Raw genomic sequence first — 111,331 nt, forward strand, 5'->3', positions numbered from 1 at the left:
GCGAGTCAGGCAACCCCGGCTCCGGCTGAGGGCGCCGAGGCGGCTCCGGCTGCTCCGCGGCGGACGCGGTCGGCGGGGGAAGGATCGGCGAGTCAGGCAACCCCGGCTCCGGCTGAGGGCGCCGAGGCGGCTCCGGCTGCTCCGCGGCGGACGCGGTCGGCGGGGGAAGGATCGGCGAGTCAGGCGGCTCCGACCCCGGCTGAGGGTGCCTCGGCTGACCGGAAGGAGTCGACTCCGGCGGCGGGCGCCTCGGCCGATCAGGAGCCGGGTGCCTCCGGTGTGGCAACGCCGCGGCGCACACGGAGCGCGAGCGAAGGCTCCGCCTCGCAGACCCCTCGGACCCAGTCGCCGGAGGCCCCGACCACCCGACCCGCACCCGCCCCCCGCAGTTCGGACGCCCCGTGGCACCACGCCCGCCCGGCTTTCGACGAGCCGGAGACCGGACCGAGCCCGGAGACCGAACTGGGCTCGGGGACCGAGCCGAAGCCGGAGACCGAGCCCGCCCCAGAGACCGAGCCGGACGCGGAGACCGAGCCGGACGCGGAGACAGAGCCGAGGCCCGGGACGAAATCGAACCCCGGCGCCACCTCCGAAGACCCGTCCACCCAAGACCCGTCAGCGAATCCCGAAGACCCCGCAGGAGGCCCGCAGTGACCGACGCTCTGGACGTCACCCTGCGACTCCTCATCGTGTTCGTCGTCTTCCTCACCTTCCCCCTGATCGTCGGCCAGACCGAGCACAAGGTCATGGCCCACATGCAGGGCCGCCTCGGCCCGATGTACGCCGGCGGCTTCCACGGCTGGGCCCAACTCGTCGCAGACGGCGTGAAGTTCGCGCAGAAGGAAGACGTCGTCCCGGCGGGCGCGGACCGCCGCATCTTCCAGCTCGCCCCCGCCGTGGCGCTCCTCCCGTACCTCCTGGTTCTCCTCGCCATCCCCATCGGCCCCGGCGAGGGCGCCGTCGGTCAGGTCCTGGACGCGGGGATCTTCTTCGTCCTGGCGGTGATGGGCGTAGGCGTCCTGGGCTCCCTCATGGCCGGCTGGGCCTCCGCCAACAAGTTCTCCCTCCTCGGCGGCCTCCGCACCGCCGCGCAGCTTCTCGCCTACGAACTCCCGATGCTCCTCGCCGCCGCCTCCGTCGCGATGGCGGCCGGCACGGTCTCCCTCCCCGGCATCCTGGACGCCTTCCACTGGTGGTGGCTGCCCTGGCAGATCGTCGGCGCGATCGTCTTCTTCGTCGCCGGTCTCGCCGAACTCCAGCGCCCGCCCTTCGACATGCCCGTCGCCGACTCGGAGATCATCTTCGGCGCGTACACCGAGTACACCGGTCTGCGATTCGCCCTGTTCCTCCTCGCCGAGTACGCCGGAATCATCGTCCTGTGCGGCCTGACCACCGTCCTCTTCCTGGGCGGCTGGCACGGCCCCTGGGGCGCCGACGGCCTCGGCTGGGTCTGGACCCTGCTGAAGACGGCCGTCCTCGCCTTCCTCGTGATCTGGCTCCGCGTCACCTACCCCCGGCTACGCGAGGACCAGCTCCAGAAACTCTCCTGGACCCTCCTCGTTCCCCTCTCCCTCGCTCAGATCGCCCTCACCGGCATCGTCAAGGTGGTGATCTCCTGATGGCTGAGCCACTCCCGCCCACCCGCTCCCGCATCCCCGGCTCCGGCCTGGCCAAGGGCCTGGCGGTCACCCTCCGCACGATGACGCGGAAGACCGTCACCGAGCAGTACCCGGACGTCCAGCCCGACCTGCCACCCCGCACCCGCGGCGTCATCGGCCTGTTCGAGGAGAACTGCACCGTCTGCATGCTCTGCGCCCGGGAGTGCCCGGACTGGTGCATCTACATCGACTCCCACAAGGAGACGGTGCCGGCAGCCACCCCAGGCGGCCGCGAACGCAGCCGCAACGTCCTCGATCGCTTCGCCATCGACTTCTCCCTGTGCATGTACTGCGGTATCTGCATCGAGGTCTGTCCTTTCGACGCCCTGTTCTGGTCCCCGGAGTTCGAATACGCCGAGACCGACATCCACGAACTCACCCACGAACGCGACAAGCTCCGTGAGTGGATGTGGACGGTCCCGGCCCCGCCCGCCCTCGACCCCGGAGCGGAGGAGCCGAAGGAGATCGCCGCCGCCCGCAAGACCGCGGAGAAGCTCGCGGCCGCGCAGGCCGAGCCCTCGCAAACTGCCGACCCTGCCCCGCCGACCGAACCCGAGGGAGGCGCGTCGTGACCTTCATCGCAGCCACCGCAACGGTGGCGCAGGCCACGGCAACCCACGCGAGGGCAGCTCACGCCCACGCCACCACGGCCGCCGGCACCCACGGCTTCCTCTCGCCGACCGGTGTCGAGATCGCCTTCCTCCTCGTCGGCCTGGCCACCTTCGGGGCGGCCCTGGTCACCGTCACGACCCGGCAGCTGGTGCACGCCGCCCTGTGGCTGGTGGTCACCCTTGGGGGCCTTGCTGTCGAATACCTCCTGCTCACCGCCGAGTTCATCGCCTGGGTGCAGGTCCTCATCTACGTGGGTTCCGTCGTCGTCCTCCTTCTGTTCGGTCTGATGCTCACCAAGGCCCCGATCGGCCGCTCGCCGGACGCCGACTCCGGCAACCGGTGGGCCGCGCTCACCGTGGCCGTCGCCGCGGCCGCCGCCCTGGTGTGGGTCGTCGTCGACGCCTTCCGCACGACCTGGATCGACCTGGGCGGCCCGGCGGCCGGCTCCACCGCCGTCACCGGAGCGAGCCTCTTCCAGAACTGGGTCCTCCCCTTCGAGGCACTCTCCGTCCTCCTCCTCGCCGCCCTGGTCGGCGCGATCGTCCTGTCCCGCAAGGCGAAGGCGGAGATGAGCTCTCCTCCTGTGAACTCCCGGGCAGCAACCGGTAGTTCCCCATCCGTCCCGGATTCCCGTAATCACCCGATCGAGCGGAAGGGCCGGGTCGAGGGAACCAGCCCGGCCGAGCAGGAAGGCGCCCGCTGATGCACCTCGCCTATCCCGCCGTACTGTCCGCCCTCCTCTTCTGCACCGGCCTGTACGGCGTCCTCGCCCGCCGCAACGCGATCCTCGTCCTGATGTCCGTCGAGCTGATGCTCAACGCCGTCAATCTCAACCTCGTCGCCTTCGACGTCTGGCTCAGCAAGGCCGCCCAGGACAAGCTGCACTCCGGCCAGGCACTGACCCTGTTCACCATCGCCATCGCCGCCGCCGAGATCGGCATCGGCCTGGCGATCGTCCTCGCCGTCTACCGCAACCGCGGCACCTCCGACATCGACAAGCTCCGCGACAGCGCCGAGGGCCACGAGAGCGACGGCCCCGACGGGGGCGCCCTCACGGCGGAAGAGACCGGGAAGGCTGAGGCCGCCGCGTGACCACGACCACCCTCGCCGTCCTCGTCCCGCTGCTGCCGTTCCTGGGCGCCGCCTGCGGACTGCTCCTGGGCCGCACGGCACCCGGCTTCGTCCGCCCGCTCGCCGTCCTGCCGACCCTCGCCTCCCTCGTGCTTGCCGTGCTGGTCGCCGTGCGCCAGGGCGGCGGCCAGGCGATCGACTCCGCCACCGAGCTGACGCCCACCGGCTCGGTCCCCATCGAACTCGCGCTGCACATCGACGGCTTCGCCGCCCTCGTCGCCATCCTGGTCGGCGTCGTAGCAACCTGCGTGCAGATCTACTCGACGGGCTACCTGCGCGAGGACCCCCGCTACCCCTCGTACGCCGCCCTGGTCTCCCTCTTCACCTCCGCGATGCTGCTCGTCGTCTACTCCGGCGACCTGATCGTGCTGCTGGTCGGCTGGGAGATCATGGGCATCTGCTCGTACTTCCTGGTCGGCCACTACTGGGAGACCCCGGAGGCCCGCGCCGCCTCCATCAAGGCCTTCCTGGTGACCAAGCTCGGCGACGTCCCCTTCCTCATCGGTCTGTTCGCCCTCGCCACCGATGCCGGCTCCTTCCGCATCACCAAGGTCCTCGGCACCGTCACGAGCGGCGGACTGCACCACCCGACACTGATCGCCCTGCTGCTCCTTGCGGGTGTGGCGGGCAAGTCGGCGCAGTTCCCGCTGCACACCTGGCTCCCCGACGCGATGGCGGGCCCGACGCCCGTCTCCGCACTGATCCACGCCGCGACGATGGTGGCCGCCGGCGTCTACTTCATCGCCCGCCTCCTCCCGGTCTTCGAGGCCTCACGGGTCGCGATGGTCGTCCTCGCCGTCATGGCGGCCGTCACGATGGTCGGCTCGGGCCTCGCCGCACTCGCCCAGGACGACATCAAGCGCGTCCTCGCCTACTCGACGATCGGGCAGCTGGGCTATATGACCGGTGCCCTCGCCGTCGGCGACCGCGGAGCGGCCGTCTTCCACCTCCTGTCCCACGGCGCCTTCAAGGCGCTGCTGTTCCTCGCGGCCGGCGTGATCATCCACGCCGCCGGCACCAACTCGCTGGCCACCATGTCCCGCATGCAGAACCTGCGCGAACGCATCCCGGACGCCTACTGGACGATGACCGTGGCGCTTCTCGCGCTCGCCGCGATCCCGCCCTTCAGCGGCTTCTTCTCCAAGGAGTCCGTCCTCGGTGCCGCCGAACACGTGGCCACCGGCCACACAGGGCACGCCCCCGTCGCCGCAGGCTGGATCACCCTCGTCGCCGGCCTGCTCACCGCCGTACTCACCGCGGCGTACGCGACGCGCCTGTGGCTGCTGGCCTTCCACGGCCGGGGTGCCGAGGCCCCCGACCACGGCCGCCAGCCACTGACCATGACCGTGGTGCTGTGGGTGCTCGCCGTACCCTCCCTGGCGCTCGGCGGACTCGCCTACCGCACGCTGCCCGACTGGTTCGACGGCCGTGACCTCACCCCGACACTCACCACCTCCGTGCTCGGCACGGGCGTGGCCCTGGTCGGCGGCATCGTCACCTATGCGGCCTGGCGGCACACCACGGCCCTCGTGTCCCGGGTTCCGCTCGGCGCGGTCGCGGCCCACCCCGAGGGCGACGCCGGACTCGTCGAGGCCGAGGCCATCGCCAGCCACGCGCCCGCATACGGGGGAGTGGCCTACGCGCCCGACCCGGCGGACCCGGGACGGCTGCTGCTCGGCCCGCTCCACCGGCATGCAGCCGTCGGCTTCCACCTCGACGCCGTGTACGCAGCCCTCTTCGTCCGCCCCGTCCAGGCCGGAGCGAGTCTCGTCCGCTTCCTGGACCGCGAGGTCGTCGAGACCTACGTACGCGGCGCGGGCGCCCTGCCGCGTGTGCTCGGTGCCGCCGTACGGCGCGCCCAGACCGGCAATGTGCAGACCTATGTGAGCGCGCTGCTCGCCGGCACCGTCGTCCTGGCGGTCGCCGTCCTCCTCGTCGCCACGGGAGCGTGAGCAGGCGTGATCGATATCAACGAGTCCGTGATGCAGTTCCTTCTGGCGTTCGTCGTCGTCGGCCCGCTCCTCGGGGCCGTCGCCGCTCTCCTGCCCGCGCCGCCCGGACTGAAGGGGAAGTCTCCCGAGCAGGCCGTGCTCCGCCACGGCGTGACCGTGACCGGCGTGGTGCTCATCGCCGCGATCGTCCTCGCGCTCGGCTTCGACCACGACCACCCGTCGAAGATGCAGGCCACGACGGACATCAGCTGGATCCCCGCGCTCGATGTGCGGATCCACCTCGGCATCGACGGCATTTCCCTCCCCCTTCTGGTCCTGACCGCGCTGCTGACCTTCCTGTGCGCGCTGTACACCTACTTCAAGATGCCTGCGGGCCCGACCCCGAAGGCCTTCGTCGCACTGTTGCTCGTCCTCGAGTCCGGCACCCTTGCCAGCTTCGCCGTCCTCGATCTGCTGCTGTTCTTCCTCGCCTTCGAGATGGTCCTCATCCCGATGTACTTCCTCATCGCCCGCTGGGGCGGCGAGGGCAGGACCCAGGCCGCCTGGCGGTTCATCCTCTACACACTGCTCGGTTCGGTCGTCATGCTGCTCGGCCTGCTCCTGATCGGGATCAAGGCCGGCACATTCGACATGGTGGCACTCGCCACTGACAACGGCCGGTCGCTGACCACATCCGTGCAGGTCATCGCCGTTCTGGCGATCGGGATCGGGCTCGCGGTCAAGACGCCGATGTGGCCGCTGCACAGCTGGCTGCCCGACGCCCACACCGCCGCCCCGACCGTCGGCTCGGTCCTGCTGGCCGGTGTCCTGCTGAAGATGGGTACATACGGTTTCGTCCGGATCCTCCTGCCGATCGCGCCGGACGGTTTCCACACCTTCGCGCCCTATCTCGCCGCCTTCGCCGTCGTCGGGATCATCTACGGTTCGCTGGCCTGCCTGGCGCTCGCCAAGCAGGGCGCGAAGGGCGATCTCAAGCGCCTGATCGCCTACTCCTCCGTCGGGCACATGGGCTTCGTCCTGCTCGGCATCTCGACGATGACCCCGACCGGTGTGAACGGCGCCCTGTTCGCCAACATCGCCCACGGCCTCATCACCGGCCTGCTGTTCTTCCTGGTCGGCGCGCTCAAGGACCGCACGGGCACCACCGACCTCGACACCCTCGCCGAGGAGACCGGTGCCGCGCTCTACGGCAAGGCCCCCCGGCTCGGCGGCCTGCTCGCCTTCGGCGCTGTCGCCTCGCTCGGACTGCCGGGCCTGGCCGGATTCTGGGGCGAGATGCTGGCCCTGTTCGGCGCGTTCAAGCCCGCCCACGACCTCAGCCGGCCGGCCTTCCTCACCTTCATGGCGATCGCGGCCTTCGGAACCCTCCTCACGGCCGCGTACATGCTGGTCGTGGTCCGCCGCGTCTGCATGGGGGCCGTACCGCAGGAAGCGCCGCAGCTCGCCGACGTCCACACGTACGAGTTCGCGGCCTGGACCCCGCTCGTCGTCCTCACCGTCGCCGCCGGCCTGTGGCCCAAGGCCCTTCTCGGCCTGACCGACCCGGCCGTGCAGCAGCTCCTCTCAGGAGGCACCCGATGAGCTCCCTGGCCCAGCCGCTGGCCGCGAGCCTGGTCCAGTCCGTCGACTGGCTCGCCATCGCGCCACCCACCCTCACGGCGGTCGTCGGACTCGTCGTCCTTGTCGCCGACCTGTTCGTCGCCGACGCCAGGAAGGCACTCCTCGGCTGGGTGTCGGTCGCCGGCCTCGCCGCCTCCGCGCTCCTGTTGCTTCCCCTCCTGGACGGCGACCGCAGCACCTTCTGCGTGAACGGCACGCACGCGTGCAGTTACACCGCGGACCGCTTCACGCTCGTCATCCAGTTCCTGGTCCTCGGTGGCGCCCTCCTCGCCGCCCTCCTGTCGGTCACAGCCCTGAAGGACGCCGACAGGCAACTCCCCGAGGGGGAGTACTGGTTCTTGCTGCTCTCCTCCGCGGCCGGCGCCGCCCTCCTGCCCGCCTCCCGCGACCTCGCCACCCTGATCGTCGCCCTGGAGGTAGCCTCCCTGCCCGCCTTCGCCCTCGTCGGCATCCGGCACGGCGACAAGAAGTCCTCCGAAGCTGCCCTGAAGTTCTTCCTGTCGTCGGTCACCGCGACCGCCGTCAGCCTCATGGGCATCAGCTTCGTGTACGCCACCACCGGCACCCTCTACCTCACCCAGGTCGCCGACCGGATCCAGCACGTCGACGGACAGCTCCACACGCTCGCCCAGACCGGAGTCGTCCTCACCCTCGTAGGCTTCGCCTTCAAGACGGCCGCCGTGCCCTTCCACTTCTGGGTCCCCGACACCTACGTGGGCGCGCCTCTGCCCATCGCCGCCTATTTGTCGGTCGTCGGCAAGGCGGTCGGCTTCTCCGGCCTGATCCTCGTCACCGTCGTCGCGTTCCCCTCGTACGCCGACGTCTGGGGTCCCGCGCTCGCGGCGCTGGCCGCGCTCACCATGACGGTCGGCAACGTCGGCGCCCTGCGCCAGCAAGCCACGCGCGCGTACAGCGCGGTACGGCTGCTCGCCTGGTCGTCCGTCGGCCAGGCCGGCTACCTCCTCGTACCGATCGCCGCGGCCGCCTACTCCGACAACGCCGAACACTCGATCGGCTCCACGGTTGCCTACGCCCTCATGTACGCCGCCGTGAACCTCGGGGCCTTCGCGATGGCCGCACTGGTGGGCCGTACCAGGTCCGCGAACCGCATCACGGACTACCGCGGCCTCTATGCGAGCAATCCGATCGCGGCCCTGCTGCTGGCCTTCTTCCTGCTCTGCCTGGCCGGACTGCCCCCGGGCATCATCGGCCTGTTCGCCAAGGTGACCGTGTTCTCGGCGGCGGTCGAGGCCGGACTCGGCTGGCTGGCCGTGGTCATGGCCATCAACGTCGTCATCGCCCTGTTCTACTACCTCCAGTGGACGGCACTGCTGTTCCGCGCCCCCGAGGGCGAGCCCGTCAAACACCGCCTCCCCGCGCCCCTCACCGCGGCGATCGCCCTCACCGGCGTCCTCGGCATCGCCCTCTCCGGAGCACCCCAGCTGGTCCTGCGCTTCGCCGGCACAGCCCTCTTCTGAGGCGACGTCGGCCACCCAGGGGCGCCATCACCCGGACGGCCCACGCAGGCCGCCGTACGCACAAGGGAACTAGTGGCCCTCGCCTGGCGTTGACCAGTACGGGAGGGTCCACTGGACGTGACACCACGGCACCAGTGGCACCGAGATCAGCAAGCAAAGGGTTCCCCTGCTGCACGACTTGGAGGGCGTACCGTGCACCGCCGGCACAACGGGCTAAGGACCGCAGTTCTCCTCGGAGGACTGTCCGCCCTCATCATCGTCATCGGCAGCTTCTTCGGCCGTACGGGGCTCGTCGTCGCGGTTGTGATCGCACTGGGCACGAACGCGTACGCGTACTGGAACAGCGACAAGCTGGCGCTACGCGCGATGCGCGCGCGTCCCGTCAGCGAGTTCGAGGCTCCCGCCCTGTACCGCATGGTCCGCGACCTCTCCACCCAGGCCCGCCAGCCCATGCCGCGCCTGTACATCTCCCCGACGGAGGCGCCGAACGCCTTCGCGACGGGCCGCAACCCGCGCAACGCCGCCGTGTGCTGCACGGAAGGCATCCTGCGCATCCTGGACGAGCGCGAACTGCGCGGCGTCATCGGCCACGAGCTCAGTCACGTCTACAACCGCGACATCCTCATCTCGTCGGTCGCAGGCGCCCTGGCCTCCGTGATCATGTTCCTGGTCAATTTCGCCTGGCTGATCCCGGTCGGCAGGTCCGACGACGACGACGGCCCGGGCATCCTCGGCGTGCTGATGATCATGATTTTGGGCCCGCTCGCGGCCACCCTCATCCAGCTGGCCATCAGCCGCTCCAGGGAATACGAAGCCGACGCCTCCGGTGCCCAGTTGACCGGCGATCCCCTCGCGCTCGCCGGCGCGCTGCGCAAGCTGGAAGCAGGTACCCAGCAGCTGCCGTTGCCGCCCGAGCCGCGCATCGAGACCGCGAGCCATATGATGATCGCGAACCCCTTCCGCCCGGGCCAGGGACTCTCCAAGATGTTCTCGACACACCCGCCGATGGCGGAGCGCATCGCCCGGCTCGAGAAGATGGCAGGTCGCCCCCAGTGAAAACCATCCTGAACGTCATCTGGCTCGTCCTGAGCGGTTTCTGGCTGTTCCTCGGCTACCTGGCCGCGGGCATTCTCCTCTGCATCACGATCATCGGCATTCCGTTCGGCATCGCGGCGTTCCGCATCGGTGTCTACGCCCTGTGGCCCTTCGGGTACACGACGGTCGAGCGCCGTGACGCAGGTGCGCCCTCCTGCGTCGGCAACGTCCTGTGGCTGGTCCTCGCCGGCTGGTGGCTCGCGCTCACGCACATCGTCACAGGCATCGCCCTGTGCATCACGATCATCGGCATCCCGTTCGGCATCGCCAACTTCAAGCTGATCCCGGTCTCGCTCCTGCCGCTCGGCCGCGAAATCGTGCCGACGGACCAGCCGTTCGCACCTCGCTGACCGACTGGGACCCAGGGCGGGTACGGGCCGCTCGCCCCCGTCCGAGTGACCGGGTTTTCCACAGTCCGAGGGTTGTCCACAGCCCGGCCCGATTGTCAGTGGTGCCTTGCATCATGAACCCATGACCGAGAACGAGCAGTTGCTGGCACGGGTGTCAGCCAAGGCACACAACACCCGCCCATGGGGCTGGCCTTCACTCCCGGATACCGCCGACACGGCCACGCTGGCCCGCGCGGAAACCGCCCTGGGCTTCCCCCTGCCTCCTCTGCTCGCCGACCTCTACCTGCGCATAGCAGACGGCGGATTCGGCCCGGAGTACGGCCTGTTGCCCCTCCTCGACAGCCCGCCCGCCGGCGAGCCCGCCGCCGTGGTCCAGTACCTGGCCAACCGCGAGAGCGCCCGCAGAGACCCCGACTGGCCCTGGCCCGAAGGCGTCCTGCCGATATCCCACTGGGGCTGCGCGATGTACGCGTGCGTGGACTGCCGCACCCCGGAAGCACCAGTCCTCCTCTTCGAGCCGAACGCCGACCGCGCCGACCACGCCTGGTACGTCGACGCCACCAGCCTCACGGCCTGGCTGAGGTCCTGGGTGGACGGCAGGGGCTGGTACGAGGAGACGAACGAGGAGCTCGAGATGGCCCCTTGGACCGACTTCCGCATACGCACTACGGCGGCACGAGCGTCCTAGCAGCCGCGACACCATGCGGACGACATCGCAGCGAACCTTCTAGCGCGGCGCCTGCGCAGATCCCGCGAGCCGGCAGCCGGAAGAACGTGCTCTGCCCCGGCCCTGACGGCGGAGCATGCCCATCCTGGGTTGGAAGCCTTGATCAGGTGCCGCCCCGAACGGTGTTCGGCCCACGCCGCTACCGCGCAGCCACCCATCGCCGTACGCCATACGCGCCCACACCCACCGCCAACACTCCCGCGCCCACGATCACCGAAACCGCCGGCAGCGAGAACGCCAGCACCACGCACCCGAGAAGACCCACCGCAGGCAACAGCCGAGCCGTCAGGGCCGAACTCAGCGTCCAGGCAGAGGCGTTGGCCACGGCGTAGTACGCCAGCACACCGAAGGAGGAGAAGCCGATCGCACCCCGTACGTCCACCGTGGCGGCCAGGGCGGCGACCACGGCACCCACGGCCAGTTCGGCCCGGTGCGGCACCTGGTAGCGCTGATGTACGGCCGACAGCACGCCGGGAAGGTACCGGTCGCGGGCCATGGCCAGGGTCGTCCGCGAGACGCCCAGGATCAGGGCGAGCAGCGAACCAAGCGCCGCCACGGCGGCCCCCACCCGCACCACCGGAACCAGCCCGGGCACGCCGGCCGCCCGTACCGCGTCGGCCAGCGGAGCACCCGCACGCCCGAGGCCCCCGGCCCCCAGCACGGAAAGGACAGCCACCGCCACACACACGTACACCGCCAGCGCGATGCCCAGTGCCAAGGGGATCGCGCGCGGGATGGTGCGCGCCGGATCCCGTACCTCCTCGCCCAGGGTCGCAATGCGTGCGTACCCGGCGAACGCGAAGAACAGCAGCCCCGCCGCCTGCAGTACCCCGCCCACCCCGCCCGAGGTGCCCACGCCCAGGCGCCCCGCGTCGGACGTCCCGGACCCCAGGCACACCACCACGACAGAAGCGAGGACAGCCAGCACCACCGCCACGATCACCCGGGTGACCCATGCGGACTTCTGGACACCGCCGTAGTTCACCGCGGTCAACGCCACCACGGCCGCGACCGCCACGGCGTGCGCCTGCCCCGGCCAGACGTACGCCCCCACGGTGAGCGCCATCGCCGCGCAGGAGGCGGTCTTCCCGACCACGAACGACCAGCCCGCGAGATAACCCCAGAACGGGCCGAGCCGCTCACGCCCGTACACATACGTGCCGCCTGAGGCCGGATACAGGGCGGCCAGCCGCGCCGACGCCATGGCATTGCAGTAGGCGACGACGGCGGCGACGGCGAGGCCGAGCAGCAGCCCTGACCCTGCCGCACGTGCCGCGGGCCCCAGGGCGGCGAAGATCCCGGCACCCACCATCGAGCCCAGCCCGATGACGACGGCGTCGCCCACGCCCAGCGTGCGCCGCAGTTCGGAAGCAGAACCGGTCGATGCCATGCCTGGCACCCTACTGATCACTGCAACCGATGAGTGCCGCCGGGACGTCCTGCTCATCAACAGAGCAGGAACAGGCAAGGCAACAGAGCAAGACAACAGAGCAAGGCAAAGCAAGAGCAGCAACAAGCAAGAGCAGCAACAAGCACGTGGCGCACAGCGGATCTTGACCGAAATCTCACTGTCCGGAAAGTGCAGGCACAGTGCGGAAGGGCAGGTTCACGGCATGACCATCATCAGCTGGATCATCCTGGGGTTGTTGGCCGGAGCCATCGCCAAGTTCCTGTTGCCGGGCCGCGACCCGGGCGGCTTCATCGGCACGACGCTCATCGGCATCGCGGGTGCGTTCATCGGCGGCTGGGTCTCGGCCCGCTGGCTGGACCATCCGATCACCAAGAACTTCTACGACGGCGCGACATGGGCCGCGGCGATAGGCGGCTCACTCGTGCTCCTGATCGTCTACCGCATCCTGTTCGGCAACTCGCGCAACTGAGCACGACGAGCACGCCCCGGACCGCAGCCAGCAGGCGAGAAGGGTGGGCACCGGCCAGGTGCCCACCCTTCCTCGTGGACCGGCGGCCGAGGCCGGCCGGCCGGTGGCTGTCAGACGGTGCCGGTGAAGCAGTGGTTCACCGGTAGTTCACGAACTGCAGCGCGAAGTCGAAGTCCTTGCCCTTCAGGAGCGCGATCACGGCCTGCAGGTCGTCGCGGCTCTTCGAGCTGACGCGCAGTTCGTCGCCCTGCACCTGCGCCTTGATTCCCTTGGGGCCCTCGTCGCGAATGATCTTCGCCACCTTCTTCGCGTTCTCCTGGGAGATGCCCTCCTCGATCGACGCGAAGATCTTGTACTCCTTGCCCGAGAGCTGGGGCTCGCCCGCGTCCAGCGCCTTCAGTGAGATCCCGCGCTTGATCAGCTTGGACTGGAAGACGTCGAGGACGGCCTTGACCCGGTCCTCGGAGTTCGCCTCCATGAGGATCTTGTCACCGGACCACGAGATCGAGGCGCCCACGCCCTTGAAGTCGTAGCGCTGCGAGATCTCCTTGGCGGCCTGGTTGAGGGCGTTGTCGACCTCCTGCCGCTCGACCTTCGAGACGATGTCGAAACTGGAGTCGGCCATGTCCTGTGGCTCCTTGTATCGGTGCGTGATGGGGGTGCGTACGGAGGCGTATCGGCGTACGTGGGGGCGGGCGCCGAGCCCGGCGTGGTCCCGGGCCGCATCCGGACAAGCCTAGCCACCCGTCGTCCTCCGGGCGCAGATCAATCGGGTGGCGAAGCACCCCTCGGCATCGGGTATTGTTTACGTCGTTGCCAGAGAGCACCGCCGAAAAGCGGTTCGAACGGCAGCAAACCCGGCGGTGTGCCCGAGCGGCCAAAGGGAGCAGACTGTAAATCTGCCGGCTCAGCCTTCCCAGGTTCGAATCCTGGCGCCGCCACGCTGAAAGAGACCCCCTCTGACCTGTGTAAGAGCAGGATGGAGGGGGTCCTTTCGTGTTCGTACAATCTCATCCGAACGCGAACCGAAAAGCGAAAAGGGCGACTTGTCCTACCTGATCTCAGGTGGGTCCCACCCCTGATCAGGGCGTGCCCCCAGGGCGCCCCCCAGGCGCCCCCAGGGGACGGACCGGTCTCAGCCCATTCCCGCAGGCCAGCCTGAATCTGGCGGTTCGCCCGCTCCTGGGCATGTGCCAGAACCTTCGCGTAGACACGCAGCAGCACGGCAACGGAGTGGTCCGGCCCGACGGGCGACTTCGATCGGGTCGACTCCGTCATGGCCCGCCGTACGCTGACGGCGGTTCCTCGTCGGACACCGGGCAGGGAGAAGCGATGGGTACTGCGCCGAAGCGGCCGGGCCTACGGATCGTCAACGAACAGGACGTTCTCGCGCGGATGCGTGGGACCCAGGACAAGATCGCGGACGGGATCACCGCCTTCTCCGGGACCATGACGTTCGTGTATCTGCATGCCGCGTGGTTCACGGTGTGGATCGTGTGCAACGAGGGGGTCTTCGGGGACGGAGTGATCTGGGACCCGTTTCCCTTCGGACTGCTCACCATGATCGTCAGCCTGGAGGCGATCTTCCTGTCCACCTTCGTCATGGTGAGCCAGAACCGCCAGGCCGCCCGCGAGAACGTCCGCGCCGACCTGGACTTCGAGACCAACGTGCGCTCGGAGGTGTGGTCCATCCACATGGGCCGCGCCCTCGGCGTCGACCCCGTGGAGGTCGAGCGCCGCGTCCAGGAGATGCTCGCCGAGAACCGCGCCCGCCTGGAAGGCACCGGCCGGTCTTCCACGGGAAGCTGAAGGCCCGCCCTGGATCCGACGACATCGTCCTCCTACGTCGTCCCCCTACATCGTCCCCGTACACGGACCACGGCCGCGTGGAAGCATGGGAGGCATGTCCGGCCGAGCTGGACCTGTGCCCGAGGGAGTGAGCGCATGCGTCGTTCTCGCACCTCAGCCGGCGGCCGGCCATGACCGACCACCACGGCCCGGTGCTCTCCTCCGACCTCGTGGGCACGTCGGAGGGCGGGGCCGAGCCCGACATCGACGTCGCCGCGCCGCACGATACGCGCCGGGCGGCCGACCTGCTGCGCCTGCTGGTGTCCCTCGCCGCGCTCGGAGTGACGGTGCTGCTGGCGGTCGCCACCCGCGACTTCGCCCGCAAGGCCCAGCAGGGCCTGCTCTCCGCGGCCACCGCGCTGTCACCGGGGTTGCGCGACGGCCTCGTCGGCACGGTCCAGGTGATCGCCATTCTGGCGCCGGTCGCCGCCCTGGTCGTTCTCGTCGTACAGCGCCGCGTGGACGCGGTGTTGCGCGTGCTGCCCGCCGCAGCCCTGGGCGCGGCGATCGCCTGGACGCTCACCCGGCTCGCGCTGTCCGACAGCCGTCCCGAGCTGTGGCCGGATGTCCTGGTGGGCCGCGGCGGGCTGGTGCACGCGGGCTGGCCGTCGGCGGTGTACCTGGCGGCCTGCGCCTCGGCGGTCGTCGCCGCAGGACCGTGGCTACCACGGCCGTGGCGGCGGGCCCTGTGGGCCCTGGCCGTCGGCTGCGCCGCACTCGGCGTGCTGGCCGCCTCGCTCGTCCCGCTGGACGCGGTGGGTGCCCTCGCCGTGGGCGGCACCGCGGGTTCGGCGGTCCTGCTCATGGCGGGCGGTCCGGCCGACCGCCCGCCGCCCCGGGCCGTCGCGGATGCGCTCGTCGCCTGCGGAATTCCGCTCGCCGCCCTGCGCCAGGCGCCCGACCACCGGCAGCTCAGGGGCGAGGGGATGCTCTACGGCGCCGAGACCACCGAGGGTGCGCGGCTGACCGTCCGCGTCCTGGCCGCCGAGGACCGCAACCGCGACCTGTTCTTCCGGCTGGCCCGGCGCCTGCTGCTGCGCCATCCCGCCGACCCCGGCGAGCAGACGGCGCTCGGCGCGGCCGAGCACGAACTGCTCATGCTGGTCTTCGCCGGCCGCACCGGCGCCCGGGTCGCCGAGCCCGTCATCGCCTACCCCGTGACCGGATCGAGTGCGCTGCTGGTGACCGTCGGGCAGGATGCCCCCCTGCCGGACGAGGAATGGACCGATGCGCTGCTCGGCGCGGTGTGGACGTCGGTGGCCCGCCTGCAGGAACACCGGCTGGCGCACCGGGCGTTGCGCCCCGAGCACATCGTGCTCGCCCCGGACGGCAGGCCGCGGCTGACCGCCTTCGCACGGGCGCAGCTCAACGCCCTGCCCGAGGTCCTCGGCGCCGACCTGGCCGAACTCCTTGCCACGACCGCGGTACGGGTCGGCCCGCGCCGGGCCACGGCCTGCGCGCTGGCCGGGCTCGGCCCTACAACGTTGGCGACCGCCCTGCCGTATCTGCAGCCGCTGGCCCTGGTCGGCCCCGCGCGACGCGAGGTGGCCCGCTACGACCAGGCCCGCGCCCGCGAGGCCGCGCAGGGGGCCCGGCGGCGCACCCTGCGCCCGGGCGGCCGGCCGAACCTGATGCACGACCTCGCCGAGGAGGTGCGCACGGCGTGCGGTGCCCCGGCGGCCAAACCGGCCCAGCTCGCGCGGTTCACCTGGAAGAGCGTCCTGGGCCTGCTCGGCGCGTTTCTCGTGCTGCACCTGGTGTTGCCGCAGCTGGCCAACGCCCCGGCCGCGCTTGACGCACTGCGTGAGGCCGACTGGTGGTGGCTGCTCGCGGTCGTGCCCGTCACGTTCGTCTCGCAGGCGTTCTCGACCTGTCTCCAACTGGGCAGCGTCCCCGGGCGATTGCCGTTCTGGCCCACGTACCAGGTGCAGTTCGGGAGTTCGTTCCTGAACCGGATCACCCCGGGCAACGTCGGCGGCATGGCGCTGAACCTGCGCTATCTGCAGAAGACGGGCATCGAGACGGGGGCGGCCACGGCCTCCATCGGGGTGCAGAGCCTGGCCGGGGCGGTCTCCAACGCGGTCGTCGCCGCAGTGTTCTTCGCCGCGGCCGGACAGCACCACGGCGGGGTGCACCTGGACCTGCCCGCAGGCAAGTACGCCCTGCCCGTGATCGCGCTCGTGCTGGCCGCCGGAGGGCTGCTCGGCCTCACCCCACCGGGCCGCCGCTTCCTGCGCGAGAAGGTCTGGCCGTTCCTGCGCGCGGCCGGGACAACGCTGACCGGCATCGCCTCCGACCCCGCCAAGATCGCGATCGGTGTCGTGGGTGCGCTCGGCCTGCCGCTCGTCCAGGTCGTCGGCCTCGCGCTGAGCCTGCACGCGCTCGACGGCGACCTGCCCTTCGTGCAGGTGGGAGCCGCCTACATGGCGGCCCGCCTGCTGGCCAACGCGGCCCCCGTGCCCGGCGGCCTGGGCGCCCTCGAAGCCGGCTTGATCGCCGCCCTCACCGCCTTCGGCGTCCCCGCCGGCCCGGCGACCTCCGCGGTCCTGGTCTACCGGCTGCTCACCTTCTGGCTGAACGTCCCGCTGGGCGGGCTCGCCCTGGGCTTCGTACGGCGGCGCGGCTACGTGTGAGACGTACGGGCGCCACTCCTCGCCTCCCCAAGTGCGGTCCCGCAGCAGGCTGTTGTCAGGGGCGGCGATACCGAAACTCCGCCACGGCTTTTCCGAGGTCGTGTTCGAGCTCGCCAGGCTTTTGGAGGCCGCGGTCGGCCAGGTAGTCCAGGCGCTCGCGCGTTTCGGACAGCGCGATCAGGCCTTGGAACGCGGCGGCGTCGGAGCGCACGTGTGCGGGGTCCGTCAGCGTCAGCTCGTTGATGGCGCGCTTGGCTGCCCTGACGCCCGCGGGCGGGAAGTCGGCGATGCGCTTGGCCAAGCGGTCCACGAAGTCGTCCAGTTCGGTGTCGGGCAGGGCGCGGTTGATCCAGCCCTAGCGTTCGGCGAGGTCGGCGTCGAAATCGTCGGCTCCGGCGATGGCTTCGACGGCGCGGGCCCGGCCGAGTCGCCGCGTGAGGTGCTGGATCCCGCCGGCGCCGGGCATGGCGCCGGTACCGGACTCGAACTGACCGAAGACCGCGTTCTCGCGCGAAGCGAAGATCATGTCGCAGGCCAGGGCGAGTTCGTTGCCGCCGCCGCGAGCGCGACCGCGCACCTTGGCGATCGTGATCACAGGGACGTCCGCCAACCTGTGCAAGAGCATCCCGGGTGAGGCGTCACCGGGGCCTCCGGCCTTCGCTGCCTCCGCGGTGTACAGCGAAACGGCCGAGAGATCCACATGCGCTGAGAAGTAGTCCGGCGCAGCGCTGTCGATGACGACGACGCGCACCTCGCCGGGGTCGGTGTGCAGCGTGTCCACGAGGGAGACCAAGTCACGGACCAGATCGACACCGAGGAGGTTGAGGGGGCCGGCGTCGAGGGTGGCGAACAGAACGCCGCCTTCGAGACGAGTCCGAAGGGACGGGAAGGCCAAGCTCATGACGACTCCGGTGAAGTGAGGCGACGCGCGGAGCCCAGACCGTGCGGTTGTGCACCGGCGTCGGTGCTCAACCGCGGGGTGCAACAACCCCATCATCCTCGGCAAGCAGCTCGCAGGGCTCTCGGCGCCGGACCACGCGCCCGGTGCCCGGGCCCACGTGGGCGGCGACTGCGTGTCTGCGGACGTCGACAAGCTGCGGATGTGGCCCGCAGGGACAGGGCGTAATGTGGGCCGTACATCCGGACCGCGCCCGCTGGGCGTGAAGTCCCGCGTACCCCCCACCCATTGCTCCGTGGCTGGGGTGCGCCTGGACAAGCGGAGGATCTGCGATGGGTACAGTCACGACCGACGACGGCACCACGATCTTCTACAAGGACTGGGGTCCCCGGGACGGGGAGCCGATCGTCTTCCACCACGGGTGGCCGCTGAGCGCCGACGACTGGGACAACCAGATGTTGTTCTTCCTGGCGCAGGGTTACCGAGTCATCGCCCACGACCGCCGTGGCCACGGACGCTCCACCCAGACCGCGACCGGCCACGACATGGACACCTACGCCGCGGACGTGACCGCCCTGACCGACGCACTCGACCTGCGGGGCGCCGTGCACATCGGCCACTCCACCGGCGGTGGCGAAGTCACCCGCTACGTCGCCCGCGCCAAGCCCGGCCGTGTCTCGAAGGCGGTCCTGGTGGGCGCGGTGCCACCGCTGATGCTGAAGACGGAGGCCAACCCGGGCGGCTTGCCGATGGAAGTCTTCGACGGCTTCCGTGAGGGCGTCGCCGGCAACCGGGCTCAGTTCTTCATCGACATTCCGTCGGGGCCGTTCTACGGCTTCAACCGTCCCGGAGCGCAAGTGTCGCAGGGTTTGATCGACAACTGGTGGCGCCAGGGCATGATGGGCGCGGCGAACGCGCACTACGAGTGCGTCGCGGCGTTCTCCGAGACCGACTTCACCGAGGACTTGCAGCAGATCGAGGTGCCCGTCCTCGTCGCGCACGGAACCGACGACCAGGTCGTCCCGTACGACGACTCGGCACCCCTGACGGTCAAGCTTCTGAAGAACGGGACCCTCAAGTCCTACGAGGGCTATCCGCACGGGATGCTGTCGACGCACCCGGAGGTCCTCAACCCGGACATCCTCGCGTTCATCCGTTCCTGACCCCGGCGGGCCGGCCTCGGCGTCCGGCCCCATCCCCGGCGTACCCGTAGTGCGCGCGGGCGGACGGCACTACTCCGCATCGCAGGGGCAACTACTCTCCGCTGTACGCAAGTTCGATGTCGTGGTCGTCCGTGCCGCCGCCCGATACCGTCACGGTCGCCGCCTGCGGCGGATAGCCCGTCGCGATGACCGTGTACGCGCCGCTGTCCAGGTCGGAGAAGGCGTACGCGCCGTCGTGCCCGGTCCGGGTGGTGGCGACCACGTTGCCCGCGGCGTCCACCAGGGTCACCCGGGCGTCGCTCAGTGGCGCGCCCGCTCCGCGTACCGTGCCCCGGACGTGGGCGCCGGGCCGGAGCTCGACCTCGATGCGTGTGGTGCCCGCGCCGCCGATCTCGACGGGCAGGGCCAGCGGGCGGTGCTTGGCGGAGTCGACGGCGAGCGTCACCGTCCCCGGCACCAGGTCGGTGACCGTGAACTCGCCCAGCACGTCGGTCCGTCCGGTGGCCAGTACCTCCCCGCGCACATCGGTCACGATCACCACGGCGTCGGCGACCGGTGCCCCGCTGTCGGCGGACCGCACCAGCCCGGACAGGCCACTCGTGCCGCTCAGCAGGACGTCGTACGAGAGCGGCCCGTCGGCGACGACGAGCGTCGAGGCCTGCGGCTGGAGGCCGTCGGCGGAGGCGATCAGGACGTACGAACCGGCGGCGGGCGCGTCGACACCGTACGAGCCGTCGGCCCCCGAGACCGACCGGCTCAGTTGCTTTCCGCCGAGCGAGATCAGCGTGACCGCGGCCCCCGCCACGGGGATGTGTTCCGCTCCCAGGACATGACCGCTCACCGGGATCCCGCCGCCGCCGGAGGCGCTCGCCGCGTCGGGCCCGGCGGTCGCGACGGCAGCCGAGGAGGGCGCACGCCCCGGCGACGACCCGTCGGAAGGCGCAGCCGACAGCCCTGGCGCACCCTCCCCGATCCCGGACGTGGCGGCCCGGCCCGGCGCTCCCTCCTCAGCCGACCCGGGGGCACCAGTCCCGCTCTCCGCCGCGGAGGAGGCCGTAGCTGATGTTGCTCCGGCGGCAGCCCCCTCCTCGGACGCTTGGCTGCTCCCGGCCGCAGCCGCCCGGTGACGCGGAATGAAGGACGCGACGGCGAAGGCGAGCAGCGCGGCGCCGCCGCCGATGGCCAGAACGGTCTTGAAGCCGTTCTCCGAGGGGAGGAGGGTCCCACCGAGGCCGATGGTCATCTGCGACAGGACGACGCCGGCGACGGCGCTGGCGGTCGACGTACCGATGGACCGCATCAGGGTGTTGAGACTGTTGGCGGCGCCCGACTGCGACGGGGGCACGGCGCCCATGATGAGGGCCGGCAGGGCGCCGTATGTGAAGCCGATACCGGAACCGATGACGCAGGACACCAGGACGAACTGCCAGACCTCCGACATCAGGAGGATCTGCAGGCCGTAGCCGGCCGCCACGATCAGCGAGCCCAGCATCAGGCTGGCCTTCGGGCCCTTGGCCTGGGAGAGGGCGGCCGAGACGGGGGCGGTCGCCATCATCACCAGACCGGAGGGGGCCATGACCAGACCGGCGGTCAGCAGCGACTTGCCGAGACCGTAGCCGGTCGCCTCAGGCAACTGCAGGAGCTGCGGAAGCACCAGGGACATCGCGAACATGCCGAAGCCGAGCGCGACCGAGGCGAGGTTGGTGACCAGCACCTGCCGACGGGCGGTGGTGCGCAGGTCGACCAGTGGCTGCTCGGTGCGCAGCTCGTACCAGCCCCACAGCAGCAGGACCGCCACGGCCGCCCCGAACAGGCCGAGCGTCGTGCCGCTGTCCCAGCCCCAGTCGCCGCCCTTGGAGATGCCGAGCAGCAGGCAGACCAGGCCGACCGCCATGCCGAGGCCGCCGACGACATCGAAGCGGCCGCCCGTGCGGACCTTTGACTCGGGGACGACGAACAGCACCAGCAGGAGTGCTACGACGCCCATCGCGGCCGAGCTCCAGAACAGCACATGCCAGTCGAAGTTGTCGGCGATCAACGCGGCCGCCGGCAGGCCCAGTGCGCCACCCACGCCGAGCGAGGCGCTCATCAGCGCGGTGGCCGAACCGAGCCGTTCGGTGGGCAGCTCGTCCCGCATGATGCTGATGCCGAGCGGGATCACGCCACCCGCCATGCCCTGCAGCACCCGCCCGACGATCATCGGCGCCAGCGAGTCGCTGAGCGCGGCCGTGACCGATCCGGCGACCAGCAGGACCAGGCTGACCAGGAGCATGCGGCGCTTGCCGTACATGTCTCCCAGCCGCCCCATCATCGGGACGGCCACGGCGGCGGCGAGCAGTGTGGCGGTGACGGCCCAGGCGGTGTCGGACGCGGGGGCGTTCAGCAGCTTCGGCAGCTCCGGGACGATCGGGATCACCAGGGTCTGCATCAGCGAGACCACGATCCCGCCGAAGGCCAGGGCCGCCACGACGGCATTGGCCCGCGGCGCTGCGGACACCACCCCGTCGTCGGCGGGTCGGGGAAGAGCGTGGGACATGGGTCGGGCCTCCCTGGGCAAGGGTCGTCTGGTGTGCGCGACACCCTCAAATTAAGTCAATTGATTGACTTAAGCAAGTGTAGTCGGATGTTGCAGGTCCCCGGTGAAGGCTTGGTGACGGGGACGCGTGAGGGCTCCCTCGGTGACACAACAGCGTGCGAGGTCCATGCGGAGGCCGGAGCGTGCGCCCCGCGCACAACGCAACCCGCCCGAGGCACACTTGCCCCATGTCCACTCGCCGCAGACGCTGCCCCGAATGCCGTCGCGAGATCGCCGTCGTCGCCGGACGGTTCGCTCGTCACGACCCGCCCGGCGCGCGCGAGAACGGCGTACTCGTCTCCTGCCCCGGCTCACGCCACCAGGCGCAACTCGACGCGGCCCAGCCGTCACTGGACGGATACGTCGTCCCGGAGATGCCCGGCCAGCTTCCGCTGTTCTAAGGGGAGTTGAGGGAGCGCACCAGAGGGCGTACGGACTACGGACTTACGAGGGGATGCCCGGCCGTGAACTGCCGTGCCCAGTAGGCCCGTTCCTCCTCGCGGCCGGAACTCCCTCGCCGGACGCCCTCAGTTCCCGGCCACCGACTTCACCGCGACCGACACCGGCGCCGATCCGCTGACGAGTTCCAGGGTCAGTCCGGCCGTCGCCGGGGTCTCCACCAACTCCGCCAGTACGGCGGCCACGTCGTCGCGGGGGACCGAGCCACGGCCCGTGTGCGCCTCCAGCCGTACGAGGCCGGTGCCGGGGTCGTTCGTCAGCGTCCCGGGGCGCAGAATCGTCGCGTCCAGCGCGTCCTGTCGCAGTACGTAGGCGTCGGCCTCGCCCTTCGCGCGCAGATACACGTCGAAGATGTCGTCCCCCTGGTGCGCGGGATCGGCTCCCATCGACGAGACGACCACGTGCCGTCGTACGCCCGCCCGGACCGCCGCGTCCGCAAACAGGACCGCCGCTCCCTTGTCCACCGTCTCCTTGCGGGCCGCCCCGCTGCCGGGACCCGCGCCCGCCGCGAACACCGCCGCGTCGGCGCCCTGCAAATGTGCCGCGACCTCCTCGACCGAGGCCGACTCCAGATCGAGCAGAACCGGTTCGGCACCGGCCTCCCTCAGGTCGTCGCCCTGCTCGGCGCGACGGATGATCCCCGCGACCTCGTCTCCGCGCGCAGCGAGCAGCCGCTCCAGCCGCAGCGCGATCTGACCATGACCACCAGCGATGACAATGCGCATGTTTCCGACCGTACGCCCGGACGACCGCGTCCGCCGCACGACTTGAGCCACGCCTCACCGTGCGCACGCGGAGCGCACAGCCGGAAGGTGCGCGCTGGGCGTACGAGCCCCGACCATGCGCTCCCGGCGCACATCGCTGATGCACGCACTGCCCGCTCGCTCCTCGCGCCAGAACCGGAATGGCTCTGATGGCACGCGTTCCCGCCGCCGGAACCGACGGGTTGGCTTCGCATCGGTCCGCGCGGGGTCCGGAGCACGGCGCGCAAGCCGCGCGGGTGCACACTCCCGGCGTACGCGCCCCGCGCACAAGCCCCACGCCGACCGCCCCCCACGCCTACACGCGCCCCTGCACGCCCCTCAACACCCCGCCGGGATTCCTCACCACGGCCGCAGCACCCCGACAACGCGCAACCCCATAACGCGCACCGCGCGTCCCCACTCGCGCCCCACCCGTCACGACAACTCCCCCCGCCCCTGCCGAGGCAACCCCAGCTCCGCCGCCGCGGCCGAGTTGCAGTACTCCCGTACCGCGCTCGTCCGCGCCACCACCCGCCCCCGATGCACCACGATGCGGCTGTACGCCAGCGACAACGCGCCCGCCAGCCGGTCGCCGCGCAGGGCCAGCAACTCGGCCGGGAAACCCGCCTCCACCCGCACCTCGGGCAGCCCCATGGCCGACCGCGCCGAGGAACTCACCGCGTCGTACGAGTCCTCGGGCCGCAACCCGTACCGGGAGGCCAGCAGATAGGCCGCCTCCAAGGGGTCGCCGCGTCCCACCGGGTTCGACACGTCGCGCAGGGCGCCGCTGCCCGCGGCCACCCGTACGCCGGCCGCCCGCAGCAGCCGTACCGGAGCCGTGTCGCGCCGGTCGGTGCCCCCGCAGCCGCCCTGAGGCAGACACACCACTGTCACCCCGGCCGCCGCGAGCTGGTCGGCGGTGCGCCGCGCCGTCTCGGCGGGCAGCCGGCCGAGACCGCCGCACGGTCCGAGCGTCACCCCGGGACGCAGTCCGCCGGCCATCGCGACGATGCGGGCGAGGCGGGCCGGATCGGCGGCGTCGGTGTGCAGGTCGACGGGGCAGCCGTGTTCGGAGGCGACCTCGAGGACCGCCTCCACGTAACCGGTCGGATCCGGGTCCAGGTCAGGGCAGCCGCCCACGACGGAGGCACCCATCTTCAGGGCGTCCCGCAGCATCGCCAGCCCGTCCGCCCCGGCCACGCCGGTCAGCATGCGCGGCATGGCCACCGTCGTCAGTTCCGTCAGCCCCCGCAGCGAACGCCGCGCCTGCAGTACGGCGCCCAGCGCGCCCAGGCCCTGGACGTCCCCCACGCGCACATGGGCCCGCAGCGCGGTCGCCCCGTGGCCCAGCTGCAGCAGCGCCGCCTCGGTGGCCCGGCGCTGGACGTCCTGGGGCTCGTACGAGGCCGGACCGTCGTCCTCGGCGGACAGCGCGGTGTCCCCGTGCGCGTGCGGTTCGGCCGGGGCCGGCAGCAGCAGATAGCCGCTGAGATCCACGCGCATGCCGCAGTCCCGCGCTCCGCCGGAGGCCAGGCTTCCGGCCGTGCCGACCGCCTCGATACGCCCGCCGCTCAGCCGCACGTCCACGGTCCGGCCGTCGGTCAGCCGGGCCCCGCACAGCAGCAGGGCGGCCGGATCGCCCACCCGCCCCGAGGATCCCGGAGAACCCGAGGACCCCGACGAGGAGGACGAACCCGAAGAGGAGGACGACGAGGGGGGTGGCTGCGGCTGGCTGTCGGGCATCGCACTCCAGGGGCTCGGGGGCTGCGCAGGGGAACGCAAGATCACGCAGAGTGAGTCGAGCCTAGGGTGGCGATCCGCCCGTGTCGGGGAGGAGCGCAATAGTCGTACCGGTGTGGTCCGCCGTATGGAAGCGCCGTCAGTGGCTCCCGGGACAGCCGGGAAAAGGGCCGGGGCAGAGGCCTCGCCCGCCTGCGGAACAGGCCGGGACGGGGGCCGCGAAACGGATTTGGGTGAACGGCGGCGGAGCGTGTAATGTCTTCATCGCTCGCCCCAATAGCTCAGTCGGCAGAGCGTCTCCATGGTAAGGAGAAGGTCTACGGTTCGATTCCGTATTGGGGCTCTGGTGTGTGAGGTTCCCGTCGCAAGGCGGGAACGGATCGCATCACAGCGGTGTAGCTCAGTCGGTAGAGCAAGCGGCTCATAATCGCTGTGTCACCGGTTCAAGTCCGGTCACCGCTACTGACAGTAGCCGATTGCGGGGTCGGTCCTTCGATCGGCTACTCTTCTATGCGTTAAACCATCCCATCCGTTCGTCAAGGAGCACTCACGTGGCTGCCACCGACGTCCGCCCGAAGATCACGCTGGCCTGCGTGGAGTGCAAGGAGCGGAACTACATCACCAAGAAGAACCGGCGTAACAACCCGGACCGTCTTGAGATGAAGAAGCACTGCCCGCGTTGCAACGCGCACACCGCGCACCGCGAAACGCGATAAAACAGGCTCGTACGCGAGGCCGCCCCCACCAACCGGGGGCGGCCTCGCGTCGTTTCAGCCCCGGTTACCGACCGGTTCCGACCGATCACGGGGCGGCCGGAAAAGATCTCCCGCAGGCATCCGCAGACACCAGCGGTCAGCGGTCAGCATCCAGACTCACCACTCAGAGTCAGCTCTCAGCAGTCGGCTCACAGCAATCAGCAGGCAGACACAGGAGGTGCCGAGCCATGGCGCTCGACCAGTCCTTCGTGGGGCGGAGCTACCCGCCCACCGAGCCCTACGAGGTGGGCCGGGAGAAGATCCGCGAGTTCGCCGAGGCGGTCGGGGACCCCAACCCCGCCTACACGGACCCGGAGGCAGCCAAGGCACTCGGCCACCCCGACGTCATCGCCCCGCCGACCTTCGTCTTCGCCATCACCTTCAAGGCGGCCGGACAGGTCGTCCAGGACCCTCAGCTGGGCCTGGACTACAGCCGGGTCGTCCACGGCGACCAGAAGTTCTCCTACGTCCGCCCCGTCCGCGCCGGCGACCGCCTCACCGTCACCTCCACCATCGAGGCGATCAAGTCCATGGCGGGCAACGACATCCTGGACATCCGCGGCGAGGTCCACGACGAGGCGGGCGAGCACGTCGTGACCGCCTGGACGAAGCTGGTCGCGCGCGCGGCAGAGGAGGCGTGAGCGAGAACATGACGGCGAAGATCGCATACGACGACATCGAGGTCGGCACCGAGCTGCCCGCCCAGACCTTCCCCGTGACCCGCGCCACCCTCGTCCAGTACGCCGGCGCCTCCGGGGACTTCAACCCCATCCACTGGAACGAGAAGTTCGCCAAGGAGGTGGGCCTCCCGGACGTCATCGCGCACGGCATGTTCACCATGGCCGAGGCGATCCGGGTGGTGACCGACTGGACCGGCGACCCGGGTGCGGTGGTCGAGTACGGCGTCCGCTTCACCAGGCCCGTCGTCGTCCCGAACGACGACCAGGGCGCCCTCATCGAGGTCAGCGCCAAGGTGGCGGCCAAGCTGGACGACAACACCGTCCGCGTGGACCTCACGGCGACCAGCGCCGGGCAGAAGGTGCTCGGGGTGTCGCGGGCGGTCGTACGACTGGCTTGAGGGGCCCGCCAACGGCCGGGGTGTAAGGGGTGTTCTCCATTGAGGGCGCCCCTTACCCGTATGTGGCCCCCTGCCTGCGACAACGTCTCGCGGGCAGGGAAGGTTCCAGTGCGGGCTTGACCTAGTTAGTGATTGAGTACTAACTTACTTGCATGGCCAGGATGAGCGCAGAAGAGCGGCGTGAGAGCGTCATCCGCGCGGCGACCACGGAGTTCGCCCGCGGCGGCTACTACGGCACGTCGACCGAGGCGATCGCCAAGCGGGTCGGTGTCTCGCAGCCGTATCTCTTCCGGCTCTTCCCCGGCAAGAAGGCACTCTTCCTCGCGGTGGCGCAGCGGTGCATGGAGGACACCGTCCGCACCTTCGAGGAGGCCGCCAAGGGGCTGGAGGGCGAGGAGGCCCTGCGCGCCATGGCGAACGCGTACACCAAGGTCATCGCGGAGCAGCCCGAGCGGCTGCTGATGCAGATGCAGATGTACGTCACCGTGGGCGCCGCCGAGCAGGCGGGCGACCGCGAACTCGGCGAAGCGGTGCGCAACGGATGGATGCGGCTGTGGGACACGGTCCATCTGCCGCTGGGTGCCGACGTCGACGGAACGACGACGTTCATGGCGTACGGGATGCTCATCAACTGCCTGGTGGCCATGGGTTTTCCTCCCGAGCATCGGGTCTGGGAGGGGCTGTATCCAGAGGCGCGGCTGGAAGGCCGTCTGGAGAAGTAGTCCACGCACTCCGCGGGAAAGGCGCCGCAACCGCCTTTTCTTGCCCGTGAAAGTTAGTCATCAATAACTAACCAAACAGATCTACCGAGCGACTGATCACCCTCTGGGGGAGCGATGTCACAGCAGACCGCACGTCGCGGGGGAACCGTCTGGGCCCTCGTCATCACCAGCGTCGCCGGATTCATGGCGGCCCTTGACAACCTCGTCGTCACCACCGCCCTGCCCTCCATCCGAAAGGACCTCGGCGGAGCGCTGGGCGACCTGGAATGGACCGTCAGCGCCTACACCCTCACCTTCGCCGTCCTCCTGATGTTCGGCGCGGCGCTCGGCGACCGGTTCGGCCGCCGCCGGCTCTTCCTCGCCGGCCTCACTGTCTTCACCGGTGCCTCCGCGGCCGCGGCCATGGCGACCGGCATCAACTCCCTGATCGCCGCCCGTGCGGTGCAGGGCGTGGGCGCCGCGATCATGATGCCCCTGACGCTCACCCTCCTCACGGCCGCCGTGCCCGCTGCCAAGCGCGGAATGGCGTACGGAATCTGGGGCGCAGTCAACGGCCTCGCAGTAGCCTCGGGCCCCCTCATCGGCGGCAGCCTCACCGAGCACGTCTCCTGGCACTGGATCTTCTGGCTGAACGTCCCGCTGGGCCTCGCCCTGCTGCCCCTGGCCCGCCTGCGCCTCGCCGAGTCGTACGGCACCGGCGCCCCGCTCGACGTGCCGGGCACCCTGCTCACCAGCGGCGGCCTCTTCGGCATCGTCTACGGCCTGGTGCGCGGCCCCTCCGACGGCTGGACCGCCCCTCTGGTCCTGACCGGCCTGTTCGCCGGAACCGCGCTGCTGGCAGCGTTCGTCGGCTACAGCCTGCGAGCCAAGAACCCCATGCTCCCGATGCGGCTGTTCCGCTCCCGTGCCTTCTCCGGCATCAACGCCGCGAGCCTGCTGATGTTCCTCGGCATGTTCGGCTCGATCTTCCTTCTGAGCCAGTTCATGCAGGGCGTCCTCGGCTACTCGCCCACGGAGGCGGGCCTGCGCATGCTGCCCTGGACCGGCATGCCGATGATCGCCGCGCCGATCGCCGGCATCCTGTCCGACCGCATCGGAGGCCGACCCGTCGTCGCCACCGGCCTCTTCCTGCAGGCCGTCGGCCTCGGCTGGATGGCTTCCGTGGTGGCGCCCGGCGTCTCCTACGCTGCCCAGCTGCCCGCCCTGATCATCAGCGGCATCGGCATGGGGCTGTACTTCGCGCCGGCCGCCAACCTGGTGATGTCCAGTGTCCGTGCCAAGGAGCAGGGCATCGCCTCCGGGGCCAACAACGCGCTGCGCGAGGTGGGCGGGGCGCTCGGCATCGCGATCATGTCGTCGATCTTCTCGGCGCAAGGTGGCTACGAGTCCGCCCAGAGCTTCGTCGACGGTCTGCAGCCGGCGCTGGTGACCGGGTCCGCGGTCGTTGCGCTTGCCGGTGTGGCGGCGTTGCTGATCCCGAGGCGGCGCGCCACCGAAGCCACCGCGCCGACGCCGACGGACGAACCGGCGCCGGCACTGGAGCCGGTCGCAGGCTGACCCCCACCGCGGCGGCCCCGTCCGAAAGGGCGGGGCCGCCGCGTACGTCCGGCGACCGGAACCGGGGCGGGGTTCACGCACCCGCGCCGGCGGGGTGCCGCTGCGCCCACCCGTGCCGCCCCAGCGGCACGACTGCCCGCGGCTACGGCGGCGAGGGGTACCCCGACGGCCGGAACGGGGTCGGGGGCGGGTTCGCTCGCCCGCGCCGGCGGGGTGCCGCTGCGCCCACCCGTGCCGCCCCAGCGGCACGACTGCCCGCAGCTATGGCGGCGAGTGGCAGCCGCAGTCGCGTACGGGCGGGAAGGGGACGTGTCGGGGGGTGCCCGCCCGCAGCGGCCGGCGTCCACCCCGAGCACAGCAGCAACCACCAGCAACCGCCGGACCGAGGACGGACACCCCCCGGCGCGGCCCCGCCCCACCCACCGACCGCAGGCGCCACCCGCACCCCCACCGAAGCCGCACATGCGCCGCAGCCATCCGCACCCCCGCCGAACCGCTCATGCGCCGCAGGCATCCGCACCCCCGCCGAACCGCTCATGCGCCGCAGGCATCCGCACCCCCGCCGAACCGCTCATGCGCCCCAGGCATCCGCACCCCCACCCAAGCCGCACAAGCGCCGCAGGCATCCGCGCCGCAGCCGCCCGTACCCCGTCTCGTACCCTTGAGCCCGTGCAGGAACGACACGATGCCCCCCTCGCCCCACTGACCACCTTCCGGCTGGGCGGCCCCGCGACCCGGCTGATCACCGCCACCACCGACGCCGAGGTGATCGCAGCGGTCCGCGAGGCCGACGACACCGGCACCCCGCTCCTGCTGATCGGCGGCGGCTCGAACCTGGTCATCGGTGACAAGGGCTTCGCCGGCACCGCACTGGTCATCGCCACCAAGGGCTTCGACCTCGACGGTACGCGCCTGGAGCTGGCCGCCGGCGAGGTGTGGACCGACGCGGTCGCCCGCACCGTCGAGGCCGGACTCGCCGGCATCGAGTGCCTGGCCGGCATCCCGGGCTCGGCCGGCGCGACCCCCATCCAGAACGTGGGCGCGTACGGCCAGGAGGTCTCCTCGACCATCACCGAGGTGATCGCCTACGACCGCCACACCCGCGAAACGGTCACCGTCCCGAACGCCGACTGCGCCTTCTCGTACCGCCACAGCCGCTTCAAGGCCGCCCCCGACCGCTACGTCGTGCTGCGCGTCCGCTTCGAGCTGGAGGACGCGGGCGGACTGTCCGCGCCCGTGAAGTACGCCGAGGTCGCGCGTGCGCTCGGCGTCGAGCAGGGGGAGCGGGTGCCGCTCGCCACCGCCCGCGAGACCGTGCTGAAGCTGCGCGCCGGGAAGGGCATGGTCCTCGACCCCGAGGACCACGACACCTGGTCCGCAGGCTCCTTCTTCACCAACCCGATCCTCACCGACGAGCAGTTCGCCGCCTTCCACGCACGCGTGCGCGAACGGCTGGGCGACGGCGTGGAGCCGCCCGCCTACCCGGCGGGGGAGGGCCGTACGAAGACCTCCGCGGCCTGGCTCATCGACAAGGCGGGATTCACCAAGGGTTACGGCACCGGACCGGCCCGCATCTCCACCAAGCACACCCTCGCCCTCACCAACCGTGGCACCGCCACCACCGAGGACCTGCTCGCCCTGGCCCGCGACGTGGTCGCAGGCGTCCGGGAGGCCTTCGGGATCACGCTCGTCAACGAGCCGGTGACGGTCGGCGTCAGCCTGTAGCGCCAGGCCGGCCCGGGCGGACGGACAGGGGCACAGGGCGTACGCCTAGTACGCCAGTCCCACCCCCTGTTTCACCGTCCCCCCGTCGTCGATCATCGCCAGCATGGCGTGCGCGACATCGGCGCGTGAGATGAAGCGGCCCTGGCGCGGGAAGCCGCCGACGACGGTGCGATAGCGTCCGGTGAGCGGCTTGTTCTGCAGGCGCGGTGGCCGTACGGACGTCCAGTCCGTGCCGCTGCGGGCCAGCTCGGCCTCCATGGCGCGCAGGTCGGCGTAGACGTCTTTGAGGACAGCCGACACCAGACCGCGCAACGCACGGTCGAACGCGCCGTCGCGGTCGGCGGCGGGGCCGACGGGACTGGCGCTGACCACGAGCAGCCGTCGTACGCGCTCGGCGTCCATGGCACGCAGGACCGTGCCGGTCAGCCGGGTGGCGACCCCGGCGTCCTTGCGGCTGCGCGCGCCCAGACCGGAGAGGACGGCGTCCCGGCCGCTGACGGCGGCGCGCAACTCCTCGGGGTCGGTGAGGTCGGCACGGAAGACCTCCAGCGCGTCCCCCGTGACGTCGAGCCGGGCCGGATCGCGGACCACCGCGGTCACCCGGTGGCCGGCCCCGAGGGCCTGGCGCACGATCTCCCGGCCGATGCCGCCGGTGGCGCCGAAAACGGTGAGGTTCATGAGTGCTCCCGTAGGCGGGATGGGTGGGTGAGTATTCACTCACCCTGCGTCCTTCTAGAGTGGGTAATCACTCACTCACCCGTCAAGCCGATTGGACGCCCCATGGAGCCGAAGCCGGCGCGTGTCCGCATCCTCGACGCCGCCCACGAGCTCATGCTCACCGTCGGACTCGCCCGCGCCACCACCAAGGAGATCGCCCGCGCGGCCGGCTGCTCCGAAGCGGCCCTCTACAAGTACTTCGACAGCAAGGAGGAGTTGTTCGTCCGGGTGCTCGCCGAGCGGCTGCCGCGGCTCACGCCCCTCCTGGCCGGCCTCGCCGCCGAACCGGGACAGGGCACCCTGGAGGGAAACCTCACCGGGATCGCCCGCCAGGCCGCCCTCTTCTACGAGCAGAGCTTCCCGATCGCCGCCTCCTTGTACGCCGAGCCCCAGCTCAAACGGCGCCACGACGACGCCATGCGCGCGCTCGGCGCCGGCCCGCACCGGCCCATCCAGGACCTGGACGCCTACCTGCGCGCCGAACAGGCCCTCGGCCGCGTCCGCGCCGACGCCGACACCTTCGCCGCGGCCTCCCTGCTGCTGGGCGCCTGCGCCCAGCGCGCGTTCGCCTACGACATGACCGGCACGGGTGAGCGGCCCCCGGTCGACGCGTTCGCCGCACGGCTCGCGAGGACACTGCTGGGCGGAATCTCCGTTGCGCCCACGCGCGCGTGACCCTCACGCTGGGTACATGACAAGCACCCGGACGGGCGCCTCGGGCAGCGCCGTATGCGACTGAGGCTGCGCCGGTTCCGGCCCCGCACCGGACCGCACACCTACCGGGTCGTGCAGCCCCGGCACCCCTTGCGGCACACCTCCTTGCGCGCTCCGGACCCCGTCGGCCTGCTGCTCGGCGACCACGACGGACTGAGCAGGCTGGCGGGTCTGTTCTCCTTCGCCGCCTGCTCCCGGCGCACCATCGTCCATGTGCCGCTGCGCGACGGCGTGCCGCCCGACGAGGGCGTCGGCGAGCTGGTCGACCTCGTCCTCGTCCACCACAGCCTCGGCCTGCGCCCCGGCCAGTGGCCCGAACTGCGGCGCAGGCTACGGCAGGACACCCCGCTCACCGTCCGCACCGACGAGGCGCGCACCGCGCGGGACGCCGCCGCGTGGCGCACACGCCAGGAGCGGACGGGTTCCCGGGACGCCCTGAGGCACGCCACGCACGCGCGTACGCTCTTCTTCTTCGGCGACCGCGCCCTGTTCGCCGACACCGCGGTCCGGCTCGCCCATGCGGCGGGCCACGGGCCACTTCAGAAAGGTGTCGGCGGGGGGCGCATGGCGTACATGGGATCGATCTGCCCCCTGGTCGACCCGCCCGGCGGCGGGCATCCGGTCGAGGTGATGATCTGCTTCAAGGCATATCCGCCCTACGCCCACTTCAGGCTGCCGGGCGGGCCAGCCACTCGTCCACACCGGCCAGCAGCCGCGCCCTGACGTCTTCCGGGGCGGCCGAGCCCCGCACCGACTGGCGGGCCAGCTCGGCGAGTTCGGCGTCCGAGAAACCGTGGGCCTGCCGGGCGATCTCGTACTGCGCGGCCAGCCGGGAACCGAACAGGAGCGGGTCGTCGGCGCCCAGTGCCATCGCGACACCGGCGTCGTACAGCGTCCGCAGCGGGACGTCCTCGGGCTTCTCGTACACGCCCAGGGCCACGTTCGAAGCGGGGCAGACCTCACACGTCACCCCCCGCTCCGCGAGCCGCTTCAGCAGCCGGGGATCCTCCGCGGCCCGCACCCCGTGCCCGATCCGGTTCGCGTCCAGATCGTCCAGACAGTCCCGCACCGACGAAGGACCCGTCAGCTCACCGCCGTGCGGCGCCGACAGCAGCCCGCCCTCGCGGGCGATCGCGAACGCCCGGTCGAAGTCCCTCGCCATGCCCCGGCGTTCGTCGTTCGACAGCCCGAAACCGACCACGCCCCGGTCCGCGTAGCGCACCGCCAGCCGGGCCAGCGTCCGCGCGTCCAGGGGATGCTTCATACGGTTCGCGGCGACCAGCACCCGCATCCCGAGCCCGGTCTCCCGCGAGGTCGTCTCCACCGCGTCCAGGATGATCTCCAGCGCCGGGATCAGACCCCCCAGCCGGGGCGCGTACGAGGTCGGGTCGACCTGGATCTCCAGCCACCCCGAGCCGTCCTTCACATCCTCCTCGGCGGCCTCCCGCACCAGCCGCTGGATGTCCTCGGGCTCCCTCAGGCACGAGCGCGCGGCGTCGTAGAGCCGCTGGAAGCGGAACCAGCCCCGCTCGTCCGTCGCCCGCAGCCTCGGCGGCTCACCACTGGTCAACGCCTCGGTGAGCGCTTCGGGCAGTCGTACCCCGTACTTGTCGGCCAGCTCCAGCACGGTGGTGGGCCGCATCGACCCGGTGAAGTGCAGATGGAGATGGGCCTTCGGCAGCTCAGAGACATCACGTACACGCTCCATTCCAGGATCCTGCCGTACGTCACTGCCGTCCCGGTAGCGGATTCCCCGTACGTGGTCTTGCTCGCACAAAGAAACAGGGGGCGGCTCCGAAAAACCGGAGCCGCCCCCTGTACAGGGCGGACGTCAGTCCTGAGCTTCCGCCAGCAGCTTCTGGATCCGGCTGACACCCTCGACGAGATCCTCGTCACCCAGGGCGTACGACAGCCGCAGATAACCGGGCGTACCGAAAGCCTCGCCCGGGACGACCGCGACCTCGGCCTCCTCCAGGATCAGTGCGGCCAGTTCCACGGTGTCCTGCGGCCGCTTGCCGCGGATCTCCTTGCCGAGCAGGCCCTTGACCGACGGGTACGCGTAGAAGGCGCCCTCGGGCTCGGGGCAGAGCACGCCGTCGATCTCGTTGAGCATCCGCACGATGGTCTTGCGGCGGCGGTCGAAGGCCTCGCGCATCTTGGCGACGGCCTCCAGGTCCCCCGACACGGCGGCCAGCGCCGCGACCTGAGCGACGTTCGACACATTCGAGGTGGCGTGCGACTGCAGGTTGGTCGCGGCCTTGACCACGTCCTTCGGGCCGATGACCCAGCCCACGCGCCAGCCCGTCATGGCATACGTCTTCGCGACACCGTTGACCACGATGCACTTGTCGCGCAGCTCGGGCAGCAGCGCGGGCAGCGACACGGACACCGCGTCGGCGTACACCAGGTGCTCGTAGATCTCGTCGGTCAGCACCCACAGGCCGTGCTCTACGGCCCAGCGGCCGATCGCCTCGGTCTCGGCCTCGGAGTACACCGCACCGGTCGGGTTGGACGGCGACACGAACAGGACGACCTTGGTCTTCTCCGTGCGGGCGGCCTCGAGCTGCTCGACCGAGACGCGGTAGCCGGTGGTCTCGTCCGCGACGACCTCCACGGGCACGCCGCCCGCGAGCCGGATCGACTCCGGGTACGTCGTCCAGTACGGCGCCGGGACGATGACCTCGTCGCCCGGGTCGAGGATCGCGGCGAAGGCCTCGTAGATGGCCTGCTTGCCGCCGTTGGTGACCAGGATCTGCGAGACGTCGGGCTCCCAGCCGGAGTCGCGCAGCGTCTTCGCGGCGATCGCGGCCTTCAGCTCGGGCAGACCACCGGCCGGCGTGTAGCGGTGGTACTTCGGGTTCGAGCAGGCCTCGACGGCCGCCTGGACGATGTAGTCCGGGGTCGGGAAGTCCGGCTCACCGGCGCCGAAGCCGATCACCGGACGTCCGGCGGCCTTGAGGGCCTTGGCCTTGGCGTCCACGGCGAGGGTGGCGGACTCGGAGATCGCGCCGACTCGGGCGGAGACCCGGCGCTCGGTGGGAGGGGTTGCAGCGCTCATGGGGCCCATCGTTTCAGACCGGAAACGGCCCCGGCACGCGGGTTTCACAGACTGAACATGTGTGGGTCGACCACTGAACACCTGTCCGGAATCAGCCGGTGGCCTGGGTGATCTTCCACCGGTTTTCCGGCGATCTTCCTCCGCCAAGGCGCCTACGGGCGCTTTCTGTTCGACGACGCGCTCCGGAGCACGTACACTCTCACCTCGTTGGCCATCAGCTGCCGCGCCGCAGGCGGTGCACACCGAGCACCCGGTCGGATGCGGTACGTTGGGGGACACACAAAGGGTCGTAGCTCAATTGGTAGAGCACCGGTCTCCAAAACCGGCGGTTGGGGGTTCAAGTCCCTCCGGCCCTGCTACACACACCTTCGCCAGGATGTGTGCGCATGTACGTACAGCAATGCAACGCCGTGCGGCTCAGACCGGGCGCGGCACGGCCACGACCCGGGAACAGGTGAGGACGAATGGCGGACGCCGTGGGCTCCATCGACACGCCTGATGCCCAGGACGAGGCGCAGGAGTCGAAGAAGAAGGCCCGCAAGGGCGGCAAGCGGGCCAAGAAGGGCCCGTTCAAGAGGCTTGCCCTCTTCTACCGCCAGGTCATCGCCGAACTCCGCAAGGTCGTCTGGCCTACGCGTAACCAGCTGACGTCGTACACCACCGTGGTGATCTTCTTCGTCGCCGTCATGATCGCCCTGGTGACCGTGATTGACTATGGGCTCAACCACGCGGCCAAGTACGTCTTCGGCTGAGCCGAGAGCGAAGGGCGCCGAGGTACCCGGCGCCCCTTTCGCATGTTCCACCCCTATGTATCCAGGAAGAAGCAGCCACCGTGTCTGACACGAACCTGAACGACGACGCCATCGAGCCGGACGAGTCCGTGGACGACGAGCTCGACATCGTCGAGGGCGCGGACGAGCAGGACGAGTTCGAGGCTGCCGAGGCCGAGGCGGGGGAGCCGGCCGAGGAGGCCGCCCTGCAGGTCGTGGACGAGGACGAGACCGCCGAGGACGAGACCGCCGAGGAAGAGATCGCGGAGGAGGAGTCCGAGCCGGTCGACCCGGTCCAGGCCCTCCGCGAGGAGCTGCGCTCCCTGCCCGGCGAGTGGTACGTCATCCACACCTACGCCGGTTACGAGAACCGCGTGAAGACCAACCTGGAGCAGCGCGCCGTCTCGCTGAACGTCGAGGACTACATCTTCCAGGCCGAGGTGCCGCAGGAAGAGGTCGTCCAGATCAAGAACGGCGACCGCAAGACGATCAAGCAGAACAAGCTCCCGGGCTACGTCCTCGTCCGCATGGACCTGACGAACGAGTCCTGGGGCGTCGTCCGCAACACCCCCGGCGTCACCGGCTTCGTGGGCAACGCCTACGACCCGTACCCGCTGACCCTGGACGAGATCGTCAAGATGCTCGCCCCGGAGGCCGAGGAGAAGGCCGCTCGCGAGGCCGCCGAGGCCGAGGGCAAGCCCGCTCCGCAGCGCAAGGTCGAGGTCCAGGTGCTGGACTTCGAGGTCGGCGACTCGGTCACCGTCACGGACGGCCCGTTCGCCACGCTCCAGGCGACCATCAACGAGATCAACCCCGACTCCAAGAAGGTCAAGGGTCTGGTGGAGATCTTCGGTCGTGAGACTCCGGTCGAGCTGTCGTTCGACCAGATCCAGAAGAACTAGCTTCTTCCGGAAAGAGCTTCCGGCCAGGTCAGGTGGGCTGTTCGCAGCCTGCCTGACCTGCTCGGTTTTTGGCCGCGCATCCATACCCGTTATCGTTGTGCGGTATGCCTTCATCCGGGACGCGACCCGGACGGAGGCACGCCTCAATCGAAAGGACCCGGAGAGCAATGCCTCCCAAGAAGAAGAAGGTCACGGGGCTCATCAAGCTCCAGATCAACGCCGGTGCGGCGAACCCGGCTCCGCCGGTCGGCCCCGCGCTGGGTCAGCACGGCGTCAACATCATGGAGTTCTGCAAGGCGTACAACGCCGCGACCGAGTCGCAGCGTGGCTGGGTGATCCCGGTGGAGATCACGGTCTACGAGGACCGCTCCTTCACCTTCGTCACCAAGACGCCGCCGGCCGCGAAGATGATCCTCAAGGCCGCGGGTGTGGAGAAGGGCTCCGGCGAGCCGCACAAGACCAAGGTCGCCAAGATCACCGAGGCGCAGGTCCGCGAGATCGCCCAGACCAAGCTCCCCGACCTCAACGCCAACGACCTGGACGCCGCGTCGAAGATCATCGCCGGCACCGCCCGTTCCATGGGCATCACGGTCGAGGGCTGAGCCCCACCTCCCCCCGTACATCAAGCAGAAGTGGCAGGGCCTGCTCGGCCCGGACCACGACTCCTAAGAATCACCAGGAGAAGCAGTGAGCAAGCGCAGCAAGTCTCTCCGCGCTGCGGACGCCAAGGTCGACCGGGAAAAGCTCTACGCCCCGCTCGAGGCCGTCCGTCTCGCCAAGGAGACCTCCACGACCAAGTTCGACGGCACCGTCGAGGTCGCCTTCCGTCTGGGTGTCGACCCGCGCAAGGCCGACCAGATGGTCCGTGGCACCGTGAACCTTCCGCACGGCACCGGTAAGACCGCCCGGGTCCTGGTCTTCGCGACCGGTGACCGTGCTGCGGCCGCGGAGGCCGCCGGCGCCGACATCGTCGGCTCCGACGAACTGATCGACGAGGTCTCGAAGGGCCGCCTGGACTTCGACGCCGTCGTCGCCACCCCGGACCTCATGGGCAAGGTCGGCCGCCTCGGCCGTGTGCTCGGTCCCCGTGGTCTCATGCCGAACCCCAAGACCGGCACCGTGACCCCGGACGTGGCGAAGGCCGTCAACGACATCAAGGGCGGCAAGATCGAGTTCCGCGTCGACAAGCACTCGAACCTGCACTTCATCATCGGCAAGACGTCCTTCGACGACGATAAGCTGGTGGAGAACTACGGCGCCGCGCTGGAGGAGATCCTCCGTCTGAAGCCGTCCGCCGCCAAGGGTCGCTACATCAAGAAGGCCGCGATCAGCACCACGATCGGCCCCGGCATTCCGGTCGACCCGAACCGCACCCGCAACCTCCTCGTCGAGGAGGACCCGGCCGCCGTCTGATCCTGACGACAGCCGCGCGTACGCGTTTTTCGCACGAGCCCCGCAACCTCAGGGTTGTGGGGCTCGTCCCTTTTCCCGGACGGATGTCAGTGCCCTGCGTTAGCGTGCGGGCACAGCAGTCGCACAAGGGTGGGGGACCGATGAAGAGCACGACCGTGCGCCGGGTGAGCCTTTCGATCGCAGCGGTGACCGCGCTGTCGGCCGTGGCCGCGTGCAGCTCCGCGGACTCCTCCGGCAAGGGCGCGGGGGCCTCCGGCAAGGGCGTGACGCACGTCAGCCCCATAGCGGCCCTGCGCACCGCCGAGAAGTCCACCGACGGCGCCGACTCCGCGAAGGTCGAGTCCACGACCACCATGGGCTCCCTGATGTCCATGACCGGCGACGGCGCCCTGGGCTGGGCGGACGGCCTCACCGGCAACATGACGATCAGGTACACCGGCGGCACCATCGCGAACACCATGCGCCGGCTCGGCACCACGTCGATGGAGGCCCGCTATCTGCCCGACGCCTTCTACGCGAAGATGGGCGACAAGTTCGCCGGGCAGGCGGGCGGCAAGCACTGGATCCGGTACGGCTACGCGGACCTCGCCCACCTCGGCGGCAGCTCCGGCGTGTACCTCAAGGACCAGATGCAGAACACGACCCCCAACCAGTCGGTGAAGCTGCTGCTGGCCTCCGGCGACGTCAAGAAGGTCGGCACCGAGAAGGTGCGCGGAGTCGACACCACGCACTACTCGGGCACGGTGGACATCGCCGACCTCGCCCGCAAGAACTCCAACCTCACCCCCGGCCAGCTCGCCGGCCTGAAGAAACAGCTCACCCAGGCCGGCGTCAGCACGGAGTCCGTCGACATCTGGGTCGACGGCCGGAACCTCCTGGTCAAGAAGGTCGAGAAGGGCCGCATGTCGGCCGGCGAGTACACCCAGACCGCGTACTACAGCGACTACGGCGTGAAGGTCTCCGCCACCAGGCCCCCGGCCGGCGACACCGAGGACTTCAAGCAGCTGCTGAAGAAGCAGGGCTGGACCCCGGGCAGCAGCGACACCGCGAGCGGATCCGGCAGCAGCTCCTGAGGCCGGCGGGACTGCTGATGTCCGGGGGAATACGGAAGACTCCCGCAGCTTCCTGAGGTTAGGCTCGCCTCCTTACTGTGTATCAGCCATGCATTCCATGGGGGGAATCGATGGGGACTTCCGTACGGGTTTCAGCGCGCCGCAAAGCGACCGGGGCCGGGCTGGCCGCCCTGCTGCTCGCCGGGGGAGCGGTCGGCTGTCAGAAGAGCGACTCCGCCGAGTCGCCCGCGATGACTCCGGCGGCGGCCGTCGCCAAGGCGGCGAAGAACAGCGAGGACATCAAGTCCGTCCACTACCGGATGAAGGGCAAGGTGCCGGGCGAGGGCCGGGTCACCGCCGAGGCGGCGATGAGCATGAAGCCGCCGGCCATGAGCATGAAGATGACGGCTCAGGACCAGGCCGCCGACGGCCCGGTCGAGATCCGCCTCGTCGACAAGGCCATGTACGTGGGCGGGAACCCCTCCCTGGCCAAGGAGATGGACGGCAAGAGCTGGATCAAGTTCGACATGTCCGCGCTCGGCGGCGGCAAGGGGCTGAACGCGAATCAGCTGGGCGCCGGCCAGGCCAACCAGAACCCGGCGACCAACTCCACCTTCCTCACCGGCTCCAAGAACGTGAAGAAGATCGGCACCGAGACCGTCGAGGGCGTGCGGACCACCCACTACGAGGGCAAGGTCACCGTCGCCGACCTCAAGGCCTCGCTCAAGGGCAGGAACAAGACCGTACGGGAACAGCGCGAGAAGAGCCTCGACCAGTTCGAGAAGATGGGCGTCGACGCGTTCACCATGGACATGTGGATCGACGGCGACGACCACACCAAGCAGTTCCGGATGCGTGGCGAGGCCGACAAGGGTCCGCTCGACCTGACGATCACCTTCCTCGACATCAACAAGCCGGTGACGGTCACGGCCCCGCCGGCCAAGGACACCGCCGACCTCGCCGCGATGATGAAGGGCGCCCAGAGCTGAGCCGTAGAGCCGGATTTGCTTGACAGCGATCCGGTCACGTACCCTTCCGGAGAAGCCAAAGACCGCTGGTCGTTGCCGTGCGCTCCTGGAGGGTGCGGTGGCCGAAGGATCCGCTGAACCGCGGACGACCCGCGCAGGTGACTGTGGAAGTGCTCCCGGAAAGCCCCTGTCCAGGGGGATTCTGGTCGAGCTACGCCCCGTGCGCCTGCGCCGGGGCGTTTCGTTTGCTCCAGCCCCTTCCGAGCGGTCGTCATCACCCGGAAGGAGGCCGACGCTCATGGCAAGGCCCGACAAGGCTGCCGCGGTGGCCGAGCTCGCGGAGCAGTTCCGTAGCTCGAACGCTGCCGTGCTGACCGAGTACCGGGGTCTCACCGTGGCGCAGCTCAAGACGCTGCGTCGTTCGCTCGGTGAGAACGCCCAGTACGCCGTGGTGAAGAACACGCTGACCAAGATTGCGGCCAACGAGGCCGGGATCTCGACGCTCGACGACCTGTTCAACGGTCCGACGGCGGTCGCCTTCGTCACCGGTGACCCGGTGGAGTCGGCGAAGGGTCTTCGTGACTTCGCCAAGGACAACCCGAACCTCGTCATCAAGGGCGGTGTCCTTGACGGCAAGGCGCTGTCCGCCGACGAGATCAAGAAGCTCGCGGACCTCGAGTCCCGTGAGGTTCTGCTCGCCAAGCTGGCGGGCGCCCTGAAGGGCAAGCAGACGCAGGCTGCACAGCTCTTCCAGGCGCTTCCGACGAAGCTCGTCCGCACCGTGGACGCCCTTCGCGCCAAGCAGGACGAGCAGGGCGGTGCCGAGTAACTCGGCTCGCATCATGATCGCCGCCTGAGGCAGTCCGCCTGAGGCAGCGGTCGTAGCGGGCCGAACGTACGCCCGCCAGACATGTACATCCCGGCACCAGCCGAAATTAGTGGAAGGAAAGCCATCGTGGCTCTCACCCAGGACGAACTGCTCGCCGAGTTCGAGGGCATGACCCTCATCCAGCTCTCCGAGTTCGTGAAGGCGTTCGAGGAGAAGTTCGACGTCACCGCCGCTGCCGCGGCCGTCGTCGCCGCCGGCCCGGCGCAGGGTGGCCCGGCCGCCCCCGCCGAGGAGGAGAAGGACGAGTTCGACGTCATCCTCACGGGTGCCGGCGACAAGAAGATCCAGGTCATCAAGGTCGTGCGTGAGCTGACCTCGCTGGGTCTGAAGGAGGCCAAGGACCTCGTGGACGGCGCCCCGAAGCCCGTTCTCGAGAAGGTCGCCAAGGACGCCGCCGAGAAGGCCGCCGAGTCCCTCAAGGGCGCCGGCGCCTCGGTCGAGGTCAAGTAAGACCTCTCAGCTCCCCAGGGGCTGTAACGCCTGAGCACAGAAGAGCGATCATCCATCCGGGTGGTCGCTCTTCGGCGTTCCTGAGTGCCGGGTGGTGGCTGCCTTGCACCCTCGGGTGTGCGGAGTATGGTGATCTTCGTCGTGGCTCCAAGCACCCCAGGTGGTATGTGGTTTGGGCCATGGGGGCCTTGACGAACCGCACGCAGCGCGCAATTCTCAGGACGCGTCGTCACAAGGATCCGAATCCGAGGCATGGATCGGCGACGAAGAGGGCAGTATCAACGTGCATTGAGGGCGTGGGCTTGCCGCAGGTGTTGAGGGCGACGAGGGTCTCCGAAAATCGGGGCTGGACATCAGTGTGCCGAGTGGCTACACTGACCCTTTGCGCTGCCTGTTAGCTGTCCCCTGCCCGTCACCAGGGGCATGCCCTCGCTTGAACACCGACGATCGGAACGTCCCTGACCTGGCCTTTCGGCCAAATCGGGGAGTCCTGTCTCTGTGTGCGGGAGAGGGACCGGTACGCGCGTAGTGAGTCCGAGCCCTCGGAAGGACCCCCTCTTGGCCGCCTCGCGCACTGCCTCGACCGCGAATACGAACAACGGTGCCAGCACCGCCCCGCTGCGCATCTCCTTTGCAAAGATCAAGGAGCCCCTCGAGGTTCCCAACCTGCTCGCGCTGCAGACCGAGAGCTTTGACTGGCTGCTCGGGAACACCGCCTGGCAGAGTCGGGTCGAGGCGGCTCTGGAGTCCGGTCAGGACGTCCCCACCAAGTCCGGTCTGGAGGAGATCTTCGAGGAGATCTCCCCGATCGAGGACTTCTCCGGGTCGATGTCGCTGACGTTCCGCGACCACCGTTTCGAGCCGCCGAAGAACAGCATCGACGAGTGCAAGGAGCGCGACTTCACGTACGCCGCTCCGCTCTTCGTGACGGCTGAGTTCACCAACAACGAGACCGGCGAGATCAAGTCCCAGACGGTCTTCATGGGCGACTTCCCGCTCATGACGAACAAGGGCACCTTCGTCATCAACGGCACCGAGCGTGTCGTGGTGTCGCAGCTGGTCCGTTCGCCCGGTGTCTACTTCGACTCCAGCATCGACAAGACGTCCGACAAGGACATCTTCTCCGCCAAGATCATCCCGTCCCGGGGTGCCTGGCTGGAGATGGAGATCGACAAGCGCGACATGGTCGGTGTGCGCATCGACCGCAAGCGCAAGCAGTCCGTGACCGTTCTGCTCAAGGCTCTCGGTTGGACGACCGAGCAGATCCTGGAGGAGTTCGGCGAGTACGAGTCCATGCGCGCCACCCTGGAGAAGGACCACACCCAGGGCCAGGACGACGCTCTGCTCGACATCTACCGCAAGCTGCGCCCGGGCGAGCCCCCCACGCGTGAGGCCGCGCAGACGCTGCTTGAGAACCTGTACTTCAACCCGAAGCGCTACGACCTCGCCAAGGTCGGCCGCTACAAGGTCAACAAGAAGCTGGGTGCGGACGCTCCGCTCGACGCGGGCATCCTGACCGTCGAGGACATCATCTCGACGATCAAGTACCTGGTGAAGCTGCACGCCGGCGAGACCGAGACCGTTGGTGACAGCGGCCAGTCGATCGTCGTCGAGACCGACGACATCGACCACTTCGGCAACCGTCGTCTGCGCAGCGTCGGCGAGCTCATCCAGAACCAGGTCCGTACGGGTCTGGCGCGTATGGAGCGTGTCGTCCGCGAGCGGATGACGACTCAGGACGTCGAGGCGATCACGCCGCAGACCCTGATCAACATCCGGCCGGTCGTCGCCTCCATCAAGGAGTTCTTCGGCACCAGCCAGCTGTCGCAGTTCATGGACCAGAACAACCCGCTGTCGGGTCTCACCCACAAGCGCCGTCTGTCGGCTCTTGGCCCGGGTGGTCTCTCCCGTGAGCGGGCCGGCTTCGAGGTCCGTGACGTGCACCCGTCCCACTACGGCCGCATGTGCCCGATCGAGACCCCTGAAGGCCCGAACATCGGTCTGATCGGCTCGCTCGCCTCCTACGGCCGGGTCAACGCGTTCGGCTTCGTCGAGACGCCGTACCGCAAGGTCGTCGACGGTCAGGTCACCGACGAGGTGGACTACCTGACGGCCGACGAGGAGGACCGCTTCGTCATCGCGCAGGCCAACGCCACGCTCTCGGACGACCTGCGGTTCGCCGAGAACCGGGTCCTGGTCCGCCGCCGTGGCGGTGAGGTCGACTACGTCGCCGGTGACGACGTGGACTACATGGACGTCTCGCCGCGCCAGATGGTGTCGGTCGCGACCGCCATGATCCCGTTCCTCGAGCACGACGACGCCAACCGTGCCCTCATGGGCGCGAACATGATGCGTCAGGCCGTGCCCCTGATCAAGAGCGAGTCCCCGCTCGTCGGCACCGGCATGGAGTACCGCTCCGCCGTCGACGCCGGCGACGTGGTCAAGGCCGAGAAGGCGGGTGTGGTCCAGGAGGTCTCCGCGGACTACATCACCACCGCCAACGACGACGGCACGTACATCACGTACCGCCTGGCCAAGTTCGCCCGCTCCAACCAGGGCACCTCGGTCAACCAGAAGGTCATCGTCAACGAGGGCGACCGGATCATCGAGGGCCAGGTCCTGGCCGACGGTCCGGCCACCCAGAACGGCGAGATGGCGCTGGGCAAGAACCTGCTCGTGGCGTTCATGCCGTGGGAGGGTCACAACTACGAGGACGCGATCATCCTGTCGCAGCGCCTCGTGCAGGACGACGTCCTCTCCTCGATCCACATCGAGGAGCACGAGGTCGACGCCCGTGACACCAAGCTGGGCCCCGAGGAGATCACCCGGGACATCCCGAACGTCTCCGAGGAGGTCCTCGCCGACCTCGACGAGCGCGGCATCATCCGTATCGGTGCCGAGGTCATCGCCGGTGACATCCTCGTCGGCAAGGTCACGCCCAAGGGTGAGACCGAGCTGACCCCGGAGGAGCGCCTGCTGCGCGCGATCTTCGGTGAGAAGGCCCGTGAGGTCCGTGACACCTCGCTGAAGGTGCCGCACGGCGAGACCGGCAAGGTCATCGGCGTCCGCGTCTTCGACCGCGAGGAGGGCGACGAGCTTCCCCCCGGTGTGAACCAGCTGGTGCGCGTGTACGTGGCGCAGAAGCGCAAGATCACCGACGGTGACAAGCTCGCCGGCCGGCACGGCAACAAGGGTGTCATCTCGAAGATCCTGCCCATCGAGGACATGCCGTTCCTCGAGGACGGAACTCCGGTCGACATCATCCTCAACCCGCTGGGTGTGCCGTCCCGAATGAACCCGGGACAGGTGCTCGAGATCCACCTCGGCTGGCTCGCCAGCCGTGGCTGGGACGTCTCCGGTCTCGCCGACGAGTGGGCGCAGCGCCTGCAGGCCATCGGCGCCGACCAGGTCGACCCGGGCACGAACGTCGCGACCCCCGTCTTCGACGGTGCGCGCGAGGACGAGCTCGCGGGTCTGCTCCAGCACACCATCCCGAACCGTGACGGCGAGCGCATGGTGCTCCCGTCCGGCAAGGCGCGGCTGTTCGACGGCCGTAGCGGTGAGCCGTTCCCGGAGCCGATCTCGGTCGGCTACATGTACATCCTGAAGCTGCACCACCTGGTCGACGACAAGCTGCACGCGCGTTCGACCGGCCCGTACTCGATGATCACCCAGCAGCCGCTGGGTGGTAAGGCCCAGTTCGGTGGCCAGCGGTTCGGCGAGATGGAGGTGTGGGCGCTGGAGGCATACGGCGCCGCATACGCCCTCCAGGAGCTGCTGACCATCAAGTCCGACGACGTCACCGGCCGCGTGAAGGTCTACGAGGCCATCGTCAAGGGCGAGAACATCCCCGAGCCCGGCATCCCCGAGTCCTTCAAGGTGCTCATCAAGGAGATGCAGTCGCTCTGCCTGAACGTGGAGGTGCTGTCCAGCGACGGTATGTCCATCGAGATGCGTGACACCGACGAGGATGTCTTCCGCGCTGCGGAGGAGCTCGGCATCGACCTGTCCCGGCGCGAGCCGAGCAGCGTCGAAGAGGTCTGACGGGAGTCCGGCCGGAGGCCCTGGTGAGGAACCTCCGGCCGGCCCCTGGACCCCCGTATCAGACCAAAGACTTACAACCCTGAGAGGGATTGACGCATAGTGCTCGACGTCAACTTCTTCGACGAGCTCCGGATCGGCCTGGCCACCGCTGACGACATCCGTCAGTGGAGCCACGGCGAGGTCAAGAAGCCCGAGACCATCAACTACCGCACCCTCAAGCCCGAAAAGGACGGACTCTTCTGCGAGAAGATCTTCGGTCCGACCCGGGACTGGGAGTGCTACTGCGGCAAGTACAAGCGTGTCCGGTTCAAGGGCATCATCTGTGAGCGCTGCGGCGTCGAGGTGACTCGCGCCAAGGTGCGCCGTGAGCGGATGGGCCACATCGAACTGGCCGCCCCCGTCACGCACATCTGGTACTTCAAGGGCGTCCCGTCGCGTCTGGGCTACCTGCTCGACCTGGCTCCCAAGGACCTCGAGAAGGTCATCTACTTCGCGGCGTACATGATCACGTACGTCGACGAGGAGCGCCGCACGCGTGACCTGCCCTCCCTGGAGGCGCACGTCTCCGTGGAGCGCCAGCAGATCGAGAACCGTCGCGACGCCGACCTCGAGGCCCGCGCCAAGAAGCTGGAAAGCGACCTGGCCGAGCTGGAGGCCGAGGGCGCCAAGGCCGACGTGCGCCGCAAGGTGCGCGAGGGTGCCGAGCGTGAGATGAAGCAGCTGCGCGACCGTGCGCAGCGCGAGATCGACCGTCTCGACGAGGTGTGGACCCGCTTCAAGAACCTCAAGGTCCAGGACCTCGAGGGCGACGAGCTGCTCTACCGCGAGCTGCGGGACCGCTTCGGCACGTACTTCGACGGTTCGATGGGTGCCGCGGCGCTGCAGAAGCGCCTGGAGTCCTTCGACCTCGACGAGGAGGCCGAGCGCCTCCGCGAGATCATCCGTACCGGCAAGGGCCAGAAGAAGACCCGTGCGCTGAAGCGGTTGAAGGTCGTGTCTGCCTTCCTGCAGACCTCCAACAGCCCCAAGGGCATGGTCCTCGACTGCGTCCCGGTCATCCCGCCGGACCTTCGCCCGATGGTGCAGCTGGACGGTGGCCGCTTCGCGACCTCCGACCTGAACGACCTGTACCGCCGTGTGATCAACCGCAACAACCGTCTGAAGAGGCTCCTCGACCTCGGCGCGCCCGAGATCATCGTCAACAACGAGAAGCGCATGCTTCAGGAGGCTGTTGACGCCCTCTTCGACAACGGTCGTCGTGGTCGCCCGGTCACCGGTCCCGGCAACCGCCCGCTGAAGTCCCTCAGCGACATGCTGAAGGGTAAGCAGGGCCGTTTCCGTCAGAACCTGCTCGGCAAGCGTGTGGACTACTCCGCGCGTTCCGTGATCGTCGTCGGTCCGCAGCTGAAGCTGCACCAGTGCGGTCTGCCGAAGGCCATGGCGCTGGAGCTCTTCAAGCCGTTCGTGATGAAGCGCCTGGTGGACCTGAACCACGCGCAGAACATCAAGAGCGCCAAGCGCATGGTGGAGCGCGGCCGGACGGTCGTGTACGACGTCCTCGAAGAGGTCATCGCCGAGCACCCGGTTCTGCTGAACCGTGCTCCCACCCTGCACCGCCTCGGCATCCAGGCCTTCGAGCCGCAGCTGGTCGAGGGCAAGGCCATCCAGATCCACCCGCTCGTCTGCACCGCGTTCAACGCGGACTTCGACGGTGACCAGATGGCCGTGCACCTGCCGCTGTCCGCGGAGGCGCAGGCCGAGGCCCGCATCCTGATGCTGTCCTCGAACAACATCCTCAAGCCCGCCGACGGCCGTCCGGTGACGATGCCGACCCAGGACATGGTCCTCGGTCTGTTCTTCCTCACCACCGACGGCGAGCTGCGTGACACCAAGGGCGAGGGCCGGTCCTTCGGCTCCACGGCCGAGGCGATCATGGCGTTCGACGCCGGCGAGCTGGCGCTGCAGTCCGCGGTCGACATCCGCTTCCCGGTGGGCACCATCCCGCCGCGCGGCTGGACCCCGCCGGCCGTCGAGGAGGGCGAGCCGGAGTACCAGACCGGTGACACCTTCCGGCTGCGCACCACCCTGGGCCGCGCGCTCTTCAACGAGCTGCTGCCCGAGGACTACCCGTTCGTCGACTACTCGGTGGGCAAGAAGCAGCTCTCCGAGATCGTCAACGACCTGGCCGAGCGCTACCCCAAGGTCATCGTGGCGGCGACGCTCGACAACCTGAAGGCGGCCGGCTTCTACTGGGCGACCCGTTCCGGTGTCACCGTGGCCATCTCCGACGTCGTCGTTCCCGAGGCGAAGAAGGAGATCGTCAAGGGCTACGAGGCCCAGGACGAGAAGGTCCAGAAGCAGTACGAGCGCGGTCTGATCACCAAGGAAGAGCGCACGCAGGAGCTCATCGCGATCTGGACCAAGGCGACCAACGAGGTCGCCGAGGCGATGAACGAGAACTTCCCCAAGACGAACCCCATCTTCATGATGGTTGACTCGGGTGCCCGAGGAAACATGATGCAGATGCGGCAGATCGCCGGTATGCGTGGTCTGGTGTCGAACGCGAAGAACGAGACCATCCCGCGTCCGATCAAGGCGTCCTTCCGTGAGGGTCTGTCCGTGCTGGAGTACTTCATCTCCACGCACGGTGCCCGTAAGGGTCTGGCGGACACCGCTCTGCGTACCGCCGACTCGGGTTACCTGACCCGTCGTCTGGTGGACGTCTCCCAGGACGTCATCATCCGCGAGGAGGACTGCGGCACCGAGCGCGGTCTGAAGCTGCGGATCGCCAACCGCGGCGCCGACGGTGTGCTGCGCAAGGCGGACGACGTCGAGACCAGCGTCTACGCCCGCATGCTCGCCGAGGACGTCGTCATCGACGGCAAGGTGATCGCGCCGGCCAACGTGGACCTGGGCGACGTGCTCATCGACCAGCTGGTGCACCACGGTGTCGAGGAGGTCAAGACCCGCTCGATCCTGACCTGCGAGTCCCAGGTCGGCACCTGCGCCATGTGCTACGGCCGCTCGCTGGCCACCGGCAAGCTGGTCGACATCGGTGAGGCGGTCGGCATCATCGCCGCCCAGTCCATCGGTGAGCCCGGTACCCAGCTGACGATGCGTACCTTCCACACCGGTGGTGTGGCCGGTGACGACATCACCCAGGGTCTGCCGCGTGTCGTCGAGCTCTTCGAGGCCCGTACCCCGAAGGGTGTCGCCCCGATCTCCGAGGCCTCCGGCCGCGTCCGGATCGAGGAGACCGAGAAGACCAAGAAGATCGTCGTCACCCCGGACGACGGCAGCGACGAGACGGCGTACCCGATCTCGAAGCGTGCCCGGCTCCTGGTCAGCGAGGGCGAGCACGTCGAGGTGGGCCAGAAGCTCACCGTGGGTGCCACCAACCCGCACGACGTGCTGCGCATCCTGGGCCAGCGTGCCGTCCAGGTCCACCTGGTCGGCGAGGTCCAGAAGGTCTACAACTCGCAGGGTGTGTCGATCCACGACAAGCACATCGAGATCATCATCCGGCAGATGCTGCGCCGTGTGACGATCATCGAGTCCGGCGACGCCGAGCTGCTGCCCGGCGAGCTGGTCGAGCGCTCGAAGTTCGAGGTCGAGAACCGTCGTGTGGTCCAGGAAGGCGGCCACCCGGCCTCCGGCCGTCCGCAGCTGATGGGTATCACCAAGGCCTCGCTGGCGACCGAGTCGTGGCTGTCGGCGGCGTCCTTCCAGGAGACGACCAGGGTCCTCACGGACGCGGCGATCAACGCCAAGTCCGACTCCCTGATCGGCCTCAAGGAGAACGTCATCATCGGTAAGCTCATCCCGGCCGGTACGGGCCTGTCCCGCTACCGCAACATCCGGGTCGAGCCGACCGAGGAGGCCAAGGCCGCGATGTACTCGGCCGTCGGCTACGACGACATCGACTACTCGCCGTTCGGCACGGGCTCCGGCCAGGCCGTTCCGCTGGAGGACTACGACTACGGTCCGTACAACCAGTAAGCGAGCAGCTTGAGTTGAAGGGCGGTCACCCTCCGGGGTGGCCGCCCTTCGGCATGTGCGGGTGTCGTCCGTCAGTACGGCGGTTGTTGGAGATACGGCTGCAGGTGGTGCAGCCGTGTGTAGTGGTCCGGGTGTGAGGAGAGCAGCTTGCTGAGCGTGCTCTCCTCCAGCTGCACACCGCCGTTCGCCGCGGTGAGCGCGACCTGGGCCTGCTGCTCCTGCTGGTGCAGCTTGTCGAGTACGGCGGCCAGCATCGGGGCGAAGCCCAGCGCGGCCGCGTGCTCGTCGGCCCGCAGCTCGGAACGGCGGCCGACGGCGGCGAGCGCGTACGGCACGGCCAGGACGAGCAGCGGCAGGCCGTACAGCGTGCTGATGGTGGCCAGGGCGATGCTGCCGATGACCATCACGACGACGGCGGTGCCGATGCAGCCGAAGGCGCGCGACACATGGAACACGAAGCCGGAGAACGCCTTCAGGAAGCGCCAGGCGATCCGGCCGGGGAGTGCGTACCAGTGCCCGAGGAGCCCGGCCCAGGCGTGGCCGCCGACGTGGTGGCCCAGCTCGTGCGCCATGACCGCGGCGAGTTCGCCGTTGGGCAGCTCGTTCATGGCGAAGCGGGTGACGCCGACGATGTGGCCGGCCGCGGCGACCGCGTTCAGGCTGTCGCTGTCCTCCACCCACAGCTCGTAGTTGCGGGCTTCTATGCCGGCGCGGGCCGTGACCTCGCGCCAGACCGGTTCGAGTTTGGCTCGTTCTTGTGGCGTGGGGTGGCGCAGACGGAGCAGATGGCGCGCGATGGCGCTTTCGGTGGGGCGGTGGAACACGAGTGCGCCGCTGGCGAGCCACGCCAGCACCACGACCGTGCCGAATCCGCCGAAGAGGAGCGAGACCAGGCCGACGACGAACAGGCTGCACAGGAAGTTCGGCAGGTGGAGCAGCAGGCTGCTGACGGCGGTGGCGTCGGTACGGCGCTGGTCCCGGCGGATGTGGACGCGGCCGTGGTCGGTGCTGATGTGGTGCGGGTGGGCGGCGGGATCCGGGGGCGTGGGCGGTGCGGAGGGCGCGGGGGGCGGGGCCTTCGGGTACTGCGGGGGCGGGCCGGCCTGTGGGTACCGGGGAGGTGGGGCAGGCGCGGGAGGTGCCTGAGCGGGGTACTGCGGTGCCTGCGGGTACGAAGGAGACTCGGCCGCCTGCGGGTACTGCGGCGGTGCCGACGGCGGCTGCGTCGGGTACTGGGGATACTCCGGCGGTTGCTGGGTCATGGCGGTTCCTAGTGGTTGCTTCAGTTGGGGACGACCGTGCGGCGGTTCAGCCGAGCAGCAGTGACGCGGGCAGCAGGACCGTGCCGACGCAGAAGGCGACCAGGCCGGTACGGATCCACTGGTGCTTGCGGGCGGCGAGGCCGCTGGCCTCGGTGAGTGCCACGGTCAGACCGGCGAGGGGGCTCTGTTCCGTCTCGGCGAGCGCGGACTCCAAGTGGCCCTGCTGCACGGCCTGTTGGATGTCGCCGAAGTAGGTCAGGGGCTGTCCCGGGGTCCACGGCGCGGAGCGGAAGCGCGGCAGCACGGCCAGCAGCATCGCGAAGAGAGAGACGGTGAGGGACAGCGTCCCGGACCACCACAGTGCCGTGCCCGCGGCGGACAGCACCGAGGGGTTCCAGCCCCGCCCGGCGAGCAGTCCGCTGAACACGCCGGCCGTCATGCCGAGCGCGGCGACCAGTACGGAGGCCTTGCTGTCGGCGCGGGCGATCTCGGTGCGCAGATCGGTGAGGAGACGCTCGCACAGCCGTATGCGTTCGGCGGAGGCGGCGGGGGCGGGGGCGGGTGTAGGTGCCGGGTCGGTGGTCGTCATGTGCTGCTTGCCTCTGGGGAGTTGTCCGAGTCGACCGGGGTCTCCTGGGCGGCCTGGTCGGGCGGCGGCGCCTGCGTGGGCAGGGTCGGGTTGCTGCCGTAGCCGGGCGGGGGCTGCCAGGCCGGGGTCTGGGGCGGGGTGGCCGGCGGGGCGGGGGCGCCGGGGTACGGTCCGGACAGCGGGGGTGGCGGGGCGTACGGTGCGGGCGGCTGCCAGGACGGGGTGCCGGGGGCGGCAGCGGTGGGTGGCTGAGGGCTCGGAGTCGCAGGTGTCTGCGGGGCCTGCGGAAGAGGCGCCTGCCTACCCGGCACCACCTGGGGCGGAGCCTGGTTGCCCGGCGGCTGGTCGTTCGGCGCGGCCGGATAAGCCGGCCCATCCCCCTGAGGTGCGATGAGCGGCGGCGTCTGCGGGACCCCCGGCAGGCGCTGGTTCAGAATGTCGCTGACCGTGCGCAGGGCCAGCTGCTTCGGGCCCTCCAGCTCGTAGCTCTCGGCCGTGTCGCCGTTGAGGAGCTGGCTCACCAGGTCCATCTGGGCCTGGATCATGCGGAGTTGGTCCTCGCGCATGCTCTGCATGACCAGGTGGGAGTCCTCGGGGTGCTGGGCGAGGTGGAGGGCCCAGGCGTGGACGCCGCCCTGCTGTAGATGCCACTGGTAGAACTCGATCTTCTTGGCCTCGATGGCCTGCAGCTCGATCATCTGCTGCCCCTGCTCCAGGGCCTGTTGGTGCTGCCACCGTTGCTGCTGGAGCGCGAGCTCCTGCTGCTGGGTGCCGTACGCCATGGCCCGTTCGATCTGCAACCGGTCCTGCTCCCGGTTCCGGCGGTCCACCTCGACGTCGATCTCCATGCCCCGCTCGGCCGCGCGGATCTGCTCGGCGGCGGAGTGGTCGATGGCCTGGAGCCGGCGCTGGTGGTCGATGTTCTCCTGGTCGCGCCGCAGCCGCAGCGTCCAGGTCACCTGGAGTCCCGCGGGTGCCCCGAGCGGCCCCAGCACGGTGACCGCCTGGAGCAGTTCACGCTCGGCGTACGCACTGTCGGGGATGGCGAAGCGCCGGGTCACCGGTCGGGCCGCCTGCTGCAGTTCGCCCAGCACCAGGGCCGGCACGTCCCGGTGGCCGCTCGCCACGAACCGGGCCGGGTCGAGGACCTGCCAGGACAGGTCCACGGCGGCCGTGAACTCGAACGCGTCGTTGTCGCTGGGCAGGGCGAGTTCCGCGGAGAACGGGTGCACGCCCATGTCCACCTCGTACACGGCCGTGTACCGCTTCGCCGCGATCTCGCTGCGCGTGGGCCGCCGGGGCGGCAGATACGAGTCGTAGCCGCCCTTCGGGGTGGAGAAGACCAGGGCGTGGTCGATGCGGACCAGCGACTTGAGGTTGAAGTCAAAGCGGCCCAGCTGGCGCACGGTGAGCACCGGGTCGACCAGTGGGGTGTGCCGGTCCGCCTGCTGCTGCCACTCGGGCGGGCGGTTGAAAGCGGGCATGGTGCGTGTCTCCTCGGGGATGTGCAGGTCAGCGGGGCGGGAGGACCGCCAGCAGGCGGGCCGCGACGTCGGGCGGGGGCTTGCCGTCCTCGCCCGGCATCGTCCGCAGCAGATGGCTCAGCCGGTCGTGCTCGGCGCTCGTGGTGACGAGCCGGGGCAGCAGGGCCGCGAGCGCCCACTCGGTGGTCTCGGCCCGGTGGGCGATCAGCACCCACTCGCACAGGACCTCCAGCGCTTGCCGGGTGGACCGGGGGTCGGCGAGCGCCGCCCGCCACAGCGCGGGGATGCCGTGGGCTGGCTCGCCGTCCTCGTGGGCGGTGCGGGCGTACCAGTCGAGGACCAGCGGGGTGCCGTACCGCTCGTCGTCCTGCGTGCGGTGGCAGGCGTTCACGAAGCCGCCGAGCGCCAGGTCGTGCACGGCGCGGTCGTCGTCGAGGTGTTCGCGCAGTTCGGCCAGGACCCGGTCGCCGGCGGGAGAAAGCAGCAACAGCCCGACGGCTTCGGCGAGTTCGCGTGCCATCGCGCCGTCGAGGTCGTCGGGACCAGCCTCGTACAGCCTGCGGACTGCCTTGCGCAGCGCGGCGAGCGCCTGCTCCGGCCGCTCCGGTCCGATGAGCCCGTACGCCCGTACGGCCACCCAGCGCAGCCGCGGGTCGTCGCCCTCGCACCAGCCGTCGAGGATGCGCGGGACATAGGGCGTGCCGATGAGATGGGCGAGGGTGAGCGCGTTGACGGCGACCAGCCGGTGCCGGAACCGCTTCGAGGTGCCCCAGGGTTCGATGACCAGCGCCATCGCGGAGGGCAGATCGGTGCGGGCGAGGACCGCGACGGTGGACGCGGCGCGGGTGCGGACCAGGGGGCGGCCGTCGTCGGCGAGGCGGCGCAGCCAGGCGATCAGCGCGGGCCGGGCGGACGGATGGCCGAGCCACACCTCACGCAGCAGCACCAGGGAGACCCGCTCGTCGAGGAACCTGGCCTTCTGCTGGGGCACCGGCCCCCACTCGGTGTGCTCGTCCTCCTCGTACTTCTCGGCGCGGGCCAGCTGGAGGCGCTTGCCGATGTGCGTGCCGAAGACGGGAACCTCCGGGACCTGGGAGTGGTTCCAGGTCTCCTGGAGGAGGCGGTACAGCAGGTCGCTGACCTCGGCGGTGAGGGCGTACGGGCCGCCGTCGAAGGCGGCGAGGGCCACCAGGAACGCCTTGTCCCGCAGATGGATCGAGGCCTCGTCCTCCTCGAACCACTCCTGGACCTGGCTCTCCAGCGACACGAGCGAGAACTGCGCGACCGTGTCCGCGCCCGCCTCCCCGGCCGCGTACCGGGCGAGCTGCTGCGCGAAGGCGGCGACCTCGCGCAACTGGTGGCTGCGGCCCAGGAACTCGGTGACATCGGGGAGTTCGAGCAGCTTGGCGGCGGTCTCGGCATCGGTGCGGGTGCTCAGGTGGGCGGCTAGGACGTCGGCGGCGGCGGGCGGGTGCCAGGCGACGGCGAACGGCACGTCCTCCAGTACGGCGGTGGGGTCGACCGTGATGATCAGGTAGCCGTGCTCGCCGAGCCGGTCGCGGGCGGCGAGCAGATGCGGTTCGCGCAGCGGTCGGTCGCGGCGGGTGGCCAGGTCGCACAGGACGTAGCCGCGGGAAGGGTCCTCGTCGGTCTCCGTGGTGGCGACCTGTTCGGCGAGGGCGCTCGGGCCGGTGTCGCGGTCCAGGGTGCGCACCGAGGAGACGCCGAGGCGGTGCAGAAGCATCAGCGCGGCCGTGCGCCGGCCGGTGAAGCGGGCACCGGACAGGACGAGGACGCGGTCGCGGCGCAGCCGGTCGAGGAGACCGGCCACGACCTCCTCATCGGCGACGAAGTGCCCGGCCAGCCGCTCCAGGGTGGCCCGCGGGACCTCGCCGGACACGGACCCCGATGACGAGAACCCGGGTAGGGAGAACTGGTAGACCGTCTTGGTCCCCATGATCACGTCGCCGCTGACCTGGTTGCCGGTGACGTTGTTCTGGTCGCCGCTCACCGTGCCGCCGCCGAAGCGTGCCTGGGCGCCGAAGCTCATGCTCCGCGGGCTGTGGTCGACCAGGTCCCGGCGGGCCGCCCAGGCGTCCTGCGGCTGGTCGCGCTCCTCGGACCCGTCGTCCGTGCCCTCTCTTCGGGCCTCGTCCGCCGGGGCCGGTTCGGCCTGGGGCTGGTCCGGCGCGGGACCGGCGCCGCCCGCCGGGGGCTGCTGATCGGGCGTGCTCACGCGCCCTCACCCCGCCTGCGGCCACCGCCGAAGTTGAGGTCGCCGGTGATCTGGTTGCCGGTGACGTTGTTCTGGTCGCCGCTCACCGTGCCGCCGCCGATGGTGACGTTGCCGTGGAAGACAGGGCCCGGCGCCGGGGCTCCCCGGTCCGGCGCCGGGCCGCCCTGCGGGGGGACCCGCGGCGTCGGGCGGTCCCCCGAACCGCCCGACGCCTCCCCCGCCCCCGTGTCACCGTGGTCTGCGGGTACCGCGCCGTCCGGCACCGGGCCGTGCAGCCAGGCCCTCAGCGGGCCGTTCTTGCTGTCCACCGTCACCGCGTGGAACTGCGCCTTCGGGATCCCGGTGTGGTCGTGCCGTACCACCCCGGAGTACAGGGGGTCCGAGACGCACAGCGCGAAGTCGTCGGCGCGCTCGCGCAGGGCGGCGCGCAGGATTCCGGCGTCCAGCAGCCGGCAGGCGTGGTTCAGGTCGGAGCCGACCCAGCCGTCGAGTTCGTCCACGGCGACCCAGCCGGTGGCGACCACGCCGCGCAGTCGGATCTGCGCGGAGCTGGATGCCATCCTGTTGACCGCCCGCAGCTGCGCCGGAACCTCCGTGAGAAGGCTGCGCAGCAAGGCCGTGACCGAGGCGCTCGCGTCGATGAGCTCCATCACCGAGTCCCCGCGGTCGGCCCGCAGCCGCAGTGTCTCGTCGATGCCGGCGCTCTCCAGTGCGCGGTCGGTGATGTCGTAGAGCATGCGCCGCAGATAGGCCTGCTCCACGTCGTCCCGGTCGCTGAACCTCTCGATGTCCAGCAACAGGATCGTGCGGCTCACGGGGTCGCTCATGGTCGCCTCTCCGAGGGGGGTGTGTGGTGCAGGCGCCAGAGTGGCGCCCGGGAGAGGCGGGCGGTGAGGGCGGATGACGCACTCGTTGTGTGACCGTGTGCACAGAAGGGCTGCGGAGGAGGGTGAGATCACTCCTCGTGCGGCCCCTGTGGTGAGGGGATCCCGGATGCCGGACCCGCCGCAGCAATGCGCCGCAGCACGTCCGGCCGTCGTATCAGCAGCGTCCGGCGTCCCGTCACGACCGCTTCCTTGTCGCGCAGCTCCCGCAGCAGGCGCTGCACCATCTCCCGGGACGCGCCCACCGAGCCCGCCAGCTCCTGTTTGCTCAGGGGTACGGCGAGTTCGATGCCCTCCTCGGTACGGCGTCCGTGGGTGCGGGCCAGGTCCAGGAGGAGGACGGCGAAACGCTCCCGCACGCTCATCGACGCGAACTCCAGCCGCCGCCGGTCGGCCGCCCGGGTACGGTCCGCGGTCAGGCCGAGAAGGGCGAAGGACACGGCGGGGGAGCGGCCCAGGAAGTCGGTGAACCGCTCGTGCTCCACGGCCACCGCCCGCACCGGCTCCAGCGCGGTCACCGTCGCCGACCGCGGCCGGCCCGTGAGCGCCGCCGACTCGCCGACGATGTCGCCGGGTCCGCGCAGGGCGAGCAGTGCCTCGTAGCCGTTGGCCGCTGAGGCCGTGACCTTGGTCCAGCCCTGCACCAGGAACAGAACGTGGGAGGAGGGCTCGTGCTGGTGGATGAGGACCATGCGCGCCGTGAAGTCCAGCTGCCGGCCGAGCGCCAGCAGCACCGAACGGTCCTCGCTCTCCAGCCGAGCCAGAAAGGGCACCCGGTCGTCCAGGCCTCCGTCGTCCGGTGAGTGCACCACCGTTCTCGTCACGCTCATCCCCCGATTTCCCTTGCAGCGGACGGATCAAGGTACTGAAAGCGCAGGACGGCCGGACCGGAAAGGGCGCGAACCAGCCAACGACGTGAAATGATCTGCGGCCGGCGCGGAGAGGGCGGAACAGGCGAGGAGAGCGCTGGAACGAGAGGGTCCGCAACGCCCCCTGTGCCAGAAATCCCCGTTCGGCGCATCATGGAGTGACTCGGGGGTTCGGGGAGGTACTCGTGTCCAATCCGTCGTGGCAGCCCTGGCAGTCGGGGCAGGGGGACTCGCAGCGGGCGCAGGATGTCCCGCAGTCGGGGCAGGACGTACCCCTGCGGCCCTGGCAGCAGGGGCAGCGTGGCGTGCCGCAGGCGTGGCAGGGGGGCTCGGTGCCGGTGCAGGGCTTCGGGCAGGCCTGGCAGGGGCAGACCGCTCCGTCCATGCTCGCCTCCCACGCCGACCGTGAGCGCGCCGTGGACGTGCTGCGGGCGGGGTACGGAGAGGGGCGGCTGGAGAAGGGGGAGTTCGACCGGCGGGTGGAGCGGGCGTACGCGGCCCGTACGGTGGGGGAGCTGGCCCTTCTGGTCGCCGATCTGCCGCAGGGCCCCGTGCCGGTCAATCAGGCCGCTCCGCCCGTGCCCGCGACCTTTCTGCCGGTCCCGCCGCCGACGAACGGCAAGGCGGTCGGCTCCATGGTCTGCGGGATCCTCACGTTCTTCACCGCCGGGCTCACCGGCATCCCCGCGGTCGTCCTCGGTCACTCAGCCCGCAGCGAAATGCAGCGCACCGGTGAGCGGGGCGAGGGCCTTGCCATGACCGGGCTGGTCCTGGGCTGGCTGTCGGTGGCCGGATGGGCGCTGATCATCACCATCCTCATCGCGGCAGCCCTGGCCTCCGCATGACCTGGAGTGAGCTGCGGCGACGTAGCTCCCCGAGGTGTCGGGAACGTGAATTCGAAGATCATGTACGGCGTAGGGTCTTGACATGCTTCGCATGGCGATGCGGGCGCGGCCCATTTGTTTTGACCGCAGCGTATGAGGTAGGTACGCTCAGACCTTGTGCCTGGGGTGTGCCCTGGCTCTCGTGCGTGCCTTCAACCGCATAGCGAGCCGTCACTGGCCACCGTAATCTGCGCCCTTTTCGCTTCACGGCGAGAGTCTGCCGGATTCGACACACCCGACCGCGTGGGTCGGCGACGTTCCAGGTTAGCTGTACCCATCGGCACACAGAAACCGGAGAAGTAGTGCCTACGATCCAGCAGCTGGTCCGTAAGGGCCGGCAGGACAAGGTCGAGAAGAACAAGACGCCCGCACTCGAGGGTTCCCCTCAGCGTCGTGGCGTCTGCACGCGTGTGTTCACGACCACCCCGAAGAAGCCGAACTCGGCCCTGCGTAAGGTCGCGCGTGTGCGTCTGACCAGCGGGATCGAGGTCACCGCTTACATTCCGGGTGAGGGACACAACCTGCAGGAGCACTCCATCGTGCTCGTGCGCGGCGGCCGTGTGAAGGACCTGCCGGGTGTTCGCTACAAGATCATCCGTGGCTCCCTCGACACCCAGGGTGTCAAGAACCGCAAGCAGGCCCGTTCCCGCTACGGCGCCAAGAAGGAGAAGTAGAAATGCCTCGTAAGGGCCCCGCCCCGAAGCGCCCGGTCATCATCGACCCGGTCTACGGTTCCCCTCTGGTCACGTCGCTCATCAACAAGGTGCTGCTGAACGGCAAGCGCTCCACCGCCGAGCGCATCGTCTACGGTGCCATGGAGGGTCTGCGTGAGAAGACGGGCAACGACCCGATCATCACGCTGAAGCGCGCGCTGGAGAACATCAAGCCGACCCTCGAGGTCAAGTCCCGCCGTGTCGGTGGTGCGACGTACCAGGTTCCGATCGAGGTCAAGCCCGGTCGCGCCAACACGCTCGCGCTGCGCTGGCTGGTCGGTTACTCCCGCGCCCGTCGCGAGAAGACCATGACCGAGCGTCTGCTCAACGAGCTTCTCGACGCCTCCAACGGCCTTGGTGCCGCTGTGAAGAAGCGCGAGGACACGCACAAGATGGCCGAGTCCAACAAGGCCTTCGCGCACTACCGCTGGTAGTCGCTACCCACATCGAGACCGAGAGAAGACTGAAGCCTTATGGCTACCACTTCACTTGACCTGGCCAAGGTCCGCAACATTGGGATCATGGCCCACATCGACGCGGGCAAGACGACCACCACCGAGCGGATCCTGTTCTACACCGGTGTGTCTTACAAGATCGGTGAGGTCCACGACGGCGCTGCCACCATGGACTGGATGGAGCAGGAGCAGGAGCGTGGCATCACGATCACCTCTGCTGCCACCACCTGTCACTGGCCGCTGGAAGACGTCGACCACACCATCAACATCATCGACACGCCGGGCCACGTCGACTTCACCGTCGAGGTGGAGCGTTCGCTGCGTGTGCTCGACGGTGCCGTGACGGTGTTCGACGGCGTCGCCGGCGTGGAGCCCCAGTCCGAGACGGTGTGGCGTCAGGCGGACCGCTACGGCGTCCCCCGCATCTGCTTCGTCAACAAGCTCGACCGGACCGGTGCCGAGTTCCACCGCTGCGTCGACATGATCTCTGACCGCCTCGGCGCTCAGCCGATCGTCATGCAGCTCCCGATCGGTGCCGAGGCCGACTTCAAGGGCGTCGTCGACCTGGTCACGATGAAGGCGTTCGTGTGGTCCGCCGAGGCCACCAAGGGCGAGATGTACGACATCGTCGACATCCCGGCCACGCACGCCGAGGCTGCCGAGGAGTACCGCGGCAAGCTGGTCGAGACCGTCGCCGAGAACGACGAAGAGATCATGGAGCTGTACCTGGAGGGCGAAGAGCCTTCCGTGGAGCAGCTGTACGCCGCGATCCGTCGCATCACCATCGCGTCCGGCAAGTCCAAGGACACCACGGTCACCCCGGTGTTCTGCGGCACCGCGTTCAAGAACAAGGGCGTCCAGCCCCTGCTCGACGCGGTCGTGCGCTACCTCCCCTCCCCGCTCGACGTCGAGGCCATCGAGGGCCACGCCGTGAGCGACCCGGAGGAGGTCGTCAAGCGCAAGCCGTCCGACGACGAGCCCCTCTCCGCGCTGGCGTTCAAGATCATGAGCGACCCGCACCTCGGCAAGCTCACCTTCGTCCGGGTCTACTCGGGCCGCCTGGAGTCCGGCACCTCGGTGCTGAACTCCGTCAAGGGCAAGAAGGAGCGCATCGGCAAGATCTACCGCATGCACGCGAACAAGCGTGAGGAGATCGACGCGGTGGGCGCCGGCGACATCATCGCCGTCATGGGTCTGAAGCAGACCACGACCGGTGAGACGCTGTGCGACGACAAGCAGCCGGTGATCCTGGAGTCCATGGACTTCCCGGCGCCGGTCATCCAGGTCGCCATCGAGCCCAAGTCGAAGGGCGACCAGGAGAAGCTGGGCGTCGCGATCCAGCGCCTGGCCGAGGAGGACCCGTCCTTCCAGGTCCACTCGGACGAGGAGACCGGCCAGACCATCATCGGTGGTATGGGCGAGCTGCACCTCGAGGTGCTGGTCGACCGTATGCGCCGTGAGTTCAAGGTCGAGGCCAACGTCGGCAAGCCGCAGGTCGCCTACCGCGAGACGATCCGCAAGGCCGTCGAGCGCGTGGACTACACCCACAAGAAGCAGACCGGTGGTACCGGTCAGTTCGCCAAGGTGCAGATCGCGATCGAGCCCATCGAGGGCGGCGACGCCTCGTACGAGTTCGTGAACAAGGTGACCGGTGGCCGTATCCCGAAGGAGTACATCCCTTCGGTGGACGCCGGTGCGCAGGAGGCCATGCAGTTCGGCATCCTCGCGGGCTACGAGATGACGGGCGTCCGCGTCACGCTCATCGACGGTGGCTACCACGAGGTCGACTCCTCCGAGCTCGCCTTCAAGATCGCCGGTTCGCAGGCCTTCAAGGAGGCCGCGCGCAAGGCGTCCCCCGTGCTCCTTGAGCCGATGATGGCCGTCGAGGTCACCACGCCCGAGGACTACATGGGTGAGGTCATCGGCGACATCAACTCCCGCCGTGGCCAGATCCAGGCCATGGAGGAGCGGGCCGGTGCCCGCGTCGTGAAGGGCCTCGTGCCCCTCTCGGAGATGTTCGGTTACGTCGGCGACCTGCGCAGCAAGACGTCCGGCCGTGCGAGCTACTCCATGCAGTTCGACTCCTACGCCGAGGTTCCGCGGAACGTCGCCGAGGAGATCATCGCGAAGGCCAAGGGCGAGTAACGCACCTGCGTTTAACGCACCGCGTTTTCACGCCGTAGGCTTGACCCCGGAGCCTCACGGGTCGTTCCTCCACAATCGTGGCGGAATGACCCGGGGCCCGGGATTTGACAGCAAAGATCACCTGGCGCCGATGAAGTAAGGCGTACCAGAACCACTCCCAGGAGGACCCCAGTGGCGAAGGCGAAGTTCGAGCGGACTAAGCCGCACGTCAACATCGGCACCATCGGTCACATCGACCACGGTAAGACGACCCTCACGGCCGCCATTACCAAGGTGCTGCACGACGCGTTCCCGGACCTGAACGAGGCCTCGGCGTTCGACCAGATCGACAAGGCTCCCGAGGAGCGCCAGCGCGGTATCACCATCTCCATCGCGCACGTCGAGTACCAGACGGAGACCCGTCACTACGCCCACGTCGACTGCCCCGGTCACGCGGACTACATCAAGAACATGATCACCGGTGCTGCCCAGATGGACGGCGCCATCCTCGTGGTCGCCGCCACCGACGGCCCGATGCCGCAGACCAAGGAGCACGTGCTCCTGGCCCGCCAGGTCGGCGTTCCGTACATCGTCGTCGCCCTGAACAAGGCCGACATGGTGGACGACGAGGAGATCCTGGAGCTCGTCGAGCTCGAGGTTCGTGAGCTGCTCTCCGAGTACGAGTTCCCGGGCGACGACGTTCCGGTCGTCAAGGTTTCCGCGCTCAAGGCGCTCGAGGGCGACAAGGAGTGGGGCCAGTCGGTCCTGGACCTGATGGCCGCCGTCGACACCGCGATCCCGGAGCCGGAGCGCGACGTCGACAAGCCGTTCCTGATGCCGATCGAGGACGTCTTCACGATCACCGGTCGCGGTACGGTCGTCACCGGCCGTATCGAGCGTGGTGTCCTGAAGGTCAACGAGACCGTCGACATCATCGGCATCAAGACCGAGAAGACCACCACCACGGTCACCGGTATCGAGATGTTCCGCAAGCTGCTCGACGAGGGCCAGGCCGGTGAGAACGTCGGTCTGCTGCTCCGCGGCATCAAGCGCGAGGACGTCGAGCGCGGCCAGGTCATCATCAAGCCGGGCTCGGTCACCCCGCACACCGAGTTCGAGGCGCAGGCCTACATCCTGTCCAAGGACGAGGGTGGCCGCCACACGCCGTTCTTCAACAACTACCGTCCGCAGTTCTACTTCCGTACGACTGACGTGACCGGTGTTGTGACCCTCCCCGAGGGCACCGAGATGGTCATGCCCGGCGACAACACTGAGATGAAGGTCGAGCTCATCCAGCCCATCGCCATGGAAGAGGGCCTGAAGTTCGCCATCCGTGAGGGTGGCCGGACGGTCGGCGCCGGCCAGGTCACCAAGATCAACAAGTGAGCTTGCTGATCTGACCTGGTAGCTCCAGCGCGAGCTCCTGAAGGGGCCCGTACGACTTCGGTCGTACGGGCCCTTTCGCTTGCCCCGCCGGCGGGTGGGGGGACGGTCGCACGGTGAAGTCTCGGCGAACCTTGCGGGACGGCTCGTGGAGACTTGCGCCAACTCCCCGTTCCCGATGCCCCGAATGTTCCTGTCTGCTCACTGTGGGGCGGTTGTGAACCCCTAGCGTGAGGGGTCGGAACAGGCAAGACACAGGGATGGTCGTTGATGTCCACGATGGTCGACCGGCCGACGCAGCAGCTGCGCACGGTGCGGGGACGCCGTCAGGCGGCCCCGCTCGGCCGCGAGCGTCCTCGCCTGTACGCCATCGACGGCATCCGTCTCGTCGCCGCCCTGATGGTGGCCGTGCACCACTACGTCGGCAGCTGGCGCGTCGACCAGCCGGGCAACGCCGTCTGGGGCCGGCCGGTCTCCGACACCATGCCGACGGTCTTCCACTTCGCCGCCTACGGCTGGATCGGCGTCGAGATCTTCTTCGTGATCAGCGGCTTCGTGATCTGCATGTCCTGCTGGGGGCGCACCCCGCGGGAGTTCTTCGTCTCCCGGGTGATCCGCCTGTACCCCGCGTACTGGTTCGGGATCGTCTTCACCACGGCCGTGCTGGTGGTGGCGCCGGGGGTCTGGGACCGGCTGAAGCTGCGCGACATCCTGCTCAACTTCACGATGCTGCAGTCGGGTTCGGGTGTGGCGAGCGTCGACGGCGTGTACTGGACGCTCTGGTCGGAGCTGCGGTTCTACCTGCTCTTCCTGGTCGTCGTCGCCACCGGGCTGACGTACCGCAAGATCGTGATCTTCTGCTGTGTGTGGGGCGCGGCCGCCATGCTCGCCCCGGCGGCGGACTTCCACCTCCTGACGCTGGCCGCCAACCCGGAGGGCGCCTGGTTCTTCATCGCCGGCCTCGCCCTCTACCTCATGCACCGCTTCGGCCAGGACCTGCTGCTGTGGGGGATCCTCGGGATGGCGTGGCTGATGGGGCAGCGGCAGCTGGGTCTGAGGATCGACACCACCGAGCATGTCTCCGGGTGGCGGGGGAGCGTGGTGATCTACACCGTGTTCCTGCTGCTCATGGTTGCGATCGCGCTCGGTGCGACGGATCGCGTGCGGTGGAAGTGGCTGGTCACGGCGGGGAGCCTGACGTATCCCCTGTATTTGGTCCACTATGTGGCCGGTACGACGGTGATCGGGCAGCTTCGGGACACCATGGACCCGCGGCTGTTGGTGGCCCTTGTGATCGCCGGGTTCCTGCTGCTGAGCCGGCTTGTGCACCGGTGGGTGGAACGGCCTGTGGCGCGGGTGTTGAAGCGGGGGTTGTATACGTCGTTTGCGCGGTTGCGGAACGCGGGCGGCTGACGCGGCCGACCTCTGTACGGCGACCGCGCTTTCTGAGCGCTTCCCGCGTGCCTGGCCGCCTGGTTCTTCGGCGGTTTCTCCGCGATGGCCTGCGGCGGTGCCGGCCGAATGGCCGTAGGTGCGGGGAGGCGCGTGCGGAGCCGTGAACTCACCCCATCGATATGCCCGTGTATCGTAAAAGAGATGTACATCGCAAGAGGCTTGATCTCCGCTTGAGTGCGGCTTGATCCCACTGCGTAACACTCAATCCAGCGACAAATCGAGTGACTGTTCGTCGAGTGTCCTGGGGTGGGGGATAATGCTTGATGTCGGTGTGATCGGCGGTGGGCCCGGCGGGCTTTTTCTGGCTCGTCTCCTGCTGATGCGGGGAATAGCGGCCCGGGTTCACGTGCGCGAGCGTAATCCCAGGGGGGCGACGTTCGGATTCGGGATCGTCTTTTCTGACCGCACTATGTCGGCTCTGCGTGCGGCCGACCCTGCGACGCACGATCGCATCGTCGCGGCCAGCCGTTCCTGGCGCGACATGGAGGTGCGCGTCGGCGGGCGGGAGCTGCGGTACGGCGGGTACGGCTTCACCGCGATCGCCCGGCGTAACCTGCTGGACATCCTTGAGGAGCAGGCGCTGGCCAGTGGTGCGCGGATCGACCACAGCACCGAGGCGGACGCGGCGGACCTGGGTTCCGAGCATCAGCTCGTCGTGGCCGCCGACGGGGTCGGTTCAGCCACCAGGAGCGCCCGCGAGGAAGCATTCGGAACAAAGGTGGAGGAGGGCACTGCCAAGTTCGTCTGGTACGGCACCACCGCGCCGATGGCGCGTGTCACTTTCCCGTTCGTCACGACCGCATTCGGAGTCTTCGCCGCACATACCTATCCTTTCGCCGACGGTCTCAGCACCTTCATCGTGGAAACCGACGAACAGGCGTGGCGTGCCGCTGGAATGGATGTCTCGACGGATCGGGCGAATTCCACGGGTGGGAGTGACGAGTATTCCCAGCAATTGATGGAGGAGGTGTTCGCCGACCATCTCAAGGGCCACCCGCTGCTGGTGAACAACAGTCGCTGGGCCAATTTCCGGGTGATCCACAACCGGGTCTGGTGGCACGACAACCTGGTGCTCCTGGGCGACGCGGCGCACACCGCCCACTTCTCCGTCGGCTCGGGAACGAAGCTCGCGATGGAGGATGCCATCGGTCTGGCCGATGCTCTGGGCGAGTGGAGCCCCAGCGGCTCCGGCCGTGCGGGCGGTCCGCGAACCGTCACGCCCGCCGATCTGGCCCCGGCCTTCAAGTCGTACGAGGAGGCCCGTCGACCGGAGGTGGCCCGCACCCAGAACCTGGCGGCTCCCAGCATGCGGTGGTGGGAGACCTTCGCGCAGCGGGTCGACCGGGATCCCGAGAGGTTCGGATTCCACTTCCTGACCCGCACACCGGCGATCAGCCTGGCGGGACTGCGGCGCCGCCACCCGGAGCGCATCGCGCAGGCGGAGTCGGCCTTCGTCGTCGAGGCCAGGTCGGCCGGTGTCGCGGCAGCCGCGTCCGGCACAACGGTGTCGGAGGCCGGCACGTCGGCGGCCGAAGTCGGCACACCCCACGCACTGGCGTTCCCCCTACGGCTCGGTGAAACGGTTCTCCGCAATCGGATGCTCAGCGTGGTTCCTCCGTCGCCCGGACAGCCGGACATCTGTGTGGCTCAGGCGCTGACAGGCGACAGCCTCGTCCTCGCCGACTGGAGCGGTGCCGCCCGACGGCACGGCCCCGGGGTCGAGCCGGGCGCCGGGGAGGAATGGCGCAGGGCTGTGCACGAAGCGGGGCTCGCCCGCACGTGGATCGGGGCGGTGGTGGACGCCGAAGGGGTCCGGGCGCAGCCGCCGGAGCGGCTCCTGGAGATGCCGGTCCTGGTCCTGCTCCTCGACCCACCGACATCGGGCACCTTCGCCCGCGCGGTCGCCGCGCTGCCCCCGCCCGAGGCGGGCCGACAGCTTCTCGTCGGCCTCACGTGCGCCGACGGCCGTCCGACCCGAGAGCACGCCGACCGGTTGTCGGCCTGCGCGGCGGAAGCCGCGGCGGCGGGTGCGGTCGGCATCCACCTGCGCCTGCCGGCTCCGGGCCCCTCGACGAGGCCGGCCACCGGGGCCGGAGAGGACCTCTGGACGGCGGTGATGGAGCTGGCCGACCGGCTTCGCACCGAGTCCGGACTCCCCCTGATCGTCGACGCCGTCGGAGGCTGGGCCCTCGACGCCCCGGGGCACACAGCCGACAACTGGCCCGCCCGTCTGCACACAGCGCTGGTCGCGGGGCGCGTGGACGCCGTCGCGTCCTTCCCGCTGACGCTCCCGGCCCGCTGACGCAACCGGTCTTTCCTCACCCCCCACCGCTCATCACCGTCGCCATGCCCAATCGAGTGGAGATTGCTGAGATGACTGCTTCCTACCAGTCCGACGAGGCGGAGCGCCCCTCGCAAGAGGCCGAGTCGACGTCCTTCGTCCGCAGAGCCCCGGAGCCCGTCGCCGTCATCGGCATGGGCTGTCGGTTCGCCGGCGGCGTGGCATCACCCGAGGACTACTGGCGACTCCTGATGGAGCGCCGTGACGGCATCGGGGAAGTCCCGCAGGAGCGCTGGGAGTCGTACGAGGAGGCCGGCCCCCAGAACGCCGCTGCTCTGCGCGAGGTCACCCGCGGCGGCGGCTTCCTGGACGACATCGCGGGTTTCGACGCCGACTTCTTCGGCATCCTGCCCCGTGAGGCGGAACTGATGGATCCCCAGCAGCGCATCGTGCTCGAGGTCGCCTGGGAGGCGCTCGAGCACGCCGGGATACGGCCCCGCTCGCTGGCCGGCGGTGACGCCGGCGTCTTCATCGGCGTCGGTTCCGACGACTACGGGCGCCGGATGCTGGAGGACCTGCCGCGGATCGAGGCATGGACGGGGATCGGCGCGGCCTTCTGCGCGGTGGCCAACCGCGTCTCCTACACACTCGACCTGCGCGGATCGAGCCTGGCCGTGGACACCGCCTGCTCCGCCTCGCTGGTCGCCCTCCACCTCGCGTGCCAGGCGCTGCGCTCCGGCGAATGCCCGGTGGCGCTGGCGGGCGGCGTGAACATCATGGCCGGCCCCGGGCTGACCATGGTCCTGGACGCGGCCGGGGCGGTCTCGCCGGACGGGCGCAGCAAGTCCTTCGACGCTTCCGCGGACGGTTACGGCCGCGGTGAGGGCGCCGGCGTCGTCGTACTCAAGCGCCTTTCCGACGCGCAGCGCGACGGCGACCGGGTCCTCGCGGTCATCCGCGGCAGCGCGGTCAACCAGGACGGCCGTACCAACGGCATCATGGCGCCCAGCGAGGAGGCACAGGCGCACCTGCTGCGCCAGGCATACCGGTCCTGCGGCATCGACCCCGCCACCGTCGACTACGTCGAGGCGCACGGGACCGGCACCCGGGCCGGTGACCCGATCGAGGTCGGTGCCATGGCCCAGGTCTTCGGCCCGCGTCCGGCCGACCGGCCCTGCCTGGTGGGTTCCGTGAAGCCCAACATCGGGCATCTGGAGGCCGGTGCGGGCGTGGCCGGGCTGATCAAGGCGGTACTCGCGCTGCACCACGGGGAGATCCCGCCGCAGGCTGACTACTTCACCACCCCCAACCCGGCCATCCCATGGGACGAGGCGGGGCTGAAGGTGGTCACCGAACCCACCTCCTGGCCGGTCACCGACCACCCCCGGCGAGCCGGTGTCTCCGGCTACGGCTACGGCGGAACCATCAGCCACCTCGTCCTGGAGGAGGCTCCCGCCCCGGCCCCCCGTCAGCAGGCAGGCGGCGAGACCTCGGGCACGCTGCTCCTCCCGCTGTCCGCGGCCACCGAGGCGGGCGTGCGCGCCCAGGCCGGGCGTCTGGCCGGCTGGCTGGCCGGACCCGGTGCCGGGACGCCGCTGACCGACGTCGTGGCCACGCTGTCGGTGCATCGCGACCACCTCCCGTCCCGGGCCGCCGTCGTGGTGGCCGACCAGGAGCAGGCCGTGCGACGGCTCACGGCCCTGGCCGAACAGCGCCCCGAGGACGGGGTGGAGACCGGTGCCGTCCTGCCCGCGGCCGACGACGCGGTCTGGGTCTTCTCCGGCCACGGCGCCCAGTGGATCGGCATGGGCCGCGAACTCCTGGACCGTGAGCCGGTGTTCGCCGCCGTGCTCGACGAGATCGAGCCGGTCTTCCTGGCGGAGATCGGGTTCTCACCCCGCCAGGTGCTGATCGACGGCGATCTCGTCGAGGTGGACCGGATCCAGCCGATGATCTTCGCGATGCAGGTGGCGCTTTCCGCCGTATGGCATGCGCGCGGCCTGCGGCCGTCCGCCGTGATCGGCCACTCGGTCGGCGAGATCGCCGCCGCGGTCGAGGCCGGTGTCCTGAGCCTGCTCGACGGCTCCCGGCTGATCTGCCGGCGCTCCGCCCTGCTGCGCCGGGTCGCGGGCAAGGGCGCGATGGTCATGGTGAACCTGCCCTTCGACGAGGTCGCCGAGCGCCTGGCCGACCGGGCGGACATCAGCGCCGCCATCGCCGCCTCGCCCGGCTCCACCGTGGCTGCCGGCGGCGTCGACACCGTTGCCGCGGTCGCCACCGGTTGGGAGGCGCAGGGCCTGACCGTCCGCCGGGTCGCCTCCGACGTCGCGTTCCACAGCGACCACATGGACCCGCTCCTCGACGACCTGCGGCGCGCCGCCGCCGACCTGCGGCTGAACGAGCCCGTGATCCCCGTCTACAGCACCGCCCTCGACGACCCGCGCAGCAGCGCCCCGCGCGACGGCGACTACTGGGCCGCCAACCTGCGCAACCCGGTCCGTTTCGGCGGCGCCGTCCAGGCGGCCGCCGAAGACGGCCACCGCGCCTTCCTGGAGGTCTCCGCCCACCCCGTGGTCGCGCACTCGATCGTGGAGACCCTGGGCGAGAGGGGCATCGACGACGTCGTCGTCGCGCACACGCTGCGCCGGAACAAGCCGGAACTCGACACCCTGCTGGCCAACGCCGCCGCCCTGTTCAGCCACGGCGTCCCGGTCGACTGGTCCGCGACCGTCCGCGGCGCACTGGCCGACCTGCCGGTCCGTGCCTGGCAGCACCGGCCGTTCTGGTACGGCTCGGCGCCGGCCGCTCAGCTCGGCGGCGGCCAGCACGACCCGCTCAGCCACACCCTGCTCGGCCGCGGGGTCACCGTGAACGGCACCACCCCGTCGCGGCTCTGGCAGACCTACCTGGACGAGAGCTGCCGCCCCTACCCGGGCGACCACCCGGTCCAGGGCGTCGAGATCATCCCGGCGACGGTCCTGCTGAACACGTTCTTCACCGCCGCCGCGGACGGGGGCGGATTCCCCGGTCTCACCGAGGTCAACCTGCGGGTTCCGGTGGCCGTCAGCACCCCGCGGGAGGTGCAGGTGGTGCTCCAGGAGGGCGCCCTGCGCATCGCCTCGCGCATCGTCGGCGCCGAGGAGGCCGACTCGGACGGCGCCTGGCTCACCCACACGACCGCGGTGGTCTCACCGGCCACCGAGGTGGGGACACGGCGGCTGGAGCCGGCCGAGATCCGCTCGCGCTGCCCGGAGGTGCTGCCCGAGGAGTACGTGATCGACCGGCTCGCCGGCATCGGGGTGGCCGCCATGGGCTTCCCCTGGCGGGTGCGCGAAATGCGGCGGGGCGAGGGCGAGTTGGCCGCCGTCGTCAGTGCCACGCCGGACGGCTCCGCGCCGTCCTCCTGGGCGAGCGTCCTGGATGCCGCCCTGTCCATCGCCTCGGTGGCCTTTCCCGGCAGCCCTGTCCTGCGGATGCCTGCCCACATGCATGAGGTCGCCGTGCTCGGGGACTGCCCCGCGGAGGTCGTCCTGCACGTGCGCTGCGTCGACGGTCCGGCGGCGGTGGACACCGTCGACGTGCTGATCGCCGATTCCCACGGCGAGGTCGTCGCCCGGTTCGGCGGACTGCGCTACGGCGTCCTCGACGGCGACCCCGGCGCGACCGCGAGCCCGCGCCGCCTGGTGAGCGAGCTGTCCTGGCAGCCGCAGGGCCGGTCCGCGGAGCCCGGGCCGCTGGCCGAAGTGGTGCTGCTGGGCGACCCGGAGGCCGCGCGGTCGATCGGCGAGGGCTTCTCGCGGGCGGGCGTCCCGTGGCGCACGGCCGCCGGCCCCGAGCAGCTCGGGGCAGTCGGCCCCGAGACCGTGGTCCTTGTGGTTCCCGGCCGAGAGCAAGGGCCCGCCCCGGACGGCGTCGCCGCCTCCTGGCTGCTGACCCGAACGGTTCAGCAGCTGGCCCGGCAGCGGCCCGGCGAGCGTCCGGTCGTCCGTGCGGTGACGCGTGGCGTCCGGGAGAGCCTGCGGCAGGAGGCGCTGGGCGACTCGGTGCTGTGGGGTCTCGGCAGGGTGCTGGCCAGTGAGCACCCGGATCTGTTCGCGGGGGTGGCCGACCTCTCCGCCCGTCCGGCCGACGAGGAGCTGGCAGCCCTGGTCGACCTGGTCCGCGCGGACGCCGGACGACGGCCGGGTGAGGAGGTCGTCTCTGTCCGCGGGGCCCTGTGCGAGGTGCCGAGGCTGGTGGCGGTCGAACGTGAGCCGGAGCGGGCCGCCCTGGAGTGCCGTGCCGACGGCACGTACCTGGTCACCGGTGGTCTCGGTGTGCTGGGTCTGGAGGTGGCGACCTGGCTGGCGGGCCGAGGGGCCCGGCGTCTCGTGCTGGCGGGCCGGACGGCTCTGCCGCCGCGTTCGCAGTGGCACTCGGTCGTGGATCCCGCGACACGTCAGCGGATCGACGCGGTGCAGATGCTGGAGGGCCTGGGCGTCACGGTGCGCACCGTCGCCGTCGACGTCGCAGACCGCGAGGCCCTCGCGGCGGCGCTGGACCCGGAGGCGCTGGGGCTGCCCCCGATCCGCGGTGTCGTGCACGCGGCCGGTGTGCTCGACAACCGGATGGCCGTCGACGTCGACGAGGCGTCGTTGGCCGCCGTGCTGCGGCCCAAGGCCGCGGGCGCCCTGGCCCTGCACGAGCTCTTCCCCGCCGGCGTTCTCGACTTCATGGTCCTCTTCTCCTCCTGCGGCCAGCTTCTCGGCCTGCCCGGCCAGGCCAGTTACGGCTCGGCCAACGCCTTCCTGGACGCACTGGCCTGGCATCGCGCGGCCCTCGGTGACCGCACACTGAGCGTTGCCTGGACCTCCTGGCGCGGGCTGGGGATGTCGACCTCCTCCGAACTGATCGACATCGAGCTGGCCGCCCGTGGCACCGGGGACATCTCAGCCGCCGAGGCCTTCCGCAGCTGGGAGTTCACCTCCCGGTACGACCTGTCCTACGCGGCGGCCATGCGGATTCTGCCGCCGGAACCCGGAGCGGAGCGCCCTCGGCTGCTGGCCGAGCTGGCCGTCCCCGACGCCGACACGCCCGGCCAGGCGGAAACCGAGTGGGCGGCGCTGGCCCCCGAGGAGCTGCGCGGCTACCTGGTGGACGAGGTCCGCTCCCCGGTGGCCGGAGAGCTGAAGTTCGACCCGGACACCTTCGACGTCCGCCGTCCGCTCATGGAGATGGGCCTGGACTCGGTGATGACCGTGGTCATCCGGCGCCGGCTGGAGAAGATCTTCCGGCTCTCACTGCCGAGCACGCTGCTCTGGGACCGCCCCACGGTGGCAGCCATCGGCGAGTTCCTGTTCGAGCTGCTGGGGACCGCGGGCTCCGAGGAGACGCGTGGAGAGGAGCCGGAGCTGGTCGAGCCGCTCGTCGGCTGACCCGCTGCGAGCACGTGTGACGGCAACGGCGGGCCGGACGACCGGCCCGCCCGGATACGGGACCCGTGGTGCCGCCCGGCTCGCACGAGCTGCCGGCCGGGCGGCACCCACCAGGGAGGGGAGAAGATGATGCGTACCGGCGTGGTCAGTTGGCCCCGTGAGGCCGCCGACCGGTACGTCGCCGCGGGACTGTGGCGACGGCGACCGCTGGGCGGCTGGGTGTGGGACTGGGCGGACCGCTACGGGCACCGCACCGCCGTGGTGGACGGCGCGGTCCGGCTCAGCTATCGCGAACTCGCCGAGCGGACGGACGCGTTGGCGGAGCGCCTGCTCGGGCTCGGGCTCGGGAACGGCGACAACCTGCTGGTGCAGCTGCCCAACTGCTGGGAGTTCCTCGGCCTGTTCCTGGCCTGCCAGCGGATCGGGGTGGCGCCGCTGCTGGCGCTGCCGGCGCACCGGGAGCACGAGCTGGCCTACCTCGCGGACCTCGCGGACGTCGCGGCGATCGTCGTACCGGACACGCTGCGTGGCTTCGATCACGAGTCGCTGGCCGCGCGGATCGCCTCAAAACGCCCGGGGAACTGCCCGGTCCTGGTGCTCGGTGGCGCCCCGGATCCCGGGCATCTGGATCTGTCGGCGATGCTCAGCCCGCAGTCCGGCGCCGCCGAACGCCGTGCCCGGCTCGACGCGTTGGCTCCGGAGCCGGAGGAAGTCGCGTTCTTCCTGCTCTCCGGCGGGACGACCGGCCTGCCGAAGATCATCGCGCGGACCCACAACGACTACGAGTACAACGTCCGGCGCAGTGCCGAGGTCTGCGGCTTCTCCCCGGAGACCGTCTACCTCGCGGTGCTACCGGTGGCCCACAACTTCGCGCTGGGCTGTCCGGGAGTGCTCGGCGCCCTGTCCGTCGGCGGCCGGGTCGTGATGTGCCCGTCGCCGCGTGCCGAGATCGCCTTCCCGGAACTGGCCCGCGAACGGGTCACGGTCGCCTCGGTGGTCCCGGCCGTCGCCAGGACCTGGCTGGAGGCCGCCGATGCCGCCGGCCCGGATCTGGAGAGCCTGCGCGTGCTCCAGGTCGGAGGGTCGGTGTTGCCGGCCGATCTGGCGCAGGGCCTCGCCCCCGCTCTGGGCTGCACCCTTCAGCAGGTGTTCGGGATGGCGGAGGGCCTGCTCAACTACACCCGGTTGACCGACCCGCCGTTCGTGGCCAGAACCACCCAGGGCCGGCCGATCTCCGAAGCGGACGAACTCCTGATCGTCGACCCGGACGGCCGGCCGGTCGAGGAGGGCGAGACCGGGGAGCTGCTGACGCGAGGCCCCTACACACCGCGGGGCTACTTCCGCGCACCGGAGCACAACGCCCGCGCCTACACGCCGGACGGCTGGTACCGCTCCGGTGACCTGGTGCGCCGCCACCCGAGCGGCAACCTGGTGGTCGAGGGGCGGATCAAGGATCAGGTCAACCGCGGCGGCGAGAAGATCGCGATCGACGAGGTGGAGGGTCTGGTCCGCCGGGTGCCGGGGGTCACGGACGCGGCCGCCGTCGCCCTGCCCCACCCCGTCCTCGGGGAGTGCGTCGGGGTGTGCGTGGTTCCCGCGCCCGGCTCGCACCCGACGCTGGGGCACATCCGGGCGTACTTCGAGGAATGCGGTGTCGCGTCCTTCAAGCACCCGGACGAACTGCGACTCGCGCCCACTCTGCCGCTGACGGCGGTGGGCAAGGTCGACCGCAAGCAACTGCTGGATCTTTTCGCCGTCGCACAGCCCACCGCGGCGCCCACGCTCGGCCGTATCGCCTGACGGACCGAGCCAGCCGCTCATCGATCAAGGAGTCGATCCATGACCGACCAAGTGCCCGAGGTCGTGCTGTCGCCGGAGCAGGCAGCGCTCCGCCTGAAGGGCGTGGACCATCTCGCCTGGGTGACCTGGAAGCCCGAGGAGACCGTACGGTTCTACCGTGACGTGCTGGGCCTCCCCCTGGTGCACGCGATCACCGCCACCGGCTGGGTGAGCGAGACCTTCCCGGACTTCGTCCACTTCTTCTTCGCCCTCGGCAACGGCGACCACCTGGCCTTCTTCTACTACTTCGGGCTTCCCGAGGAGGAGCAGCCCGGCGACCTGATGCACCGGTCCCGGCACCTGGCGCTGCACGTCGACACCGAGCAGGAACTGCTCGACTGGCGGGCCCGGCTCAAGGCGCACGGTGTGCGGGTCACGCCGCCCCTGGCCCACGAGCTGCTGGAGTCCCTCTACTTCGACGACCCCAACGGGATCCAGTTGGAGATCACCCGCCCACTGCGCCCGTTCGCGCCCATCGACGCCCGGGACGCCGAACTCACCCTGCGCGCCCTGTCCGACGTCACCCGCAGCGGCAAGCCGACCGTGGAGGAGATGTGGCGCCGCAAGGGAGAACTGTCCCGAGCCCACACCGAGGAGCAGAACCGATGACGACCCTGTACGTGCTCGACATCCCCGAGTTCGGTGCCTTCGTGGAGGCTGCCCGGAGCCAGAACATGACCGTCCGCCGGGCCGGTGACTACGTCGAGGTGACCGCGGACGGACCACTGGAGATCCGACGGGCGCAGGTGGGTGCCAGGCCGGCCGTCTGGTTCGCGGCCCTGACCGCGGGCTACCGGGGACGCCTGGTCACCCTGGACGAGGACCGCCTGCTTCTGGTCGAGAAGTGACCCATGGGGTGCGGCCCGTGCCTCACCCGTGGTCCCGGCGGGAGGTGGTGGGCCGGCCCAGCAAGGTGCCGGTGGTGTCGAGGAAGGGCAGCAGCGCCGGGGCCCGTTGCCCGTCGCGCCGCCAGGTCGCGTGGATCGGGGCCTCGTACTGGAGCCCCTGCCACGGGACCAGGCCGAGGGTCCCCCGGGCCAGGTCCGCGGCCACGGCGATCTGGGGCAGCAACGCACAGCCCATGCCGGCCGCGACGCAGGTCCGCAGGGCGCCGATGCTGGTGAGTTCGGCAGCGACGCGAGGGCGGGGCCCCGGCGCGGATCCGAGTGCCTCCTCGAACATCAGCCGGTAGCTGCAACCGGCCTCCGTCACCAGGAAGTCGACGCCGGCGAGATCGGAGGTGGTCACCGACTCCCGTTCGGTCAGCGGGTGGCCCTTGGGGGCTACCACGACGACCGGTTCCGGCACGAGCGGCATGCTCTCCAGATCCGGGTGGTCCGGGGGCGCGCCGAAAGTGAAACAGAGGTCCAGTGTTCCCTCACGCACTCCGCTGCGGCACTCCTCCCGGTTCCCGGGGCGCAGCACCACATGCACCTTCGGGCAGTCCTCACGGAAGCGGGTGAGCAGGGCGGGGAGCCGGTACACACAGAGGGTCTCCGGCGCCCCGATCAGCAACTCCCCTCCGGGACTGCCGACTTCGGTGACGGCCGCCCTGGCCTCCTCGGCGAGGGCGAGCATTCTCTCGGCGTAGTCGACCAGACGGCGGCCGGCCGGGGTGAGTCGCAGACCGCGGTTGGACCTCTCGAAGAGGTGCACACCCAGATCCTGTTCCAATGCCTTGATCTGTTCGGTCACGCTCGACTGGGCGTAATTCAAGCGTTCGGCGGCGCGCGTCACGTTCAACGCGTCGGCCACCGTGCGGAACGTACTCAACTGCCGTAACTGCATGATGCTGTCCCCCCGGCGTTGGCATCGGCTCTCCCGATGATGCCATCGGAAGCTCCCGTTTCCGATCGACTTCCGCTCTTGTCAAGCTGTTGTTCCGACTTCTTCGACGGCCACCACTCTTCCCCCCGGCCGTTGCCATTCCATGAAAGGTGTGTCATGTCTGCGCCAACTACGCAGGCCTCCGGTGTCTCCAGCGAGGCGCTCGCCGAGGATCCCGGACGCCGACGGCTGCTGCTCATCGGCCTCTCGCTCGGCTACTTCATGGTTCTCCTCGACACCAGTGTGGTGAACGTCGCCCTGCCCGCCATCCGCAGCGACATCGGCGGCGGACTGTCCGGGCTCCAGTGGGTGGTCAACGGATACACCCTGACCTTCGCCGCCCTGCTGCTCACGATGGGGGCGCTGTCCGACCGTTTCGGCGGGCGCCGGGTCTTCATCGTCGGCACCTGGGCCTTCCTGCTCGCGTCGCTGATCACGGTCTTCTCGCCCAATCTCGGCGTGTTGATCACCATGCGCGCCCTGCTCGGCGTCGCGGGAGCCGCGCTGCTGCCCTCCTCCATGGCCGTCATCGCCACCACCTTCACCGACCCGGCTCAACGCGCCCGCGCACTCGGCTCCTGGGCGGCCATCACCGGTGCCGCGCTGGCCGCCGGCCCGGTCCTCGGCGGCGTCCTCACCGACGCCCTCGGCTGGCGCAGCATCTTCGCCATCAACGTGCCCGTGGCGTTGGTCAGCGTGCTCGTCGCCCGCGCTCACGCGCCCGAGACCAAGCGGAACACCAGCCGTGGGGTGGACCTGCCCGGTCAGATCAGCGCGGTGCTCGCGCTTGCCGGGCTCACCTTCGCCGTGATCCAGAGCGAGAACCTCGGCTGGGGCTCGAAGCCCGTGCTGGGGGCGCTCGCCCTGGCCGTGGTGGCCGGGGTCGTCTTCCTGGTCGTGGAACGTCGGCCCGCCGGGCCGAGTGGCCCGATGCTCCCGCTGATGCTCTTCCGCAACGCCACCTTCTCGGCCAGCGTGCTCAACGGGCTGCTCGTCAACTTCGGCCTCTCCGGTCTGCTGTTCGTCATGTCCCTGTACTTCCAGCAGGCGCGTGACCTCTCCGCCCTGCTGGCCGGCTGCGCCTTCCTGCCGCTCACCCTGCCGACGGCCTTCAACCCCATCTACACGGGCCGCCTGGTCGCGCGATCCGGACCGCGCAAGCCCTCCGTTCTGGGCTTCGGGCTCCTGACGGCCGGTGCGGCCGTCCTCATCGGCGGTGTCACGGGGACGGGAACCGCGCACACCCTGCTGATCGGGATCGGCCTGCTGGCCTTCGGTTTCGGTGTGTCCTTCGCGATTCCCTCCCTGGTGACGGCGACTGTCTCGGCCACACCGAAGGAGCAGGTCGGCATCGCGTCCGGCGTGCTGAACTCCGCGCGCCAGACCGGTGCCGTCATCGGGGTCTCGGTACTCGGCTCGGTACTGCACGCGGCCGCCGACTCCACGGACGGCAGCCGCACCGCGCTGATCATCGCCACAGCGGCCCTCCTGCTCGGTCTGCTGCTGTCCCTCGCCTTCATCGGACGGAACAAGCAGTCGGCCTAGCCGACCGATCGGTTGCGTGCCGTCGGTGCTGTTCCTTCGGCATGCAACCGGCAAAACCGCCATGCAGAAGAAAATCAGGAGCATGACAATAGCGATTTGATCGTTCGCACCGGACCGGGGGAGAAGGATGTTGCACGTCAACATACTTGGCACGCTGAGCGCACGAATAGGCGAGAGGTCCGTCGAACCGACCGCTCTCAAACAGCGCAGAATTCTGGCTCTGCTCGCACTGTCCGGGGGGATGGTCTCCAACGACCAGCTCATCGAGGAGATCTGGGAGGAGATCCCGCCCAAAAGCGCGGTGACAGCACTTCAGACCTATGTGCTCGCCCTGCGCAAGCGCATCAGTGGCGCCGGCGTGGACGGAAAGCAGGTCCTTGTCACCCATGACGGGGGTTACCAGATCAGGCTCGCCGACGGCGGACTGGACGCCGACACCTTCGGGGAGCATGTGCAGACCGGTCACCGGCTCGCCGCCGCCCGGGACTTCCAGAGCGCGGTCGACGCGTATCGCATGGCGGAGAGTCTCTGGCGCGGCGGCCCGTTAACCGACGTGTCACCCGGCCCGCTCCTCGCCATCGAAGCAGCCCGCCTCGAAGAACTGCGCATCGGTGCGATCGAGGGACGCGTCGAGGCGGAGCTGCGACTGGGACGGCATCGCAGCGTCGTGAGCGAACTGAGCGCACTCACCGCTCAGCATCCGCTGCACGAACATCTCCACGCCCAGTACATCCTCGCCCTGCACCGCTCCGGCCGACGGGACCAGGCGCTCGCCGCGTACAGCCGAGTGCGGACGTCGTTGCGGCGGGAACTCGGTGTCGAGCCGTCGCCGCGGCTGTGGCACCTCCAGCGTGACGTGCTGATGGCCGAGAACCTCTCCATCAGCGCAGGCGACGAGCTCGGCGGATTCCCGGGCGGGCGGAAGTCCGCCTGAGCGGCGCAGGAGCACAGACCCGGTCGTGTCGAAATCCCCCGCGGCACGACCCGTGAGCGCCGGCCGGGCCCTGGGAGCCCCCGTCTCCAGCAGGGCCCGGCCGGCCGCTGCTCTTCCCCCCCGTTCCCCGTAGATACGGAGTGCCATGACTTCCCTGCTCGACGGACCGATCGCCGTTCGCGGAACCGGAGCGAGAGCGGCAGAACTCGGTGAACTGCGCAGAAAGGTGCTGGCCGGGCCGAGTGAGGCGGCGACCCTGGCGCAGCACGCGAAAGGAAAACTGACCGCACGCGAGCGCATCGGACTGCTGCTGGACGAGGACTCCTTCCAGGAGGTCGAGCCCCTGCGCCGGCACCGGGCGACCGGGTTCGGCCTGGAGGCCAGGAAGCCGTACACGGACGGTGTCATCACCGGCTGGGGCACGGTGGAGGGCCGTACGGTCTTCGTCTACGCCCACGACTTCCGCATCTTCGGCGGCGCGCTGGGCGAGGCCCACGCCACGAAGATCCACAAGATCATGGACATGGCCTTGGCCGCGGGCGCACCCTTGGTGTCGTTGAACGACGGCGCCGGCGCCCGGATCCAGGAGGGTGTCACGGCGCTGGCCGGCTACGGCGGCATCTTCCAGCGCAACACCAGGGCGTCCGGGGTCATCCCGCAGATCTCGGTGATGCTGGGCCCGTGCGCGGGCGGTGCGGCCTACAGTCCCGCCCTCACCGACTTCGTGTTCATGGTCCGCGAGACCTCGCAGATGTTCATCACCGGCCCGGACGTCGTCAAGGCCGTCACCGGTGAGCAGATCTCGCAGAACGGGCTCGGCGGCGCGGACGTGCACGCCGAGGTCTCGGGCGTGGCGCACTTCGCCTATGACGACGAGCGCTCGTGCCTCGAAGAGGTCCGGTTCCTGCTGTCGATGCTGCCGCAGAACAACCGGGAGACCCCGCCGCAGGAGTTGTCCGGGGACCCGGCCGACCGCCGCTGCGACGCGCTGCTCGACCTGGTACCGGCCGACGGCAACCGCCCGTACGACATGCGCAAGGTGATCGAGGAGCTGGCCGACGACGGCCAGTTCATGGAGATCCACGAGCGCTGGGCCACCAACGTGATCTGCGCGCTGACCCGGATGGACGGGCAGGTCGTGGGCATCGTCGCCAACCAGCCGCAGTCCCTGGCCGGGGTGCTCGACATCCACGCCTCGGAGAAGGCCGCGCGGTTCGTGCAGCTGTGCGACGCGTTCAACATCCCGCTCGTGACGCTCCTGGACGTGCCGGGCTTCCTGCCGGGCGTGGACCAGGAGCACGGCGGCATCATCCGCCACGGCGCGAAGCTGCTGTACGCCTACTGCAACGCCACCGTCCCGCGGATCTCGCTGGTCCTGCGCAAGGCCTACGGCGGCGCCTACATAGTGATGGACTCCCGCTCGGTGGGCGCGGACCTGGCCTTCGCATGGCCGACCAACGAGATCGCGGTGATGGGCGCGGAGGGTGCTGCCAACGTGATCTTCCGTCGTGACATCGCCGCCGCCGACGACCCCGAGGCCAAGCGCGTCGAGATGGTGCAGCACTACAAGGACGAGCTGATGCATCCCTACTACGCGGCCGAACGCGGCCTGGTCGACGACGTCATCGACCCCGTCGCCACCCGCGAGATCCTCATCCGGTCCCTGCGGATGCTCAGCACCAAGCACGCCGACCTCCCCGCCCGCAAACACGGCAACCCGCCCCAATAACCTCTCGGTACCGAGGAAGGCAGCGATGACTCCCGCCACCACGCCGATGGTCCAGATCGTCAAGGGCGAGCTCACTGACGACGAGCTCGCCGCACTCACCGCCGTGCTCCTGGCCCGCACGGCCGCGGCCCACCGGACGGCCCGGCCCCGACGCGCGCGCGGCGACCGGCACCCGCAGGCCGGCCGGCGCCGCCCGGAGCGCGCCGCCCTCTACCGCAACCCCGCCAGCCGGCCCTGACCGTGGAGACCTCCATGCCGAGTCGAGCCGTGAGCGACGGCGGGCCGCGCGAGTCGTTCGTCCCGGAGCGGATGACCGCCCGGGAGTTCTACGGCCTCCTCACCGCCCTGGTCGTGCCGCGGCCGATCGCGTGGGTGTCGACGATCGGACGTGACGGGGTCGACAATCTGGCGCCGCACTCGTTCTTCACCGTCGCCTCCGTGGAGCCGCCCGTCGTGCAGTTCACCTCGGTGGGGCTCAAGGACACGTTGCGCAACGTCGAGGAGACCGGCGAGTTCGTCATCAACCTGGCCTGCGAGAAGGACTTCGAGACGATCAACGCCACGGCCACGGACTTCCCACGCGCGATCAGCGAGTTCGAGGCCCTCGGCATCCGACGGGAGCCGAGCCTGTCGGTCCGGCCGCCCCGGGTCGCGGGGGCACCGGCCGTGCTGGAGTGCGCGCTGCACAGCACTCTGCGGATCGGTGACTCCACTCTCGTCTTCGGACGAGTGCTGCACGCCGCCGTCCACCGGGAGGCGCTCGTCGACGGGCATCCGGACAGCGCCCGGCTGCGGCCGCTGGCGCGGCTCGGCAAGGACGAGTGGGCCACGCTGGGTGCGGTGCACGAGATCAAGCGGGTCCGCTACGCCCCCGGGCCCGACACCTCCCGCTGACCGCGGACGGAGCAGATGGGCCGGTCGGGGGCCGACAGCGGGCCTGGGCACCGCGTAGCCCGGGGCGGAACAGGTCCACAGAGGCTCGTACGGAGGCACTCGTGTTTGACCTGCGTCACTCTCGGGGTAAGGTCTCCGGCTCGATTGGCCAGGCCTGTGCCCTGTATGGCAGACTGTCGGAGTTGCTCGGTCGAGTGTTGATGCTGCGCGCCTCCCGCCGGGGGGACCGGAAGCGAGTCCCACAGTACTCGTCGCCCTAACTGCCGTAAGGCAGCACTGGGGCGGACGTACGGGAATCTTCCGGGAAGTGCAGTGCGGCACTGGCCAGGCACCCGGGTGAACCTCTTTCCCAGGCAAGGGATGTCCGAACAAGGGACATCTGTGTCAGCGGAAGCGCGACACGCCCGACCGCGTGGGTCGGCGAAGGAGCGTACGGAGGGCCGGGTTCCAGAGCGTGAAGAGACAAAGGACTACTGAGTAGCCATGGCGGGACAGAAGATCCGCATCCGGCTCAAGGCCTACGACCACGAGGTCATCGACTCCTCGGCGAAGAAGATCGTCGAGACGGTGACGCGTACTGGTGCGTCGGTCGCGGGCCCGGTGCCGCTGCCCACTGAGAAGAACGTGTACTGCGTCATCAAGTCGCCGCACAAGTACAAGGACTCGCGCGAGCACTTCGAGATGCGCACGCACAAGCGCCTGATCGACATCCTCGACCCGACGCCCAAGACCGTTGACTCTCTGATGCGACTCGACCTCCCGGCCGGTGTCGACATCGAGATCAAGCTCTGAGGGTCGGTGATCTGAGAATGGCTAAGCAGATCAAGGGCATCCTGGGCGAGAAGCTCGGCATGACGCAGGTGTGGGACGAGAACAACCGTGTTGTTCCGGTCACCGTCGTCAAGGCCGGCCCGAACGTCGTCACCCAGGTGCGTACGAACGACAGCGACGGCTACGAGTCCGTCCAGATCGCCTTCGGCGAGATCGACCCGCGCAAGGTGAACAAGCCCCTCAAGGGCCACTTCGCCAAGGCCGACGTCACTCCCCGCCGCCACCTCGTCGAGATCCGTACCGCTGACGCCAGCGAGTACACCCTCGGCCAGGAGATCACCGCCGAGGTGTTCGAGGCCGGCATCAAGGTCGACGTGACCGGCAAGAGCAAGGGCAAGGGCTTCGCCGGTGTCATGAAGCGTCACAACTTCAAGGGCCTCGGCGCCGGACACGGCACCCAGCGCAAGCACCGCTCTCCCGGTTCCATCGGTGGCTGCGCCACCCCGGGCCGTGTGTTCAAGGGCCTCCGCATGGCGGGTCGCATGGGCAACGAGCGTGTCACCACCCAGAACCTGACCGTCCACGCCGTTGACGCGGAGAAGGGTCTGCTGCTCATCAAGGGCGCGGTTCCCGGTCCGAACGGCGGCCTCGTCCTGGTCCGCACCGCGGCCAAGGGGGCCTGAGGTACCGATGAGCACTGTTGACATCCTTTCGCCTGCCGGCGAGAAGACCGGTTCCGTCGAGCTCCCTGCGGAGATCTTCGGCGTGGAGAAGGTCAGCATCCCGCTGATCCACCAGGTCGTCGTCGCGCAGAACGCGGCTGCCCGCCAGGGCACGCACAAGACGAAGACCCGTGGCGAGGTCCGTGGTGGCGGCAAGAAGCCGTACCGCCAGAAGGGCACCGGCCGCGCCCGTCAGGGCTCGACCCGCGCGCCGCAGTTCGCCGGTGGTGGCGTCGTGCACGGTCCCGTGCCGCGTGACTACTCGCAGCGGACCCCGAAGAAGATGAAGGCTGCCGCGCTGCGTCACGCCCTCACCGACCGGGCCCGCCACAACCGCATCCACGTCGTCACCGGCGTGATCGAGGGCGAGACCCCCTCCACGAAGGCCGCCAAGACGCTGTTCGGCAAGATCTCGGAGCGCAAGAACCTGCTCCTGGTCGTCGACCGCGCCGACGAGGCCGCGTGGCTGTCCGCCCGCAACCTGCCCCAGGTCCACATCCTGGAGCCGGGCCAGCTGAACACGTACGACGTGATCGTCTCGGACGACGTGGTCTTCACCCAGGCCGCTCTCGAGTCCTTCGTCGCCGGCCCGAAGGCCAACGACACCGAAGGGAGCGAGGCCTGATGGCTACGCGTCACCCGAGCATTGCCTCCAAGGCTGCGAAGGCCGCCAAGGCCGCGCGCGTCGCCAAGGCGCGTCGCCACGCCGCCGAGGGCAAGAACACCGTCGAGACCCCGCTGAGCAAGTCGTACACGGACCCCCGTGACGTCCTGCTGAAGCCGGTCGTCTCCGAGAAGAGCTACGCCCTTCTCGACGAGAACAAGTACACGTTCATCGTCGACCCGAGTGCCAACAAGACCCAGATCAAGCAGGCCGTCCAGGCGGTCTTCTCGGTCAAGGTCACCGGGGTCAACACGATCAACCGCATCGGCAAGCGCAAGCGGACCCGCACCGGCTTCGGCCAGCGCGCGGCGACCAAGCGCGCGATCGTGACCCTCGCCGAGGGCGACCGTATCGACATCTTCGGCGGTCCGACCGCGTAAGCGGGTCGGATCGTCCGATATCGGACGAGGACTGAGAAATGGGAATCCGCAAGTACAAGCCGACTACGCCGGGCCGTCGTGGCTCCAGCGTCGCCGACTTCGTCGAGGTCACGCGGTCCACGCCGGAGAAGTCGCTGGTCCGCCCGCTGCACAGCAAGGGCGGCCGTAACAACGCCGGTCGTGTGACCGTTCGCCACCAGGGTGGCGGACACAAGCGCGCCTACCGCGTGATCGACTTCCGTCGTCACGACAAGGACGGCGTGCCGGCGAAGGTCGCGCACATCGAGTACGACCCCAACCGCACCGCGCGCATCGCGCTGCTGCACTACGCGGACGGCGAGAAGCGCTACATCCTCGCCCCGCGCAACCTGCAGCAGGGTGACCGCGTCGAGAACGGTCCCGGGGCCGACATCAAGCCGGGCAACAACCTGGCGCTCCGCAACATCCCGGTCGGTACCACGATCCACGCGATCGAGCTCCGTCCCGGTGGCGGCGCCAAGTTCGCCCGCTCCGCCGGTGCCTCCGTGCAGCTGCTCGCGAAGGAGGGCACGATGGCCCACCTCCGCATGCCGTCCGGTGAGATCCGCCTGGTCGACCAGCGCTGCCGCGCCACGGTCGGCGAGGTCGGCAACGCCGAGCAGAGCAACATCAACTGGGGCAAGGCCGGCCGCAAGCGCTGGCTGGGCGTCCGCCCGACCGTTCGCGGTGTGGCGATGAACCCGGTTGACCACCCCCACGGTGGTGGTGAGGGCAAGACCTCCGGTGGTCGCCACCCGGTCAGCCCCTGGGGTCAGAAGGAGGGTCGTACTCGTTCGCCCAAGAAGGCGTCGAACAAGTACATCGTCCGCCGCCGCAAGACGAACAAGAAGCGCTAGGAGCGGGTTTAGATGCCGCGCAGTCTCAAGAAGGGGCCCTTCGTCGACGAGCACCTCGCCAAGAAGGTGGATGCTCAGAACGAAGCCGGCACCAAGAACGTCATCAAGACCTGGTCCCGTCGCTCGATGATCGTCCCGGCCATGCTCGGCCACACGATCGCGGTGCACAACGGCAAGACCCACATCCCGGTGTTCGTCACCGAGTCGATGGTCGGCCACAAGCTCGGCGAGTTCTCGCCGACGCGCACCTTCCGGGGCCACGTCAAGGACGACCGGAAGTCGAAGCGCCGCTAGTAGCGGATCGCATTCAGACACGTAAGTAACTGAGAGGGACAACCATGGAAGCCAGGGCCCAGGCGCGGTACATCCGCGTTACGCCCATGAAGGCCCGCCGCGTGGTGGACCTTATCCGTGGCATGGATGCCACGGAGGCTCAGGCTGTTCTGCGATTCGCTCCGCAGGCAGCCTCCGTGCCCGTCGGCAAGGTGCTTGACAGCGCCATCGCCAACGCCGCGCACAACTACGACCACACCGACGCCGACAGCCTCTTCATCTCCGAGGCGTACGTCGACGAGGGCCCGACCCTGAAGCGGTTCCGTCCGCGTGCCCAGGGCCGTGCCTACCGGATCCGCAAGCGGACCAGCCACATCACCGTGGTCGTCAGCAGCAAGGAAGGAACCCGGTAATGGGCCAGAAGGTTAACCCGCATGGGTTCCGGCTCGGTGTCACCACGGACTTCAAGTCCCGGTGGTACGCCGACAAGCTGTACAAGGACTACGTCAAGGAAGACGTCGCCATCCGTCGGATGATGACGTCCGGCATGGAGCGCGCCGGTATCTCGAAGGTGGAGATCGAGCGCACCCGTGACCGCGTGCGGGTGGACATCCACACCGCTCGTCCGGGCATCGTCATCGGCCGCCGTGGCGCCGAGGCCGACCGCATCCGCGGTGACCTCGAGAAGCTCACGGGCAAGCAGGTCCAGCTGAACATCCTCGAGGTCAAGAACCCCGAGACGGACGCTCAGCTGGTTGCTCAGGCCGTTGCCGAGCAGCTCTCCTCCCGCGTCTCCTTCCGCCGTGCCATGCGCAAGAGCATGCAGTCGGCGATGAAGGCCGGCGCCAAGGGCATCAAGATCCAGTGCGGTGGCCGCCTCGGCGGCGCCGAGATGTCCCGCTCGGAGTTCTACCGCGAGGGCCGTGTGCCCCTGCACACGCTCCGCGCGAACGTGGACTACGGCTTCTTCGAGGCCAAGACGACCTTCGGCCGCATCGGTGTGAAGGTCTGGATCTACAAGGGCGACGTCAAGAACATCGCCGAGGTCCGCGCCGAGAACGCTGCGGCCCGTGCGGGTAACCGCCCGGCCCGTGGTGGCGCCGACCGCCCGGCCCGTGGTGGCCGTGGTGGCGAGCGCGGCGGACGCGGTCGTAAGCCGCAGCAGGCTGCCGGCGCCGAGGCCCCCAAGGCCGAGGCCCCCGCCGCCGCCGCTCCGGCTGAGAGCACCGGAACGGAGGCCTGACCGACATGCTGATCCCCCGTAGGGTCAAGCACCGCAAGCAGCACCACCCGAAGCGCTCCGGCGCTGCCAAGGGCGGCACGCAGGTTGCGTTCGGCGAGTACGGCATCCAGGCGCTCACCCCGGCGTACGTGACGAACCGTCAGATCGAGGCCGCTCGTATCGCCATGACGCGTCACATCAAGCGTGGTGGCAAGGTCTGGATCAACATCTACCCGGACCGTCCCCTCACCAAGAAGCCTGCCGAGACCCGCATGGGTTCCGGTAAGGGTTCTCCGGAGTGGTGGATCGCCAACGTCAAGCCCGGACGCGTGATGTTCGAGCTGTCGTACCCCAACGAGAAGATTGCGCGTGAGGCCCTCACTCGTGCCGCTCACAAGCTGCCGATGAAGTGCCGGATCGTCAAGCGCGAGGCAGGTGAAGCGTGATGTCGGCCGGTACCAAGGCGTCCGAGCTGCGCGAGCTGGGCAACGAGGAGCTTCTGGCGAAGCTCCGCGAGTCCAAGGAAGAGCTGTTCAACCTCCGCTTCCAGGCGGCGACGGGTCAGCTCGAGAACCACGGCCGTCTGAAGGCGGTCCGTAAGGACATCGCGCGGATCTACACCCTGATGCGCGAGCGTGAGCTGGGCATCGAAACGGTGGAGAACGCCTGATGAGCGAGAGCAATGTGACTGAAGAGCAGACGACCGAGGCACGTGGCGCCCGCAAGACCCGTGAGGGTCTCGTCGTCAGCGACAAGATGGACAAGACCGTCGTCGTCGCTGTCGAGGACCGCGTGAAGCACGCGCTGTACGGCAAGGTCATCCGCCGTACGAACAAGCTCAAGGCGCACGACGAGCAGAACGCCGCGGGTGTCGGCGACCGTGTCCTCCTCGCGGAGACCCGGCCGCTGTCCGCGACGAAGCGCTGGCGCGTCGTCGAGATCCTCGAGAAGGCGAAGTAATAAGCGGGGGCTTCGCCCCCGCTGACCCCCGCTGGGGGCTCCGCCCCCAGGCCCCCGGGCCTGGCCGCGGTGAGGCCCCCGGCGCGGGTTTCCGCCCGAAGAGGCGCAAGTAATTCCTGCTGGGGTATCCCGGCAGGACGGTTCCGCCAGGCTCGCAGGCTCGCCCCGAAGGGGTCCTGCGGGAACCGGCAGACAAACAGGAGATAGACGTGATCCAGCAGGAGTCGCGACTGCGTGTCGCCGACAACACTGGTGCGAAGGAAATCCTTTGCATCCGTGTGCTCGGTGGCTCCGGTCGCCGCTACGCGGGCATCGGTGACGTCATCGTCGCCACCGTCAAGGACGCGATCCCCGGTGGCAACGTGAAGAAGGGTGACGTCGTCAAGGCGGTCATCGTTCGCACCGTCAAGGAGCGCCGCCGTCCGGACGGCTCGTACATCCGCTTCGACGAGAACGCCGCCGTCATTCTGAAGAACGACGGTGACCCTCGCGGCACCCGCATCTTCGGCCCGGTCGGGCGTGAGCTGCGCGAGAAGAAGTTCATGAAGATCATCTCGCTGGCTCCGGAGGTGCTGTAAGCATGAAGATCAAGAAGGGCGACCTGGTCCAGGTCATCACCGGCAAGGACAAGGGCAAGCAGGGCAAGGTCATTGCCGCTTACCCGCGCGAGGAGCGCGTCCTGGTCGAGGGTGTCAACCGGGTCAAGAAGCACACCAAGGCCGGTCCGACCGCCAGCGGTTCGCAGGCCGGCGGCATCGTCACGACCGAGGCGCCGATCCACGTCTCCAACGTCCAGCTGGTCGTTGAGAAGGACGGCAACAAGGTCGTCACGCGTGTCGGTTACCGCTTCGACGACGAGGGCAACAAGATCCGCGTTGCCAAGCGGACGGGTGAGGACATCTGATGGCTACCACCACCACTCCGCGTCTCAAGACGAAGTACCGCGAGGAGATCGCGGGCAAGCTGCGTGACGAGTTCAAGTACGAGAACGTCATGCAGATCCCCGGCCTCGTCAAGATCGTGGTCAACATGGGTGTGGGCGACGCCGCCCGCGACTCCAAGCTGATCGAGGGCGCCATCCGCGACCTCACCACGATCACCGGTCAGAAGCCGGCCGTCACCAAGGCCCGCAAGTCCATCGCGCAGTTCAAGCTGCGTGAGGGCCAGCCGATCGGTGCTCACGTCACGCTCCGTGGCGACCGCATGTGGGAGTTCCTGGACCGCACCCTGTCGCTCGCGCTCCCGCGCATCCGCGACTTCCGTGGTCTGTCCCCCAAGCAGTTCGACGGCCGTGGCAACTACACCTTCGGTCTCACCGAGCAGGTCATGTTCCACGAGATCGACCAGGACAAGATCGACCGCGTCCGGGGTATGGACATCACCGTGGTGACCACGGCGACCAACGACGCTGAGGGCCGTGCGCTCCTTCGTCACCTCGGCTTCCCCTTCAAGGAGGCGTGAGCGAGATGGCGAAGAAGGCTCTGATCGCGAAGGCTGCTCGCAAGCCCAAGTTCGGCGTGCGTGGTTACACGCGCTGCCAGCGCTGCGGCCGTCCCCACTCCGTGTACCGCAAGTTCGGCCTGTGCCGCGTGTGCCTTCGTGAGATGGCTCACCGTGGCGAGCTGCCGGGCGTGACCAAGAGCTCCTGGTAATCCCCTACTTGGGGATACCTGAAGCTCTCGGTAAGCAAAGGGTTTGGTCAGGGGCCCACCTCTCCATGGCTTAGGCTTGGAGGGTTGGGCGCCCTGACGCCCGTACGACTTACTACGCCGTAGGTCCACCGCACCGCACCCGCCTCGTCTCGGATCGAGGAGAGGGATGGGCACCTGGAAACCCCGGCGAGAGAGGCCGAAGGCCAATTCATGACCATGACTGATCCGATCGCAGACATGCTTACGCGTCTGCGGAACGCGAACTCGGCATACCACGACTCCGTGTCGATGCCGGCATCGAAGATCAAGTCGCACATCGCGGAGATCCTCCAGCAGGAGGGCTTCATCACGGGCTGGAAGGTCGAGGACGCCGAGGTCGGCAAGAACCTCGTCCTCGAGCTGAAGTTCGGCCCGAACCGTGAGCGCTCCATCGCGGGCATCAAGCGGATCTCCAAGCCCGGTCTCCGGGTGTACGCGAAGTCCACCAACCTGCCGAAGGTGCTCGGCGGCCTGGGCGTGGCGATCATCTCCACGTCGCACGGTCTCCTCACCGACAAGCAGGCCGGCAAGAAGGGCGTAGGCGGAGAAGTCCTCGCCTACGTCTGGTAGCGGAAAGGAATCGGAGGAAACAGCTATGTCGCGTATTGGCAAGCTCCCCATCACGGTTCCCGCCGGCGTGGACGTCACCATCGACGGCCAGACGGTCTCGGTCAAGGGCCCCAAGGGCTCGCTGACCCACACCGTCGCGGCGCCGATCGAGATCGCCAAGGGTGAGGACGGCGTTCTGAACGTCACCCGCCCCAACGACGAGCGTCAGAGCAAGGCCCTGCACGGCCTGTCCCGCACGCTGGTGGCGAACATGATCACCGGCGTGACCCAGGGTTACGTGAAGAAGCTCGAGATCAGCGGTGTCGGTTACCGCGTGACCGCCAAGGGTTCGAACCTGGAGTTCGCTCTCGGCTACAGCCACCCGATCACCGTCGAGGCCCCCGAGGGCATCACCTTCAAGGTGGAGGCCCCCACCCGGTTCTCGGTCGAGGGCATCGACAAGCAGAAGGTCGGCGAGGTTGCGGCCAACATCCGCAAGCTGCGCAAGCCCGACCCGTACAAGGCCAAGGGCGTCAAGTACGAGGGCGAAGTCATCCGCCGCAAGGTCGGAAAGGCGGGTAAGTAAGCCATGGCATACGGACAGAAGATCCTTAAGGGCGACGCCTACAAGCGCGCCGCGATCAAGCGCCGCCACATCCGGATCCGTAAGCACATCAACGGAACGGCGGAGCGTCCGCGTCTGGTCGTTACCCGCTCGAACCGCCACATCGTGGCCCAGGTGATCGACGACATCAAGGGTCACACCCTTGCGTCGGCGTCCACCCTGGACACCTCGATCCGCGGTGGCGAGGGCGACAAGTCCGCGCAGGCCAAGCAGGTCGGTGCCCTGGTCGCCGAGCGCGCCAAGGCCGCCGGTGTCGAGGCCGTCGTATTCGACCGTGGTGGCAACCAGTACGCCGGGCGCATCGCCGCCCTGGCGGACGCCGCCCGCGAAGCCGGGCTCAAGTTCTGAGCCGCTCGTAGCTAGCGGAAAGAGAGAGGTAATCCAATGGCTGGACCCCAGCGCCGCGGTGGCGGTGCCGGTGGCGGCGAGCGGCGGGACCGTAAGGGTCGTGACGGTGGCGCAGCCGCCGCCGAGAAGACTGCTTACGTTGAGCGTGTCGTCGCGATCAACCGTGTCGCCAAGGTTGTGAAGGGTGGTCGTCGCTTCAGCTTCACCGCGCTGGTCGTGGTGGGCGACGGTGACGGCACCGTGGGTGTCGGTTACGGCAAGGCCAAGGAGGTGCCGGCCGCCATCGCCAAGGGTGTTGAGGAGGCCAAGAAGCACTTCTTCAAGGTCCCCCGTATCCAGGGCACCATCCCGCACCCCATCCAGGGTGAGAAGGCTGCCGGCGTCGTGCTGCTCAAGCCCGCGTCCCCCGGTACCGGTGTTATCGCCGGTGGTCCGGTGCGTGCCGTGCTCGAGTGCGCCGGTATCCACGACGTGCTGTCGAAGTCGCTCGGCTCCGACAACGCGATCAACATCGTGCACGCGACCGTGGAGGCCCTGAAGGGTCTGCAGCGTCCCGAGGAGATCGCGGCCCGCCGTGGTCTGCCCCTCGAGGACGTCGCCCCCGCGGCTCTGCTGCGTGCGCGTGCCGGGGCGGGTGCGTAATCATGGCGCAGCTCAAGATCACGCAGGTCAAGTCCTACATCGGCAGCAAGCAGAACCACCGTGACACCCTGCGTTCCCTTGGTCTCAAGGGCATCAACACGCAGGTCGTCAAGGAGGACCGCCCCGAGTTCCGCGGCATGGTGCACACCGTCCGCCACCTCGTGACGGTCGAGGAGGTCGACTGATCATGGCGGAGAACAACCCGCTCAAGATCCACAACCTCCGTCCCGCCCCGGGCGCCAAGACCGCCAAGACCCGTGTGGGTCGTGGTGAGGCGTCGAAGGGTAAGACGGCCGGTCGTGGTACCAAGGGTACGAAGGCCCGTTACCAGGTTCCGGAGCGCTTCGAGGGTGGCCAGATGCCCCTCCACATGCGTCTTCCGAAGCTGAAGGGCTTCAAGAACCCGTTCAAGACCGAGTTCCAGGTCGTGAACCTCGACAAGCTGGCCGCGCTCTACCCCGAGGGTGGCGAGGTCACCGTCGAGGGTCTGGTGGCCAAGGGTGCCGTTCGCAAGAACAGCCTCGTCAAGGTCCTCGGCCAGGGCGAGATCTCCGTGGCGCTGCAGGTGACGGTGGACGCCGTCTCCGGCTCCGCCAAGGAGAAGATCACCGCCGCCGGCGGCACCGTCACCGAGCTCGTCTGAGCTTTTCGGACGTCTCGATGACGTAAGCAGTCCCGACCGGGGATACCTCACAATGGGGTATCCCCGGTCGGTCGTTCCAAGGGGAGCCGTGCCGCCGGTAAGGTAGCCTGCACTGTTCTTTTTTGTATCCGTCGAACCTCAAGACCGTCACCCTTGACGCAGTTGCGCGGGGGTCGCAGGAGGCACCGTGCTCACCGCGTTCGCCCGGGCGTTCAGGACGCCCGACCTGCGCAAGAAACTGCTCTTCACGCTCGCCATCATCGTGGTGTACCGGATCGGTACGCACGTTCCGATCCCGGGCGTCGACTACAAGAACGTCCAGACGTGCATGGATGTGGCCAGCTCGAACCGCGGCCTGTTCAGTCTGATCAACATGTTCAGCGGCGGCGCGCTGCTGCAGATCACGATCTTCGCGCTCGGCATCATGCCGTACATCACCGCGAGCATCATCCTGCAGCTGCTGACGGTGGTGATCCCGCGCCTCGAAGCCCTCAAGAAGGAGGGCCAGGCCGGCACGGCGAAGATCACGCAGTACACCCGGTACCTGACGGTGGCGCTGGCCATCCTCCAGGGCACCGGTCTGGTCGCCACCGCCCGCAGTGGCGCGCTGTTCTCCGGTTGCCCAGTGGCCAGCCAGATCGTTCCGGACCAGTCGATCTTCACCACCATCACCATGGTCGTCACCATGACCGCCGGTACCGGCGTCGTCATGTGGCTCGGTGAGCTCATCACCGACCGCGGCATCGGCAACGGCATGTCGATCCTGATGTTCATCTCGATCGCCGCGACCTTCCCGAGCGCCCTGTGGGCGATCAAGCTGCAGGGCAAGCTGGCCGGCGGCTGGATCGAGTTCGGCACGGTGATCGCCGTGGGTCTGGTGATGGTCGGTCTGGTGGTCTTCGTCGAGCAGGCCCAGCGGCGGATCCCCGTGCAGTACGCGAAGCGCATGATCGGACGCAGGTCGTACGGCGGTACGTCCACGTACATCCCGCTGAAGGTCAACCAGGCGGGTGTCATCCCCGTGATCTTCGCCTCGTCGCTGCTCTACATCCCGAGCCTGATCGCTCAGTTCTCGGGCGGCAATTCCGGCTGGAAGACCTGGGTCCAGAACAACCTGACCAAGGGTGACCACCCGGTTTATGTCACCACGTACTTCCTGCTGATCGTTTTCTTCGCGTTCTTCTACGTGGCGATCTCCTTCAACCCCGAGGAAGTCGCCGACAACATGAAGAAGTATGGTGGCTTCATCCCGGGCATCCGGGCTGGCCGACCGACCGCTGAGTACCTCAGCTACGTACTCAACCGGATCACCTGGCCGGGTTCGCTGTATCTGGGTCTGATCGCTCTCGTACCGACGATGGCGTTGGTTGGCTTCGGGGCAAGCCAGAACTTCCCGTTCGGTGGTACCAGCATCCTGATCATCGTGGGTGTCGGCCTCGAGACGGTGAAGCAGATTGAGAGCCAGCTTCAGCAGCGCAATTACGAAGGGTTCCTCCGCTGATGCGAATCGTCCTCGTCGGGCCGCCGGGTGCAGGGAAGGGCACGCAGGCCACTCGCCTTGCCGACAAGCTACGCGTCCCGCACATCTCCACGGGCGACCTGTTCCGCGCCAACATCAGCCAGCAGACGGAGCTCGGGAAACTCGCGAAGTCCTACATGGACGCCGGCAACCTCGTCCCCGACGAGGTCACCATCGCGATGGCCAAGGACCGCATGGAGCAGCCCGACGCGGAGAACGGCTTCCTGCTCGACGGTTTCCCGCGCAACGTCTCGCAGGCCGAGGCGCTGGACGAGCTGCTCAAGACCGAGGGCATCAAGCTGGACGCGGTACTCGACCTCGAGGTCCCCGAGGAAGAGGTCGTCAAGCGGATCGCCGGCCGGCGCATCTGCCGCAACGACTCGTCGCACGTCTTCCACGTGACGTACAGCCCGCCGAAGAAGGAAGGCGTCTGCGACGTCTGCGGCGGCGAGCTGTACCAGCGTGACGACGACTCCGAGGAGACCGTGCGCACGCGGCTCGAGGTCTACCACACACAGACCGAGCCGATCATCGACTACTACAAGGCACAGGGCCTGGTCGTCACGATCTCGTCCCTCGGCCCGGTGGCCGAGGTCACGCAGCGGGCGCTGGAAGCCCTCAAGCGCGAGGACGACGGCAAGTAGCCGTCAGCCCAGTTACGGCCGTGGCACCCGAAGGGGCGTCACGGCCGTACTGTTGTGTACGTAACCGGTTGACGTGAGTGACGGAGAGCGCAGGCCATCCATGGTGCAGATCAAGACCCCCGAGCAGATCGCCAAGATGCGTGAGGCGGGGCTGGTCGTCGCCGCCATCCACGCGGCCACTCGAGAGGCCGCGGTGCCCGGGGCCACCACCAAGGACCTGGACCAGGTCGCGCGCAAGGTGCTCGCCGAGCACAACGCCAAGCCGAACTTCCTCGGCTACGGCGGCTTTCCGGCGACCATCTGCACCTCCGTCAACGAGGTCGTCGTCCACGGCATCCCGTCCGACGACGTCGTCCTGAAGGACGGCGACATCATCTCCATCGACTGCGGCGCGATCATCGACGGCTGGCACGGCGACGCGGCGTACACCGCCTTCGTCGGCTCCGGCCACGCCCCCGAGCTGATCGAGCTCTCCCGGGTCACGGAGGAGTCGATGTGGGCCGGCATCGCGGCGATGAAGCAGGGCAACCGGCTGGTGGACGTGTCGAGGGCCATCGAGACGTACATCCGCCGCCAGCCGAAGCCGGGCGGCGGCAAGTACGGGATCATCGAGGACTACGGCGGCCACGGCATCGGCACCGAGATGCACATGGATCCGCATCTGCTGAACTACGTCGAGAAGCGCCGCGGGAAGGGGCCGAAGCTGGTCCCCGGCTTCTGCCTGGCGATCGAGCCGATGGTGTCCCTCGGAACCCCGAAGACCGAGGTCCTCTCCGACGACTGGACCGTCATCACGATCGACGGCACGTGGTCGTCCCACTGGGAGCACTCGGTTGCCCTGACCGAGGCCGGTCCTCTGGTGCTGACGGCGCCCGACGGGGGCAAGGCGAAGCTGGCCGAGTACGGGGTCACCGCCGCGCCGGATCCGCTGGCATAGGTTGCATGCGGTCCGCGCTTAACGATCTCCCCGCTGGGGCATCCTTCCTCGATTCGTCTTTCCGAGTGCGCTGACGTAGACTGACTCGTCGGCTCTCGTGTACCCGCATGTCTTCATGCGCTGGCGGGAGTCGATCAAGGTAGTCGATTCGAAGGGCGAAGCGTGGCCAAGAAGCAAGGTGCCATCGAGATCGAGGGCACTGTCGTCGAGTCTCTTCCGAACGCCATGTTCAAGGTCGAGCTCCAGAACGGCCACCAGGTCCTGGCACACATCAGCGGCAAGATGCGTATGCACTACATCCGCATCCTCCCTGACGACCGGGTCGTGGTGGAGCTCTCTCCGTACGACCTGACGCGTGGCCGGATCGTCTACCGCTACAAGTAGATCTTGCCCGCATCCCGCTTCGGCGGGGTGGTGGCACTGACCCGGAGAACCTCAATCCCATGAAGGTCAAGCCGAGCGTCAAGAAGATCTGCGACAAGTGCAGGGTGATCCGCCGTCACGGTCGGGTCATGGTCATCTGCGAGAACCCGCGCCACAAGCAGCGCCAGGGCTGACGCACGATCGACCGATCCCTCTGCATCGATATCGCAGAGATTCGCGCGACGCGAGCTGAATATGTTCATACGCAGGACCCAAGCCGACACGGCTTGATACCCCCGGTTCGGAGGCCGGGGACTCGGTTCGTACCTGGTACGGCGGCCGGGAAGCGGTTCTGTGGCAGACCTCCGAAGATCACCAGGAGCCATTAAGTGGCACGCGTTTCCGGTGTTGACATCCCGCGCGAAAAGCGCGTGGAGGTCGCCCTCACCTACGTGTTCGGCATCGGCCGGACCCTTTCGCAGCAGACGCTCGCGGAGACGGGCATCGACCCGAACACCCGTGTTCGTGACCTGAGCGAAGAGCAGCTCGTCGCGATCCGCGAGTACGTGGACAACAACATCAAGACCGAGGGTGACCTCCGTCGCGAGATCCAGGCCGACATCCGCCGCAAGGTCGAGATCGGCTGCTACCAGGGTCTCCGTCACCGTCGCGGTCTGCCCGTCCGCGGTCAGCGCACCAGCACCAACGCCCGTACCCGCAAGGGTCCGCGTCGCGCCATCGCCGGCAAGAAGAAGCCGGGCAAGAAGTAGTCCTCAGCGGACAACGCTTCATCAGCGGTCTTCGCTGTAGGACCGACCACCTCCCCGTAGGAGTTTGTAGATGCCCCCCAAGGGTCGTCAGGGCGCTGCCAAGAAGGTGCGCCGCAAGGAAAAGAAGAACGTCGCTCACGGCCACGCGCACATCAAGAGCACGTTCAACAACACGATCGTCTCGATCACGGACCCCTCGGGCAACGTGATCTCCTGGGCCTCCGCCGGCCACGTCGGCTTCAAGGGCTCGCGCAAGTCCACCCCCTTCGCCGCGCAGATGGCCGCCGAGTCGGCCGCCCGCCGCGCGCAGGAGCACGGCATGCGCAAGGTCGACGTCTTCGTGAAGGGTCCGGGTTCCGGTCGTGAGACCGCCATCCGTTCGCTTCAGGCGACCGGTCTCGAGGTCGGCTCCATCCAGGACGTCACCCCGACCCCGCACAACGGCTGCCGTCCGCCGAAGCGTCGTCGCGTCTGACGCAGGCCTCGGCTGCGGGCGGTCGGCTGGGGGTGTGGGGGTTACCCCCCCACATGTCGCAGTACGGCTGCCGTCCGCCGAAGCGTCGTCGCGTCTGACGCGCGCTGGCTTTCAGGATTCGGGCGGTACGGCTCAGTAGAAAGGGCCGTATCGCCCGTACCCTTGCAGTACCCGTCCCTTTTGCCGGGGGCGGTTCCGTCGGGCGTCAAATAGCGGGCGTCCACGAATGAAGGATCTGATCCACACATGCTGATCGCTCAGCGTCCCTCGTTGACCGAAGAGGTCGTCGACGAGTTCCGCTCCCGGTTCGTGATCGAGCCGCTGGAGCCGGGCTTCGGCTACACCCTCGGCAACTCCCTCCGCCGCACCCTCCTGTCGTCGATCCCCGGTGCCGCTGTCACCAGCATCCGCATCGACGGCGTCCTGCACGAGTTCACCACCGTGCCGGGCGTCAAGGAGGACGTCACCGACCTGATCCTCAACATCAAGCAGCTGGTCGTCTCCTCGGAGCACGACGAGCCGGTCGTGATGTACCTGCGCAAGCAGGGCCCGGGTCTCGTCACCGCCGCCGACATCGCGCCCCCGGCCGGTGTCGAGGTGCACAACCCCGACCTGGTCCTCGCCACGCTCAACGGCAAGGGCAAGCTGGAGATGGAGCTCACGGTCGAGCGTGGCCGCGGTTACGTCTCCGCCGTGCAGAACAAGCAGGTGGGCCAGGAGATCGGCCGTATCCCGGTCGACTCCATCTACTCGCCGGTGCTGAAGGTCACGTACAAGGTCGAGGCGACCCGTGTCGAGCAGCGCACCGACTTCGACAAGCTGATCGTCGACGTCGAGACCAAGCAGGCGATGCGTCCCCGTGACGCCATGGCCTCCGCCGGTAAGACCCTGGTCGAGCTGTTCGGTCTCGCCCGCGAGCTGAACATCGACGCCGAGGGCATCGACATGGGCCCGTCCCCCACGGACGCCGCCCTCGCCGCCGACCTGGCGCTGCCGATCGAGGAGCTGGAGCTCACCGTTCGGTCGTACAACTGCCTCAAGCGTGAGGGCATCCACTCCGTGGGTGAGCTCGTGGCGCGCTCCGAGGCCGACCTCCTGGACATCCGCAACTTCGGTGCGAAGTCCATCGACGAGGTCAAGGCGAAGCTGGCCGGCATGGGCCTGGCCCTGAAGGACAGCCCGCCCGGATTCGACCCCACGGCCGCCGCCGACGCCTTCGGCGCCGACGACGACGCGGACGCGGGTTTCGTGGAGACCGAGCAGTACTGATCAGTACGTGATCGGTCGTTGCCGGTGAGCATCCGCTCATCGGGTTCCTGACCCCGGTACCTGATACGGCCGGGGCAGACACACAGGAGAAGAACAATGCCGAAGCCCACCAAGGGTGCCCGTCTGGGCGGCAGCGCCGCGCACGAGAAGCTGCTCCTCGCGAACCTCGCGAAGTCGCTCTTCGAGCACGGCCGTATCACCACCACCGAGGCGAAGGCCCGCCGTCTGCGGCCGTACGCCGAGCGTCTGGTCACCAAGGCGAAGAAGGGCGACCTTCACAACCGCCGTCAGGTGCTCCAGGTGATCACGGACAAGAGCGTCGTCCACACGCTCTTCACCGAGATCGGCCCGCGCTACGAGAACCGTCCGGGTGGCTACACCCGCATCACCAAGATCGGTAACCGCCGTGGCGACAACGCGCCCATGGCTGTCATCGAGCTGGTCGAGGCGCTGACGGTCGCGCAGCAGGCTACGGGTGAGGCCGAGGCCGCCACCAAGCGTGCGGCGAAGGACGCGGAGGCCGCGGCTCCGGTCGAGGACGCCAAGGTCGACACGACCAAGGCCGACGAGGTCGAGGACGCTGCCGAGGAGTCCAAGGACGCGTAAGCGTTCTGCTGGCGGGCCCGTTCCTTTCGAGGAGCGGGCCCGCTTTGGTGTTCTTGAGAGGATCTCTGGGTGAGTGACGAAGTAGAGCCCGGTTACGTACGTGTCCGTCTTGATCTGTCCTACGACGGTTCCGAGTTCTCCGGGTGGGCCAAGCAGGCCGGCGGGCGGCGGACCGTGCAGGGGGAGATCGAGGACGCGTTGCGTACCGTCACGCGGTCTCGGGAGACCTATGAGCTGACCGTCGCCGGGCGGACCGATGCCGGGGTGCACGCGCGGGGGCAGGTGGCCCATGTGGATCTGCCGCGGGAGGTCTGGGGCGCGCACCACGACAAGCTGCTCAAGCGGCTTGCCGGGCGACTGCCCAGGGATGTGCGGGTGTGGGCCCTCAGGGAGGCACCCAGCGGCTTCAACGCCCGTTTCTCGGCGGTCTGGCGGCGGTACGCGTACCGGGTCACCGACAACCCGGGCGGGGTCGATCCGCTGCTGCGCAGTCATGTGCTCTGGCACGACTGGCCCCTCGACGTCGACGCCATGAACGAGGCCGCCGAGCGGCTGCTGGGGGAGCACGACTTCGCCGCCTACTGCAAGAAGCGGGAGGGCGCGACCACCATTCGTACGCTGCAGCAGCTGAGTCTGGTGCGCGGGGACGACGGGATCATCACCGCGACCGTGCGGGCCGACGCCTTCTGCCACAACATGGTGCGCTCGCTGATCGGGGCGCTGCTGTTCGTGGGGGACGGGCACCGGGGGCCGGACTGGCCGGGCAAGGTGCTCGCGGCCGGCGTACGGGACTCGGCCGTGCATGTCGTACGGCCGCACGGGCTGACCCTGGAGGAGGTCGGCTACCCGGCCGACGAGCTGCTCGCCGCGCGCAACAAGGAGGCGCGCAACAAGCGGACGCTGCCCGGGGCCGGGTGCTGTTAGTTACTGGTTCGCCGCCGCCGACGCCTGGGCCTGGCCACGGGCGTGGATCTGGCGGAAGGTGTACAGCTGCAGGTCGTTACCGGTCTTGAAGACCGCCGTGGACTGGTTCGTGACGTCCTTGCCGTTGGTGAAGCCGACGGTGGCGAAGTAGGCGTAGCGGCCGTAGGAGTTGGCCGTCGTGAGGCAGGTGGCGGCGTTGCAGAAGGCCTTCACGCCGTTGCCCGGCAGGGCCGTGACGAAGGCCTTCTGGTGTGCCTTGGCCGCCGCGTTCGACTGGGTTCTGGCCTTGACCGCCTGGGCCTCGCTGTCGAAGACGGCCACGCCGACCGTCACCGCGACGCCGTCCCTGCTGTAGGTGGCACGCAGCAGGCGGGTGCAGCCGTTGCCCTTGAGGATCTTCGGGAGGCTGTCCTGGGCGGCCGAGGCGCAGTTCTTGGTGTCGGCCGTGGCACCCCGCTTGTAGACGTTCGACTCCATGGTCAGCCGCGCGAGCGGGAAGAGGTTCTGCACGCTGAGCGGGGCCGTGTCCTTGGCCTTGCTGGCGATGAACTCCTTCGGATCCAGCGGGGGCGGGGCGCTGGTCGGGGCGAAGGAGGGCGCCGAGGCGCTGCCGCTCGGGATGGCGCCGCCTGCGGGCAGGTTGGACGGGTTGCCCGAGGCCTCGTTCTTGCCGTTCGCCGAGACGACGGCCATGGCGACGGCGGTGCCGATCGCGATCGTGGCGACCGCGCCGCCGCCGATGAACAGCAGCCGGCGCCTCTTGTTGCGCGTCTCGGAGGCTTCGGCGAGCGCTGCCCAGTCCGGGGTCTGGCCGTCGTCGCCGCCGCTGGTCCACGGCTGCTGGGAGTGCGGTTTCCAGGGGTCCCACTGGGACTGCGGTCCCCCCTGCTGCCCAAAGCTCATGGGGCGCATCTTAGACGGGAGGCGGAGGGTGCCGGTGTGCCTCCGGTGGAGCCGCCGGGGACCTTTCCGACAGGGGGGAACATCTCGGTCTCCGTACCTACTTCGAGGTGCGGCGGAGGCCTCGTTTTGACCCGTTCGGGGCTGCACTAGTACCCTTGCGGTTTGTTATGCGTATCGGCTTGGTCGTTCTCACGAGAGAAGCCCTTACGTAGGTTCCCTGGAGCAGTTACCAGTGGGCGGCATACGGGCAGCGTTCCCGGCACTGTCGTCCCCAGCTGCACGATCGCTTCAAGGATGCCTTGTGTCAGCACCCATCCCTGAAGAAGAAGGCTGAGAAGTGCGTACGTACAGCCCTAAGCCCGGCGATGTGACTCGCCAGTGGCACGTCATTGACGCTCAGGACGTCGTCCTGGGCCGTCTCGCCACGACCGCTGCGTCCCTCCTCCGGGGCAAGCACAAGCCGATCTACGCCCCCCACGTCGACACCGGTGACTTCGTCATCATCATCAACGCCGACAAGGTGCACCTCTCCGGCAACAAGCGGACCCAGAAGATGGCCTACCGCCACTCCGGCTACCCGGGTGGTCTGCGCTCCGTCCGTTACGACGAGCTGCTGGACAAGAACCCCGAGAAGGCCGTCGAGAAGGCCATCAAGGGCATGCTCCCCAAGAACACCCTGGGCCGTCAGATGCTCTCCAAGCTGAAGGTCTACTCGGGCGACCAGCACCCGCACGCTGCCCAGCAGCCGGTGCCGTTCGAGATCACCCAGGTCGCGCAGTAAGTCCGGCCACCCCCTAAGACTGAAGAGAATCTGAGGAGAATCGTGGCCGAGACCACCGTTGAGCAGCCGGTCGAAGAGACTGAGCTCGTCGACATCGACAGCTACACCACCGAGTCCGAGGTCCCCGTCGAGGGCGAGTACACCTCGGAGTCCCTCGCGTCCCGCTTCGGCGAGCCCCAGCCGGCCGCCGGCCTGGGCCGTCGCAAGAACGCCATCGCCCGCGTCCGGATCGTCCCGGGCACCGGCAAGTGGAAGATCAACGGTCGCACCCTCGAGGACTACTTCCCGAACAAGGTGCACCAGCAGGAAGTCAACGAGCCCTTCAAGGTGCTCGAGCTCGAGGGCCGTTACGACGTCATCGCCCGCATCGCGGGTGGCGGTGTCTCCGGTCAGGCCGGTGCGCTCCGTCTCGGTGTCGCCCGCGCGCTGAACGAGGCCGACGTCGACAACAACCGCGGCCCGCTCAAGAAGGCCGGCTTCCTCCGCCGCGACGACCGTGCGGTCGAGCGCAAGAAGGCCGGTCTGAAGAAGGCCCGCAAGGCCCCGCAGTACAGCAAGCGCTAAGCAGCTTCGCTGCCTGCTCGTACGTACGCCCCGGCGGCACGCCTCTGTGCTGTCGGGGCGTTCGTTTATCCCCGTCGGGGGCGTATAACGGCACAAGACCCTCAACGGCTTGTGTGATGGGCTGCCGGTACGCCTGCGACAACTGACGTTTCCTCAGGAGGACAAGTGGGACGACTCTTCGGCACGGACGGCGTGCGCGGCGTCGCCAACGCGGACCTGACGGCGGAGATGGCCCTCGGCCTCTCCGTTGCCGCGGCGCACGTACTGGCCGAGGCGGGCACCTTCGAGGGCCACCGGGCGACGGCGGTCGTCGGACGGGATCCGCGCGCGTCCGGAGAGTTCCTGGAGGCCGCCGTGGTCGCCGGCCTCGCCAGTGCCGGTGTGGACGTCCTGCGCGTCGGCGTGCTGCCCACTCCTGCTGTGGCGTATCTCACGGGCGCGCTCGGCGCGGACCTGGGCGTCATGCTCTCCGCCAGCCACAACGCCATGCCGGACAACGGCGTCAAGTTCTTCGCCCGCGGCGGCCACAAGCTGGCCGACGAGCTCGAGGACAGGATCGAGGCCGTGTACGAGTCCCACCGGCACGGTGAGCCCTGGGAGCGGCCGACCGGTGCGGGCGTCGGGCGGGTGCGCTCGTACGACGAGGGCTTCGACCAGTACGTCGCGCATCTGACCGGAGTGCTTCCGAACCGGCTCGACGGGCTGAAGATCGTCCTCGACGAGGCGCACGGTGCCGCGGCGGGGGTGTCGCCGGAGGCGTTCTCGCGGGCCGGTGCCGAGGTGATCACGATCGGCGCCGAGCCGGACGGGCTCAACATCAACGACGGCTGCGGGTCGACCCATCTGGGTCTGCTGAAGGCCGCGGTCGTCGAGCACGGGGCCGCGCTCGGCATCGCGCACGACGGGGACGCGGACCGGTGCCTCGCCGTGGACCACACCGGCGCGGAGGTCGACGGCGACCAGATCCTGGCCGTGCTGGCGCTGGCGATGCGGGAGCGGGGCGAACTGCGTGAGGACACCGTTGTCGCCACGGTCATGTCCAACCTCGGCTTCAAGCTGGCCCTTGAGCGGGAGGGGCTGCATCTCGTCCAGACGGCGGTCGGGGACCGGTATGTGCTGGAGGAGATGAAGGAGCACGGGTACGCGCTCGGCGGCGAGCAGTCCGGGCACGTGATCATCCTCGATCACGCGACCACCGGTGACGGCACGCTGACCGGGCTGCTGCTGGCGGCCCGGGTCGCCGAGACCGGTCGTACGCTCAAGGACCTCGCGGGGGTCATGGAGCGGCTGCCGCAGGTGCTGATCAATGTGCCGGACGTGGACCGGGCGCGGGTGAGGACCTCCGCGGAGCTGGCGGCTGCCGTGGCCGAGGCCGAGCGCGAGCTCGGCTCCACCGGGCGGGTGCTGCTGCGGCCGTCGGGGACGGAGCCGCTGGTGCGCGTGATGGTCGAGGCCGCCGACATCGACCAGGCCCGGGCCGTGGCGGGGCGGCTCGCCGATGTGGTGAAGTCGGCGCTGGGTTAGAGCCGACCCGCGTCACCCGAAGGTCGTAACATAATGTGCCGAATGGGTTACTGATTGTTTCACTGACGTCGAGGCCGCCTGTGCGTGGCGTCCCCGACGGAAGTGAGAAAGGCACCATGAAGACAATCAGCAGCACCCTGAAGCGAGCAGCGGTTCCGGCCCTGGTGGCGAGTCTCGCCGTCCCTGCCCTCGCCACCCCGGCCGCGGCCCAGACGCCCGGCTCCACCGCGTTCCGTCTCTTCGGCATGGTGATCCTCAGCGCGCGTTCGGGCGCGGCCAACCAGGTCACCGCCAGTACCTCCACCGGCCGTGTGATCCTCACGGACACCACGGGCATCGCGCTGGGGCCCGGTTGTGCTCGCCTGTCCGCCACCAGCGTCGACTGCGGCAGTGTCGCCGGCACCTCCCAGCTCTCGATCGGGCTGGGTGACCTGAACGACAGCTTCGACGGGACGAGCGTGTCGCTGCGCACCCTCGTCGACGCCGGTACGGGCTCCGACACCGTGGCGACCGGCAGCGGCAACGACACGATCGGCGTGAGCGGCGACTCGCCCGCCGTCGACACGGTGTCCTGTGACGGTGGCTCGGCCGACGTGGTGTTCGCCGACCCCGGCGACAGCGTCGCCGCGGACTGCGAAACGCGCCACTAGACGCCGCCTGCCCTGGCCGTCCGTTCACGCTGCCTGGCCCAGAGCCACTTCTGGGCCAGGAGTGTGAGGGTGCCGGCGAGGACGATGCCGAGCAGGTTCAGCAGAAGCTGCTCGGTGGAGCCCCAGGCCTGTTTGTACTCGTGGTAGGCGAAGGCCACTGCCGCGTTGGCGGCGGCGGGGACCGTGGTCACCGAGATGGCCACGCCGATCAGGGCGCCCGATTTCGCCGAGGTGAGCGAGAGGGTCCCCGCCACTCCGGCCAGCACCGCGACGACGAACGAGAAGGCGTCGGGGCGGTAGATGAAGTTGGTGTTGGGACGTTCGGCTTCCAGCCGGACCTTGGTGAACAGGTCGACGCCGTCCATGAAGTAGGTGAAGCCGACCGTCACCAGCATGGCGACGGCGAAGCCGACCAGCAGGGCGGTCAGCGAGCGCAGGGCGAGTCGAGGATGGCGCTGCACCAGCGCCGTGCAGATGCCCGCCAGCGGGCCGAACTCCGGGCCCACCGCCATCGCGCCCACGATCAGGATCGCGTTGTCGAGGACGACACCGCAGGCCGCGATCATCGTGGCGAGCGTGAGGAAGGCGACGTAGGTGACGGAGAGCGTGGACTCCTCGTGCGTCGCGTCGGTGAGGTGCTCCCAGAGCACCGCGTCCGCGCCTTCGCCGGGTGCCTCCGCCTCGGCCTTGTCGGCTCGCTCGGACAGCGACAGGTCGATGTTCTCGACGGCGATGGATCCGGTGCGGTCGAGTCCCAACGCCCTGAGTTCGCCGATGAGTTCGTCGCCCGCCTCGCGTGCGACGTCGCACATGACGACATCGCCGACGGGATTGCGGGCGGCTTTCGGCAGCACGACGAGATGCGTGGTGCCGACGGTTCTCTCGATCAGGCGGACCACGTCGTCGGTCCTGTCGGACGGCGTGATCAGGCGCAGGTGCAGCATGGTCCTTCTTAACAGGCGGGTCTACAGCTTGCGCAGGCGCAGGCGCTGGACCTTGTGGTCCGGGCCCTTGCGCACGACCAGGGTGGCCCGGCCGCGGGTCGGGGCGATGTTCTCCACCAGGTTGGGCTTGTTGATGGTGCGCCACTGGGTGCGGGCGTACTCGAGGGCCTCCTCCTCGGACACCTGCGTGTACTTGCGGAAGTACGAGTGCGGGTCCTGGAAGGCCGTCTGACGCAGCTTCTTGAACCGGTTGAGGTACCAGCGTTCGACGTCCTCGGGGCTGGCGTCGATGTACACGCTGAAGTCGAAGAAGTCGGCGAGGCCGACGCGGGTACGGCCGTCCTTGCCGGGGAGGGCGGGCTGCAGAACGTTCAGGCCCTCGACGATCAGGATGTCCGGGCGGCGGACCGTGAGCCGCTGGTCGGGGACGATGTCGTAGATGAGGTGGGAGTAGACGGGGGCCGTCACCTCGTCCTTGCCCGCCTTGATGTCGGCGACGAAGCGGGTCAGGGCGCGGCGGTCGTAGGACTCGGGGAAACCCTTGCGCGACATGAGGCCACGGGCCTGGAGCTCCCTGGTGGGGAGCAGGAAGCCGTCGGTCGTGACGCGTTCGACGCGCGGGTGCTCGGGCCAGCGGGAGAGCAGGGCCTGCAGGAGGCGGGCGACGGTCGACTTGCCGCCGGCCACGGAGCCGGCGACCCCTATGACGAAGGGCGTCCCGGACTGGCTGCCCTGTTCGCCGAGGAAGGTGTTCAGGGCGCCTCTGAGGCCGTCGGTGGCCCCGACGTAGAGGTTGAGGAGACGGGACAGCGGCAGGTAGATGTCCCGCACCTCGTCGAGGTCGATGACATCACCGAGGCCACGCAGCTTCTCGACCTCCTCGGCGGTGAGGGGCAGCGGCGTCTTCTCACGCAGCGCGCTCCACTCGGCTCGGGTGAGGTCGACGTAGGGAGTCGCCTCCGGCCTGGGCCGGTGGGCGCTCCGGGGCATCGAGGAGACCGGTGAGATCACAGTCCATTGTTAACGGAGTTTGAACGGGGTGGGAGGTGGGGTGCGTCACCCCGCCTTGGTCAGGTGCAGTCCGCGTAGGCGAGGTGGGGGGCGCAGGCCCGGCAGCGGAAGAGGTGGGCGGTCGGCTGGCCGTCCTCTTCGAGGGCGTGTCGCCTGAGCGTCGTTCACCGCCAGAAGTTCCGAATTCGGGCACGTGAGAGCCTTTTCTGGTGGCGATTCGGTCGTAGGCTGCCGTCCATGTGCGGAATCGTGGGATACGTGGGGTCGCAGTCGGCGCTCGATGTCGTGATGGCCGGGCTGAAGCGGCTGGAGTACCGGGGGTACGACTCGGCGGGTGTCGCCGTGCTCGCGGATGGCGGGCTGGCTGCCGCGAAGAAGGCCGGGAAGCTGGTGAACCTGGAGAAGGAACTGGTGGACCGGCCGCTGCCGACGGGCTCGACCGGCATCGGGCATACGCGGTGGGCCACACACGGCGGGCCCACGGATCCGAATGCGCATCCGCATCTGGACAACGCCGGGCGGGTCGCCGTCGTGCACAACGGGATCATCGAGAACTTCGCCGTGCTGCGGGCCGAGTTGGAGGAGCGGGGTCACGACCTCGCCTCCGAGACGGACACCGAGGTGGTCGCGCATCTGCTCGCGGAGGAGTTCTCGGCCTGCGCGGATCTCGCCGAGGCGATGCGGCTGGTGTGCCGGCGGCTGGAGGGGGCGTTCACCCTGGTCGCGGTGCATGCCGATGAGCCGGATGTGGTCGTCGGCGCGCGGCGGAACTCACCGCTCGTGGTGGGGGTGGGGGACGGCGAGGCGTTCCTTGCTTCCGATGTCGCCGCCTTCATCGAGCACACCCGGTCGGCGGTCGAGCTGGGGCAGGACCAGGTCGTCGAGCTGCGGCGTGACGGGGTGACGGTGACGGGGTTCGACGGCAGCCCGGCCGACGTGCGCGCGTACCACGTCGACTGGGACGCCTCCGCCGCGGAAAAGGGCGGCTACGACTACTTCATGCTCAAGGAGATCGCCGAGCAGCCCAAGGCGGTCGCCGACACGCTGCTGGGGCGCATCGACGCGGGGGGCTCGCTGACGCTGGACGAGGTCCGCATCAGCGCCGCCGAGCTGCGGGAGGTCGACAAGGTGGTGATCGTGGCGTGCGGTACGGCGTTCCACGCCGGGCTCATCGCCAAGTACGCCATCGAGCACTGGACGCGGATTCCGTGCGAGGTGGAACTCGCCAGTGAGTTCCGGTACCGGGATCCGATCCTCGGGGTGCGGTCCCTCGTCATCGCCGTCTCGCAGTCCGGCGAGACCATGGACACGCTGATGGCGCTGCGGCATGCCCGGGAGCAGGGCTCCAAGGTGCTGGCCATCTGCAATACCAACGGGTCGACCATTCCTCGGGAATCGGATGCGGTGCTGTACACGCATGCGGGGCCGGAGGTGGCCGTCGCGTCCACCAAGGCGTTTCTGACGCAGCTTGTGGCCTGCTACCTGGTCGCTCTGTATCTGGGGCAGGTGCGCGGCACCAAGTGGGGTGACGAGATCGGGGCCGTGATTCGCGACCTGTCGCAGATCTCCGGTGAGGTCGAGCGGGTGCTGGAAACCATGGAGCCGGTACGGGAGCTTGCGCGGTCGCTCGCCGACAAGAACACAGTGCTGTTCCTGGGGCGGCATGTGGGATATCCGGTCGCGCTGGAGGGGGCTCTGAAGCTGAAGGAGCTCGCCTATATGCATGCCGAGGGGTTTGCGGCGGGGGAGTTGAAGCACGGGCCGATCGCGTTGATCGAGCCCGATCTGCCGGTGGTCGTCGTCGTGCCGTCGCCTCGGGGGCGGTCCGTCCTCCACGACAAGATCGTGTCCAACATCCAGGAGATCCGGGCGCGGGGGGCGCGGACGATCGTGATCGCGGAGGAGGGGGACGAGGCGGTCGTGCCGTACGCCGACCATCTCGTACGGATCCCTGCGACGCCGACGTTGCTGCAGCCGCTGGTGGCCACGGTGCCGTTGCAGGTGTTCGCGTGTGAGCTCGCGACGGCTCGCGGCAACGAGGTGGATCAGCCGCGGAACCTTGCCAAGTCAGTGACGGTGGAGTGAGCCGGCTGCCGACTCAAGGGAGTCGAGGAAGGTGACGAAGGCCCCGGCCCGGAACCTCTGGTCGCCGGGGAGTCCGACCTGAGGGCGGACGGCGGATCGTAGAGTGCCCGAATGAGCATCATCGGGGTCGGAATCGACGTGGCCGAGATCGAGCGGTTCGAGACGTCGCTCAAGCGGACGCCTGGGATGGCGGAACGGCTGTTCCTGGAGAGCGAGTTGCTGCTGCCCAGCGGGGAACGCCGGGGTGTCGCCTCGCTCGCCGCGCGGTTCGCCGCGAAGGAGGCCTTGGCCAAGGCTCTCGGCGCGCCGGCCGGGCTGCTGTGGACGGATGCCGAGGTGTTCGTCGAGGACAGCGGGCAGCCCCGGGTGCGGGTGACGGGGACGGTGGCGGCGCGGGCGGCCGAGCTGGGGGTGCGGTCCTGGCATGTCTCGTTGAGCCATGACGCCGGGGTGGCGTCGGCGGTGGTGATCGCCGAAGGCTGAGGGCAGACTCGATCCCATGCGTACTGCGTACAGCGTGGAGACGGTAAGGGCAGCAGAGCGGGAGCTCATGGCGCGGCTTCCCGAGGGGGCGTTGATGCAGCGGGCGGCCGCCGGGCTCGCCGCCGCATGTGCCGATCTGATCGGGCGCGTCTACGCCAGCCGGGTCGTGCTGCTCATCGGGAGCGGGGACAACGGGGGCGATGCGCTCTATGCCGGGGCGCGGCTCGCCCGGCGGGGTGCCGCGGTCGCCGCCGTGCTTCTGGCGCCCGAGCGGGCCCATCCCGAGGGGCTTGCCGCCCTGTTGCGGGCCGGAGGCCGGGTCGTGGGCGGCGGGGCGGGCGCCGGGGCTGCTGCCTCCGCCGGGGTCGGTGCAGTCGAAGAGGCGGTTCTTCGGGCCGATCTCGTCGTCGACGGCATCGTCGGGATCGGGGGGACGGGTGGACTTCGGCCCGACGCCGCCAAGTTGGCCGCGTGCGTCGAGGAATCCGGCGCCCCCGTCGTCGCCGTCGATCTGCCGAGCGGTGTCGACGCCGACACGGGCGAGGTGCGCGGTGCCGCCATCCGCGCCGATCTCACCGTCACCTTCGGGGCGCACAAGCCCGGGCTGCTGATCGATCCCGCGCGGGAGTACGCCGGGTCGGTGCGGCTCGTCGACATCGGGCTCGGGGAGGTGCTGCCCGCCGAGCCGGAGCTGGAGGCCCTGCAGCACGTCGACGTGGCGCGGTTGCTGCCCGTGCCCGGTGCCGAGAGCGACAAGTACCGGCGGGGCGTGGTGGGGATCGCCGCCGGGTCCGCGCGGTATCCCGGGGCTGCCGTCCTCGCCGTGTCCGGGGCGCTGAGGGGCGGCGCGGGAGCCGTGCGGTACGTCGGACCCGCCGGGGACGCCGTCGTCTCGCGGTTCCCGGAGACGCTCGTATCGGATCAGGGGCCCGCGAAGGCCGGGCGGGTGCAGGCCTGGGTGGTCGGACCCGGCGCGGGGGACGACGCCGCGACCGTGGCCGAAGTGCTGGAGGCGGACGTGCCCGTGCTCGTCGACGCGGACGGGCTGCGGCTGGCCGAGCGGGACGCCGTACGGGCTCGTAGTGCCCCGACGCTCATGACCCCGCACGCCGGGGAGGCCGCCGCGCTGCTCGGTGTGGCGCGGGAGGAGGTCGAGGGGGCGCGGCTGGCCTCGGTGCGCGAACTCGCCTCGCGGTACGGGGCGACCGTGCTGCTCAAGGGGTCGACCACGCTCGTCGCCGACTCGGGTGGCGGGGCCGTACGGGTCAATGCGACCGGGACGCCGTGGCTCGCCACCGCGGGCAGCGGGGATGTGCTCTCGGGGCTCGCCGGGTCACTGCTGGCCTCCGGGCTCTCCGCGCCGGACGCGGGCAGCGCGGCTGCGTATCTGCACGGGCTGGCCGGGCGCTTCGCGGCCGACGGGGCGCCGGCGGGGGCGCATGACGTGGCCGAGGCGATTCCGGGAGCGTGGCGGGACGTGCGGGACTGACCGGACCAGGCCCGCACACCAGGTCCGGGCCCTCGGAAACCGGGTCGGGCCCTCGGCGTGAGCCCTAGCGCAGGTCCTGCACCACGCTGAGGATGTTTCCCTCGCTGTCCTTGAACCAGGCGCCGCGCAGGCCCGCGCCCTCCGCCACGCCGTCCACCGTCTTCAGGCCCGGCAGGTCGTACTCCTCGAAGGTCACCCCGCGGCCGCGCAGTTCCGTCATCTCCGCGTCGAGGTCGCCGACGGTCCAGCCGGCCAGGGTGTGGGCGGCCTGGCCGCCGCTCGGTGTGGTGTAGAGGACGAACCTGACACCGCCGGACTCGAAGAGCGCGGTGTCCTGCCGGTCGTCGATGAGCTTGAGGCCGAGCGTGTCGCCGTAGAAGCGCTTGGCCCTTTCGAGGTCGGTCGCCGGGATGACGGCGTTGAGTGGTGTGTCTGCCAGCATCTCCACCACCTCCGGTTCCCAGCGTAGGACCGGGAGCCCGAGCCGTCGCACCCGGCGGCGCTCGTCGGAAAGGGTGAACCCGCCGCGCGCCGCTCCCGGCCTGTCGGCCCTGCACGATTCTCTGATTGCATGATCAATAGACATTTTGCGCATATCGCCTGCCAGGGTGTCGCGGTCGTGCTCGCCGTCGTCGCGGTCCTCCCCGTCGGTGCCCCGTCGGCCTCCGCCGCGCCCCCGCCTCCGGGTCCGAGGTCGACCTCGGTCCACCGGCCCGCCGACGACGAGGACGCCGTCGAGGGCGGGGACCTCGTCGAGGTCGTGCCCCGCGAGGACGTCGCCGGCAAGGTGAAGTGCAGCAGGAGGACCGGGCCCTATCAGCGGGCGGTCGAGAAGTGGCTGAAGCTGAAGGCGGACGGGAAGCAGTCGGCCGCCGACTGCCGGACCATCCGGGACTTTCAGGAGCGGCACGGGATCAAGCCCGCGATCGGGTTCGCCGGACCCGTCACCTGGGCCACCATGCAGCTGATTTCCGCGAAGGAGGATCCGAACGCGCAGGAGAAGTGCCCCGTGCGGAGGCACCGGGTCGCGTGTGTCGATCTCGACCGGCAGCTGACCTGGGTGCAGAAGGGCACCGAGGTGGTCTTCGGACCCGTCCCGATGCGCAGCGGTCGGGTCGGGCACGCCACCCGGACCGGGTGGCACCGGATCTACTGGAAGCACAAGAAACACTGGTCCACGCTCTATGACGCCCCCATGCCCTATGCCCAGTTCTTCAGCGGCGGACAGGCCTTCCACGGCGTCCACGACAGCATTTACACCACCCTCGGCTCATGGGGGTGCGTCAATCTGCGGCTGGACGACGCCCGGAAGCTGTGGCGGGTGCTGAAGAAGGGCGACCGTGTGTATGTGTGGGGACACCGGCCCGGGAAGTAGGCGCTCGCCCGGGGCCCGGTGCCTCGGGAGGTGTCGGGCCCCTCTGAGACACTGGGTGCGCCATGACTGAGACAGCAGCTGCCCCGACGGCGCCCCTGCGCGCCCGCGCCGAGATCGACCTGGCCGCCCTGCGCGCCAACGTGCGGACCCTGCGCGCCCTCGCGCCGGGCGCTGCCCTCATGGCCGTGGTCAAGTCCGACGCGTACGGCCACGGGGCCGTGCCGTGCGCCCGGGCCGCCGTCGAGGCGGGAGCCACCTGGCTGGGGACCGCCACGCCCGAGGAGGCGCTCGCACTGCGGGCCGCCGGGCTGCCCGGACGCCTCATGTGCTGGCTGTGGACACCGGGCGGGCCCTGGCAGGAGGCCGTCGAGGCCGACATCGACGTGTCGGTCAGCGCGATGTGGGCCCTGGACGAGGTCACCGCGGCCGCCCGGGCGGCGGGCATTCCCGCGCGCGTGCAGCTCAAGGCGGACACCGGACTGGGGCGGGGCGGCTGTCAGCCCGGGGAGGACTGGGCCGAGCTGGTCACGGCCGCCCTGCGCGCCGAGGCCGAAGGGACCCTGCGCATCACCGGGCTCTGGTCGCACTTCGCGTGCGCCGACGAACCCGGGCACCCCTCCATCGACCTCCAGCTCACCCGATTCCGCGAGATGCTCGCCCACGCCGAGGGGCAGGGCGTCCGCCCCGAGGTGCGGCACATCGCCAACTCACCCGCCACGCTCACGCTTCCCGAGGCCCACTTCGACCTCGTACGCACCGGGATCGCCCTCTACGGCATCTCGCCCAGCCCCGAGCTGGGCGCCCCCGCCGACTTCGGGCTGCGCCCGGTGATGACCCTCTCGGCCTCCCTCGCGCTCGTGAAGCACGTTCCGGGGGGCCACGGCGTCAGTTACGGGCATCACTACGTCACCCCCGGCGCGACGACCCTCGGCCTCGTGCCCGTCGGGTACGCCGACGGTGTTCCGCGGCACGCCTCCGGGACCGGTCCCGTGCTGGTCGGCGGCAAGTGGCGGACCGTCGCCGGGCGGGTCGCGATGGACCAGTTCGTCGTCGATCTCGGCGGGGACGAACCCGCGGCGGGGACCGAGGCGGTGCTCTTCGGACCCGGCGACCGCGGCGAGCCCACCGCCGAGGACTGGGCGCAGGCGGCAGGAACCATCGCGTACGAGATCGTCACGCGGATCGGAACGCGCGTTCCCCGCGTCTATGTGAATGAGGAACAAAGCGGGTAACCGCACAGAGGGCCCGACAGTCCACGGACGGCAGAAGTGCAGCCCCCGTAACCCGGGCAACACCGGGCAGTCGATCGACAGCGGTATCAGACAGGCAACACGAGTAACGCAAGCAACACCTGCATCACCCGACCCAGCGAACAGCAGTAGTGATCCGGCGAAGAGGAGCGGTACGTGAGCGAGACCACTGCGGAGGCCGTCGCAGCCGTCGCCTCCGCCGCGGGGGCGGCCGGGAACTGGCG

At 69.3% G+C, this 111,331-nt stretch carries 111 protein-coding genes and 4 tRNA genes (1 of these 115 running past the window's edge); 94 read left to right on the forward strand and 21 right to left on the reverse strand.

Going from position 1 to position 111,331, the window contains the following annotated elements; all coding sequences use genetic code 11:
- Nucleotides 1-650: 650 nt before the first annotated feature.
- The 10 genes from ACWC1K_RS09625 to ACWC1K_RS09670 all read left to right on the forward strand — a co-directional run bounded on the left by ACWC1K_RS09625 (nt 651) and on the right by ACWC1K_RS09670 (nt 10,584).
- Entirely contained in the window at nt 651-1,619 is a 969-nt protein-coding gene (locus tag ACWC1K_RS09625) for a complex I subunit 1/NuoH family protein (RefSeq protein ID WP_123966915.1), read from the forward strand.
- Complete coding sequence (locus ACWC1K_RS09630; RefSeq protein ID WP_450829906.1) at nt 1,619-2,230, forward strand: NuoI/complex I 23 kDa subunit family protein; 612 nt, start codon at nt 1,619-1,621, stop codon at nt 2,228-2,230. The genes ACWC1K_RS09625 and ACWC1K_RS09630 overlap by 1 nt, the downstream gene beginning before the upstream one ends.
- 23 nt (nt 2,231-2,253) lie before the next feature.
- A complete protein-coding gene (locus ACWC1K_RS09635; protein ID WP_450830347.1) occupies nt 2,254-2,973 on the forward strand; it encodes an NADH-quinone oxidoreductase subunit J family protein in 720 nt (239 codons plus the stop codon).
- Nucleotides 2,973-3,362: an NADH-quinone oxidoreductase subunit NuoK gene (gene nuoK / locus ACWC1K_RS09640; protein ID WP_450829908.1), complete on the forward strand. Its 390-nt coding sequence runs from the start codon at nt 2,973-2,975 to the stop codon at nt 3,360-3,362. The genes ACWC1K_RS09635 and nuoK overlap by 1 nt, the downstream gene beginning before the upstream one ends.
- Complete coding sequence (locus ACWC1K_RS09645; RefSeq protein WP_450829910.1) at nt 3,359-5,353, forward strand: NADH-quinone oxidoreductase subunit 5 family protein; 1,995 nt, start codon at nt 3,359-3,361, stop codon at nt 5,351-5,353. Before nuoK ends, ACWC1K_RS09645 begins: the two co-directional genes overlap by 4 nt.
- A gap of 6 nt (nt 5,354-5,359) precedes the next feature.
- Nucleotides 5,360-6,934, forward strand: coding sequence for an NADH-quinone oxidoreductase subunit M (locus ACWC1K_RS09650; protein WP_450829912.1), 1,575 nt, complete (start codon nt 5,360-5,362; stop codon nt 6,932-6,934).
- Complete coding sequence (locus tag ACWC1K_RS09655) at nt 6,931-8,451, forward strand: NADH-quinone oxidoreductase subunit N (protein ID WP_450829914.1); 1,521 nt, start codon at nt 6,931-6,933, stop codon at nt 8,449-8,451. Before ACWC1K_RS09650 ends, ACWC1K_RS09655 begins: the two co-directional genes overlap by 4 nt.
- Nucleotides 8,452-8,643: 192 nt before the next feature.
- Nucleotides 8,644-9,507 carry a zinc metalloprotease HtpX gene (gene htpX, locus ACWC1K_RS09660; RefSeq protein ID WP_450829916.1) on the forward strand — a complete coding sequence of 288 codons (864 nt, stop codon included), beginning with the start codon at nt 8,644-8,646 and terminating at the stop codon, nt 9,505-9,507.
- A complete protein-coding gene (locus ACWC1K_RS09665; RefSeq protein WP_450829918.1) occupies nt 9,504-9,896 on the forward strand; it encodes a YccF domain-containing protein in 393 nt (130 codons plus the stop codon). Before htpX ends, ACWC1K_RS09665 begins: the two co-directional genes overlap by 4 nt.
- A gap of 121 nt (nt 9,897-10,017) precedes the next feature.
- Complete coding sequence (locus ACWC1K_RS09670; protein WP_450829920.1) at nt 10,018-10,584, forward strand: SMI1/KNR4 family protein; 567 nt, start codon at nt 10,018-10,020, stop codon at nt 10,582-10,584.
- Nucleotides 10,585-10,762: 178 nt separating this feature from the next.
- On the opposite strand, the gene ACWC1K_RS09675 is transcribed toward ACWC1K_RS09670, so the two are convergent.
- A complete protein-coding gene (locus tag ACWC1K_RS09675) occupies nt 10,763-12,013 on the reverse strand; it encodes an APC family permease (protein WP_450829921.1) in 1,251 nt (416 codons plus the stop codon).
- Between the two features lie 223 nt (nt 12,014-12,236).
- On the opposite strand from ACWC1K_RS09675, the gene ACWC1K_RS09680 reads away from it, so the two are divergent.
- Nucleotides 12,237-12,503, forward strand: a complete 267-nt coding sequence (locus ACWC1K_RS09680; protein ID WP_450829923.1) for a GlsB/YeaQ/YmgE family stress response membrane protein — start codon at nt 12,237-12,239, stop codon at nt 12,501-12,503.
- A 136-nt stretch (nt 12,504-12,639) separates the two neighbouring features.
- On the opposite strand, the gene ACWC1K_RS09685 is transcribed toward ACWC1K_RS09680, so the two are convergent.
- A complete protein-coding gene (locus ACWC1K_RS09685; protein WP_030945172.1) occupies nt 12,640-13,128 on the reverse strand; it encodes a YajQ family cyclic di-GMP-binding protein in 489 nt (162 codons plus the stop codon).
- Between the two features lie 234 nt (nt 13,129-13,362).
- Here ACWC1K_RS09685 and ACWC1K_RS09690 point away from each other — a divergent pair.
- From ACWC1K_RS09690 to ACWC1K_RS09700, 3 genes are all read left to right on the forward strand, one after another.
- Nucleotides 13,363-13,444: transfer RNA gene (locus ACWC1K_RS09690), tRNA-Tyr, on the forward strand.
- 391 nt (nt 13,445-13,835) lie between these two features.
- Nucleotides 13,836-14,312 (forward strand): DUF1003 domain-containing protein, encoded by a 477-nt coding sequence (locus tag ACWC1K_RS09695; RefSeq protein WP_450829925.1) that lies wholly within the window; start codon nt 13,836-13,838, stop codon nt 14,310-14,312.
- A 170-nt stretch (nt 14,313-14,482) separates the two neighbouring features.
- Nucleotides 14,483-16,984, forward strand: coding sequence for a flippase-like domain-containing protein (locus tag ACWC1K_RS09700; RefSeq protein ID WP_450829926.1), 2,502 nt, complete (start codon nt 14,483-14,485; stop codon nt 16,982-16,984).
- A gap of 55 nt (nt 16,985-17,039) precedes the next feature.
- Here ACWC1K_RS09700 and ACWC1K_RS09705 read toward each other — a convergent pair whose 3' ends face one another.
- Nucleotides 17,040-17,285: a hypothetical protein gene (locus tag ACWC1K_RS09705; RefSeq protein ID WP_450829928.1), complete on the reverse strand. Its 246-nt coding sequence runs from the start codon at nt 17,283-17,285 to the stop codon at nt 17,040-17,042.
- A gap of 54 nt (nt 17,286-17,339) precedes the next feature.
- A complete protein-coding gene (locus tag ACWC1K_RS09710) occupies nt 17,340-17,885 on the reverse strand; it encodes an enoyl-CoA hydratase/isomerase family protein (RefSeq protein ID WP_450829930.1) in 546 nt (181 codons plus the stop codon).
- Between the two features lie 329 nt (nt 17,886-18,214).
- Between ACWC1K_RS09710 and ACWC1K_RS09715 the strand changes: the two genes are divergently transcribed.
- Nucleotides 18,215-19,045 carry an alpha/beta fold hydrolase gene (locus tag ACWC1K_RS09715; protein ID WP_450829932.1) on the forward strand — a complete coding sequence of 277 codons (831 nt, stop codon included), beginning with the start codon at nt 18,215-18,217 and terminating at the stop codon, nt 19,043-19,045.
- A gap of 91 nt (nt 19,046-19,136) precedes the next feature.
- On the opposite strand, the gene ACWC1K_RS09720 is transcribed toward ACWC1K_RS09715, so the two are convergent.
- On the reverse strand, nt 19,137-21,581 hold the full coding sequence (locus ACWC1K_RS09720) for an MFS transporter (protein ID WP_450829933.1): 2,445 nt from the start codon (nt 21,579-21,581) through the stop codon (nt 19,137-19,139).
- A 227-nt stretch (nt 21,582-21,808) separates the two neighbouring features.
- Between ACWC1K_RS09720 and ACWC1K_RS09725 the strand changes: the two genes are divergently transcribed.
- Complete coding sequence (locus ACWC1K_RS09725; RefSeq protein ID WP_351462508.1) at nt 21,809-22,021, forward strand: hypothetical protein; 213 nt, start codon at nt 21,809-21,811, stop codon at nt 22,019-22,021.
- 126 nt (nt 22,022-22,147) lie between these two features.
- On the opposite strand, the gene ACWC1K_RS09730 is transcribed toward ACWC1K_RS09725, so the two are convergent.
- Both ACWC1K_RS09730 and ACWC1K_RS09735 read right to left on the reverse strand, forming a co-directional pair.
- Entirely contained in the window at nt 22,148-22,804 is a 657-nt protein-coding gene (locus ACWC1K_RS09730; RefSeq protein WP_450829935.1) for an SDR family oxidoreductase, read from the reverse strand.
- 453 nt (nt 22,805-23,257) lie between these two features.
- A complete protein-coding gene (locus ACWC1K_RS09735; protein WP_450829937.1) occupies nt 23,258-24,565 on the reverse strand; it encodes an amidohydrolase family protein in 1,308 nt (435 codons plus the stop codon).
- A gap of 267 nt (nt 24,566-24,832) precedes the next feature.
- Here ACWC1K_RS09735 and ACWC1K_RS09740 point away from each other — a divergent pair.
- The 8 genes from ACWC1K_RS09740 (at nt 24,833) to ACWC1K_RS09775 (ending at nt 30,399) form a co-directional block, all read left to right on the forward strand.
- Nucleotides 24,833-24,905, forward strand: a tRNA-Thr gene (locus ACWC1K_RS09740).
- 46 nt (nt 24,906-24,951) lie between these two features.
- Nucleotides 24,952-25,024, forward strand: a tRNA-Met gene (locus tag ACWC1K_RS09745).
- Nucleotides 25,025-25,113: 89 nt separating this feature from the next.
- Nucleotides 25,114-25,278, forward strand: a complete 165-nt coding sequence (gene rpmG / locus ACWC1K_RS09750) for a 50S ribosomal protein L33 (protein WP_003948671.1) — start codon at nt 25,114-25,116, stop codon at nt 25,276-25,278.
- A 227-nt stretch (nt 25,279-25,505) separates the two neighbouring features.
- Entirely contained in the window at nt 25,506-25,958 is a 453-nt protein-coding gene (locus tag ACWC1K_RS09755; RefSeq protein WP_344403656.1) for a MaoC family dehydratase N-terminal domain-containing protein, read from the forward strand.
- A gap of 8 nt (nt 25,959-25,966) precedes the next feature.
- Nucleotides 25,967-26,395, forward strand: coding sequence for a MaoC family dehydratase (locus tag ACWC1K_RS09760; protein WP_450830349.1), 429 nt, complete (start codon nt 25,967-25,969; stop codon nt 26,393-26,395).
- A 152-nt stretch (nt 26,396-26,547) separates the two neighbouring features.
- Nucleotides 26,548-27,117 (forward strand): TetR/AcrR family transcriptional regulator, encoded by a 570-nt coding sequence (locus ACWC1K_RS09765; RefSeq protein ID WP_450829939.1) that lies wholly within the window; start codon nt 26,548-26,550, stop codon nt 27,115-27,117.
- 114 nt (nt 27,118-27,231) lie between these two features.
- Nucleotides 27,232-28,674, forward strand: coding sequence for a DHA2 family efflux MFS transporter permease subunit (locus ACWC1K_RS09770; RefSeq protein ID WP_450829941.1), 1,443 nt, complete (start codon nt 27,232-27,234; stop codon nt 28,672-28,674).
- Nucleotides 28,675-29,247: 573 nt separating this feature from the next.
- Nucleotides 29,248-30,399: a UDP-N-acetylmuramate dehydrogenase gene (locus ACWC1K_RS09775; RefSeq protein WP_450829943.1), complete on the forward strand. Its 1,152-nt coding sequence runs from the start codon at nt 29,248-29,250 to the stop codon at nt 30,397-30,399.
- A gap of 45 nt (nt 30,400-30,444) precedes the next feature.
- Here ACWC1K_RS09775 and ACWC1K_RS09780 read toward each other — a convergent pair whose 3' ends face one another.
- Nucleotides 30,445-31,077 (reverse strand): NAD(P)-dependent oxidoreductase, encoded by a 633-nt coding sequence (locus ACWC1K_RS09780; RefSeq protein ID WP_450829945.1) that lies wholly within the window; start codon nt 31,075-31,077, stop codon nt 30,445-30,447.
- A 102-nt stretch (nt 31,078-31,179) separates the two neighbouring features.
- Here ACWC1K_RS09780 and ACWC1K_RS09785 point away from each other — a divergent pair, with 102 nt between their 5' ends.
- Both ACWC1K_RS09785 and ACWC1K_RS09790 read left to right on the forward strand, forming a co-directional pair.
- Nucleotides 31,180-31,791 carry a TetR/AcrR family transcriptional regulator gene (locus ACWC1K_RS09785; protein ID WP_450829947.1) on the forward strand — a complete coding sequence of 204 codons (612 nt, stop codon included), beginning with the start codon at nt 31,180-31,182 and terminating at the stop codon, nt 31,789-31,791.
- Between the two features lie 54 nt (nt 31,792-31,845).
- A complete protein-coding gene (locus ACWC1K_RS09790) occupies nt 31,846-32,553 on the forward strand; it encodes a hypothetical protein (protein ID WP_450829949.1) in 708 nt (235 codons plus the stop codon).
- Here ACWC1K_RS09790 and ACWC1K_RS09795 read toward each other — a convergent pair.
- The gene (locus ACWC1K_RS09795) at nt 32,498-33,538 is read right to left on the reverse strand and encodes an adenosine deaminase (RefSeq protein ID WP_450829951.1); all 1,041 of its coding nucleotides are present in this window, start codon (nt 33,536-33,538) and stop codon (nt 32,498-32,500) included. The genes ACWC1K_RS09790 and ACWC1K_RS09795 overlap by 56 nt on opposite strands.
- Before the next feature lie 123 nt (nt 33,539-33,661).
- A complete protein-coding gene (locus ACWC1K_RS09800) occupies nt 33,662-34,888 on the reverse strand; it encodes a pyridoxal phosphate-dependent aminotransferase (RefSeq protein WP_450829953.1) in 1,227 nt (408 codons plus the stop codon).
- Nucleotides 34,889-35,171: 283 nt separating this feature from the next.
- Between ACWC1K_RS09800 and ACWC1K_RS09805 the strand changes: the two genes are divergently transcribed.
- The 11 genes from ACWC1K_RS09805 to ACWC1K_RS09855 all read left to right on the forward strand — a co-directional run bounded on the left by ACWC1K_RS09805 (nt 35,172) and on the right by ACWC1K_RS09855 (nt 49,375).
- A tRNA-Trp gene (locus ACWC1K_RS09805) sits at nt 35,172-35,244 on the forward strand.
- A 108-nt stretch (nt 35,245-35,352) separates the two neighbouring features.
- Nucleotides 35,353-35,640 carry a preprotein translocase subunit SecE gene (secE, locus tag ACWC1K_RS09810; protein WP_115906468.1) on the forward strand — a complete coding sequence of 96 codons (288 nt, stop codon included), beginning with the start codon at nt 35,353-35,355 and terminating at the stop codon, nt 35,638-35,640.
- An 80-nt stretch (nt 35,641-35,720) separates the two neighbouring features.
- Nucleotides 35,721-36,560, forward strand: a complete 840-nt coding sequence (gene nusG / locus ACWC1K_RS09815) for a transcription termination/antitermination protein NusG (protein WP_450829955.1) — start codon at nt 35,721-35,723, stop codon at nt 36,558-36,560.
- A gap of 167 nt (nt 36,561-36,727) precedes the next feature.
- Nucleotides 36,728-37,162 (forward strand): 50S ribosomal protein L11, encoded by a 435-nt coding sequence (gene rplK, locus ACWC1K_RS09820; protein ID WP_037858373.1) that lies wholly within the window; start codon nt 36,728-36,730, stop codon nt 37,160-37,162.
- An 85-nt stretch (nt 37,163-37,247) separates the two neighbouring features.
- A complete protein-coding gene (gene rplA, locus ACWC1K_RS09825) occupies nt 37,248-37,973 on the forward strand; it encodes a 50S ribosomal protein L1 (RefSeq protein WP_450829957.1) in 726 nt (241 codons plus the stop codon).
- 140 nt (nt 37,974-38,113) lie between these two features.
- Nucleotides 38,114-39,046 (forward strand): hypothetical protein, encoded by a 933-nt coding sequence (locus ACWC1K_RS09830; protein WP_450829959.1) that lies wholly within the window; start codon nt 38,114-38,116, stop codon nt 39,044-39,046.
- Between the two features lie 110 nt (nt 39,047-39,156).
- Nucleotides 39,157-40,014, forward strand: coding sequence for a DUF1396 domain-containing protein (locus tag ACWC1K_RS09835; RefSeq protein WP_450829961.1), 858 nt, complete (start codon nt 39,157-39,159; stop codon nt 40,012-40,014).
- Between the two features lie 277 nt (nt 40,015-40,291).
- Complete coding sequence (gene rplJ, locus ACWC1K_RS09840) at nt 40,292-40,822, forward strand: 50S ribosomal protein L10 (RefSeq protein WP_115906462.1); 531 nt, start codon at nt 40,292-40,294, stop codon at nt 40,820-40,822.
- 81 nt (nt 40,823-40,903) lie between these two features.
- On the forward strand, nt 40,904-41,332 hold the full coding sequence (gene rplL, locus ACWC1K_RS09845; protein WP_450697211.1) for a 50S ribosomal protein L7/L12: 429 nt from the start codon (nt 40,904-40,906) through the stop codon (nt 41,330-41,332).
- A gap of 558 nt (nt 41,333-41,890) precedes the next feature.
- A complete protein-coding gene (gene rpoB / locus ACWC1K_RS09850) occupies nt 41,891-45,376 on the forward strand; it encodes a DNA-directed RNA polymerase subunit beta (RefSeq protein ID WP_450829962.1) in 3,486 nt (1,161 codons plus the stop codon).
- A gap of 99 nt (nt 45,377-45,475) precedes the next feature.
- Nucleotides 45,476-49,375 carry a DNA-directed RNA polymerase subunit beta' gene (locus ACWC1K_RS09855; RefSeq protein WP_450829964.1) on the forward strand — a complete coding sequence of 1,300 codons (3,900 nt, stop codon included), beginning with the start codon at nt 45,476-45,478 and terminating at the stop codon, nt 49,373-49,375.
- A gap of 71 nt (nt 49,376-49,446) precedes the next feature.
- On the opposite strand, the gene ACWC1K_RS09860 is transcribed toward ACWC1K_RS09855, so the two are convergent.
- The 6 genes from ACWC1K_RS09860 to ACWC1K_RS09885 form a co-directional block, all read right to left on the reverse strand.
- On the reverse strand, nt 49,447-50,637 hold the full coding sequence (locus ACWC1K_RS09860) for a M48 family metalloprotease (protein ID WP_450829966.1): 1,191 nt from the start codon (nt 50,635-50,637) through the stop codon (nt 49,447-49,449).
- 46 nt (nt 50,638-50,683) lie between these two features.
- Nucleotides 50,684-51,226, reverse strand: coding sequence for a Pycsar system effector family protein (locus ACWC1K_RS09865; protein WP_450829968.1), 543 nt, complete (start codon nt 51,224-51,226; stop codon nt 50,684-50,686).
- Nucleotides 51,223-52,710 carry a hypothetical protein gene (locus ACWC1K_RS09870; protein ID WP_450829970.1) on the reverse strand — a complete coding sequence of 496 codons (1,488 nt, stop codon included), beginning with the start codon at nt 52,708-52,710 and terminating at the stop codon, nt 51,223-51,225. Before ACWC1K_RS09870 ends, ACWC1K_RS09865 begins: the two co-directional genes overlap by 4 nt.
- A gap of 28 nt (nt 52,711-52,738) precedes the next feature.
- Nucleotides 52,739-54,946: a hypothetical protein gene (locus ACWC1K_RS09875; protein ID WP_450829971.1), complete on the reverse strand. Its 2,208-nt coding sequence runs from the start codon at nt 54,944-54,946 to the stop codon at nt 52,739-52,741.
- Nucleotides 54,943-55,773 carry a hypothetical protein gene (locus ACWC1K_RS09880; RefSeq protein WP_450829973.1) on the reverse strand — a complete coding sequence of 277 codons (831 nt, stop codon included), beginning with the start codon at nt 55,771-55,773 and terminating at the stop codon, nt 54,943-54,945. Before ACWC1K_RS09880 ends, ACWC1K_RS09875 begins: the two co-directional genes overlap by 4 nt.
- Nucleotides 55,774-55,901: 128 nt before the next feature.
- The gene (locus tag ACWC1K_RS09885) at nt 55,902-56,660 is read right to left on the reverse strand and encodes a Crp/Fnr family transcriptional regulator (protein ID WP_450829975.1); all 759 of its coding nucleotides are present in this window, start codon (nt 56,658-56,660) and stop codon (nt 55,902-55,904) included.
- Nucleotides 56,661-57,082: 422 nt separating this feature from the next.
- Here ACWC1K_RS09885 and ACWC1K_RS09890 point away from each other — a divergent pair, with 422 nt between their 5' ends.
- The 11 genes from ACWC1K_RS09890 to ACWC1K_RS09940 all read left to right on the forward strand — a co-directional run bounded on the left by ACWC1K_RS09890 (nt 57,083) and on the right by ACWC1K_RS09940 (nt 74,095).
- The gene (locus tag ACWC1K_RS09890) at nt 57,083-57,544 is read left to right on the forward strand and encodes a DUF1707 and DUF4190 domain-containing protein (RefSeq protein WP_450830351.1); all 462 of its coding nucleotides are present in this window, start codon (nt 57,083-57,085) and stop codon (nt 57,542-57,544) included.
- Nucleotides 57,545-57,885: 341 nt separating this feature from the next.
- Nucleotides 57,886-58,257 (forward strand): 30S ribosomal protein S12, encoded by a 372-nt coding sequence (gene rpsL / locus ACWC1K_RS09895; protein ID WP_003948652.1) that lies wholly within the window; start codon nt 57,886-57,888, stop codon nt 58,255-58,257.
- Between the two features lie 2 nt (nt 58,258-58,259).
- Nucleotides 58,260-58,730 (forward strand): 30S ribosomal protein S7, encoded by a 471-nt coding sequence (gene rpsG / locus ACWC1K_RS09900; RefSeq protein ID WP_003992340.1) that lies wholly within the window; start codon nt 58,260-58,262, stop codon nt 58,728-58,730.
- 39 nt (nt 58,731-58,769) lie between these two features.
- Nucleotides 58,770-60,896 carry an elongation factor G gene (gene fusA / locus ACWC1K_RS09905; protein ID WP_450829977.1) on the forward strand — a complete coding sequence of 709 codons (2,127 nt, stop codon included), beginning with the start codon at nt 58,770-58,772 and terminating at the stop codon, nt 60,894-60,896.
- Between the two features lie 171 nt (nt 60,897-61,067).
- Nucleotides 61,068-62,261 (forward strand): elongation factor Tu, encoded by a 1,194-nt coding sequence (gene tuf, locus ACWC1K_RS09910; RefSeq protein ID WP_115906452.1) that lies wholly within the window; start codon nt 61,068-61,070, stop codon nt 62,259-62,261.
- A gap of 267 nt (nt 62,262-62,528) precedes the next feature.
- Nucleotides 62,529-63,671 carry an acyltransferase family protein gene (locus ACWC1K_RS09915; protein ID WP_450829979.1) on the forward strand — a complete coding sequence of 381 codons (1,143 nt, stop codon included), beginning with the start codon at nt 62,529-62,531 and terminating at the stop codon, nt 63,669-63,671.
- A gap of 298 nt (nt 63,672-63,969) precedes the next feature.
- The gene (locus tag ACWC1K_RS09920) at nt 63,970-66,015 is read left to right on the forward strand and encodes an FAD-dependent monooxygenase (RefSeq protein WP_450829981.1); all 2,046 of its coding nucleotides are present in this window, start codon (nt 63,970-63,972) and stop codon (nt 66,013-66,015) included.
- Nucleotides 66,016-66,086: 71 nt separating this feature from the next.
- Nucleotides 66,087-71,408, forward strand: coding sequence for a type I polyketide synthase (locus ACWC1K_RS09925; RefSeq protein WP_450829983.1), 5,322 nt, complete (start codon nt 66,087-66,089; stop codon nt 71,406-71,408).
- Between the two features lie 126 nt (nt 71,409-71,534).
- Nucleotides 71,535-73,208, forward strand: coding sequence for a (2,3-dihydroxybenzoyl)adenylate synthase (locus ACWC1K_RS09930; RefSeq protein WP_450829985.1), 1,674 nt, complete (start codon nt 71,535-71,537; stop codon nt 73,206-73,208).
- A gap of 39 nt (nt 73,209-73,247) precedes the next feature.
- Entirely contained in the window at nt 73,248-73,856 is a 609-nt protein-coding gene (locus ACWC1K_RS09935) for a VOC family protein (RefSeq protein ID WP_450829986.1), read from the forward strand.
- Nucleotides 73,853-74,095, forward strand: a complete 243-nt coding sequence (locus ACWC1K_RS09940) for a hypothetical protein (protein WP_450829988.1) — start codon at nt 73,853-73,855, stop codon at nt 74,093-74,095. The genes ACWC1K_RS09935 and ACWC1K_RS09940 overlap by 4 nt, the downstream gene beginning before the upstream one ends.
- Nucleotides 74,096-74,117: 22 nt before the next feature.
- On the opposite strand, the gene ACWC1K_RS09945 is transcribed toward ACWC1K_RS09940, so the two are convergent.
- The gene (locus tag ACWC1K_RS09945; RefSeq protein WP_450829990.1) at nt 74,118-75,035 is read right to left on the reverse strand and encodes a LysR family transcriptional regulator; all 918 of its coding nucleotides are present in this window, start codon (nt 75,033-75,035) and stop codon (nt 74,118-74,120) included.
- A 156-nt stretch (nt 75,036-75,191) separates the two neighbouring features.
- On the opposite strand from ACWC1K_RS09945, the gene ACWC1K_RS09950 reads away from it, so the two are divergent.
- The 36 genes from ACWC1K_RS09950 (at nt 75,192) to truA (ending at nt 98,048) form a co-directional block, all read left to right on the forward strand.
- Nucleotides 75,192-76,619, forward strand: a complete 1,428-nt coding sequence (locus ACWC1K_RS09950) for an MFS transporter (protein WP_450829992.1) — start codon at nt 75,192-75,194, stop codon at nt 76,617-76,619.
- 127 nt (nt 76,620-76,746) lie between these two features.
- Nucleotides 76,747-77,553, forward strand: coding sequence for an AfsR/SARP family transcriptional regulator (locus ACWC1K_RS09955; RefSeq protein ID WP_450829993.1), 807 nt, complete (start codon nt 76,747-76,749; stop codon nt 77,551-77,553).
- 145 nt (nt 77,554-77,698) lie between these two features.
- Entirely contained in the window at nt 77,699-79,282 is a 1,584-nt protein-coding gene (locus ACWC1K_RS09960; RefSeq protein ID WP_450829995.1) for an acyl-CoA carboxylase subunit beta, read from the forward strand.
- A gap of 25 nt (nt 79,283-79,307) precedes the next feature.
- Nucleotides 79,308-79,520, forward strand: coding sequence for an acyl-CoA carboxylase epsilon subunit (locus ACWC1K_RS09965; protein ID WP_450829997.1), 213 nt, complete (start codon nt 79,308-79,310; stop codon nt 79,518-79,520).
- A gap of 14 nt (nt 79,521-79,534) precedes the next feature.
- Entirely contained in the window at nt 79,535-80,176 is a 642-nt protein-coding gene (locus ACWC1K_RS09970; protein WP_450829999.1) for a flavin reductase family protein, read from the forward strand.
- A 483-nt stretch (nt 80,177-80,659) separates the two neighbouring features.
- Entirely contained in the window at nt 80,660-80,968 is a 309-nt protein-coding gene (gene rpsJ / locus ACWC1K_RS09975) for a 30S ribosomal protein S10 (protein ID WP_003948644.1), read from the forward strand.
- A gap of 17 nt (nt 80,969-80,985) precedes the next feature.
- Nucleotides 80,986-81,630, forward strand: a complete 645-nt coding sequence (rplC, locus tag ACWC1K_RS09980) for a 50S ribosomal protein L3 (RefSeq protein WP_053753931.1) — start codon at nt 80,986-80,988, stop codon at nt 81,628-81,630.
- Between the two features lie 7 nt (nt 81,631-81,637).
- Complete coding sequence (gene rplD, locus ACWC1K_RS09985; protein ID WP_099930776.1) at nt 81,638-82,294, forward strand: 50S ribosomal protein L4; 657 nt, start codon at nt 81,638-81,640, stop codon at nt 82,292-82,294.
- Nucleotides 82,294-82,713 carry a 50S ribosomal protein L23 gene (gene rplW, locus ACWC1K_RS09990; protein ID WP_099930777.1) on the forward strand — a complete coding sequence of 140 codons (420 nt, stop codon included), beginning with the start codon at nt 82,294-82,296 and terminating at the stop codon, nt 82,711-82,713. Before rplD ends, rplW begins: the two co-directional genes overlap by 1 nt.
- 38 nt (nt 82,714-82,751) lie before the next feature.
- A complete protein-coding gene (gene rplB, locus ACWC1K_RS09995) occupies nt 82,752-83,588 on the forward strand; it encodes a 50S ribosomal protein L2 (protein WP_007384068.1) in 837 nt (278 codons plus the stop codon).
- Nucleotides 83,589-83,600: 12 nt separating this feature from the next.
- Nucleotides 83,601-83,882: a 30S ribosomal protein S19 gene (gene rpsS, locus ACWC1K_RS10000; RefSeq protein WP_351462482.1), complete on the forward strand. Its 282-nt coding sequence runs from the start codon at nt 83,601-83,603 to the stop codon at nt 83,880-83,882.
- Between the two features lie 44 nt (nt 83,883-83,926).
- On the forward strand, nt 83,927-84,274 hold the full coding sequence (rplV, locus tag ACWC1K_RS10005; protein ID WP_003974262.1) for a 50S ribosomal protein L22: 348 nt from the start codon (nt 83,927-83,929) through the stop codon (nt 84,272-84,274).
- Entirely contained in the window at nt 84,274-85,104 is an 831-nt protein-coding gene (gene rpsC / locus ACWC1K_RS10010) for a 30S ribosomal protein S3 (RefSeq protein WP_030317320.1), read from the forward strand. The genes rplV and rpsC overlap by 1 nt, the downstream gene beginning before the upstream one ends.
- A 5-nt stretch (nt 85,105-85,109) precedes the next feature.
- The gene (gene rplP / locus ACWC1K_RS10015) at nt 85,110-85,529 is read left to right on the forward strand and encodes a 50S ribosomal protein L16 (RefSeq protein WP_009327094.1); all 420 of its coding nucleotides are present in this window, start codon (nt 85,110-85,112) and stop codon (nt 85,527-85,529) included.
- Nucleotides 85,529-85,753, forward strand: coding sequence for a 50S ribosomal protein L29 (gene rpmC, locus ACWC1K_RS10020; protein ID WP_030930505.1), 225 nt, complete (start codon nt 85,529-85,531; stop codon nt 85,751-85,753). The genes rplP and rpmC overlap by 1 nt, the downstream gene beginning before the upstream one ends.
- The gene (gene rpsQ / locus ACWC1K_RS10025) at nt 85,753-86,043 is read left to right on the forward strand and encodes a 30S ribosomal protein S17 (protein WP_099930779.1); all 291 of its coding nucleotides are present in this window, start codon (nt 85,753-85,755) and stop codon (nt 86,041-86,043) included. Before rpmC ends, rpsQ begins: the two co-directional genes overlap by 1 nt.
- Before the next feature lie 209 nt (nt 86,044-86,252).
- On the forward strand, nt 86,253-86,621 hold the full coding sequence (rplN, locus tag ACWC1K_RS10030; protein ID WP_003998823.1) for a 50S ribosomal protein L14: 369 nt from the start codon (nt 86,253-86,255) through the stop codon (nt 86,619-86,621).
- A 2-nt stretch (nt 86,622-86,623) separates the two neighbouring features.
- Complete coding sequence (gene rplX, locus ACWC1K_RS10035) at nt 86,624-86,947, forward strand: 50S ribosomal protein L24 (RefSeq protein ID WP_030930498.1); 324 nt, start codon at nt 86,624-86,626, stop codon at nt 86,945-86,947.
- Nucleotides 86,947-87,504, forward strand: coding sequence for a 50S ribosomal protein L5 (gene rplE / locus ACWC1K_RS10040; RefSeq protein WP_007494758.1), 558 nt, complete (start codon nt 86,947-86,949; stop codon nt 87,502-87,504). Before rplX ends, rplE begins: the two co-directional genes overlap by 1 nt.
- Before the next feature lie 5 nt (nt 87,505-87,509).
- Nucleotides 87,510-87,695, forward strand: coding sequence for a type Z 30S ribosomal protein S14 (locus ACWC1K_RS10045; RefSeq protein ID WP_003948630.1), 186 nt, complete (start codon nt 87,510-87,512; stop codon nt 87,693-87,695).
- 210 nt (nt 87,696-87,905) lie between these two features.
- A complete protein-coding gene (rpsH, locus tag ACWC1K_RS10050) occupies nt 87,906-88,304 on the forward strand; it encodes a 30S ribosomal protein S8 (protein ID WP_030930492.1) in 399 nt (132 codons plus the stop codon).
- Between the two features lie 25 nt (nt 88,305-88,329).
- Nucleotides 88,330-88,869 carry a 50S ribosomal protein L6 gene (gene rplF, locus ACWC1K_RS10055; RefSeq protein ID WP_351462481.1) on the forward strand — a complete coding sequence of 180 codons (540 nt, stop codon included), beginning with the start codon at nt 88,330-88,332 and terminating at the stop codon, nt 88,867-88,869.
- Between the two features lie 3 nt (nt 88,870-88,872).
- A complete protein-coding gene (gene rplR / locus ACWC1K_RS10060; RefSeq protein ID WP_007494754.1) occupies nt 88,873-89,256 on the forward strand; it encodes a 50S ribosomal protein L18 in 384 nt (127 codons plus the stop codon).
- 36 nt (nt 89,257-89,292) lie between these two features.
- A complete protein-coding gene (gene rpsE / locus ACWC1K_RS10065) occupies nt 89,293-89,898 on the forward strand; it encodes a 30S ribosomal protein S5 (protein ID WP_009190144.1) in 606 nt (201 codons plus the stop codon).
- Nucleotides 89,899-89,900: 2 nt separating this feature from the next.
- Nucleotides 89,901-90,083: a 50S ribosomal protein L30 gene (rpmD, locus tag ACWC1K_RS10070; RefSeq protein WP_003974250.1), complete on the forward strand. Its 183-nt coding sequence runs from the start codon at nt 89,901-89,903 to the stop codon at nt 90,081-90,083.
- A gap of 2 nt (nt 90,084-90,085) precedes the next feature.
- Entirely contained in the window at nt 90,086-90,541 is a 456-nt protein-coding gene (gene rplO / locus ACWC1K_RS10075; protein ID WP_003974249.1) for a 50S ribosomal protein L15, read from the forward strand.
- Nucleotides 90,542-90,728: 187 nt separating this feature from the next.
- Complete coding sequence (secY, locus tag ACWC1K_RS10080; protein WP_450830003.1) at nt 90,729-92,042, forward strand: preprotein translocase subunit SecY; 1,314 nt, start codon at nt 90,729-90,731, stop codon at nt 92,040-92,042.
- The gene (locus ACWC1K_RS10085) at nt 92,042-92,704 is read left to right on the forward strand and encodes an adenylate kinase (RefSeq protein WP_450830005.1); all 663 of its coding nucleotides are present in this window, start codon (nt 92,042-92,044) and stop codon (nt 92,702-92,704) included. Before secY ends, ACWC1K_RS10085 begins: the two co-directional genes overlap by 1 nt.
- Before the next feature lie 100 nt (nt 92,705-92,804).
- Nucleotides 92,805-93,641 (forward strand): type I methionyl aminopeptidase, encoded by an 837-nt coding sequence (gene map / locus ACWC1K_RS10090; RefSeq protein WP_450830006.1) that lies wholly within the window; start codon nt 92,805-92,807, stop codon nt 93,639-93,641.
- A 162-nt stretch (nt 93,642-93,803) separates the two neighbouring features.
- Entirely contained in the window at nt 93,804-94,025 is a 222-nt protein-coding gene (infA, locus tag ACWC1K_RS10095; RefSeq protein ID WP_003948620.1) for a translation initiation factor IF-1, read from the forward strand.
- A 59-nt stretch (nt 94,026-94,084) separates the two neighbouring features.
- Nucleotides 94,085-94,198, forward strand: a complete 114-nt coding sequence (gene rpmJ / locus ACWC1K_RS10100) for a 50S ribosomal protein L36 (protein WP_003998809.1) — start codon at nt 94,085-94,087, stop codon at nt 94,196-94,198.
- 195 nt (nt 94,199-94,393) lie between these two features.
- Nucleotides 94,394-94,774, forward strand: a complete 381-nt coding sequence (rpsM, locus tag ACWC1K_RS10105) for a 30S ribosomal protein S13 (RefSeq protein ID WP_020135802.1) — start codon at nt 94,394-94,396, stop codon at nt 94,772-94,774.
- A gap of 70 nt (nt 94,775-94,844) precedes the next feature.
- Entirely contained in the window at nt 94,845-95,249 is a 405-nt protein-coding gene (rpsK, locus tag ACWC1K_RS10110) for a 30S ribosomal protein S11 (protein WP_003956432.1), read from the forward strand.
- A gap of 246 nt (nt 95,250-95,495) precedes the next feature.
- Entirely contained in the window at nt 95,496-96,518 is a 1,023-nt protein-coding gene (locus tag ACWC1K_RS10115) for a DNA-directed RNA polymerase subunit alpha (protein ID WP_003966937.1), read from the forward strand.
- Nucleotides 96,519-96,614: 96 nt separating this feature from the next.
- Entirely contained in the window at nt 96,615-97,124 is a 510-nt protein-coding gene (gene rplQ / locus ACWC1K_RS10120) for a 50S ribosomal protein L17 (RefSeq protein WP_123966954.1), read from the forward strand.
- Nucleotides 97,125-97,193: 69 nt separating this feature from the next.
- Nucleotides 97,194-98,048 carry a tRNA pseudouridine(38-40) synthase TruA gene (gene truA, locus ACWC1K_RS10125; RefSeq protein WP_351462473.1) on the forward strand — a complete coding sequence of 285 codons (855 nt, stop codon included), beginning with the start codon at nt 97,194-97,196 and terminating at the stop codon, nt 98,046-98,048.
- Here truA and ACWC1K_RS10130 read toward each other — a convergent pair whose 3' ends face one another.
- The gene (locus ACWC1K_RS10130) at nt 98,049-98,951 is read right to left on the reverse strand and encodes a hypothetical protein (protein WP_450830008.1); all 903 of its coding nucleotides are present in this window, start codon (nt 98,949-98,951) and stop codon (nt 98,049-98,051) included.
- Between the two features lie 337 nt (nt 98,952-99,288).
- On the opposite strand from ACWC1K_RS10130, the gene rplM reads away from it, so the two are divergent.
- The 4 genes from rplM to ACWC1K_RS10150 all read left to right on the forward strand — a co-directional run bounded on the left by rplM (nt 99,289) and on the right by ACWC1K_RS10150 (nt 102,470).
- Complete coding sequence (gene rplM, locus ACWC1K_RS10135) at nt 99,289-99,732, forward strand: 50S ribosomal protein L13 (RefSeq protein ID WP_450830009.1); 444 nt, start codon at nt 99,289-99,291, stop codon at nt 99,730-99,732.
- A gap of 42 nt (nt 99,733-99,774) precedes the next feature.
- Entirely contained in the window at nt 99,775-100,296 is a 522-nt protein-coding gene (gene rpsI, locus ACWC1K_RS10140; protein ID WP_115906438.1) for a 30S ribosomal protein S9, read from the forward strand.
- Nucleotides 100,297-100,461: 165 nt separating this feature from the next.
- Entirely contained in the window at nt 100,462-101,820 is a 1,359-nt protein-coding gene (gene glmM, locus ACWC1K_RS10145; RefSeq protein ID WP_450830010.1) for a phosphoglucosamine mutase, read from the forward strand.
- A gap of 116 nt (nt 101,821-101,936) precedes the next feature.
- Nucleotides 101,937-102,470: a hypothetical protein gene (locus ACWC1K_RS10150; protein ID WP_450830011.1), complete on the forward strand. Its 534-nt coding sequence runs from the start codon at nt 101,937-101,939 to the stop codon at nt 102,468-102,470.
- Here ACWC1K_RS10150 and ACWC1K_RS10155 read toward each other — a convergent pair.
- Both ACWC1K_RS10155 and coaA read right to left on the reverse strand, forming a co-directional pair.
- Nucleotides 102,467-103,414: a DUF389 domain-containing protein gene (locus ACWC1K_RS10155; RefSeq protein ID WP_450830013.1), complete on the reverse strand. Its 948-nt coding sequence runs from the start codon at nt 103,412-103,414 to the stop codon at nt 102,467-102,469. The two genes, ACWC1K_RS10150 and ACWC1K_RS10155, sit on opposite strands and share 4 nt — an antisense overlap.
- A gap of 21 nt (nt 103,415-103,435) precedes the next feature.
- Nucleotides 103,436-104,404, reverse strand: coding sequence for a type I pantothenate kinase (gene coaA, locus ACWC1K_RS10160; RefSeq protein ID WP_450749786.1), 969 nt, complete (start codon nt 104,402-104,404; stop codon nt 103,436-103,438).
- Nucleotides 104,405-104,662: 258 nt separating this feature from the next.
- On the opposite strand from coaA, the gene glmS reads away from it, so the two are divergent.
- The 3 genes from glmS to ACWC1K_RS10175 all read left to right on the forward strand — a co-directional run bounded on the left by glmS (nt 104,663) and on the right by ACWC1K_RS10175 (nt 108,482).
- Entirely contained in the window at nt 104,663-106,510 is a 1,848-nt protein-coding gene (gene glmS / locus ACWC1K_RS10165) for a glutamine--fructose-6-phosphate transaminase (isomerizing) (protein WP_450830015.1), read from the forward strand.
- A 111-nt stretch (nt 106,511-106,621) separates the two neighbouring features.
- Nucleotides 106,622-106,993: a holo-ACP synthase gene (locus tag ACWC1K_RS10170; RefSeq protein WP_450830017.1), complete on the forward strand. Its 372-nt coding sequence runs from the start codon at nt 106,622-106,624 to the stop codon at nt 106,991-106,993.
- Between the two features lie 16 nt (nt 106,994-107,009).
- On the forward strand, nt 107,010-108,482 hold the full coding sequence (locus tag ACWC1K_RS10175; RefSeq protein WP_450830019.1) for an NAD(P)H-hydrate dehydratase: 1,473 nt from the start codon (nt 107,010-107,012) through the stop codon (nt 108,480-108,482).
- Between the two features lie 64 nt (nt 108,483-108,546).
- On the opposite strand, the gene ACWC1K_RS10180 is transcribed toward ACWC1K_RS10175, so the two are convergent.
- The gene (locus ACWC1K_RS10180) at nt 108,547-108,924 is read right to left on the reverse strand and encodes a VOC family protein (RefSeq protein ID WP_450830021.1); all 378 of its coding nucleotides are present in this window, start codon (nt 108,922-108,924) and stop codon (nt 108,547-108,549) included.
- A 129-nt stretch (nt 108,925-109,053) separates the two neighbouring features.
- Here ACWC1K_RS10180 and ACWC1K_RS10185 point away from each other — a divergent pair, with 129 nt between their 5' ends.
- The 3 genes from ACWC1K_RS10185 to ACWC1K_RS10195 form a co-directional block, all read left to right on the forward strand.
- A complete protein-coding gene (locus ACWC1K_RS10185; RefSeq protein WP_450830023.1) occupies nt 109,054-109,857 on the forward strand; it encodes a L,D-transpeptidase family protein in 804 nt (267 codons plus the stop codon).
- A gap of 62 nt (nt 109,858-109,919) precedes the next feature.
- Nucleotides 109,920-111,089, forward strand: a complete 1,170-nt coding sequence (alr, locus tag ACWC1K_RS10190) for an alanine racemase (RefSeq protein ID WP_450830024.1) — start codon at nt 109,920-109,922, stop codon at nt 111,087-111,089.
- Between the two features lie 174 nt (nt 111,090-111,263).
- Nucleotides 111,264-111,331: the 5' portion of an alpha/beta fold hydrolase gene (locus ACWC1K_RS10195; protein WP_450830026.1), read on the forward strand. The gene runs 1,174 nt beyond the window's last position; 68 of the gene's 1,242 nt are visible here — the first part of the coding sequence; its start codon is at nt 111,264-111,266; its stop codon lies beyond the right edge, outside the window.

This window comes from Streptomyces sp. NPDC001492 (genome assembly GCF_053597275.1).

Coding starts and splice junctions, on each gene's coding strand:
- rplD (WP_099930776.1), top strand. CDS start 81,638: ATGAGCACTGTTGACATCCTTTCGCCTGCCGGCGAGAAGACCGGTTCC.
- ACWC1K_RS09775 (WP_450829943.1), top strand. CDS start 29,248: ATGCGCCCCAGGCATCCGCACCCCCACCCAAGCCGCACAAGCGCCGCA.
- ACWC1K_RS09725 (WP_351462508.1), top strand. CDS start 21,809: ATGTCCACTCGCCGCAGACGCTGCCCCGAATGCCGTCGCGAGATCGCC.
- ACWC1K_RS09960 (WP_450829995.1), top strand. CDS start 77,699: ATGACTTCCCTGCTCGACGGACCGATCGCCGTTCGCGGAACCGGAGCG.
- ACWC1K_RS09655 (WP_450829914.1), top strand. CDS start 6,931: ATGAGCTCCCTGGCCCAGCCGCTGGCCGCGAGCCTGGTCCAGTCCGTC.
- ACWC1K_RS09715 (WP_450829932.1), top strand. CDS start 18,215: ATGGGTACAGTCACGACCGACGACGGCACCACGATCTTCTACAAGGAC.
- rplL (WP_450697211.1), top strand. CDS start 40,904: ATGTACATCCCGGCACCAGCCGAAATTAGTGGAAGGAAAGCCATCGTG.
- rplB (WP_007384068.1), top strand. CDS start 82,752: ATGGGAATCCGCAAGTACAAGCCGACTACGCCGGGCCGTCGTGGCTCC.
- ACWC1K_RS09925 (WP_450829983.1), top strand. CDS start 66,087: ATGACTGCTTCCTACCAGTCCGACGAGGCGGAGCGCCCCTCGCAAGAG.
- ACWC1K_RS10180 (WP_450830021.1), bottom strand. CDS start 108,924: ATGCTGGCAGACACACCACTCAACGCCGTCATCCCGGCGACCGACCTC.
- rplQ (WP_123966954.1), top strand. CDS start 96,615: ATGCCGAAGCCCACCAAGGGTGCCCGTCTGGGCGGCAGCGCCGCGCAC.
- rpmD (WP_003974250.1), top strand. CDS start 89,901: ATGGCGCAGCTCAAGATCACGCAGGTCAAGTCCTACATCGGCAGCAAG.
- ACWC1K_RS09950 (WP_450829992.1), top strand. CDS start 75,192: ATGTCTGCGCCAACTACGCAGGCCTCCGGTGTCTCCAGCGAGGCGCTC.
- ACWC1K_RS09970 (WP_450829999.1), top strand. CDS start 79,535: ATGCCGAGTCGAGCCGTGAGCGACGGCGGGCCGCGCGAGTCGTTCGTC.
- ACWC1K_RS09735 (WP_450829937.1), bottom strand. CDS start 24,565: ATGCCCGACAGCCAGCCGCAGCCACCCCCCTCGTCGTCCTCCTCTTCG.
- ACWC1K_RS10185 (WP_450830023.1), top strand. CDS start 109,054: ATGATCAATAGACATTTTGCGCATATCGCCTGCCAGGGTGTCGCGGTC.
- nuoK (WP_450829908.1), top strand. CDS start 2,973: ATGCACCTCGCCTATCCCGCCGTACTGTCCGCCCTCCTCTTCTGCACC.
- ACWC1K_RS09675 (WP_450829921.1), bottom strand. CDS start 12,013: ATGGCATCGACCGGTTCTGCTTCCGAACTGCGGCGCACGCTGGGCGTG.
- rplW (WP_099930777.1), top strand. CDS start 82,294: ATGGCTACGCGTCACCCGAGCATTGCCTCCAAGGCTGCGAAGGCCGCC.
- ACWC1K_RS10045 (WP_003948630.1), top strand. CDS start 87,510: ATGGCGAAGAAGGCTCTGATCGCGAAGGCTGCTCGCAAGCCCAAGTTC.
- fusA (WP_450829977.1), top strand. CDS start 58,770: ATGGCTACCACTTCACTTGACCTGGCCAAGGTCCGCAACATTGGGATC.
- ACWC1K_RS09710 (WP_450829930.1), bottom strand. CDS start 17,885: ATGAGCTTGGCCTTCCCGTCCCTTCGGACTCGTCTCGAAGGCGGCGTT.
- rplE (WP_007494758.1), top strand. CDS start 86,947: ATGGCTACCACCACCACTCCGCGTCTCAAGACGAAGTACCGCGAGGAG.
- ACWC1K_RS09780 (WP_450829945.1), bottom strand. CDS start 31,077: ATGAACCTCACCGTTTTCGGCGCCACCGGCGGCATCGGCCGGGAGATC.
- rplV (WP_003974262.1), top strand. CDS start 83,927: ATGGAAGCCAGGGCCCAGGCGCGGTACATCCGCGTTACGCCCATGAAG.
- alr (WP_450830024.1), top strand. CDS start 109,920: ATGACTGAGACAGCAGCTGCCCCGACGGCGCCCCTGCGCGCCCGCGCC.
- ACWC1K_RS09795 (WP_450829951.1), bottom strand. CDS start 33,538: ATGGAGCGTGTACGTGATGTCTCTGAGCTGCCGAAGGCCCATCTCCAT.
- ACWC1K_RS09865 (WP_450829968.1), bottom strand. CDS start 51,226: ATGACGACCACCGACCCGGCACCTACACCCGCCCCCGCCCCCGCCGCC.
- ACWC1K_RS09860 (WP_450829966.1), bottom strand. CDS start 50,637: ATGACCCAGCAACCGCCGGAGTATCCCCAGTACCCGACGCAGCCGCCG.
- rplF (WP_351462481.1), top strand. CDS start 88,330: ATGTCGCGTATTGGCAAGCTCCCCATCACGGTTCCCGCCGGCGTGGAC.
- glmS (WP_450830015.1), top strand. CDS start 104,663: ATGTGCGGAATCGTGGGATACGTGGGGTCGCAGTCGGCGCTCGATGTC.
- ACWC1K_RS09920 (WP_450829981.1), top strand. CDS start 63,970: ATGCTTGATGTCGGTGTGATCGGCGGTGGGCCCGGCGGGCTTTTTCTG.
- ACWC1K_RS09770 (WP_450829941.1), top strand. CDS start 27,232: ATGTCACAGCAGACCGCACGTCGCGGGGGAACCGTCTGGGCCCTCGTC.
- rplO (WP_003974249.1), top strand. CDS start 90,086: ATGGCGGAGAACAACCCGCTCAAGATCCACAACCTCCGTCCCGCCCCG.
- rpsK (WP_003956432.1), top strand. CDS start 94,845: ATGCCCCCCAAGGGTCGTCAGGGCGCTGCCAAGAAGGTGCGCCGCAAG.
- ACWC1K_RS09935 (WP_450829986.1), top strand. CDS start 73,248: ATGACCGACCAAGTGCCCGAGGTCGTGCTGTCGCCGGAGCAGGCAGCG.
- rpsJ (WP_003948644.1), top strand. CDS start 80,660: ATGGCGGGACAGAAGATCCGCATCCGGCTCAAGGCCTACGACCACGAG.
- ACWC1K_RS09835 (WP_450829961.1), top strand. CDS start 39,157: ATGGGGACTTCCGTACGGGTTTCAGCGCGCCGCAAAGCGACCGGGGCC.
- rplR (WP_007494754.1), top strand. CDS start 88,873: ATGGCATACGGACAGAAGATCCTTAAGGGCGACGCCTACAAGCGCGCC.
- ACWC1K_RS10170 (WP_450830017.1), top strand. CDS start 106,622: ATGAGCATCATCGGGGTCGGAATCGACGTGGCCGAGATCGAGCGGTTC.
- ACWC1K_RS09930 (WP_450829985.1), top strand. CDS start 71,535: ATGATGCGTACCGGCGTGGTCAGTTGGCCCCGTGAGGCCGCCGACCGG.
- ACWC1K_RS10175 (WP_450830019.1), top strand. CDS start 107,010: ATGCGTACTGCGTACAGCGTGGAGACGGTAAGGGCAGCAGAGCGGGAG.
- ACWC1K_RS09630 (WP_450829906.1), top strand. CDS start 1,619: ATGGCTGAGCCACTCCCGCCCACCCGCTCCCGCATCCCCGGCTCCGGC.
- ACWC1K_RS09800 (WP_450829953.1), bottom strand. CDS start 34,888: ATGAGCGCTGCAACCCCTCCCACCGAGCGCCGGGTCTCCGCCCGAGTC.
- ACWC1K_RS09670 (WP_450829920.1), top strand. CDS start 10,018: ATGACCGAGAACGAGCAGTTGCTGGCACGGGTGTCAGCCAAGGCACAC.
- ACWC1K_RS09765 (WP_450829939.1), top strand. CDS start 26,548: ATGGCCAGGATGAGCGCAGAAGAGCGGCGTGAGAGCGTCATCCGCGCG.
- ACWC1K_RS10130 (WP_450830008.1), bottom strand. CDS start 98,951: ATGAGCTTTGGGCAGCAGGGGGGACCGCAGTCCCAGTGGGACCCCTGG.
- rpsG (WP_003992340.1), top strand. CDS start 58,260: ATGCCTCGTAAGGGCCCCGCCCCGAAGCGCCCGGTCATCATCGACCCG.
- ACWC1K_RS09790 (WP_450829949.1), top strand. CDS start 31,846: ATGCGACTGAGGCTGCGCCGGTTCCGGCCCCGCACCGGACCGCACACC.
- rplK (WP_037858373.1), top strand. CDS start 36,728: ATGCCTCCCAAGAAGAAGAAGGTCACGGGGCTCATCAAGCTCCAGATC.
- rplX (WP_030930498.1), top strand. CDS start 86,624: ATGAAGATCAAGAAGGGCGACCTGGTCCAGGTCATCACCGGCAAGGAC.
- ACWC1K_RS09680 (WP_450829923.1), top strand. CDS start 12,237: ATGACCATCATCAGCTGGATCATCCTGGGGTTGTTGGCCGGAGCCATC.
- ACWC1K_RS09940 (WP_450829988.1), top strand. CDS start 73,853: ATGACGACCCTGTACGTGCTCGACATCCCCGAGTTCGGTGCCTTCGTG.
- rpsC (WP_030317320.1), top strand. CDS start 84,274: ATGGGCCAGAAGGTTAACCCGCATGGGTTCCGGCTCGGTGTCACCACG.
- ACWC1K_RS09965 (WP_450829997.1), top strand. CDS start 79,308: ATGACTCCCGCCACCACGCCGATGGTCCAGATCGTCAAGGGCGAGCTC.
- ACWC1K_RS10155 (WP_450830013.1), bottom strand. CDS start 103,414: ATGCTGCACCTGCGCCTGATCACGCCGTCCGACAGGACCGACGACGTG.
- rplP (WP_009327094.1), top strand. CDS start 85,110: ATGCTGATCCCCCGTAGGGTCAAGCACCGCAAGCAGCACCACCCGAAG.
- rpmC (WP_030930505.1), top strand. CDS start 85,529: ATGTCGGCCGGTACCAAGGCGTCCGAGCTGCGCGAGCTGGGCAACGAG.
- secE (WP_115906468.1), top strand. CDS start 35,353: ATGGCGGACGCCGTGGGCTCCATCGACACGCCTGATGCCCAGGACGAG.
- ACWC1K_RS09890 (WP_450830351.1), top strand. CDS start 57,083: ATGCTCGCCTCCCACGCCGACCGTGAGCGCGCCGTGGACGTGCTGCGG.
- ACWC1K_RS09700 (WP_450829926.1), top strand. CDS start 14,483: ATGACCGACCACCACGGCCCGGTGCTCTCCTCCGACCTCGTGGGCACG.
- ACWC1K_RS09955 (WP_450829993.1), top strand. CDS start 76,747: ATGTTGCACGTCAACATACTTGGCACGCTGAGCGCACGAATAGGCGAG.
- ACWC1K_RS10150 (WP_450830011.1), top strand. CDS start 101,937: ATGAAGACAATCAGCAGCACCCTGAAGCGAGCAGCGGTTCCGGCCCTG.
- ACWC1K_RS09695 (WP_450829925.1), top strand. CDS start 13,836: ATGGGTACTGCGCCGAAGCGGCCGGGCCTACGGATCGTCAACGAACAG.
- ACWC1K_RS09730 (WP_450829935.1), bottom strand. CDS start 22,804: ATGCGCATTGTCATCGCTGGTGGTCATGGTCAGATCGCGCTGCGGCTG.
- ACWC1K_RS09720 (WP_450829933.1), bottom strand. CDS start 21,581: ATGTCCCACGCTCTTCCCCGACCCGCCGACGACGGGGTGGTGTCCGCA.
- rplJ (WP_115906462.1), top strand. CDS start 40,292: ATGGCAAGGCCCGACAAGGCTGCCGCGGTGGCCGAGCTCGCGGAGCAG.
- ACWC1K_RS10115 (WP_003966937.1), top strand. CDS start 95,496: ATGCTGATCGCTCAGCGTCCCTCGTTGACCGAAGAGGTCGTCGACGAG.
- ACWC1K_RS09870 (WP_450829970.1), bottom strand. CDS start 52,710: ATGCCCGCTTTCAACCGCCCGCCCGAGTGGCAGCAGCAGGCGGACCGG.
- rplC (WP_053753931.1), top strand. CDS start 80,986: ATGGCTAAGCAGATCAAGGGCATCCTGGGCGAGAAGCTCGGCATGACG.
- rpmJ (WP_003998809.1), top strand. CDS start 94,085: ATGAAGGTCAAGCCGAGCGTCAAGAAGATCTGCGACAAGTGCAGGGTG.
- ACWC1K_RS10085 (WP_450830005.1), top strand. CDS start 92,042: ATGCGAATCGTCCTCGTCGGGCCGCCGGGTGCAGGGAAGGGCACGCAG.
- ACWC1K_RS09685 (WP_030945172.1), bottom strand. CDS start 13,128: ATGGCCGACTCCAGTTTCGACATCGTCTCGAAGGTCGAGCGGCAGGAG.
- rpsQ (WP_099930779.1), top strand. CDS start 85,753: ATGAGCGAGAGCAATGTGACTGAAGAGCAGACGACCGAGGCACGTGGC.
- rpsE (WP_009190144.1), top strand. CDS start 89,293: ATGGCTGGACCCCAGCGCCGCGGTGGCGGTGCCGGTGGCGGCGAGCGG.
- coaA (WP_450749786.1), bottom strand. CDS start 104,404: ATGCCCCGGAGCGCCCACCGGCCCAGGCCGGAGGCGACTCCCTACGTC.
- ACWC1K_RS09755 (WP_344403656.1), top strand. CDS start 25,506: ATGGCGCTCGACCAGTCCTTCGTGGGGCGGAGCTACCCGCCCACCGAG.
- rpsS (WP_351462482.1), top strand. CDS start 83,601: ATGCCGCGCAGTCTCAAGAAGGGGCCCTTCGTCGACGAGCACCTCGCC.
- map (WP_450830006.1), top strand. CDS start 92,805: ATGGTGCAGATCAAGACCCCCGAGCAGATCGCCAAGATGCGTGAGGCG.
- ACWC1K_RS09945 (WP_450829990.1), bottom strand. CDS start 75,035: ATGCAGTTACGGCAGTTGAGTACGTTCCGCACGGTGGCCGACGCGTTG.
- rpsH (WP_030930492.1), top strand. CDS start 87,906: ATGACCATGACTGATCCGATCGCAGACATGCTTACGCGTCTGCGGAAC.
- ACWC1K_RS09915 (WP_450829979.1), top strand. CDS start 62,529: ATGTCCACGATGGTCGACCGGCCGACGCAGCAGCTGCGCACGGTGCGG.
- ACWC1K_RS09760 (WP_450830349.1), top strand. CDS start 25,967: ATGACGGCGAAGATCGCATACGACGACATCGAGGTCGGCACCGAGCTG.
- ACWC1K_RS09785 (WP_450829947.1), top strand. CDS start 31,180: ATGGAGCCGAAGCCGGCGCGTGTCCGCATCCTCGACGCCGCCCACGAG.
- ACWC1K_RS09880 (WP_450829973.1), bottom strand. CDS start 55,773: ATGAGCGACCCCGTGAGCCGCACGATCCTGTTGCTGGACATCGAGAGG.
- ACWC1K_RS09830 (WP_450829959.1), top strand. CDS start 38,114: ATGAAGAGCACGACCGTGCGCCGGGTGAGCCTTTCGATCGCAGCGGTG.
- ACWC1K_RS09885 (WP_450829975.1), bottom strand. CDS start 56,660: ATGAGCGTGACGAGAACGGTGGTGCACTCACCGGACGACGGAGGCCTG.